We start from the raw sequence: 114,468 nt of genomic DNA on the forward strand, positions 1-114,468 counted from the left end.
CCTGAACGGAGGCGTTCTCCCGTCGCATCTGCCCGATCGCCCACGACGTCGCGCGACTGGTGAGCAGCGCTCTGGGTCGCGCCACATCGGGGTCTTGCTCCATGAACGAGTTCACCGGGCACATCGGTTCGGGACACAGCCAGCGACGTTTCCGCCACCACAGCTTCACCGGCGCCGTGAAGCACGGCGCGTCGATCAACTCAACCCTCTGCCGGCCATGCGCATGCGCGATCACGCCGCAGGCGGGGCAGCCCATCACCTCCGGCGTCCGTGACTCGACCTCGACACGCAGTCCCGCGTCGTCGCGCTGGACGCCGACCACGTGGAGCCCAGGCAGACCGACCAGAAGGTCGCAGCGCTGACAGTAGCCGCCGCCGGCACGGCAGCAGGAAGTAGAATCGGGCACGTCGAGGTCCTTGAAGATCAGGTGGTGTGGTAACCCCGATTCTTGAGGGCCTCGACCCCCTTCACCCCGCCGACACGCCCGCCATCGGATCCCCGCTCACCCCACGCTCAGGTACGAAGAGCCAGATATGTACAAGCATGTACGATTGCGCCATGTCGAGAATCAGCGTGAGCACTGCACGCCAGACCCTTCCGGAGCAGCTCGACCGTGTCGAGGCCGGCGAGGAGGTGTCGATCACCAGGCACGGCCGGGTGGTCGCCGTCCTGGTTCGTCCGGACGTGCTCAAAGCGCGCCGTGCGTCGAAGGTATGGGATGAGGCTGAGCGGATCGCGGGCCTCCTGGACTCGACCCGCAGCGAGCCGATGCAGCGCCCCGTCATCTCGCCCGAGCGGGCGGAGGAGCTCGTTGATGCGGTCCGTGACGCACGGTCCGGCCGATGACACTCCTCACTGCTTTCGACGCTGATGTGCTCATCTACGCGGCAGCCGATGGTCACCCTCTTGGGGTGCCTGTGGCCTCGTTGTTCGCCGTCGAAGGTGAGGGGCCCGTCGGCATCGGCTCAGTCCTGCTCCTGCCAGAGGTGCTGACCAAGCCACTGAGGGAAGACCCCGACTCCGCCGAGGTCAAGGCGCTGGCCGGCCTCCTCGGTCGGCTGGAGCTTCGCCCGGTGGACGAGGCGACGGCGCGACTCGCCGTCGCGCTGGCCGTCACCTACAGACTACGGGCGGCGGACGCGGTACATCTGGCCACTGCCGTCGCGTCAGGTGCTGACCGGTTCCTCACCAACAATCGCAGGGACTTTGCCACCACGATCGACGAGATCGACGTCGTGTACCCGGAGGATCTGGCCAACGCCCAGACGTGAGGTGCCGTCGGTGGGCCACGCCGACGGCTCAGTCGTGCGCGTGCGCCTCCAGGAACTCGTAGAGTTCGCGATCGTCCACACCCGGATAGGTCCCCTGCGGCAGGGGAGCGAACAGGTGGGTCCGCACCCTGGGCGACGCCCACCCCTGCCCCCTCCAGCGCTCCGAGAGCCCATCCTCCGGCCTGCGGCAGCACCGCGCGTCTGGGCACGTCGATACCTCGCGCTGCTGTGATTCGCGCCCCCGGAACCACTTCGACTCGGCATAGGGCACGCCCAGTGTGATGGAGAACTCCGCCGTTGCGCCGGTCCCGGTCTGCGTCGACTCGAAGAAGGTGCCGGCAGGCGTGTCCGTGTACTGGTAGTGCTCGCTGGTGCGGGTGGCACGCGCGAACGCCTTTCGCGCGCTCCAGTGGCGGCAGACCACCTCGCCCTCCGTCGAACCGGTCGCGTCCTGGGGCAGCGGAAGACCGTCGTTCTCATAGGCACCCACGACGGTGCCGTCGCCGTTGACCCGCAGGTAGTGAAGCGTGATCCCCAGGTAGTGGGTGGCCAGGTTGGTGAACCGCAGCGCCGCGCCCTCGTGGGTGACCCCGAAGGTGTCGCGGAAGTCCTCGATCGCGATGTTGCGCTCCCGCTTCGCGCGCTCCAGGAAGTCGACGGAGGCGGCGCGGGGCATCAGGCACGCCGCGGCGAAGTAGCTGGCCTCGAGGCGCTGGCGGAGGAAGTCGGCGTAGTCGGCCGGCGCCTCATGCTCGAGCACGGTGTTGGCCATGGCCTGCAGCGCCAGCGATCGCAGCCCGTGTCCGCCGGGGATGGAGGCCGGCGGGATGTAGATGCGGCCGTGCTCGAGGTCCACGACGGCACGCGCCGAGTGGGGGAGGTCGTCGGTGTGCACGATGGTCAGCCCCACCCGCTTGGCCATCTCCGCGACCGTGCGGTGGGTCAGGGCGCCAGACGTGTGCCGCACTGCCTTGGTTGCCTGCTCCGCGATCAGCTCGATCTCAGGCAGGTGGTTGTTCCGCTCCCGCATCGTCGTCCGGTGCTGGGTGTTGGCTCGCCGCGCCTCCGCAGGCGTTGAGATGGCCATCCGGGCGCGCCTGTCGAGTTCGCGGTGCAGGCCGACGATCGTCTTCAGCGTCGCGTCGGACATCGCCCGCGAAGGGCGCAGGAGGGGCAGGCCGAGCTCCCGGTACGCAGGGGCGGCCTGGGCCTTCTCGAGTTCGATCTCAAGCGCGGCCCGCGGCGACGGGGGCTCGGCGGCCAGCAGATCCGAGGCGGTCACGCTCAGGGCTGCTGCGATGGCCTCCAGCAGCGACAGGCGGGGTTCGCGGTGGCCGTTCTCCACCATGGACAGCTGGCTGGGAGCCGTCCCCGTGATCTCTCCCAGTTCTTCCAGCGTCAGGCCGGCCTTGGTGCGGAAATGCCGGATGCGCCGCCCCAGCGTGGAGAGATCTGCCATGCAGTTCACCATACGCGAAGAACTGCCGAAGTTCACAGCAATCTGACCAGTAGAACCCCGGGTCCCCTTCCGTATGGTGAAGCCACAAGCTCATCCCGCACCGAAGCGACACCCACAAGGTTGGAGAATCTCATGACCGCCACCGCCACGTTCACCCGCCACGCACCCGATAACGCCGACTCCCGCATCGTCGAGTGGGTGGATTCGATCGCCGAGCTGACCCAGCCGGAGCGCATCCTCTGGTGCGACGGCTCCGCCGAGGAGCGCCAGCGGATGCTCGACGAGTCCGTGGCGGCAGGCACCCTCATCAAGCTCAACCCCGCCAAGCGCCCCAACAGCTACCTGGCCCGCTCCAACCCGAGCGACGTGGCCCGGGTGGAGTCCCGGACCTTCATCTGCTCAGAGCGCGAGGATGACGCCGGCCCCACCAACAACTGGGCCCCGCCGTCGGAGATGCGCGAGACCTTGAGCGGCCTGTTCCGGGGGGCGATGCGTGGGCGCACCATGTACGTCGTCCCGTTCTCCATGGGGCCGGTGGGGAGCCCTCTCGCCCGCCTCGGGGTCCAGGTCACCGACTCGCCCTACGTCGTGATCAGCACCGGCATCATGACCCGGATGGGCGCCGCCGCGCTTGCGCAGATCGGCCCGCGCACGGAGTGGGTCCCGGCGGTGCACTCCGTCGGCGCGCCTCTGCTGCCCGGCGAGGAGGACGTGGTCTGGCCGTGCAACGAGACCAAGTACATCGTTCACTACCCGGAGAGCCGCGAGATCTGGTCCTTCGGCTCGGCCTACGGGGGCAACGCCATCCTCGCCAAGAAGGGGTTCGCGCTGCGTATCGCCTCGAAGATCGGCGAGGAGGAGGGGTGGTTGGCCGCCCACATGCTCCTGCTCAAGGCGACGAACCCCGAGGGCCGCACGTTCCATGTGGCCGCCGGGTTCCCCAGCGCCTGCGGCAAGACGAACTTCGCGATGCTGCGTCCCTCCATCCCCGGCTGGACGGTCGAGAGCATCGGCGACGACATCGCCTGGATGGCGCAGGGCCCCGACGGCCGATTGCGGGCCATCAACCCTGAGGCCGGCTTCTTCGGGGTGGCTCCCGGCACCGGTCACTCCACCAACCCCACCGCGATCGCGACGATCGAGAGCGACACCGTCTTCACCAACGTCGCCCTCACCGACGACGGCGACGTCTGGTGGGAGGGCCTCACGGACGAGGCGCCGTCGCACCTGACCGACTGGCAGGGCCGCGACTGGACCCCCGACTCCGAAACCCCGGCGGCGCATCCCAACTCGCGCTTCACCGTCGCCGCCCACTTGTGCCCGTCGATCGCGGACACGTGGGATGACCCGGCAGGCGTGCCGATCGACGCCATCATCTTCGGCGGGCGACGCGCCACCAACGTCCCGCTCGTGGCGCAGGCCAGGGACTGGGAGCACGGCGTCTACATGGGTGCGACGCTCGCCTCGGAGCGCACGGCCGCCGCCGAGGGAACCCTCGGCGAGCTGCGCCGCGACCCGTTCGCGATGCTGCCCTTCTCCGGCACCCACATGGCGGACCACTGGCAGCACTGGCTCAACGTCGGCGAGAGGCTCGGCGAGACGGGCAACGCGCCGCAGATCTTCCAGGTCAACTGGTTCCGCCGGGGCGAGGACGGCCGCTTCCTGTGGCCCGGGTTCTCCGAGAACTCCCGCGCCCTCGCGTGGATCACCGAGCGCATCGAGGGGAAGACCTCGGCGATGGAGTCGCCGTACGGTCTGGTGCCTGTCCATGCAGCGATCGACTACCAGGCTGCGGGCGTGAGCGACGAGGACTGGGACACGCTCTTCGCGATCGACGCCGCCGCCTTGAGCGCCGAGGCCGACGACACCGACGTCTTCCTCGCCCGCATGGGCACCAAGGTGCCATCGGCCGTGAGGCGGCAGCACGAGGAGTTCCGCTCCCGGCTCTGACCCCGCGACCGGCGCGTGGTCAGGTCATCGGAACGCACGGGCGTCCCTCCGTGGAGGGGCGCCCGCTGCGCTGATCCGGGCGACTGTGGCGATAGTGCTACAGTTACGCACATGTCGACCGTCGCCTCCCGGGACCTCCGCAACCACACCCGCTCAGTCCTGGACCGCGTCGCTGCTGGGGACGTCGTCACCGTGACGGTGAATGGGGAGCCGGTTGCCGAGATCCGGAGCCCCACGAGGCGCAGGCCGGTCGCAATGAAGCGCTCCGACCTGATCGACCTGGTGCACGCCCAGCGGGTAGACGTCACCCTTGAGGCGGACCTCGGGTGGATCTCCGCGGGTTCCACGGAAGACCTCGGGCCCATCAGGTGAGCGCCGGTCTGCTGGACACCAGCGTGTGGATCGCTGGGGAAGTGGGTCGGCTACTCGACACCGCCGCGCTTCCCGATGAGGGGTACGTCTGCGTCGTGACGCTCGCCGAGCTTCAGGCGGGCGTGTTGGCGGCGCCCGACACGCGGACGCGCGTGGCCAGGCTGGCCACCGTCGAGAGACTCGCCGGCCTGGAGCCGCTGGCGGTAGACGGGGCGGTGGCCAGGCAGTGGGCGTCGCTGCGGGTGCAGCTGCACGAGGCCGGTCGATCAATGGGGATCAATGATCTGTGGATCGCGGCCGTGGCGCTGGCCAACGGACTGCCGGTGGTCACTCAGGACTCGGGGTTCGACGTGCTCGCTGAGCTGGGCGCTCTCGAGGTGATCCGCGTGTAGCTGTCAGCGGGCTCAGGGCACGCAGAACGGCAACCGAATGCTCAATGGGCAAATTTGCCTAATGGGCAATAAGGCACCTACTGTGGGGACGTCTCCGTCATCGACCGAAGGGCCCCGCATGTCCGCCTTCCTCTACCGCCTCGGCAGGACGGCGGCCACCCGGCCGTTGGCTTTCCTCGCGGCCTGGCTGCTCGTCATCGCTGCCGTGGTCGGCCTGCTCCTCACGCAGACCCCGTCCATCTCCTCGCGCCTCACCCTCGACGACGCCCCCGCGCAGCTGGTGCTGGACGAGGTCACCGCGGCGCTCCCCGAGGCGGGTGGCACGCAGGGAACCCTCGTCTTCTCCGCCGACGACGGCGGGCGCGTGGACAGCCCTGACCGCGCCGACGCGATCTCCCGATCGCTCGACGCGGCCGTCGGCACCGGCATCGTCCTTGACCGGGATGCCCGGCTGGAGGAGCAGCGCGCCGAGGTGGAGACCACCGTCCGCGCGACCGTCGAGGGCAAGGTGGCCGACGAGGTCCGTGCCCAGCTCGAGTCGTTGATCACCGCCCTCGAAGGGGCAGTCCCCAGCGGGGCACCCGCCGCGTCGCCGGCGCAACAGGAATCAATGGCGGCGCTCGGCGCGCGGCTGAACGAGGTCACGACGACCGCCCGCGCCCTCGTCGCCACCCCTGACCAGCAGCTCATCGCCGAGTCCGGCGCGTTCTTCGCCGAGGTCGGGCAGCTGCGGGCCGAGCTGCAGGCCATGGGCGTCCCCGTCGACGGGTTCCCGGCTCCCGAGCCGGGCATGACCGACCCTGCCGCGGCCGTCGATGACGCGGCCATGGCCGCCACTGACGAGGCCCTTGGCCGCCTGGACGGACTCCTGGACGGCACGTCGCCGAGCGGAACCTCACTGGTGGCCTCCGACGGGGAGCGTCGGACGGTCGTCGTCTCGGACGACGGCACCGTCGCCATCGCCTCCATCCAGCTCACCGAGCAGATCTCCGATCTCCCCGAGGGCAGCCTCGACGACCTGCTTTCCGCCGTCGACGGAGAGGTCGCGGGGAAGGGCCTCGCGGTGGCCGCGAGCAGCGCCCTTCAGCCGATGGAGCCACCCATCGGCGGGAGCGAGGCCATCGGCCTCGCCATCGCCGCCGTCGTGCTGCTTCTGACCCTCGGCTCGCTCACGCTGGCCGGCCTGCCCATCCTGCTCGCCCTGGTCGGCGTGTTCATCGGGGTGGGCGGCGCCTACGCGCTGTCCGCGAACTTCGAGATGACCACCTCCACGCCGGCGCTCGGGCTGATGCTGGGCCTGGCCGTGGGGATCGACTACGCCCTCTTCATCATCCACAAGCACAGCTCCCTGCGGGCCAGGCTGGGGCTCGACGCCGTCGAGGCCACCGCCCGCGCCGTCGCCACCGCCGGAGGCGCCGTCCTGTTCGCCGGGCTCACTGTCGTCATCGCGCTCCTCGGGCTGCTGACGCTCGGCATGGGGTTCGTCTCCACGATGGCGGTCACGGCAGCCGTCACCGTCATCCTGGCCATCGCCCTGTCGCTGACCGCGCTACCGGCCCTGCTGGGACTGCTCGGGCGCGGGCGTCGGGCACGCACCCAGCCGGTGCGCGCCCACCGCGGCCACGAGCACTCCCGGTTCGGCCGGATGGCCAAGCGCTGGGTAGAGGCCGTCACCGCGCGCCCGATCCTCACGATCGTGCTCATCGTCCTGGGCCTGGGCGCCCTGTCGCTGCCGGCCGCGCAGATGCAGCTCGGCATGCCGTCGGGGGCGGTGGCCGCGCCCGGCTCGGATCAGCGGGTCGCCTACGACTCGGTGACCCACGCCCTCGGGGAGGGGGCGAACGCGCCGCTCATCGTCGCGCTGACGCCGTCGGATGCGGCCGCTGTGGATCAGGACCGCCTGGAGGCCTGGCAGTCCGAGCTCGCCACGCACGAGACGGCTGCCAACGTCCAGCTGATGGGGACCTCCGAGGACCGCTCGCTCGTGCTCTACACCGTCGTCCCGGACGCCGGGCCCACCGATGAGAGCACGGCCGATCTGGTCACCGCAGTGCGCGCCGCCGAACTCGACGGGGTTGAGCGGATCGGCGTCACGGGGCTCACCGCCATCAACATCGACCTGTCCGAGTCGCTCGCAGAGGCCATTCCCGTCTACCTCTCCCTCGTGGCCGCTTTGTCGCTGATCGTGCTGCTCGTGGTGTTCCGGTCCGTGGTGGTGCCGCTGGCCGCCACCGCCGGCTTCCTCCTGTCCATCGGCGCCACCATGGGGCTCGTCGTGACGGCCTTCGGCAATCCCAGCTTCACCTGGCTCGTGGGGGTGGATCGGGCCGGTCCGGTACTGAGCTTCCTGCCGATCATGGCCACCGGCATCCTCTACGGCCTGGCGATGGACTACCAGGTGTTCCTCGGCACGTCGATCCGCGAGGCCTACGTGCACGGCGAGACCGCGCGGCTGGCCGTGGTGGACGGCTTCCATCACGCGAGCCGGGTTGTCGTCGCGGCGGCCATCATCATGGTCTCCGTCTTCGGTGGCTTCGTCCTCAGCGAGGATTCCATGATCCGGCAGTTCGGCTTCGCGCTCGCCGTCGGCATCCTCATCGACGCCTTCGTCATCCGTATGGCGCTCATCCCGGCGGTGCTGCACCTGGCCGGGGACCACGCCTGGTGGCTGCCGGGTTGGCTGGACCGGATCCTCCCCGAGGTTGACGTCGAGGGCACGCTTCTAGAGGTGGCCGACGCGGTGGTGGAGGACGCCCCAAGCGAGGAGGCGCCCGTCGGGGCCGGGGTGGGACACTGAACCCATGGCACCCGGACTACGCGACGCGAAGCGCACCGCCGTGGCGCAGCGGCTCGCCGCCACCGCCTTCGACCAGGTGCGCGAGCGCGGGTTCGGCGAGGTGACGGTGGACGACGTGGTGGCCGAGGCGGAGGTGTCGCGGCGGACGTTCTCCAACTACTACTCGTGCAAGGAGGCGGCGGTCGCGGCGGTGGTCGTGCACCGGGTGGAGGCGGCGCTGCGCGAGTGGCAGCCGCCCACCGCGGCCGATCCCCTCACGTTGGTCAGCGACCTGGTTGACCACCAGATCCGGGTGGGTGCCTTCGGGTCGCTGACCGAGGTCGCGGCGCTCGCTGTCGGGCATCCCCAGCTGGTGCCCTTCGTCCGGGAGGCTCAGTGGCAGCTCTGGGTGGCGGTGGGGGACAGGGTCCTCGACGTGCTGCCCGGGGCGGGCGACGACGACGTGGAGACGGTCCGGTTGGCCGTCGGCGCCCTGTTCGGGATTGTCAGCGCCAGCCTGATCGGCTCGGGCGACCGGTCGGGGGCCGGCAACCTCCGGGGAGCCGTGCACCGGGGGATCGCGCGGCTCGGGACCGGCCTCGGCCGGCCCGCAGCCTCGGAGGGATGAGCCCCGAACCGGCGCCGTCGTCGCGTCAGTCCTTCGATTGAGGCAGCCTCGTCCGGCCACCCCGTTTCGGGTTCGACGGCGGGGGCACGACGGGGCCGATGCCGCCGTCGGGGGCCTCATCGAGGTCGACGATGACCGGCGCGTGGTCGCTGGGCAGCTTGCCCTTCCGGGCAGCCCGGTCCACCCAGGCGGCCGTGACCCGGTCCGCCACCGGCTGCGACGCCAGCACCAGGTCGATCCGCATTCCCAGATCCTGGTGGAACATTCCGGCGCGGTAGTCCCAGTAGGAGAACACGCGTTCGCGCTCCGGCCAGCGGGCCCGCACGACGTCGACCAGCCCGAAGGCCTCCAGCCGCTGCCGCTCGGGTCCGGTCACGTGGGTGTGGCCGAGGTAGGCGGCGGGATCGAACACGTCGGCGTCGGCGGGCGCGACGTTCATGTCCCCGCACAGCGCCACGTCCGGCGGTCCCGCGGCAACCGCGGCCGCCAGGGCGTCGAACCAGTCGAGTTTGTAGGCGTAGTGGTCCGAGCCCACCTCGCGGCCGTTGGGCACGTACAGGCTGTGGATGCGCACGCCGCCGCAGGTGGCGCTGATGGCCCGGGCCTCAGTGACGCCCCCGTACCGGGGCTGGCCGGGAAAGTCCCGCTCGACGGCGGACAGCCCGGCGCGGGACAGCAACGCAACGCCGTTGAACCCGCCGTACCCGTGGTGCGCGGCCTCGTAGCCCAGCTCCGCGAGGGGGCCCGCCAAGAGCTCACCGAAGGTGGCGTCGGTGAGTTTGGTCTCCTGGAGGCAGACGACGTCCGGCTTGCGTTCCTCCAGCCAGGGCAGCAGTCGGGGCATCCTCTGCTTGGCGGAGTTGACGTTCCAGGTGGCGATCCTCACGCCCGCGAGGCTACCCGCCCGACGCCTCCGGAGGGGCCGCGAGGGCCTCGCGCAGCCGGGCGGCGTAGGCCGCCTGCTCGCCTTCGGTGTATCGGGTCCGGGGCCAGAAGAACCCGCGCAGGCCGTCACCCCTCGTCCGCGGCACCACGTGCACATGCAGGTGGGGGACGGACTGGCTGACCACCGTGTTGATGGCGGTGAAAGATCCCTGGGCACCGTACGCGGTCGTGACAGCGGCGGCGACCCGCTGGACGACGGCGAACAGGGGCGCTAGTGGCGTGTCGGTGATGTAACTTTACGGTTGCATGGGACAATCGGGCATGGCGAATAGGACAGCCCCGGCACTGGTGTTACGTGAAGGCGATAGGGGCGAGTTGGAGCGGTTGACCCGGGCGGCGACGGTGATGGCCTCGACCGCGCAACGGGCGCGGATCGTGTTGCTGGCCGCTGACGGGGTCGGGAACCAGGTGATCGCGGACACGGTGGGGGTGTCGAGGCCGACGGTGAATCTGTGGCGGGACCGCTACGTCGAGCGGGGTGTGCGGGGTTTGGCTGATGAGCCCCGCCCGGGTCGGCCCAGGCAGGTGGATCGGGTTGCGATCCTCGCCGCCACTTTGGACCCGCCGCCGGCCAGCCTGGGGGTGACGCACTGGTCGTCGCGGCTGCTGGCGCCTCGGCTGGGGGGTCGACCATGCCACCGTCGCGGCGGTGTGGAAGGAGTTCGGGGTCAGGCCGTGGAAGGCGGAGACGTTCAAGTTCTCCACCGATCCGGAGCTGGTGGCCAAGGTCACCGACGTGGTTGGCCTGTACCTGGCCCCGCCGGACAACGCGATCGTGTTGTGCGTGGATGAGAAGTCGCAGATCCAGGCGTTGAACCGGACCCAGAAGGTGCTGCCCATGGCACCTGGCCATGCGGAGCAGCGCACCCATGACTACGTGCGGCACGGCACCACCACCCTGTTCGCGGCGTCGGAGATCGCCACCGGGAAGGTTACCGGCCTGTGTAAGGACCGGCACCGGCATCAGGAGTTCCTTGGGTTCCTCAAGCATGTGGCGCGTGCCTACCCGACCCAGGAGCTGCATTTGGTGATGGACAACTGCGCCACTCACAAGAAGGCCGAGGTCCGTGACTGGCTCGCCGCGAACCCGCGGATCACGGTGCACTTCACCCCGACCTCCGGCTCGTGGCTGAACCTGGTCGAGGTCTGGTTCGGGATCATCGAACGCCAAGCCATCCGGCGCGGGACCTTCACCTCGGTCCGCGACCTCACGGGCAAGATCCGCGCCTTCATCAACGGATGGAACCGACGCAAACACCCATTCATGTGGACCAAAACGGCTCTTCGTACCTGAGCGTGGGGTGAGCGGGGATCCGATGGCGGGCGTGTCGGCGGGGTGAAGGGGGTCGAGGCCCTCAAGAATCGGGGTTACCACACCACCTGATCTTCAAGGACCTCGACGTGCCCGATTCTACTTCCTGCTGCCGTGCCGGCGGCGGCTACTGTCAGCGCTGCGACCTTCTGGTCGGTCTGCCTGGGCTCCACGTGGTCGGCGTCCAGCGCGACGACGCGGGGCTGCGTGTCGAGGTCGAGTCACGGACGCCGGAGGTGATGGTTCCCGGAGGCGCCCCACATGTATCGGCGTGGTGACTACTACTACCTCCTGCTTGCGGAGGGAGGCACGGAACAAGGACACATGGTCACAGTCGCGCGCTCATCCACGCCCTGGGGCCCTTGGGACAACTGCCCCCACAACCCCATCCTCACCCATAGGTCACTTCCGTTGCCCGTGCAAGCTGCCGGCCACGCCGATCTCCTGGAACTGCCAGATGGCTCATGGTGGGCTGTAGCACTCGGGACCAGACCAGTCGGAACCTTCCATCATCTCGGCCGGGAGACATTCCTCGCTCCGGTGACATGGACACCCGACGGTTGGCCACTCATCGGAGACAACGGTCGCCTTCCAGAAAGTGGGCAGAAACCGCGCCTGCCCGATTCACCGAGTGACCCTGAGCGCACAATCGACGACTTCAGGGGCACGACTCTGGCTCCATACTGGAACACATTGCGCCGCCCTCTGACTCGCGACGAGTTCTCGCTCACCGACCGTCCAGACGCCCTGCGCCTCACGGGAGGTGCCGCCACCACAGATGATCCCCTCCTAGTGACCGTCGCACGGAGACAACAGCACCATGCAATATCCGTAACAGCGCGCCTCGACTACACACCCGGAGAGCACGACGAAGCCGGCATCACCATCCGCGCTGACGAGCATCACCACATCGACATCGCAGTGAGGCGGGGCAACGGCGAACACCGAACGGTGGAACTACGGCAGCGCATCGGGCCAGTCGCCTCCATGCTCGCATCAGGTCCCGTCGACCCCGGCGAACTGGACTTCCAGATCAACGCGACCGCACACAGCTACACGCTGAGCGTGGCACACCCCGGCGGCACACTCATGCTCGGCGACCTAAGTACGCGGTACCTCAGCTCCGAGGTCGCAGGAAGTTTCACCGGAGTATTCATCGGCATGTACGCCAGCGGCAATGGACACCTAGCCTCCGCACCCTCATGGTGGACACACTTTGCATACTCACCGGCGCGCGCTCGGTAGTTCGTTTGACGCGAAGCACACCCGCCGGCGTTACCGGTTATTACATCGGATCATCCAGAGAATCCGATGTAATAACCGGTAGGATCGAGGCATGGCCACCCGACGCCGACAGCAACTCGTCACCCGCGACGACGTGCCGCTGCCACCGTACGAGTGGAGCCATGACCGCTCCGGGTCGAAGTCGGCGTGGGGTGTGAGCCTTGGGACCTCGCAGACACGGGCGGGGTTCCGCTGGGTTCGTAGGCGAGAGTTGGGCGTCTTCCACGACTGCCTGACGTGGCTTGCTGCAACGATGGGGAGACCAACCACTAGCCAGGAGCTCCGTTGCACATCAAGGCCGCCCACATCAAGAACTTCCGAGCGCTTGTCAACGTGGAGATTGACTTCGACGACGTCACAACGCTGCTGGGCCCTAACGGCTCAGGTAAGTCCTCAATCTTGTACGCGCTCGACTGGTTCTTCAACGGCGGCACCCTGACTATAGACGACATCACCGGCGGCCAAGCCGACGATGCTGAGATATCTGTTCAGGTCGAGTTCGATCGACTGACCGATCGCGACCGGGAGGCTCTGGGAGCGAGATACGCCGATCCGGCCACTACCAGCTTCTCGGCATGGCGGACTTGGCGCTCAGGAACCGAGAAGATAACCGGCAAGGCGCTCGCTTTCGAACCGTTCGAAAGGGTCCGTGAAGCCACTGGCGTGAGCGCTAAGAAGGAGGCGCTCCAGAATGCTGGCTCGCAGTATCCTGATCTCGGAATTCCGAAGTGGGGCACTTCCATTGCCGCAACCGAGATGGCTATGAGTGACTGGGAGCGCGCCCATCCAGAGGATTTGAAGCCGGCCTGGGTTTCGGACACGCACTTCTTCGGATTCAACGGCCAGGCAAAGCTCTCCGGCCTGTTCGATTTCGCCCTGGTCCGAGCCGACCTTCGTGCGTCCGAGGAGGCGGCCGACGCAAAGAGCGCCTTGGTCGGTCGAATCCTGGCGAGAGCCATCGATCGAACCGAGGCCACCAGGGACCTGGGCCTGCTTCTTGAGGCCTTCGGCCGGCAAGAACGTGAACTTCAGGACAAGCACCTCCGCCCGCAACTTGACGCACTAGCTGAGGCCCTGACGCGGGAGGTGGCGAGCCTCACGCCAGACAAGGTGATTCACCTTCGAGCTGCGCCGACGGAGGTCAAGCCCGCCGCTGCCCGTGTTGAGGTGAAGGTTGCGGACAGCATGGCGGAGACAGACGTTTCTCGGCAGGGTCACGGGTTTCAACGGACGGTACTGATTGCAGCATTGAAGCTACTTGCGGATCGGGGCCCCGGAGACGCGGAACGCGGCACTCTTTGCCTCGCAATTGAGGAGCCGGAGCTCTATCAGCACCCCACACAGGCGCGCGCGTTCGCCACAGTACTGCGGGCCCTGGCTGATGAGCAGACCAACCAAGTTCAGGTGATGTACGCCACTCATAGCCCATACTTCATCGAGCCGCGCTTCTTCGATCAGGTTCGGCGTGTCACTCGAATCGCCGACGGGCCACGATCCGCGGTCAAAATTCGTCAGGCATCCCTAGAAAAAGTCTCCGCGCGTCTGGACGGCTTCGAACAGGATCGGGCCGTACGCGGCAGATGGGAACAGGTGTGCCTGCAGGGGCTCGGAGAAGCGGTATTCGCCAATGCAGTCCTGCTCGTTGAGGGTGACAATGACAGGGCCATCTTGGAGGGCTTGGCGCGGCAGGGGGGCAATCTCGCGCTCGCAGGCATATCTGTTGCGGCCTCGCAGGGAAAGCCCAAGATACTCCTGCCTCTCGCGATCCTGGAGGAGCTCGACATCCCGGTGCTGACCATCGTTGACAACGACGAAGGCTGCGAGGAACGGGCGCGGCGGAAGTCGAGCGACCCGCTCGACATCGAAAGTGCCGTGCTTTCAACCACTTCGATGAATCGCAAAATCCTCCGCTACTTCGGAGAGGCCGAACAGGACTTCCCGAAAGGTCCCGTGAACCAGCGACTCATGTTCATCGACGATCGCCTCGAGAAGATGCTCGAGCGGGATTGGCCAGCTTGGGAGGAGACAAGAGAGAGACTCGTCGAGCAAGGTCAGGGAGTCGAGGGCAAGAACAGTTCAACCTACGCCCTCGCTGCCAGCCAGTGCGCTACTCCACCTGACGGGGACCTCCGACTGCTACTCGAGCTTGTGTGGTCCTTGACCCCATGACCAGGGGGCAAGGGGACTTTCTCTGCGGACCCACGTGTCCGGCTCGAGTCGCTATGAGCACTGCCGTGCTGAGGGCACGTGCCGGTATTCAGAGCAGCCGCGGATCGCCGTCCTCATCGTCTATAATGCGTCGGTCGCCTCTTATGAGGGCGTCCAGGGTGAGGTCGACGTCGTGCGCGGCCATGTCAGCCAGTCGGTCAGGGCCCAGCACGAAGATGTTCTGGGACGTGATGCCGACGAATTCCGGGTTGGGAGCTACCACGAACCGCAAGTCTCGGCCTATCGCCTCTCCCACATGTCTCGCCCTCTCGTCAAGGGCTTCAATCTCGTCTTTGTTCAATGCCATGGCCGCAATCTAGTGCCGACGGTCATCCATGTCAGTTTTGCCTCAGGAGGTCGGGCTGGCTGGGTTGCCATGCGCCAGCCGGCGCCACACGCTGGCCTTTGCTTGAGTCCGTCAGGACAGTGCTGCCGTCACGGGCCGAGACCCCGATCACACACTGGGCACTGAGGGCTTGGCCCACCCCACGGCAGCTGATGGGACCACGGCTCATTTGAGGCCAGTAAGTCATGCACGCTCATCAGCGTGAGGCGTTTGGTGTCAAGAGCTGGGGGTCGGGTGTCCTGGCTTGTCGTCGGTCCCTGCATAGCGGTACGGGGCTGGGTGGCCCGGCAGCGTGTGATCGGGTTGGTTCGACGACGGGTCGGGGCTGCCCATGATGAGCGACGAGATACCGGAGGGTTCTCAATGCCGCAGAGGGCTCGCCCCGACCCTGCTCTTGGGGTTGGCTGACGCCTCACGCGTCGACGAGGGTCAGGCAGCTTCTGGCACCTCCACGAGAGTGCGGTGGGTGCCGTGGGTGGCGATGGAGGGATTCCATACCCGGCCGGTGGTGACGATCGCGTGCAGCTGGCAGAGCAGGGCGGCCGCGACGGCGGTCTGGGCCTGGGTGGGCTTGAGCGGATGCTCGGCGCGGGTGGTCAGGTGTCCACGAGATCCTCCTCACCGAGACCGCGCCCCCGGAGCTGCGTGCAGCCGCGATCACCGTCCTGCAGCGCATCTCCTCCCTGCCCCCACGACGAACGGTAGATGGTCGCTCTGCCCGGTGGTCAACGGTTCAACGGGTCGGGTTCAGGGTATTCGAGGTCGAGACATTCGAAGCCCTTCGCGACGGCGGCGTGGAGGCGCTGATGGCCGGCAGCGTCCCACTTCACGTGGGGGAAGTACTGCCAGTAGAAGGAGTCGTTGGAGGCCATGCCTTCGCCGGTGTAGGCCTGCCAGCCCGATGCGATCAGCCATTCCGCGTCGGCGGGGTTGTCGAGGCTGTCGGCGTTGGTGAGCCGGGCGCGGCCCGTCGTGCCGTCGGGGGTTGCCACGACGACCCACCAGTTGATTCCCGCGGTCAGGCCTTCACCCACCGCGATCTGCACGGCCTCGTCCCAGTCCACTGGCCCCCACCGTGATTCATGGCTCAGACGCGTCGCGCGGCTGATCGGCTCGCATACCATCTGAGCAGCCAGCGCCGCGTCGGGAACAGGCTCGGACCGACCGGGTTCAGCGGTCGCTCCGGATGACTCCGCGGGCTCCACCGGGACAACAACGATGGGCGTGTCCTCGGGGCTTGTCTCGGCCGGGGTGGCCGACTGCTGTGAGCTCGCTGCGACTGAGGCCGATGACGTGGCGCCCCCAGGCTCGTCCACTGTGCAGGCGCTCAACACCAGCACGCTCACCGCACCCACCCAGGCCAGCTGCTTCACCAGCCATCGACCAGAGGACGCGGACGCGTGCGGCGCCTGCGGGTCACCATCGAACCGATCGCGAGAGGGACCCTCAGACGGGCGGACGTGCGGCAGCTGGTGTCTCAACGGTGCTTCCCCCCGGTCAGCGGTGCTTGTGTTCGTGTCGAGCACAACTGTCCCACGGGTGCCGGTTCACGCCGACGGTCGAAGTCCCGTGTCCTGCCGTCAAGGGCTCGATGCCTCAGGGGGAGGGGCCGACTCGCGGAGCCGACTCCGTGAACATCCGCAGGCGCGCGTCAGACGACACCGTTGTCGGCGGACAGAATGATGCCCAGTGGCGGCTATGAGGTTCTGTGGTGTTGGCTGGGGATTAGGTTGCTCGGGAGGTGATCGTGGTGCCTGCGGTGGATCCCAATGATGACTCGGTGTGGCGGTGGGTGGTGCAGCATTATCGCTTCGACCCTGAGCGGAACCAGCGCCGCCGTGTGGTGGTGGCTGCCTATGACAATGAGGCCGAGTTCGACGCCGCGTTGACGGCCTACATTCAACTGATTAGTGCCGGGATCGATGGTGGCGACCGTGACCCGCGTGAACATGTGGGTGGCGTCATCTGGCACCCGGGGTATCACGCTGAGCAGGCCCGCGGCCGCTTGGCCGGCGACGCAGTCCGACATGGAGTCGATCCGCGGCCGCTGCTGGAGGACGGTCGGCTTCCCTCGAGTGTTGTCGTGTTTGGGTGGGACGCTGATGGCCAGCCGTGGTCGGTTGGTGGAGGCGAACCCCCGATCCCGCCTACGGAGTGAGCGCCTCACCATCCGGGCCTGCCGGTAGCTCGTCGTCACCCGAGGGTCGCATCATGGGCGCCTGGGATAGCCCGTTTCGATGGCGCGCGTCCTGATCACCGGCATGTCGCGAACCGGGAAGAGCACGCCCCTGGCGGAACTGTGCCGGCGTGGCCTCCACCGACCACGCAGGCTGGGCCCTCCCCAGCGAGGTGTGGCACCTCGCTCGCATGGCAACACTGTTGAAGCGTTCACGTCATCGTCTCCGGGGCGGTGGAGAACCAGGTCGACTTCTACGATCGGTTCGTCTACGCCGTCCTGCTTAGTTCGGCGTAACCAGGATGGTCGACGTTGGATCCACGTCCGGGCTCCATGCGAGTGTTGGCAGATCAGAACCCGACAACCCGGCCAATTCAAGGGCGGCTTGGCCGGAAGCATGCGCGGAGTAGATGGATTGACCGTTGGCTACCGCAGCGTAGAACTGGGCAGCGTAGTTGATGGCGTCGCCGTCATCGATGGCGTCTGCCATCCCTATGGCGAAGGGCGCCACCGTGCGCACAAGATCGTCAATCTGGGCCGCGGAGCGGCAAGAGTTCAGTAGGACGAGCAGGGGTGGATCGTCCGTTGCCTGGACGGCTCGTGCAAATGCCGCCGCCGTCACGATCACGCCCTTGTGCGGTTCGTCCTTCTCTTCTTCGAGGACGATGAGGTCTTCGTTGCTGTGTCCAGAGAAGTGGACAACGTGGGGTCGGAACTTCGTGATGCCGTCCAGGAGGTCGGCGCTGGTCGCTGCTGGCCGAACGTCGAGCTCTATCCGGTCTCGGTGAAGGGCTGACTCGACAGCGGCTCGGATCCGTTTCTGCTCGCGGCCGACTCGCAAGTCGCCTTCGGAGGAGGCGCCGAGCATGAGAACTCGCAGCCTTTCAGGCTTGGGTGCAGGGAGTTCGCGTAGGGCTTCGACTGCAACTTCTGCTCGAGCCACGCGTGACTCCAGAGCGCGCCTCTCAGCCACTGCCTGCCGATCAGCCTGCTGCTGTGCCTGCTGACGCTTACGTTCAGCTGCCTTGGCCTCGGACTCCTCGGCTCGACGCAATTGTGCTTGCAGTGCCACCTCGTCGCGTGCGAGATTCGCGGCCTTTGTCTGCCACCTCGCCGCTTCCTTCCCGGCCGTCTCGGCCTCTTTCTCGCGGCGCTCAGCCTCGCTGTTCTTCATGCGAGCGGTGCTGACGCTGCTCGTCTTCCCAGCTGCGAGGCGTGACTTTGCCGCGTCGGCCCGTTTGGCCGACTCCTTGGAGCGGTAATCGCCGGCCTTTCTCTCAGCCTCGAGCCGCTGCTTTCGCTTCTGGTCGAGTTGCCTGCGGTACATATGAGCGCTCATCGAGATCCCTCCCTGTGTCACCCCCCACGGTAGGCCGCCACACTGACAGAACGCTCCTGCATGCCCGCCAAGCGCGCCGAAGTACGGCCAGCACCGTCTCCGCATGCACGCACGTCTGGGTGATCGCGACCGGGAGAGACTCGGCCGGATGGCCACCGAGCGGGACGGCCCCTCGGTGTGGCCGGGAACTCCGGCTGCCCGACCGGAGTCGAGTACGTCGGACCCCAGCGCTTCGGTGTCGGGCGCTCTCCCGACGATCGCCATGCGCGATCCCGACCGCGTGAGCGTGGCGTAACTCTACCTAAAAGGGTATGGTTGTGGCGTGACGCGTGATGTGAGGTACAGGGATGTGGTGCGTGAGATCGCGTTTGGCAATCATGGCTTCGTCACGACACGGCAAGCCGCCGAGGCTGGCGTTCCGCCGGGTGAGTTGCCGAAGCTGGCCGAGCACAGCGGACTCGAATCGGTGGCTTACGGGCTGTATCGGGTGACCGACATGCCCCCAGGTGACCTGGACCAGTACGCGGAGGCGGTGCTCCGAGCCGGCGAGGACGCCTTTCTGTGGGGCGAGTCGGTGCTGGCCCTTCATGGGGGGCTTGCGGACGTGAACCCCACACACGTGATGGTCGCGGTCACCAAGCGCACCCGGACCAGGTTCCCGCCGTTCATGCGCGTCGTTAGGGTGGCGGAGGGTGAGCCGAGGACTTGGTATGAGGGGATCGCGTCGCAGAGCGTCGCTGCTGCGATCCTCGCGTGCCGCGGGAGGATCGAACCGGGCCGGCTCCTGGCAGGAGCCGAGCAGGCGCGCGCGGAGGGGCTGTTGACGACCGCCGAGTGGACCCGTGTCCGGGAGGGGTTGACCTCGTGAGGTGGGCGACCCCGCCAAGTAACAGGCAGTCGTTGGATCAGCGGCTGCGGAACCTGCAGGGAGCTGAGGCGGCGGTCCAGCGGCGTCGTGTCACGATGTCGCTGGTGGTGGTGGGTCAGATGCTCCCTGAGGGTGCGATCAAGGGCGGCAGTGCGATGGCGCTGCGTTTCGGTCTGGCCTCTCGGTTCACCCGCGACCTGGACGCCGCCAGGGTCGCGTCGCTGGATCAGTTCCGCGCCGACTTCGAGGAGTCACTGGCTGCGGGGTGGGCTGGCTTCACGGGGCGTCTGGTTGAGCGTGCCGCACCGAGTCCGGTCGGGGTGCCGGCGGGGTATGTGATGCAGCCCTTCGATGTGAGGCTCGCCTACCGGGGACAGTCCTGGTGTACAGCGAGGTTCGAACTGGGCCACAACGAGATCGGGGATAGTGACGAGCCCGAGTACAGGCTCGCCGACGATCTGGTCGTGCTGTTCACTGAGGTCGGACTGCCGGTCCCCCGCCCGGTCCCGGTGATGCGCGCCGATCATCAGGTCGCCCAGAAGCTGCACGCAGTCTCCTCCCCGGGCAGCGACCGCGCCCGCGACCTGGTCGATCTCCAGCTGTTGGATGCCGGAGAGGAGCTCGACTTGAGACAGATCGCTTCGACGTGTCAGCGGCTGTTCGTCTACCGACAGCAGCAGCAGTGGCCCCCGACCCTGACCGTGGGTGACGGGTGGGGCGACCTAGTTAAGTCCCTCATAGTGGTGTAGTCCCGCAGTGGCCGTGACCGTCGATGACGGCAGGGCGGTCACCGTGGGATCCTTCGAGTTCATCTCTCACAACTCTCTCAAAGGAAATCAACCACGATGACCGCTCCTCACATTGTCGACCCTGCTCACGTGCTCAGCAACCTTCTCACCGAGGCTTCGCCGGACATGATGCGCAGCGTGCTGCAGACGATGATCAACCAGCTCCTGTCCGCCGATGCCGATCTGGTGTGCGGCGCCGAATGGGGACAGCCTTCGGCAGGGCGGGTGGCGCAGCGCAACGGCTACCGCCACCGGCCCCTCGATACCCGTGTCGGCACCGTTGATGTCGCCGTCCCCAAGCTCCGCACCGGGACCTACTTCCCCGAATGGCTGCTGGAGCGCCGCAAACGTGCCGAGGCGGCGCTGATCACGGTGATCGCCGACTGCTACCTCGCCGGAGTGTCGACCCGCCGGATGGACAAACTCGTCAAGACCCTCGGCATCGACGGCCTGTCGAAGTCACAGGTGTCCCGGATGGCTGCTGACCTCGATGAGCACGTCGCGCAGTTCCGACACCGCCCTCTGGGCGAGGCGGGTCCGTTCACGTTCGTCGCAGCCGACGCGCTCACCATGAAAGTGCGTGAAGGGGGCAGGGTGATCAACGCCGTGGTCCTCGTCGCGACCGGGGTCAACGGCGACGGCCACCGCGAAGTCCTCGGTTTGCAGGTCGCCACCTCCGAAACCCGCAGCGCGTGGAACACGTTCTTCGCCGACCTGGTCGCCCGCGGCCTGGCAGGCGTCCGCCTGGTCACCTCCGACGCCCACGCCGGGCTGGTCGAAGCCGTCGCGGCGAACCTCCCAGGAGCGAGCTGGCAACGCTGCAGGACCCACTACGCCGCCAACCTGATGGCCGTCACGCCGAAGAGCCTCTGGCCGGCGGTCAAGGCGATGCTGCACTCCGTCTACGACCAGCCCGACCAAGCATCCGTGGAGGCCCAGTTCGACCGGCTGCTGGACTACACGAGCGAGAAGCTCCCCGAAGTCGCGGAGCACCTCGAGCAGGCCCGGGCCGACGTGCTCGCGTTCGCGACGTTCCCCAAGGACGTCTTGACCCAGATCTGGTCGAACAACCCCGCCGAACGGCTGAACCGGGAGATCCGGCGCCGCACCGACGCGGTCGGGATCTTCCCGAACCGGGAAGCGATCATCCGGCTCGTCGGCGCCGTCCTGGCCGAACAAACCGACGAATGGGCAGAAGGCCGCCGCTACCTCGGCCTCGACATCCTCGCCCGCTGCCGGCTCACCACGATCACCAACCCCGAAGAGGAGGTGACCGACCCCCTCGCCCTCACTGCCTAGACGAAGGAACCGCTACACCACTCCGCGGGACTTGACCGAACCGGTTGCGTTTGACCGTGGTGCGGCCGGCGACCGCGTCGGCGGCTTTGCGGACGCGCTCGTCGATCCCGCGCAGGCTCCGTCGGGCGCGTCCTATCGGCAGCGCCTTCTGTCCTGAGATGATTGGGGCGCCGAACTGTGGGAACGCTTACATCTGCCGCGCTGCGGAGGACAGTGTCCGGGGATCCACAGCGACCTCGTCTGCTGCAGCTCGCGCTCCTAAAGGCCGCTGGAGGTCGACGGGGCCACGTCGCGCCAACCGGGCTATCCCGGGTAGCACTGCGTGGGGCTTTTCTTGGACCTGGCGGGGCCGGGTACCGGAAATGGATTCTCGGCCGAACGCGCGCTTCTAGCAACTCTGGTGATGGGTTCGGTGGGAGCCACCTGGTTAGGCTCGTCGGCTGAGGAGTGGGCCGCGAGTTGAGATCGCAGGGTGCGGGTGAGTTCTCGCCCTGTCTGACTGGCGGCGACTGGGTCGGCGGTCCAGGCGTTGATTCGGCTGATGAGGCGCTCGCTGTTCTCTGAGCCGACTAGGTGCAGAGTCTCTGACCAGTGGTTGGGGGTTCGGGCCGCGGTGATTTCGATGAGCTGCTCATCGCAGGTTTCGGCCCGCAGCGCGATGCGGTCCTGAATCATGGCGTGTGCCTGCGGCACGGTGTTCGCAAGCACCCGGCGCAGGTGTTGTGGTCCGTGGTCGTGGAGGAGTTGGGCCGGGTCGGTGCCGTTGGGGAGGTTGACGCGGTTGGGGTCGAAGCGGTGTCGGGCGAGGAGCCAGAACGCGTTTTCAGCCGCGTGGTCGCCGGCCGGGTCGGCGTCGGTGGCGAGGAGGGTTGCTGGATGGTTGCGTAGTAGGAGTGTTTGTTCTGGGGTGAGGGCGGTGCCGAGGGGTGCGACGCCGATGTAGGTGCCTTCGCCGGCGAGGGTGACGGCGATGGCGTCCATGGGGCCTTCAACGAGCACAGGTATGGCAGTGGGGGTGAGGAGCTCGGCACCGTAGAGAAGATGTCGCTTCTGAAACACCGCTGTCGCGGGGCTGTTGAGGTATTTCGGCCCCTGCTGATCCGTTGCCTCTGGGTGGCGTCGGCCGATGAACCCGGTGACGATGCCGTGTTGGTTGTGGATGGGGATGATGGCGCGGTTGCGGAAACGGTCGATGGTGTTGCCGGTGCGGGTGGTGGTGGCGACGCCGGCGGCGGTCATCTCGCCCGTTGTGAAGCCCTGTTTGCGCAGTGCGCTGACCAGGTTCGTCCAGCCGGCGGGTGCGTGTCCGATTCGGAAACGGTGGTCGTCGGAGAGGTCGGTGCGGAACCGTTCGGTGAGGTAGTTGGCGCTCCAGCTGCCGGGCAGCTGGTGTTGGTAGTAGGTGGTGGCTGCTTCGAGGAGTTCTTCGAGGCGTTGCTGGGTGTGTGGTTCGTCGGCCCAGCGGTCCATTTCGGCGAAGCCGATGGATAGTTCGAGGGCGGTGAAGTCGGGTTTGGTGGCGAGTCGGAGGCGGGCGGCTTTGGCGAGTTCCTGGTTGCGGGTGGACCAGTCGATTAGTTCGATTCCCTCTGGTGGGATCTGGTCAGGGTGCGGCGGCTCCTCGTCCTCGCTGGGCGGTGTTGCGGTGAGTTGGTGGGTCCGCCAGAGGAGGGCCTGGCAGGAGTCATCGAACCCGGACGGGTCCGTGACCGTGATGATTTGGTTGAGGGGAATGTCGTGGGTGAGTGCGGTGGTGACCTCGGTGGCGAGGTGTGGCCACCAGGGGCTGGCTTCGAGGTCGATTGTTGCCTCGATTCCGATGAGTCCGGGGAGTTCTGCTTCCCAGGCGGGTATGCCGACTGCTGCTGGTGTGTTGGTGAGGTGTCGGGTGAGTCGCCACCATAGGGCGGCGGCGGGGTGTTCGCCTGGGAGGGGTGCTTCGGCGACGGCTTCGGCGAGGAGGGCGGTGATGGGAACGCCTGTGGTGTGGAGGGCTGAGAGGCGGTGGGCCAAGGCGGTGGCGTAGGGGTCGCCGGGGATGTCGTCGCGGATGTCGCGCAGCAGGTCGGTCCACACGGCCGTCGGTGTGGCGAGGCGTTCCTGGAGGGCGAGTTGGTGGCCTCGGGCGGCGGTGCCGAGTTGGGGTGGGCCGGTGGGGCGGCGGTCGTCGGGTTCGACCCCGACGGCGGCGCGCCACACTTCGATATCTGCGATGGTGTGCGGGTTGAGCGGTTGTCCTGGCAGCGCCCATGATGGCTGCGACATCGCCGCGGACGTGATGCGGACCTCGTCGGTGAAGCTGGCGACCTGGTCCGCGCGCGCCGTCAGGTAGGCACCCCAGCGGTCCTTCTGCGTGAGGACGTCTGGGATGGCCGGGAGCCAGGGGAGTGGTCCTGGTGGTTGTGTGGGGAGACGCCAGGTGAGGACGGCTGCCGCGTCTGTGGCACTGGCGACTTCGCGGAGATCGACCGCGTTGCGAAGGAGTTGCACGGGCGTGGTGGTGTCGTCGGCGGCAAGCAGCAGGTGTGCGCGGAGCGTGGGCCAGGCCGGGCTTGCGGTGAGCCCGTCGACGATGTGGTCGGCGTCTCGGTCCAGCTCGGCTGCGGAGGTGGGGTTGTGGAGTTCTGCAGCGAGGTGAAGGGCGTCGGTGTAGCGGGCGACGGCATGTCGGAGGCGGGCGGTGGGATCGGTTGCCTGACGTTGTTCGGTGGCTGCGGAACGAGCGGATCCGTCGCGGGCCAGCACGGCCTCAATGATGTCGGTGGCGGTTGTGGGCCGCAGCGTGGCGGGATGGATGGGTGCGTTCTCGTCGGTGGCGTCGACGATTTGGATGTAGGAGTGGTTGCTGTGACGGCCACGGCTCATCGCGACGTAGAGCTGCTGCCTGGTCTCGGTCCCGGTGATGACGGTGTGGGTGGTGTCGACGGTGATGCCTTGGGCGCCGTGGACGGTCACGGCGTAGCCGAGTTCGACATGGTTGGCGACGTAGGCCGGGGGCAGTTCGACGGTGAGTCCGTTGTCGCGGTGCTTGGCGTGGATGGCGCCGGCGGGGGTGATGGCGGTGATGGTCCAGCGGTCACCGTTCTTGACCCAGTCGGTGCTGCTGGTGGTGAGGCGTCGGTCGTTGAGGCGGGTGACGATGAGGTCGCCGATCGATGCCTGGTTGTCGTCCGAAAGGAGGACGCTTGGCTGGTCGGCGGTGTTCTGGCCGCTGCTGGTGAGGCGGTGGGCGCGGGCCCACTGGTTGAGGGTGGCCACGCTGTGGCGGGTGCCGGCGAGCATGAGGGAGTCGAAACCGTTGGCGCGGTCGATCAGCCAGTTGTTGAGGGTGTCGCGGAGGACGGTCTCGTCGGTGCCGGCGTGGATGCGGTCGTGGTCGAGGTAGTAGCCCACGGCTTCGGGCCGGCCCTCGCGCAGCGCGAGGGAGGCTGCGGCTTCGGCGGGGTCGGTGAACCGCATGATGGTGGTCAAGTGCACGGCCCCGTGCGTGGTGACGAGGTCTCGGAGCACCCCACCGGCACCCACCGCAGCCAGCTGTTGATCGTCACCGATCAGCCGGACGGAGGCGCCGCGTTCGATGGCGTGGTCGATGATCGTGGCGAGGGTGGGGGTGTCGGCCATGCCCGCTTCGTCGATGATCACCAGCGTGTCCGGCCCGACAGGACCGATGTCCCCAGGGCCGCTGTTGTTGTGGAGGTCGAAGGCGAGTTTGGCCAGTGTGGTGGCGTCACCGAGCTGATCCTTCAGGACGCTGGCGGCGACCGCGGAGGGAGCCAATCCCACGACGTTGCCGCCACTCTCTCGCCACGCCCGCGCGAGTGCTGCCATGGCGGTGGTCTTCCCCGACCCGGCAGCGGCCAGGGCGACCTGGACCCGGCGCTTGCTGGTGGTCATCTCACGAACGAGCGCGGTCTGGCCAGCGTTGAGAGCGACACCCTCGGCGGTGGAAAGGAGCAGCGCAAGGGCCACGTCGGCCTCGGTAGCGGCGCGGCCGTCGGTGCGCCAGGCGGTGTCGGTGATGCGTTGTTCGGCGTCGATGACGGCCTGGGAGGTGAAGCGTCTGTTGCCCACTTGCGCGTACATCGACTCACCATCAGAACGTCGCAACACGGCGGGGTCACTGATCGGATCGGCCCATCCGTCGAGCGCCACACACCGACTGGTGGCGGCGGCCAACAGCTGCTCGGTGAGGGCTGCGGCCTGCTGCGGAGTGCCGACGTGGCGTCGTGCCTGACGCGATGCTTCCGCGTGGAGGTGCCACACGTTCCACGACGCACGAGAGCGCCCCATCGTCTCCACAATCCCCGCCGCAGCCTGCGCAATCCACCGAGGATCTAGGGGGATCTCAGGACTGGTTGCCTGCTGCACGTTCGCGAGCATCCGTTCGACTCCGCCGGTGCCGAGGACCGCGGTAGCTTCCCGCATCCAGGTGTCGCGTTGCTCTGCCAGGGTCCGGGGTTCGTGCTTGGCCTGCCGGGTCTCCAGGGTCGCCTGCTGCGCCAGCGCGATGGCCTCAGCCGGGGTCGGCGGGCGCAGATGGCGGTGTTGGAACTCGACGGCGAGTTCGCCCTGGCGGGCTTCGATCGCTGCCCGCCGACTCGACCACGCCTCACACAACCCGCTCGGTACACCGATGATCTCCCTAACCGAACGCTTCCCCTCTACTGCCTCACCGCCGGCGGCGAACTGGAGGCCGAGGGTGTGGGTCAGATGGGCTTCGAGGTGGGTGTTGTACACCTCGCTGACGCTGACCAACCCGGCGAACAGCGGCCTTCCGTCGATCGCCAACCACGTCCCATCCAGGGCCTGAACCTTGTTCGCGATCGCCACATGTGTGTGCAGATTCGGGTCCCCGGCCCGCGAGTCCCGGTGCGTAAACGACGCCGCAATCAGCCCTCGGACGTCGACCTGCCGGACCCCGCCGGCACCGCGCCGTGAGTACAGAACGCGCTGCTCCAAATAGGTCAGGGCATCGGTGACGGCGGCATTGTGGGCGGCCTCGATCGCAGCCGCCATCGACCGCGGCGCCACAGCCCACAGCGCCGAGACCGACTTCACCGGGGTGAACGTCACGTCGTACCCGGCACACGCCGTCGTAGGGTTCCGCGACAGCCGCGCGACCTCCGTCGACAACTCCAACGGTGTGGGTGCGCGACCGGCGCGCGCCGTAAATATCGTGGTGGCGAGCTCGTTACGGATCCCAGCCCGCACGTCCACCGGCACCACCGCATCATGCGGCAACCCATTGGCACTGGACCATTGGCTGCAGCGGACCGCCACATCCTTCTGGAAGGTGGAGGCCGCCTCGTAGACCTTGAACGGTGTCCCCAACCTGGCCGCGTCGCGGATCTGTTCGCGAGAGGCACCCACCGGGAGAGCCGCCAGCCGAGCGGCCATGTTCGGGTGATAGCCGGCGCCGAAGAGTGCCCTCATCTGCGTCTCGTCAACGAAACTCCCCGTTGCTACGTCGCCCAACCCGGCCAGACCCGAGCCCACCCAGCGGCCGGGGATCTCGCCCTTCTCCGTGTAGTAACTCGTCAGCGACGCGTGCCCCTTCTCGGTGGAATCCTGCGCAGCAACCTGCCGGGTCAGGTAGTCATACCCCGACCCCGCGGTCAGCTTGTGCAGAGACGCCGTCACACATATAAGAACCCGCCCCCGATCCAGGTAGCGCGATCAACGGTCCGGGAATGCAAGAGGTGTGTGCCACTCCACTAGTGGGGGGTACGGCCAGTTGAGTGTCTATCAGCGAGGCTGTGGCCGGTGATGCTCGGGTCAACGCGGTGAGGTCACCGAGGCGGGGTTCATAGAGGCATGGACAACTCATCGGGCGAAGACTTCAACACTGATCTGCCGCTGATCGTCGAACAGCTGCTACTGCAGGCAGAAGAGCACCTGGCAGCCGGCCAACTGACGGAGGCCGACGAGCTACTTAACGACGCCGAACTCCTCGCCGGAGATGACCGATGAATGGCCGGAAGCTCACCGCTGCGCAGCAGGCCCGGGTGGCCCACCAGCGGGAGGAGCGGGTCAAGGAACTCCAGGAGCAACTCCAGCACGGTGTTGCGGCGTTGATGACCAGTGACGGGTGGCAGACGTGGCTGTCATTCATCTCGAGGTTTCGCCAGTACTCGGTGCGCAACCAGATCCTAATCATGGCGCAGAAGCCCGACGCGACCCAGGTCGCCGGCTACCGTGCGTGGCAAGCGGCAGGCCGTCAGGTCCGCCGCGGCGAGAAAGCGATCTCCGTCCTCGGGCCCTTGACCCGGAAACTCCTCGACGATGCTGGTAACCCTGTCCTCGACGACGCGGGCAACCCCCGCCTCGGGATCTACGGCTTCAGACCGATGCCGGTCTTCGACGTCACCCAGACAGACGGCCCCGACGTCCCGCAATCCCCACACCAGGAATCGACCGTGCTGCAGGGCGCGGCGCCGGAGGGTATGTGGCACGACCTCGCCCGCTACATCGAATCCCACGGTTTCACCGTGGCAAGCACGCCAGACCTTGGCGGACCGGAGGGCCTCACCCGGTTCGACACGCTTCAAGTGCTGGTCTTGGATAGTTTCCCGCCCGCGCACGCCGCAGCCGTCCTTGCGCACGAGGCAGGCCATGTCGTGATGCATCAGCCTGCCGCCGGCAACGGCCAACAGTGCCGCGGGGTGGTCGAGGTAGAAGCAGAGAGTTTTGCCCATGTGGTGGCCGCCGACTACGGCCTCGACGCCTCCAGCGCATCGTTTGGCTACCTCGCCGGGTGGGCGGCATCCGCGGCACAGCAGCGCCAGTGCACACCCGAGGATGTAGTCCTCGAAACAGCTGAACGAGTCCGCCGCGCCATCGTCGACTACCTCACCCACCGAAACCCCGAAGGAACAACCTCGGCGGCTGTGGTCGCGTATGCACGTCTGCACCGCAGCGTTGAAGGTTTGATCAGCCCGGCCCACCCCCCACCCCCGGTGCGGGCTCCCGTGCAGCACTCCGTCCAGAACCTCACCAAGCGGCCATCCTTGACGGCAATGCGTCAGCGGATCTCGCCATGAATCTTCCCCGATAAGGCCTGCCGAGAACGTGCCGACCGCAGCCCGCACGAGGCCTCCAGCGCCGAAAGCAGAAACGCTGCACAACTCTCGACTGTCCGGTTTTCGGTGTAAGTGGCGGTTTTCATTTTATTGGTTCTGGGTTGTGGGCATGCGGTCTGCGAAGGTGATGGCGAAGGCGTTGAGGGCGGGCTTCCAGCGCATGCCCCAGCGGGTCTGGCCGGTGCCTTTGGGGTCCAAGGATCTCACGGTCAGGTACAGGGTCTTCAGGGCGGCTTGCTCGTTGGGGAAGTGTCCTCGTGTCCCCCGACCGCCCTGCGGAAGCGGGCGCTGAGGCTCTTGATCGCGTTGGTGGAGCAGAGGACCTTGCGGATCTCGAGGTCGTAGTCCAGGAACGGTACGAACTCGGCCCAGGCGCTTCGCCAGAGCCGGATCATGGCCGGGTAGGCCTTGCCCCACTTCTCGGCGAAATCCTCGAACGCCCCGCTGCGCATCGACTTCGGTGGGGGCTTGGTAGATGGGTTTCAGGTTGACTGCGATTTCGGGCCAGTGCTGCTTCGACGCATACGAGAAGCTGTTGCGCAGCAGATGGATCAGACAGGTCTGAACCTTCGCCTGAAGGAACACGTTGCCGATGCTGTCGGGCAGGCTCCTGTCCCGTCACGCACGATGAAGAACATCCCGGACGCCGCAGTACTTCTGCTCGGTCAGGCACGCGAACCAGAACTTCGCCGACTCCCCGTCGCCGTTGCCGGGCCAGATGCCCAGGATGTCCTTGTGCCCGTCCAGGTCGACCCCGATCGCGGCGTAGTAGGGCTGGTTGCGGACCTGCCCGTCACGGACCACGATCGCGTCGATGAAGATCGCCGCATAGATGCGGTCCAGCGGCCGCGCCATCCAGGTGGTCATCTCGTCGACGACCCGGTCGGTGATGCGACTGATGGTGTCCTTGCTCACGCTGGTGCCAAGACCTCGGCTAAGTGGGCGGCGATCTCCCCGGTGGTCAATCCCTTGCGAACAGGCTCAGGACCATCGCGTCCATGTCCGACCAGCGCCGTTGACGTTTCTTGACCAGCTGGGGTTCGAAGGTGCCGTTGCGGTCCCGCGGGACTTGGATGTCAATGGCACCCACGTTGTCGGTGAGCACGGTCTTGGTCCGGGTCCCGTTGCGGGAGTTCCCGCTGCCGCGGCCGATCGGGTTGTGCTTGTCGTAGCCCAGGTGCTCGTTGAGCTCTTCGTCAAGGGCGGCCTCGACGATCTGCGCGGTCAACGCTTTGAGCAGACCATCGGGGCCGGTCAACGCGATCCCGGCGTCCTTGGCCTGGCGCACCATGTGCGCGATCGCTTCCCGCTGATCTGGACCCAGATCAGCCGGCTCCTCCGGCATCGATGGATGTGGTTCGGTCACGTCGTCCAGTCTGGCTGACGCCTCGATCTCCTCGAGGGAAATGACGTGGTTCTCGGTCATGATGACTTCCTCCTGCCCTCACGGGCACTGGAGCCACTTACACCGTTTGCCTGACAGACCCGTCAAGCCCCGTGGAGTGGTGTAGCGGTTTTTCCTTCGTAGGTCGTTGGGGTCAGGCGCTGAGCGCCGGCGGGTGGTCGGGGAGCTCCTTTTCGGTGGTGTTGGGGATGGTGGTGAGTCGGCAGCGTGCGAGGATGTCGAGGCCGAGGTAGCGGCGGCCTTCTGCCCATTCGTCGGTTTGTTCGGCTAGGACTGCGCCGACGAGGCGGATGATGGCTTCCCTGTTCGGGAAGATCCCGACCGCGTCGGTGCGGCGGCGGATTTCCCGGTTGAGGCGTTCGGCGGGGTTGTTCGACCAGATCTGGCTCCACACGTCCTTGGGAAATGTGGTGAAGGCGAGCACGTCGGCTCTGGCCTGCTCGAGGTGCTCCGCGACGGCCGGCAGCTTCTCTGCGGTGTAGTCCCAGCAGCCGGTCGAACTGCGCCTCGACGGAGGCCGCGTCGGGCTGGTCGTAGACGGAGTGGAGCATCGCTTTGACCGCTGGCCACATGCTCTTCGGCGTGACGGCCATGAGGTTGGCGGCGTAGTGGGTTCGGCAGCGCTGCCAGGACGCGCCGGGTAGGTTCGCCGCGATGGCCTCGACCAGCCCGGCGTGGGCATCAGAGGTCACCAGCCGTACTCCGGCCAGGCCGCGGGCCACCAGGTCAGCGAAGAACGTGTTCCACGCCGGTTTGGTCTCCGAGGTTGCCACTTGCAGACCGAGGACTTCGCGGTGACCATCGCCGTTGACACCGGTCGCGACGAGGACCATGGCGTTGATCACCCTGCCGCCTTCGCGGACCTTCATCGTCAAAGCGTCGGCGGCGACGAAGGTGAACGGGCCGGCATCGCCCAAGGGGCGGTGTCGGAACTGCGCAACGTGTTCGTCGAGGTCGGTGGCCATGCGGGACACCTGTGATTTCGACAGGCCGTCGATCCCGAGGGTCTTGACGAGTTTGTCCATCCGGCGGGTCGACACTCCGGCGAGGTAGCAGTCGGCGATCACCGTGATCAGCGCCGCTTCGGCACGTTTGCGGCGCTCCAAGAGCCACTCGGGGAAGTAGGTTCCGGAGCGCAGTTTGGGGACGGCGACATCGATGGTGCCGACACGGGTATCCAGAGGGCGGTGGCGGTAGCCGTTGCGCTGCGCAACCCGCCCCGCGGAAGGCTGTCCCCACTCGGCGCCGCACACCAGATCGGCGTCAGCCGAGAGGAGGGCGTTGATCATGTTCTGCAGGAGCTGGCGCATCATGTCCGGGGATGCTTCGGTCAGCAGGTTGCCCAGCACGCGGGCGGGGTCGACAATATGAGGAGCGGTCATCGTGGTTGATTTCCTTTGAGAGAGCTTTGGTAGGTGAACTCGAAGGATCCCACGGTGACCGCCCTGCCGTCATCGACGGCCACGGCCACTGTGGGGGCTACACCACTCTAGGGGGCTCTACTCAGTGCAGCGCTGGATGCCGTCGGCGTCGGATCAGGACGAAGCCGTGGCGCGGCACTCCGAATGCATGCCCCTTGTCGCAAACGTCGTAGCTCTCGGAGAGCGTCCCGTCGTCTAGGTGCTAGGGGGCTTGTCAAAGCTTGTCGGAAACTTGACCGCGACCATACCCGCGCCCCACACGGCCCGGAGATGATGGGCTTGCGATCGAAGAGGAGATCAGACCATGACGAAGCTCAGCCAGACCAGGTACGGCGTGCGGGGACTCACCTGCAACCGTTGCCTCGTGAGCGCGCTCGAGGCCGTCCGGGCGCTGCCCGGCCTCCGCCGGGTCGCGATGAGTCTCGTTCCATCCGGCGAGTCACTTCTCACCGTCACCCCGTCGGACGTGGCGACCGGTTCCGAGCTTCGCGCGCTTCTCGGGAGCGTGGGCTTCGAACTCACGCTCCGGCGCCACGAACAGCTGCCCTCCGACCTGATCAAGCCCCCGAGCGAGCAACAAGCGCCTCGGCCCTCCCACCCCTGACCGCCGATGAAAGGACCGTCCCCATGACGCACCACCCGCACACCGACACCACACCCCACCACTCTCATCCGAGCGGCAGCGACGAGGCGGGTCGACCGCCGTCGCGGCACCGGGGACGCCACTGGCACATGCTCCTGATGTGCGTTCCCTTGGTGGCGCTGGGTCTGTGGTCGCTGACTCGCGGTGCGGGTGCGGGCACACTGATGGTGGGCCTCCTCTGCATGGGCATGATGCTGTTCATGCACCGCATGGCCGGCGCCGGTCACCGCCACTGACCTGCGAGTTGCATGACGGCGAAGCGCCGTCGCCGGAAACCCGACCGTGTCGAGAACGCAGCTGGGCTGCCTGCTCGCTGTGGCCGAAGTGACCGGCCCTACAGGGCATCGCAGCACGGTTCAGACGTAGCGGCAGACCTGGTCGGGTCCGCAGGTATCGGGGTGGATGGCGCTGGCCTCCTCGCTGAGTGCAGTGAGGGCATCGCGGAGAGCAGTCAGCCTACTCAACTGATGCTCGATGTCGACCAGGCGTTGGCGAAGCAGGGCGCGGACGTGTTCGCAGGGCGCCTCTCCGTCGTCGCGGATCTCGAGCACCTGCTGGATCTGGGCCAGCGTGAGTCCGGCGGCCTGACCGCGGCTAATGAAGTTCAGCCGGTCGAGCACGGTCGGGTCGTAGTCCCGGTAACCGGCCGGAGTCCGGCCCGGTGCTGGCAGCAGGCCCCGCTCTTCGTAGAACCGCAGTGTCTTGGTGCTGGTGCCCGCTACGGAGGCGAGTTCACCGATCCTCATGGCCACCCGCCTTCCCTAATTCCCTGACAGGCCGGATTTGACCTTCCCCTGCACTGGAAGGTCCAGTCTGGCCTTATCCGAGCATTTCGCCAAGTGATGGAGGTACCCAAATGGGCCAGAGGGTAGACCTCGCGGTGATCGGCTCCGGCGGTGCGGCGTTCTCCGCCGCGATCCGGGCCCGGAACCTGGGCAAGTCGGTGGTGATGATCGAGCGGAGCACGGTCGGCGGGACCTGCGTGAACATCGGCTGCGTGCCGTCGAAGGCGCTGATCGCGGCCGCCGAGTCCCGGCACGTCGCCGCCGACGCCCCGGCTCGCTTCCCCGGCATCGCCACCGCTGCCGGCCCGGTGGACATGCCGGGCTTGATCCGCGGCAAGCAGTCCCTGGTGGAGGGCCTGCGGTCAGCGAAGTACGTCGAACTCGCCGAATCCTACGACTGGCCGATCCGACACGGCGTGGCCTCCTTTGTCGGCACCCCCGACGCCCCGGCGCTGCGGATCATCGGCCCGGACGGGACATCGGAGGTGCTCGAGGCCGCTCACTATCTGGTCGCCACCGGCGCCGAGCCCAGGATTCCCTCCGTTCCAGGGCTGGACCAGGTTGATTTCCTGACCTCGACTACTGCGATGGAGCTCACCGAGGTTCCCGAGTCCCTGCTGATCCTGGGGGGTGGGTACGTGGCCCTGGAACTGGCCCAGCTCTTCGCCCGGCTCGGTTCGACGGTGACCATGCTGGTCCGCTCCCGGCTGGCCTCCGCCGAGGAGCCCGAGGTCAACCAGGTGCTGGAGTCGGTCTTCGCCGACGAGAGCATCACTGTCGTTCGCCGCGCCCAGCTGGCCACGATCACGCAGGACCAGGCGACCGGCGAGGTGACCGCCACCGCGTCCGTCGAAGGCCGCGCCAACCAGTTCCGCGCCCAACGTGTACTGGTGGCACTGGGCCGCCGCCCGGTCACCGACGCGCTCAACGTCGAGACCGTCCAGGTCCAGACCGGTAGCGGCGGCGAGATCGTCGTCGACGACTCACTCGCTACCACCAACCCGCGCATTTGGGCAGCCGGAGACGTCACCGGGCACCCGGAGTTCGTCTACGTCGCCGCCCACCACGGCGCAATGGTCGTCGACAACGCCTTCACCGGCGCGGCACGCACGGTCGACTACAGCCACCTGCCCCGGGTGACGTTCACCAGCCCCGCCATCGGCGCCGTCGGGATGACCGAGAAGCAAGCCATGGCGGCCGGTTACCGGTGCAACTGCCGCGTGCTACAGCTGGACCACGTGCCCCGCGCCATGGTCAACCGGGACACCCGCGGATTCATCAAGGTCGTCATCGACGACGACACCGGCCGCATCCTCGGCATCACCGCCGTCACCAAGGACGCCGGCGAACTCGCCGCCGCCAGCGTATTCCTCCTCGACGGGCAGCGGACCTACCACGACGTCGCAACCATGTGGGCGCCCTATCTCACCATGGCCGAAGGCATCAAGCTCGCCTGCCAGTCCTTCACCACCGACCCCACCAAACTGTCCTGCTGCGCCTGATCCGGCCCCGAATAGGCGCAACAGCCTGAAGCAACACGGGCTAGGGCGACCGCTACGGGGATGCCAGAATCGGGACCGCTGACGCTCCGATGCGCAAGACGACGACCATCGCGAAGCTGCTCCATGACGAGCGCGCCCAACCCGCCATCACCGACGCCGCCATTGGTCCGTCGACGTTGGTGATCGTGGACGAGGCCGGCATGACCGACACGCTCACCCTCGCGGAGTTCATCAGCTGTGCCCTCTCACGCGGCGCCTCCATCCGCCTGATTGGGGACGACCAGCAGCTGGCTGCGATCGGCGCCGGCGGCGTCCTGCGGGACCTCCAACGCTCCTACGGCGCGATCGAACTCGACGCGGTGCTGCGCTTCACCGACGACGGCGAGAAGGCCGCCTCGCTCGCGCTGCGCGATGGTGACCCGGCTGCGCTGGGCTGGTACCTCGATCACGATCGGATCCATGCCGGAAGCCCGGAGACGGCGCTGGAGGCCACGGTCCGGAGTTGGCACGAGGACAGCAGGCGAGCGTTGGAGACGATCATGCTGGCCACCACCCGCCAGGAGGTGGCCGAACTCAACCGGCGCGCCCAAACACGCAGGGTCGGCATCCTTCTGGGACCGACAGTGGAGCTTTCGGACGGCAACGTCGCCACCGTCGATGATGTCATCCTCGCCCGCCGCAACGACCGCCGCCTCGGCACCTCCCACGCTGGCTGGGTCAAGAACGGTGACCGCTGGAGTGTCGAACGCGTGCACGTCGACGGAAGCCTCGAGGTCCGGCACCGCCGCACCGGGGGCCGTGCCCTGCTGCCCGCTTGGTATGTCGCGGCGCATGTCGAGCTCGGCTACGCCAGCACCGTCCATTCCGCGCAGGGCATCACCGTCGACGCCACCCACACCTCCTCACCGGCACCGAGTCCCGCCAGCAGCTCTACGTCGCCATGACCCGCGGCCGCTCCCACAACCACGTCTACGTCCCCGTCGTCGGCACCGGCGACGAACACACCGCCTTCCGGCCAGAGACCCTCCGCCCCCCGACGGCGATCGACATGCTCGACGCCATCCTCGCCCGCGACGGCACCGCCCGCTCCGTCACCACGCAGCTCCGGGACGCCACCGCCCCCGCCGTGCTGCTGCCCGACGCCGTCAACCGCTACCGCGACGCCATCACCGTCGCCCTCGAACACCACCACGCCGGAGCGCTCGACAGCCTCGACCGCGACGCCAACACCCTCCTCCCGGGCCTGACCGACTGCGATGCCTGGCCCACCCTGCGCCAACGGCTCCTCACCAGCACCGATACCGGCGACACGCCTATCGGTACGCTCCACCGCATCGCCACCGGCTACCGCTGGAACGACGGCATCCGCGACCCGGCTGCGCTGCTTGCCTCGTTGTTACCAGAACACTCCGGAGGGCCGCTGCCCTGGCTTCCACCCATTCCCCAGATACTTCGCGACGACGAGTGCTGGGGTCCGTACCTCCAAGCGCGTGCCGACCGCGTCGCGACGATTGCTGCCCAAGTGCGCGCCGACGCGCTGCAAGCCCCGCTACCGCCTTGGCTGCCGGCCAAGGACCACATCCCCGCCAAGACCATCGCCGATGTCCACGTCTGGCGCGCCGCCGAGGCCATCCCCGACACCGACCGCCGACCCACCGGGGAACCCCTCCAGGCCGGTGCCGCGCGACGCCACCAGATACAGCTCGACCAGCAACTGGTCCCATCCGTCCCCACTTTCGGTGTTGCGCAACTGCGACTGCTCGGACAAGGCGTCGCCGACGATCCCACCACCGCCGACCTCGCCCTCCTGCTGGCCCGCCTCGAAGCACGTGGCTTCCCCGTGACAGAACTCACCTCCGAAGCACTCCGTCAGGGCCCGCTGCCTTCCGAACGTCCCGCCGCCGCGCTCACTTGGCGTATCGCCGAGCTCGCCAAGAGTGCCATCAATCGCGACCGGGACGCCGCCGACGAGCGGCGTTGGCGGCACTGGGCCGAGCAAGTCAATCCCACGTTGACCGGCACACCGCAGTGGCCCGCCATCCGCGGACTCCTGCGAAGCCTTCAGCGACAAGGAACCGACACAGGCAACCTGATCCCCCACCTGCAGGACAGATCTGTAGGTGACATCCGGGCCGCACTGATGCGGCTCTCCGCCACCAAGAACCGGCCTAGGGTCATCGGTGGCCTCTCGGCCAGCCGCATTCGTCACACGACTGGCCCCAGCCACCATCGACTCGGGCCTTCCATCTGAACCGATACCAGGACCAGCCGTCACGGTAGGCGTTGTGCATGCCTTGGGACGTACGCCCGAAGCCCGCACTAACTCTTTGGCGGTACCTTCGAATGGCCTAACCAGAGCACGTTGCAGCAAAGGTTCCCCTGTGGATTCTTTGACCAGGGGTACGTTTCCGAGGCTGTCCTCCAGGAGAGTGCATGGACCGATCCCACCGTCGAGAGGAAGGCTCAAGCTGTCCGGTTCTGGATACGCGCGACGACAAGAGGAACGTCGCGCTCCACGGTCCGACGAACGATGTCGACCAAGAGGTAGCCGTGGGCTATCCGGTTCCGCATTACCCACGCGAGGTGCCAGTCAGCTCCAAACAAGTCTTCGCGCACCGATGAGCCAAGCGTGGCGAGCCCGCGGAGACGCATGCACGTGGCCTAGGAAGACGGCTCCGGCATTGCCAGGGGTACGTTTGTAAGCGCTTGTCAGATCGCATTAGGCGGTGGGGGTACGTAGCCCTGGAGCAACGAGGGGGTACGAGTTCGCGGATGTCCGCAGAGCACGCTGAGACGTAGAACGACCCAAGCCCGGGAGGAGCCATCCACCATGAACCGCACGCAGGCTTCCGCCACATCGCACCCTCGTTACGCCACCCTCCTCGAAGCAGCCGAGTACTGCCGTAGCTCCAGACGATCCCTCGAACGACGTATCGCTGAGGGGAAGCTGACCCGCTACAAGAACGGCTTCCGAGTAGTCGTCGACCTCAACGAAATCGACGCCCTACTGCGGAGCCACCACACCAGACGGGTATAGGGCCGCAAAGCCTTGACTGCACCTTCACTACACACCGACAGCAGCAGGGCCACGGGATGCCACCGCGGCAACGGACAACCACTTCCCGCTACGGGTTTGCTCGAAGCGGCGTGGTGGCGAATCCCTGGCGTTAGTCGTTCATGTCGCAACCCATCGCCGGCGCGTGCGGCTATGACGTGACGCGTTATAGTGGGTGAGTGATCGGATCCTTCAGGGACCCGGCAACCGAAACGGCTCTGGTCGCGACAACGAGTCAAGAGCATCGACCCACGCATCGAACGGGCCGCCCTGCGGAAGCTGGTGATGCTGGATGCCGCCGAGATCCTGGACGACCTCCGGGTGCCTCCCGGGAACCGCCTCGAGGCACTCCGCGGAGACAGGGCCGGACAGCACAGCATCCGGATCAACCAGCAATGGCGGACCCACCGACGTCGAGATCGTCGACTACCACTGAGGAGGTACCAGCCATGACAACAACAACGATCCCACCGATCCACCCGGGCGAGATCCTCATGGAGGAATTCCTGGAGCCGCTGCAGATCAGCCAGAACCGGCTCGCCGTCGCGATCAGCGTCCCCCCACGTCGGATCAACGAGATCGTGCACGGCAAACGTCGGATCACTGCCGACACCGCGCTCCGGCTGGCTCGCTACTTCGGCACCACCGACAGGTTCTGGCTCAACCTCCAGACCCGCTTCGACCTTGAGGTCGAGAAGGACAACCTCGGCAACGCACTCGACCGGATCCAGCCGCTCCAAGCCGTCTAGCGTCCTCGGCGCGGCATGACCGCGCGTTCCGGGCCAGACTTGTCATCGGTGTTCAGGGACTTCCGTAACCCAGTCCGGTTCCAGCCAGCCTGTCGATCCTTCGCGGAATGCTCTCCAGTTGCCGGCTTCCTGCACGTACACCCATGCTCGAGGCCCACGCGGGATATTCCGCCCTCGAAGGAGACCGACCGCAATCCAGAACGCTTCTCGACTGCGCAGTAGCACTTCGTACGGCTTCGCATCGGACACGACGGTGGGTCTCCCGCATACCGCTTCCATCGCCTCTCGAACTGCGGAGACGTTGGCCGCGCGGTCGAATCCGAGCGCGGCACGCAGCGGCACCGGAGGCATCACCGGCCGTGGATCGCGCCGCAGTCGGCGCGCCACCCCTGGCAGGAGGATCCAAACCCAGCCTGCGGCGAGCGCCAGCACAATCCCCCCAGCAACGATGGCCTCCCACACGTGGACATCATCCCAGAAGAGCTCCCACGCCGTCTCATGCACGAGAGAGTCCACCCAAGTTCGCGAGACCCTGAAAGGCGCCGACTGACGTATGCCGACTCCGTCACCCGGACCCTAATCATCGCGGCATAAGCCGATAAGACCTCATGGCCACCCCACTGATTCGTATTACACTTCATTTGTGGAGACGATCGGTGGAGTCCCTGTCACGGACGAGATGATTCAAGCGCTGGCCGACGAGGCCGAGCGCGGCTACGACGTGGACGCCCTGCGCAAGAAAGGCCGCAAGCCCAAGGGCGACGGCCCCGCGCGAGTCGTGCCCGTCCGGCTCGACGACAGCCTTCTCGAAGCCCTTGATGCGCAGGCCGAGCGCGAGCACACCTCCCGCTCTGACGTGATCCGTGCCGCGATCCGGGCTTACGTCGCGTGAAGGTCAACCCTTCGGCCCTCAGGCACGGCATCAGCGAAGAGGACATCATGCATGCCGCCCGGCACCCCTCCTACCTCAGCGAGCCGGACGATGACATGCCGGCAAAACAGTTCGCCCTCGGCTTCGACACCCACGGCCGGCTCCTCGAACTCGCCATCCTGACCTTCGACTCCGGGCAACCGTCTTGTCATCCACGCGATGAAAGCTCGGTCGCACTTCGCCCAGCTACTCGAATGATCCCGAGCGCGGCAGATCCGCGCGTTCGGTATCACCACTTCGCAGAGGTGTCACCGCCGCGCTCTAGCCTGAGCCTGTGACCGCTTTCAGTTCGTTGCCCGTCCGCGAGGTGGTCGGTGACCCCAGCAAGGATGATCACGGCTGGCCATTCACCATGGGCGCAGTCAGGCAACTGCTGCGCGACGGACTGGAGCTCTCCGAACTGACGATCCTGGTCGGAGAGAACGGAGTCGGGAAATCAACCATCATCGAAGCAATCGCCATGGCATACGGCCTGAGCCCCGAGGGCGGCAGCACACACCTAAGGCCCTCGGAGCGCCCCACCGAGTCGCCGCTGCACGAACGGATCCGGCTGGTGCGCGGCCTGTCCCGTTCCCGCTGGGGATACTTCCTGCGCGCCGAGACCATGCACGGACTGCTCACTTTCCTCGAGCAGAACCCGGGAGCCGACGGTCCCTACCACGAACGCTCGCACGGCCAGGCCTTCACCGAGCTCCTCGACACCAAGCTGGTACACCTGTCCCGCGGAGGCGGGTTCCTGGTACTCGACGAACCCGAGGCCGGGCTCTCGTTCATCACCCAGATCAAACTGGCCAACCTCCTGGCGGACCTACGCGACGACGGCATCCAGGTGCTGATGGCCACCCACTCCCCGATCCTCACCGCCACCCCAGGCGCCCGAATCATCGAACTGGACGACGACGGACTCCGCACCCGTGCCTGGAAGGACCTGATGACCGTGGCGCTGTACCGGCGGTTCCTCGCCGACCCCGGCTACTTCGGTCTGGAATGAGCACGCGCCACCGCGGACAGCCATCCGCTCCAGACGCGGCATGACAGGATGTTCGAGATGGCGAGTCCGTGTTTTCTGCAGTGCGTCTCTCCGTCGGACCGAGCGCAAGTAGCGGCTCGTGATTGACGACTGAACGGCGCGGGTTAGGGGGGCCTCCGATGCGGGCGAGGAGGGAGTTCGGGCGGGAGAACGCGCTGATGGTGAAGGTGACTTCACCCCCGTCGTGGAGCTCCAGGACGAACGACTCCTCGCTGGCTCTCAGGGTGCCCGGGAAGGGTGCCCTAGGCGAATCCCTTCCGAAGCGGCTCATCGACGACGTCCACGACCCGGACAGGAGCTGGGACGCTCAGCCTTCCGATCCCGAGCCGCAAAATCGCGACCGCCCCATCGACCACCGTCGGGTCAGATGCCTGCACGTTGAGGCCCGCGCGCCGATGCATGTCCCAACCCAGCAGAGTCTGGACGACCTCATCGAATCGCGAGGCCCCGCTCCCCAATTCGGTCTGCCGTAGGAGATGCGCGTAACCGCTCGGAGGCCCGGAGTCGAACGTGCCTGTGCCGCCAACGTTGCCGTACGTGAAGGCTGCGTCGCGCAGAGCCGCCACCGCTTTGGGAGACAACAGTTGGGGGTCCACGAGCTGCATCCTTCCACACCTTCGAGCACCGGTCCGGAGGCGTCAACACACTCTGCGGCATGACCGGTATCGGAAGCTCTTCTGCACTCCGCACGGCCTTGAAGAGACTGGGCTGCTTGCTCGTTGGGCAGGCTTCTTGCTGAACTTGATATCATTAGATATCGACCTGAAGGAGTGCTGACATGCCCGATGTACTGATCCGCAACATCCCCGCCGAAGACTTGGAACGACTGGACGAGCAGGCGCGGCGCTATGGACTCTCTCGCGCGGACTTCCTTCGACGGCAACTGCACCAGCAAGCCCATCGCTCAGCCGACAGCGTCACGGTCTCCGACCTGAACGCCATGTCGGATCTGCTGAGCGACCTTGAGGACCCGACGGTCATGGACCAGGCGTGGTCGTGACCGCTTGGTTGGTCGACAAGTCAGCACTGGTCAGGCTGGGACATAGCCCCAACGCCGCGGAATGGGCCACCCGCATCGAACGCGGCTTGGTCGCCATCTCGACCCTCACCCGCCTCGAACTGGGCTTCTCGGCGCGCTCGGCCGAAGACCACGCCCGAGCGCTTCGGCTGCCTCCGGTCGCCGCGATGCCAGTGGAATACCTCACACCCGCCATCGAGGACCGTGCCGTGGAGGTCCAAGCGATCCTCGCCGCCCGCGGCCAGCACAGGGCGCCATCCATCCCCGACCTGTTGATCGCCGCGACTGCCGAACTCACGGGACGAACCGTTCTTCACCTCGACAAAGACTTCGACCTCATAGCTGAAGTGACAGCACAACCCCTGCAGCGGATCGAGACCTGATCTCCCGCTTCGGCATGAGCGCGAAGCCGCCTGGGGGCTCAGGAGCAATCCGCCGTGCCTTCATCAGCAAGACGCCCTGATGGCTTCAAACCCGGGTACCGGCAGACGCCAGCCCTAGTCGTCGGTGAGCGCACAGGGAATCTAGTTGGCGTTCAACATCCAGGTCGAATCACGATTGGCCCCAGATTGGCCCCGCACCACTTGGACGACCGCGAACCGCCTTGCCAGACACCATTTGGATAAGGGTTCGAGTCCCCTATGCTCCACAGCAGAACTCCCTAGTCAAACGCCTTTGACTAGGGAGTTTACTTGTTTCACCTTGGACCCAAGTGCCCTCAGAGGGACACCAGAGAGCTTTCTCGTTGCACGTTCGTTGCACGCCTCAGGTTGGGTTAGGCGGCCTGGAGGGGCCGGTGTGGTCATGATGGTCTCGTATTCGATGGGGGTCAAGCGGCCGAGTCGGGCCTGTCGTCGTCGGCGGTGTAGGTGCGTTCGATCCAGCAGAGGATCGCTAGCCGGAGGTCTTGTCGGGTGGCCCAGCGTCGCCGGTCCAGGACGTTCTTCTGTAGGAGGGCGAAGAACGATTCCATGGCGGCGTTGTCTCCGGCAGGAGGCGACCTGGCCCATCGATCCAGCACAACCCCGAGAGCGATCTCCAGGCGAGCTGGAGGCCTTCGCTCGCGGGTTCGAGTCCGCGGAGCGCGAGGACACGTCACATGAGACTTTGCGCGCCCGTGACGGACTCCCGGAGCCCAAGCGGTGCATCAGGACGTCTAGCCGGACGCCAGGAATGCGGGAGTCTCCCAGTCGGACTTGATCACTCTCACCGCCCGCATCGCCCGACGGACCTCGACCGGTCCAGCGAGGCTCCATGCCTCAATCTTGTTGAGATCCTGGAGCAGCCGGTTGACGTGTTTGGTCTGCGACTTGGAGAAGGTGGGCACCCCGAGGGCGTCGGCGCAGGCGAGCAGGACAATCCCGTCTTGTGCGTGGCGGATCGGATTGGGCGAAGCGGTGGCGCAGGCCGCCCCCTTGAGCGCCAGCGCACCGGCCAGGGTGGGGATGCGGATGGCTGAACCGGAAGGCAGGACGAAGATATTGGTGTTCTTTAACGCCGAGTCCGAGGCAGGCACCTGCAGCACGGTTCTCCTCTGGAACCGCACGGCCCTTCTCCTGTCCTGGATCATCAGGTCGATCCGGTCGGCTTCGCGGTCGAAACGGTAGCTCGGGGCGTCGGGATTGACGGGGTCGTGCGGTTCGAACCCCAGTTGTTGGATGGCTCGTGCCGCTGCCTGGTAGCTGCCGGAGGTCATGACCTCCACGACGATGTCGGCGTCGATGGTGGGGCGGTTGTTCTCAACGCCGGCCAGGGTGGCGTGGGCGTGGACCATCAGCCCGCCGACCAGCATCCAGTGAGCTGGCGGCAGGACGCTGGCGACCTCGTCGAGCAGGTCGAACGGGTCAGAGGTCACGTGCGCGCTCGATGAGTGCTTGTGCGGCAGCGGACGATTCGCGGCTGTCGCCGAGCAGGTAGGTGTCGAGCAGGACGCGGGCGATTCGCCGGTCGGGTCGCCGCTCGACGACGCCGAGGTCTCCGTCCCCATCGGTGGCGACGAGGGTGCGGGTTTCGAACTCGTTGAGGTCCTCGACCTCTGCGAAGGACATCTTCCTACGACCGGCGATGTCGAACCGGATGATGTCGCTGGCTGCTGATGGGCCGATCGGGTCGAGTCCCTTCACTGTCTCGAGGGCGCGGTATCTGGCCCAAGTGCCGCCCAGACCGGCGGCGAGGTACGCGAGGTGGTTGGGTGTGGCGGTGCGCAAGACGCGCCGAAGTCGGCTCAGTTCTGAACCTGTGAACTTGGTGGTGGTGCCGGTGCTGAGCAGGTCGAGGGCTGCCTGAGTGGCGCGAGGACTCCAGCGCCGGCCCCGGGAGCGTGAGCGTTTCCAGGCGATGACGGCGATGTCGTCGAGGACCGGTTCGCGGCCAAAGGTGTGCTGGGCCTGGAGCGTGCCGTCGCGCAGCGCGACGCGGACCTGATGGGTGGTCACCCCCGCCTCGTCGGCAGCATCTGAGACCGTCACTCGCATGCACATATCGTCCCATTCGGGATGATATGTGTCAACGTGCCGCAGTGGAGTGGAATCCAGCAGCGAAGCTGCGGGGTGTGGCTGGGCATCTCGATTCAGGACGACGTTGGTAGCACGTTCGTAGCGCGGCGGCGATGGAACGCCATGAGCCCGTGATGGCGGGCAACGGTTCCTTGATCCCGCGCCCGATGCTCAGGCGACCGGGACGGGTCCGGTCTGACCGGGGAGGGTTCCCGTGGCGCGCTGGCCCGGGGCGGGGGGCCGGCTGGCGGACATCTCCGCCTGGCTGGGCAGGAGGGCGTCCCATGGCACGTCCTGCAACACCAGCAAGGTGGTCGTGCCGTGGAGGATGAAGCTGGTGGCGAGTCCCCCGTGGGGCCAGTAGCGCTGCCCGGACTGTCCGTGCGCGCTGACCAGAACCAGGTCCACTCCCTCGTCGGCGGTCAACGCGTGCAGTGCGGCCGCGGGGTCACGGTCCTGGAGCACCCGCACCTCGGTGGGCGACTGCAGCCCTGAGGCCACCTCATCCAGATAGGCCTGCGCTTCGGAGACGAACTGGTTGATGGCCCCGTCGACGATCGACTCGATCTCGCTCTCGCTGCGTCGATGGATGTACCTGGGCGGCTGCACCACATGGGCCAGCACGATGGTCGCGCCTGTCCTGGTGGCGATGGCATCTGCCGCGCCCAGCACGTGCTCCGCCCGCAGAGACCCGTCCATGGGCACCAGGATGCGTCGGTACGACTCGGAGGCCAGCGTCTCATCCGGTGAGTCTGGGCTGAACTGGTAGCCGCGCACGAGCAGCAGGGAAGTGCCGGTCCGCTGCGCCACCTTGAACGCCACAGAGTTGAGGTTCCAGGCGTTCAGCCCCCCCGCCCCGTGGCTGCACAGGGCGATCAACTGGGCGTCCCACTCGCGCGCCACCGCCAGGATGCGGTCCGCCGCGCAGCCCTCCTCCACGCGGGAGACGGGGTGCAGCTCGGTGTCCAGGCTGATCCGCCGCGCGACGTCGTCGAGGTAGACCTCTGCGACGTCGCGGCGCATGCGCCACTCGAGGGGATCGTTCAGGGTGGCCTCGACGTTCTGTTCGAGAACTCGAAGCAGCAGCGTCTGCGAACCGGCGGGAGCGATCCTGGCCACATGCGGAAGGACGCTGGCGGCCAGGGCGGAACCGTCCAGCGGAGCTAGCACGCGCTCGAACATAGTGCCCCCTGTCGTGGAGTGTTTGCCATCGTACGCCTGGCGCCGTCGTCGGTCCGGGGCCGTTCCCTGTTAGTCATCGGTCTGCTCATCCTGCTCCACCTTCCACCCGTCGCCGTCGCGTCGGACCGTCACGTCGATGCGCCGCCCACTGCGACGCACCGTGGCGCGGTACCCGTCCCAGTCGCGCGGCAACTGAGGGGCGACACGGAGCGTGTTGCCGTCCCAGGAGAGGCCCAGGATGGCCTCCACGCCCACCCGGTAGAGCCAGGAGCTGGATCCCGTGTACCAGGTCCAGCCGGCCCTGCCCACGTGCGGCTCACGGCTGTACACGTCGGCGGCCAGCACGTAGGGCTCTGCCAGGTATCTGGCCACCCCGTCGGCGTCGGCCGTGCGGCGGACGGGGCTGATGAGGTCGAACAACCGGTGCGCGGCGTCGCCGTCGCCCGCCTCGGCTGCAGCCCACGCCAGCCAGGCGGCCGCGTGCGTGTACTGGCCGCCGTTCTCCCTGATTCCAGGCAGGTAGCCCTTGATGTAGCCGGGGTCGTCGGGGGTGTGCTCGAACGGAGGGGTCAGCAGCAATGCCAACCGGTCCTCCCACCGGACCAGGTTCTCGACGGCGGACGCCAGGGCCGTCGTCGTCCGGTCGCTTCTGGGCGCGCCCGAGAGCAGCGCCCAGCTCTGCGCGATCGAGTCGATCCGCGCTTCTGCCTCGCCTGCCGAGCCGAGCGGGTGCCCGTCGTCGTAGAACGCTCGCAGGTACCACCGGCCGTCCCACCCGTGGGCCTCGACGGCGGCGAACAGCTCGTCCGCCCGGGCCCGGTGGGCGGTGGCCTCGTCCGCGTGCCCCGCGCGCTCGCAGAGATACGCGAACTCGCGGCTGGCCGCGCCGCCGAACCAACCCAACCAGACGCTCTCGCCGCGACCCTCGGCTCCCACCCGGTTCATGCCGTCGTTCCAGTCCCCGGTGCCCATGAGGGGCAGGCCGTGGGCGCCGGAGGTGATCCCGCGCCGCACCGCCCTGCGGCAGTGCTCGAGCAGGTCGCCCTCGAGGTGGGACGCCCGGAACGAGTCGTACCGCTCGGCTTCGTGGGCGGCGAGGGGGTCGCCCAGGAGGAAGGGCACGCTCTCCCGGAGGACGTCGACGTCGCCCGTGGCGCGGACGTAGTTCGCGGTCACGTACGGCAGCCACAGCAGGTCGTCCGAGATGCGTGTGCGGACACCGCGGCCGGTGGGAGGGTGCCACCAGTGCAGGACGTCGCCGTCCTCGAACTGATGGGCAGCGGCCCGCAGCAGGTGCTCCCGGGCGAGATCCGGCCTGGACCACAGCACCGCCATGACGTCCTGCAGCTGGTCGCGGAAGCCGTAGGCGCCGCTGGACTGGTAGAACCCGGTGCGCCCCCAGAGCCGTGCGGACAGGGTCTGGTACGGCAGCCAGGTGTTGAGGAGCAGATCCATGGCCGGGTCCGGCGTCTCGACCCTCACGCCACCGAGCGCCCCGGCCCACAGCCGGTCGACCTCGGCGTGCGTCGCGTCGATCGCCCCTGGCTCGCGTAGCCGTGCGATGGCCTCGGCCGCAGCCTCCGACGAGTCGGCCTGCCCGAGCAGGAACGCCACCTCGTCCGATCCGCCGGGCGCGAGGCTGAGGTGCACCTGCAGCACCGCGCACGGGTCCACCCCGGGTCCGTCGCGCCGCGACAGCCCGATCAGGGACAGACCGGCCGGACTCGCCAGGCTGCCCATGCGGCCGATGAACCCCCTACGATCGGCCGTCCACCCGTGCAGCGGGTGCGTGGTGGCCACCCACGCCACCCGGTCCGCCAGGTCGGTGTGGAACGGGTTCCGGGCCGTGATGGCGCCGGTGGCCTCGTCGTAGCGGGCCGTCACGTGATGCCGCGTCGTTTCGTGGGTGCCACCCAGCACCAGGTCGGCGAAGTAGGTGAGCGTGATGCGGCGGGGGCGATCCGCCACGTTGGCCACGTGCACCCGCACCACCACGGCCGCCGGATCCGGGCTGGCGAAGACTGTGGTGGTCAGCCGCAGCGCATGGCTGGAGTACTCGTAAGCGGTGTACCCGAGGCCGTGGCGCACCAGGGTGGGTCGCTCGCCGCCCGCTGGTTGCGGGGTCGTCGACCAGAAGGCCCCCGTCTCCTCGTCGCGTACGTACAGCGCGTGGGACGCCTGGTCAGCCAGCGGGTCGTTGCGCCAGGCGACCAGCCGGTTCTCACCGCTGTTGACCGACCAGGCGGCACCCAGGCCCGCCTCTGTGGCCAGGCATCCGACGTCGGGCGTGGCGATCACGTTGGACCAGGGCGCGGGTGTGGTCACGCCAGGCGGGAGGAAGATCTGGTACTCCCGCGCGTCGACGTCGAAGCCGCCCAGACCGTTGTCGAACGAGAGCCCGGTGGGGCGGACCACCGATGGGCCGGCGGCGGCGGACAACATGCTGCTCGTCTGGTCGCCGGGTCGAGGATCGAACGGTGGCAGTGCGGCGGGCGCGGGGCCCATCAGGCGTCCAAGCCGGGCGGGAAGGTCGCCTTGGCCCGCGTCGAACACCACACGTGCTGCATGGCGAAGCCACCCGAGCGCGTGGCCGCCGGCGTGGTCGCGGTTGAGCATGAACACGCCGCCGCGACGGCCCAGCCAGCGGTCGGCGCCCAGCCGGCCGACCAGAGCGAGCGCCGAGTCGCGCACGTCGGCCGCATAACCGGTGGGTTCCTCGTCGACGACAGCGAGATCCACCTCGATGCCGCGGCGTCGCCAGTAGGACTGGGCGCGCAGCAGCTGTTCCAGGAGGGCCAGGTCGCCGTCGTCCGCGATGCCGAGGTAGACGATGGGCAGATCACCGGAGATACCCAACCCCCACAGCGCGCCCAGGGCCTCACCAGGTCCGGCCGCCTCGGGGGCGGCGACCCTCAGGCCCGACGGTGGGAAGAGGAGCAGGCCCAGCAGCCGCTGGGTGTGCGCCAGATCACCGCCGGCGAAGCCGAGTTCGCGCAGCTCGCGCTGGGCGTGGGCCGCCGCGACGCCGGCGGCGTGCTCGAGGTGCGCCCACACCCGGTAACGGTCGGCAAGCTGGAGGGCCTCCTCGCGACTCGCCGCGAAGGCGGTCACCATGGCCAATCGGACGCGTCCGTGGGCTTCCAGAAAGACCTCCTGCCCCAGCGCCAGCGCGGGGTCCAGGGGCGCCTCGGGGAACTCCTCCACGCTCCGCCACCACCCAGTGCGGTGGTCGAGGGCCCGGGGGCGTGTGGCGGTCCGGTGCCGGCCGAGGAACCTGGCCCGTTCGCTGGTGGAGCGCACCCGGCCCCACTCGGCGCCCTCAGGCTCGGGCCCGCGGACCAGGAAGTGGACGACGAACCGCTCCGTCTCCTCGGCCGAGCGCGGCCTGCGCCGCAGCAGCAGCCCGGGCAGGTCGGGCAGGTCCTCCGCCTCGACGAAGAGCCGGCTGAATGCGGGATGTCGCTGGTCGTCGCCCGCCGGGGCCAGCGCGACCTCCGCGAAGCTGGTCAGCCCGAGCCGGCGGGACTCGGCGGACTCGTTGCGCACGTCGAGCATCCGGATCTCGACGTCGTCGCGGGCGGCGACCGTGATGTCGAGGTGGCTGTGGATGCCGGCGTGTCCCTGCCGGTACTCCGCCCGTGAGGCGCTGAAGACGGTCTCCGCCGGAATGGGCCCGCAGGGGCGGGCCGCCGCGGACCACAGCGTCCCGCTGGTCAGGTCCTGCAGATAGAGCCAGGATCCGCTGTCGTCCAGCGCCTCGTCGGCGCGCCAGCGGGTCAGCGCGACACCCTCGTGGGTGCTGTGACCGGCGCCGCTGTCGGTCAGCAGCACCGTGTAGCGGCCGTTGGAGAGGCAGTGGACGGCCACCGTCTGCCCCTGCGGCGGGCCGACGGTCCACGGCGCGGTGGGCACGCCTCCCGCCGCGTCGTTCCCGGCACCACCGTCGGAGCCTCCGTCGTCCGCGGGCTCCGGCGTGGGCAGTCGGATGCTGCCGCCCTCCGGCACCTGCTCGGCCAGGAGCAGGCTGATGGCCGCAGTGAACGGCTCGCGCGCGAACCGCCTCACCATCCGCGGGCCGTCGAGGTGGGCGGCCAGGGCGAGCATGATCATGCCCTGGTGATGAGCCATGTGGGACCGGACGATGCCGAAGTCGTGGCCCAGCGGCACCCTGGACGGGGTGAAGTCCACCGCCTCGTACATCCCGTAGCGACCGAGGGCACCCAGTGCCTCCAGCCGGTCCAGGTTCTCGACGACGGCCGACGGGTCGTAGGGCAGGCCCAGAACGCTGGCGTAGGGGGCCACCACCAGGTCATCGGCGAGCCCGCGGGTGAGCCCTGCACCCGGCACCCCGAACGCCCGGTACTGATAGCCGGAGGCCGCGTCGAAGGCGTAGAAGCCGGACTCTGAGATGCCCCACGGGACACCGCGCCTCCGGCCGTAGGCGATGTGGTGGGCCACGATCGCGGCGCAGCTGTGGCCCAGCAGGCTCGCGCGCGGCGTGGGCACCAGGAGGGTGGGCATGAGGTACTCGAACATCGTCCCGCTCCAGGACGTGATCGAGTAGTCGCCCGCCAGCGTCCGAGTCATCGGGCGGCCCAGGTGGAGCCAGTGGTCCTGTGGGACGTCGCGCTTGGCGATGGCGATCAGGCTGGCGATCCGCGACTCGGAGGCCAGCAGGTCGTAGTAGCTGTCGTCGAGGAGGCCGGAGTTGATGTTGAAGCCGATGTGGAACACCCCGCGCCCCCGGTCGTAGAGGAAGCCGAAGTCCATGTCGGCCACCATCGCCCGGGCGCGGGTGGCGAGGGCCTGCAGCGAGTCCAGGGTCCGGTCGGCGGCCTCTGCCGCCTCATCGAGCGACACCGTCAGCGCCAGCGCCCACTCGCGTGCCGGGGGAGGCGCGTCGGCGAGCGCCGCGACGAGGTCGCGGGCACCGGCGGCGGCCTCGCGGCTCGCCCGAGGCAGGTCGGCCCAAGTCAGCTCGAGAGGCAGAGCCTCGCGGACACGGCGCCAGGCCACGGCCGCCGGGCCGCGGCCGAGCGCGTCCTCCCAGGCCGGATCCGGTCGCGACGACAGCCACGGAAGCGCCAGACCGGCCTCCCGTTCGAGCGCTTCGAGGTGACGCTGGAGTAGACCGGCGTGGAGGCGGAGGGCCGCGACGGCTCCGGGATCCAACCCGCGCCCATGCTCCACCAGGTCCGCCAGGAGCAGCGAGACGTTGGCCCGCACGTCGGCCAGGAGGGCAGGGAGGGCGTCGAGCCAGCTCGTCGGGTCGGCCTCCACCGTGGCTACCCGCCGGTCCAGGCCCGCGAGGTACTCGACGAGGGCCGGCTGGCCGGAGCCCAGGGCCGCGGCACCGTCGCTCACCAGCGCGATGGCATCGCGCAGACCCTCCCAGGCCGCGATGGGCCAGACGGGGCCGTCGGGCAGTTCGTCGCACCCCTGGGCCACGACGATGAGGCAGGCCGCGAGGTTGCCGCTGTCCACCGTCGAGACGTAGCTGGGGGGCAGTGAGCCCAGGCTCCGGGTGTCCACCCAGTTCACCGGATGGCCTCGATAGTGCTCGATGCGGTCCAGGGAGTCGAAGCCCGATTGGAGGCCCGACACGAAACTCTGTGTGCCGAGGTAGCCGCGGTCGTGCGCGGCCAGCGCGGCGATGAAGTACAGGCCGGCGTTGGTGGGGGAGGTGCGGTGGGCGACGATCCCGAGGGGCGCCTCCTGGTAGTTGTCCGGCGGGAGCCAGTTGTCCTCGGGCCCCACGAACTGCTCGTAGAAGAGCCAGGTCCTGCGCGTCAGGGTGCGTAGCTTCCGGTCGTCGGCGGCGGTCAGGCTGGGCTTGACCCAGCGGTCCGGGCGGCCCACCAGGTAGTGGATGAACGGGGCCGCGAGCCAGGCAACGAGGAATGGAGCCGCTGCCGGTAGTGCCGATGGGCGCAGGAGCACGACGGCGACGCCGAGAGCGAGGGTCAGCAGGGTGGCGGGGAGAGCGGCGCGGACCGCCGTGGTGAGCCGGACGTCCTTGCCCACGAGGCCGACGGCCCCGGCCGCCGTCGTCCACTCGAGGAGGTTGCGCCGCGAGACCTTCATCCGCCACAAGGTGCGCACGATCGCCTCGAGGCTGATGACCGCGTCGCCTGCCAGCCCCGCCAGCTGCAGCCCTGCCCTGCTGAACTGCCGCCTCAGTGGGGCAACGCTCGTCCTCCACAGCCTCGTCCGATCCCCACGGACCAGGGCGGACGCGGCAGTCGCCAGTGCACCCACCACGCCGGCCGCGAGGCCCACGACCGGGCCGAGCAGTGCCAGGAGCGTCCATGCCCAGGGTGACCCGGGCAGCCACAGCCATCCGGAGGCCAGCAGCGCGACGATGGACGCCGGGACGAGGCTGCGGCGCAGATTGTCCGCCATCTTCCAGCGCGCGACCACCGGCAGGGTGTTGGGAGCGTGACCCTGCTCCGTCGGCACCCGCGAACCCAGCCAGGGCAGCAGCTGCCAGTCGCCCCGGACCCAGCGGCTGAGTCGCAACGCGGCCACCAGATAGTTGGGGGGGTAGTCCTCGTAGACGGTGACGTCGCTGACCAGCCCCGCCCGCCCCTGCGCACCCTCGAACAGGTCGTGGCTGAGCAGGGCGTTCTCGGGAACGAGGTCCTCGAGGCTGCGTTCGAAGGAATCCACGTCGTAGATTCCCTTGCCCATGTAGTTGCCCTCGCCGAAGAGGTCCTGGTAGACGTCGGAGACGGCCATGTTGTAGAGGTCGACGGTGGAGTCCCCGGCAAGCGCCCGGGTGAAGGCGGAGCGGCTGGCGCTCACGGGATCGGTCTCGGCGCGCGGCTGCAGGACGGTGTAGCCGGCCACCACCCGTCCCCGGTCGTCGAACGTGGCCTGGTTCAGCGGATGTGCCAGCGTGCCCGCGAGCCGCCCGGCGGCGTCAGGGGGGAGCACGGTGTCGGCGTCGAGCGTGATGACGTAGCGCACACCGTCCAGCAGGGTGCGGTCTCCGGCCACCAGCTCGAACGACGTGTCGGTGGCGCCGCGCAGCAGCCTGTCCAGCTCCTGCAGCTTCCCGCGCTTGCGTTCCCATCCCATCCAGGACCTCTGGGTCTCGTTCCACATCCGGCGCCGATGGAGGATGAGGAAGGGGGCGCCGGCGGTTGCGGCGTTCAGTTCGGCGAGCGCGCGCTGAGCGTGCGCGAGGACCTCGTCGTCGCCTGGAGCGGTGGGGCCCTTGGCGTCCGGGAAATCGGTGACCGCGGCGAAGGCGAGACCCGGATCCGGGTTGCGTAGGTAGTGGGCGCGGATGTTGGCCAGGAGGGAGTCGACGTCCGCCGGGCGGGACACGAGGCCGGGCACCACCACCAGGGTTCGGTGCTCCGTCGGGATGCCGTCGCGGAAGTCGAGCTTCGGCAGCACCCGCGGACGCAGGGTGCGCCCGAGCGTCCAGTTGACGAGGTGGACCGCGACCGTCAAGGCGGGCACGAGCGACAGGATCGCGGCGGGGACCGCGGCCCACGCGGCCCGGGTGCCCGAGTAGAAGGCGGCGGCCAGTACGAGGGCGGTGGTGATCACCAGGATCAGGACGAGGTAGGTGGCGGTGGGCCTGCCGAGGAGCGCCCGGCGGATCCGCTCACCGAGCCTGGGCCGGCCGCCGACGGTCGTCTCCAGCCGCCGCCGGCCGGCGTCGATGAGGAAGTAGCCCACGTGGCGCTCGCGGGGAGTGGTGGAGTTCGCGGCCAGGGCAAGGGCAGCCTGGGCCACCTCAACCTCGGAGCGGCTTGCCGTGCGCGCCGCCTTCTCGATCACGGTCCGGTAGCGGTTCCGGGTGTCGTAGTCCATGACGGGGTAATGGCCGGTGGGGTCGCCGTCGACGAGCATCCGGTGCACGACGCTCAGCCGTTCGGCGGCGGGCTTCCAGTCCCACCTGTCGAGCTTGCGCAGGCTGACCACCGCGGTGGCCATGATGTCGTCGTCGTCCTCGCCTCCGGGCGGATCTGCGACGGGTGGCGCGTTCCTCGCCGCGGGGAGCCCTGCGAGTCGCGATGCGGCCCCGATGATCGCCTGCAGCAGCACCACCCGCAGCATGGTGGGCAACGCCCACACGTCCCCCTGGGTCAGGACGCTGTGCTGCTGATAGAGATCCACGAAGCCGAACAGCTGCTCCGGATCGAGCTGGAGTTCGTCGGCGCCGAGGACGGCCTCGGCCAGTGCGAGGGTCCTCGGGGGGCACGTTGCGCCACCTCCCCTGGCCAGCCACGGCAGCTCCCGGTAGTACGCCGCAGGCAGGTCCTGCCGCACCTGGCCGAGGGCCTGTTCGATCAGGTAGTAGTTGTCGAGGAACCACTCCGACCCCGACGAGGGCGTCTTCGCCCCATCGCTGGAGAGCGCCGATCGGGCCGCGCGTAGCGTCCGAAGGAGTTCGGGGAAACGGGCCGGCAGGTTGACAGGACTGCCCCTGCGCGTGGTGATCAGGACCTCCGCGTGGGCGCGGCCAAGCGCCGTCGCACTGCCATGTTCAGTTATCACCGCGTCCCCCTTCGGAGGCCTTCCATCGATGGTAACCCGTGCGGCGTGTCGGCCGGGGTGACGGGGTGAGGTTCAGCGCCTCAGCTCGGCCAGGGTGGCCTCCGCTATGCCCTGATTCAGCCCGCGACCAGGTGCGGCCACCCGGTCGAGAAGTAGTCGACGAACGCCTCGCCCACGCAGTTGTCGCGCAGGACGTCCTTCGTCACCGGGAAGGCGGGCCCAGGGTAGTCGGGGTCCGCCAGGATCCGCTCCGCGATCCGCTGGTCGGCGACAGCCGCCCGGCCGATGGTGACGAAATCGGCGCCCGTGGCCAGCGCCGCCACGGCGGCCGGTCCGCTGCCCACTTTGCCGGCGACCCCCAGGCGGGTGGAGCCGCGGGGGAGATCGATGAAGTGGCTGAGCAAGGGCGCCGCCCCTGGCTCGGCATCCTCGGGGAGCTTCGTGACGTCCCACAGGGACAGTTCCAGGTGGTCGAGGTTGCCCTCGGACATGAGTTGGGTGCTGAGCTCCGCCATCTCGGCGGTGTCGAGACCTAGTCGTTCGGTGGAGATCCGCAGCCCCAGGTGGAAGTCTGACGACGTGGCCGCCCGGATCGCGGCGATGGCCTCGCGGATGATGCGCGCCTTTCCCTCCAGGTCACCGCCGTACCCGTCGTCGCGGACGTTGCGTGAACTCAGGAACTCGCAGAGCAGGTAGCCATGGGCGCCGTGGAGTTGCACCCCGTGGAAGCCGGCGCGTTCGGCGCGGACGGCGGCGGCGACGAAGTCGTCGACGGCTCGTCGCACCTCGTCGGTGGTCAGTGCACGCGCGCCGTGGTCGGCGTCCGCGTAGGGTCCGACGCGCTCCTCACCGGAGACTGAGGGGTTGGCCTGTGTACCGCCGTGATGGAGCTGGACAATCGCGGCGGTCCCCGCGTCGCGGAGGCCATCAGCCAGCCGGGAGAGGCCGGGGAGGTGCGCGTCGTCGCTGATCCCCAACTGCCCCTGCCACGCCTTCCCGGCGAGCGCGACGTAGGCCGCGGCGGTCATCGTCATGCCGAAGCCGTGCCTCCCGCGCGCGAGCAGCCACCGGATCTCGTCGTCCGAGAGGGTGCCGTCGGGATGGGACTGCTTGTTCGTCAAGGGGGCCAGCGCAAGTCGGTTGCGCCAAGCGGGCCCGTGTGGAAAGACGAGGGGATCGGAGAGCTGTGTCACTCACACGAGGTTACTTCGTCTCGGCTGGCGCTTTCCCCTAGGGGCAAACGCGAGAGACACCTGCTGAAGCGGGGTGCCGTCCACGACCCTCGGGCGATGCGGGCAGCGGCCTCAGCCCCCGACGTTGACGACGCCCAACTCGTAGGCGCGGATGACGGCTTGGACGCGGTTGGCCAGCTCCAACTTGGCAAGGATGCGACCGAAGTGCGCCTTGACGGTGGACTCACTGAGATACAGGCTGTGCGCGATGTCCGCGTTGGTGAGGCCCTGCCCCACAAGGACGAACACTTCGCGCTCGCGGTCGGTCAGCACAGCGAGTTCCTGCTCGGCCTCGCTTCGGTCAGCGCCGGACAGGTGCGGCACCGCGACCTCGATCAGCTTCGCGGTGATCCGCGGAGAGACCACCGCGTCGCCGGCCATAACCGTGCGCACCGCCGCTACGAGTTCGGCCGGCCGGGTGTTTTTCAGCAGGAACCCGGCGGCACCGGCCTGCAGCGCGCCGAAGGCGAAGTCGTCGCGATCATAGGTTGTCAGCACCAGCACACGGGTGCTTGGCAGTGTCGCGGTCAGGTAGGTGGTGGCCTCGATGCCGCCCATGCCGGGCATGCGGACGTCCATGAGTACCACGTCGGGGGAGAGCCGCCGGGCCGTGCGCAGGGCCTCCTCGCCATCGGAGGCTTCGCCGACGACCTCGATGTCGGGTTGCGCCTCGAGCACGAGCCTCAGTCCGTACCGGACCAGTTCCTGATCGTCGACCAGCAGAACACGGATGGTCGCCGCTGTGGCGGAGCCCTCGGTCATCGTTCCTCCATCGGCAGTCGGACATCCACCCGCCAGCCCCCACCGGCGCGGGGACCCGCGTTCACGCGACCATCGTAGAAGGCCGCCCGCTCCCGAATACCCACTAGCCCGCGCCCTGGTTCCGTGTCTGCCTGGACGGGGGCCGATGTGTCCTCGATGAGGACCGTCACCGCGTCATCGTCGTGCACCACCCGCACCAGTACGTCGCGTACCTCGCGTGCATGTCGGAGCACGTTGGTGAGCGACTCCTGCGCGACCCGGTAAACGGTGAGGCCGACGACGGCCCCAGCGTCAGGGTCTCCCTGAAGTTCCAGGCGGACCGGAAGGCCGGCGGCCCTGAACTCGTCCACCAGGGCGGGCAGGTGCTCAACGCTCAGCGAGGACGGTAGCGTCGCCTGGGGTGAGCCGTCGTCATCACGCACCGCCCCCAGCAGCCGACGGACCTCCCCGAGGGTGCGCCGTCCGGTCTCGGCGACCCGCCCGATCGCGCGGAGCGACTCCTCTGGCCGCGCCGACGCCGCGGCGTGGGCGCCGTCGGCCAGCGCAATCATCACCGACAGACTGTGGGCGATGACGTCGTGCATCTCCCGCGCGATGCGCTCGCGCTCCTGAGCACGCGCAATGCTGGCCTGCTGGTCGCGTTCCCGCCTCATCTGCTCCGCGTGCTCCACAAGGGCAGCGATGTGGCGACGTCGATGGCCGACGTTGATGCCGATGAGGACGGTGATCAGGGCGGCTGCGACGAAGACGGTAGTTGCGCTGAGCCAGTCCGTGGGCCAATCCTGCAGGTCGACGCGTGGGGCCAGGCCCAGCAGAGGGGGGCCGAACCGCACCCGGAACGACAGGATGAGCGCGCCCAGCGCGCCGGCCGTCGCCGCGAGGCCGAATGCTCCCCACGCCCGTCGAGTGGTCCGCGTGGCGCCGACTTCGTACAGGGCGGGAAGGACCAGCACGGCCTCCGCGCCACTGCCCCAGCCCGCCGTCAGTGGCAGGGCGGCCAGCGTCGCCGCGAAGGCGACCGCAGGGCGGCGACGCCGGGTCAGGACGGTCGCGATGCCACCCGCGCCGAGGAGCAGGATCGGCGCGAGCGGCGTCCTCAACGGCGACTCGAGAGACAGGTACGCGAGGAAGAGGGCGAGCACGGCGTAACCGGTCAGTATGGCCAGATCGCTGCAGTCAGGCCGGTAGCGCTCGGCGCGGTCATTCATGCGTCGCGCCTCTGCAGGGCAACCGCCCCCCCGGCCAGGGCCAGAGCCGCCCAGGCTGCCACCAGTAGCCAGCCGGCTGCAGTACTGATGTGGCCACCCCAGACGTCGAGGAAGGGGCCTCCCGGGGTGCCGACCCGCGCCATCGCGTCGCCGGCATTGCCGAGCAGTGCCACGCGTGCAACACGGGAAAACAAGTTGAACGGCAGCGCCGAGGCCAGGATCGGCCCCAGAAGGGTGGCCGTGAACACGACTACGGCACCGATCGTCGTGGACCGCACGAGCATTCCGATGCCTACACCGAACACCGCGCAGAGCCCGAGGTACACCGCGGAGCCCAGCAGCGCGAGGAGGACGCCGGGCGCGGTCAGAGGGGCGTGGAGTCCGTGCTCTGCATACAGGGGGTAGGTCGCCAGCCAGGCCCCGAAGACGGTCGTCAGGGCGACTCCGGTCACCGCGAGGAACGCGACAATCGCCTTGGCCCACAACACCCGCACCCTTGTGGGCACGGCCATGAGCGTGGTCTGGATCGACCCGGATGAATACTCGGCGCCCACGGACGAGACCCCGGCGATGCCTGCGATGATCTGGCCGAGAATGACCATCGGGAGGGTGACGTCACAGATGGTGCGTTCGACCGACGCGACCGACGGCACCCCGGAAGACTCGAGGGTGAGGCCGAGGAAGAGGCTGCCTCCCAGCCCCACGGCCAGGATGCCGCCGAGGGCGAGGAACGTCGACGGCAGGCTCAGCAACTTGATCCACTCCGAGCGCAGGGCGTCGCGGAAGGCCGGGCGGCGGACAGCGGGATCGGCACGTCGGGTCGTCGGCGCGGTGGTCATGATCGGGCTCCTTCTCCTGCGGCGGAGACCGCACGGTACTCGGCGGCCTCCGCCGTGAGGGTCAAGTATGCGTCCTCGAGGGAGCCTTCGGTGGAGGTGAGTTCGTGAAGGACCACCCCCGCGGCCGAGGCGGCCTCGGCCACCTCTTCGGCGGTCAGCCCTGAGATCTCGACCGCACCGTCTGAGGTGGGCGTGACGGTCACCGCCTGGGCCGCGACGGCGGCACTCAACCGCTCTACGTCGCGTGTGCGGGCCCTGACGACTGTGCGGGTTGCACCGGAGATGACCTCGCGTATCGGGGCGTCGGCCAAGATCTTGCCGCGGCCGATCACAATGAGGTGATCGGCGGTCTGCGTCATCTCTCCCATCAGATGCGAGGAGAGCAGCACCGTTCGGCCCTCGGCTGCCAAACGACGCAGGAGCGCCCGGATCCAGAGGATTCCCTCAGGGTCGAGGCCGTTGACAGGCTCGTCAAGGATGACGGTCCCAGGGTCGCCAAGCAGCGCCGCAGCGATACCCAGACGCTGGCCCATGCCCAGCGAGAAACTCCCCACGCGCTTGTCGGCCACCGATTCCAGACCGGCGAGTTTGATGACCTCCCAGACCCGGTGTTTCCCGATGCGGTGGGTGGCGGCGAGACCGAGCAGGTGCTTGTAGGCGGTGCGGCTGGGGTGCGCCGCCCGGGCGTCCAGGAGCGAGCCCACCTCGTGGAGCGGTGACTGCAGATTCCGGTAGGCAGTTTCGTTGATCGTGGCCGTTCCCCCGGACGGTCGGTCGAGCCCAACGATCATCCTCATCGTCGTCGACTTCCCTGCACCGTTGGGGCCCAGGAAGCCGGTCACCCGGCCCGGCCGGACGGTGAAGTCGATCCGGTCGACCGCCACCTTCTGGCCGTACCGTTTGGTCAGGTTGTGCACTTCAATCATGTAGCGCCTTTCGTTCATTTCCGACGCTACGTGACGACCCCCGACGGGCTCGTTGTCCTGCAGTCCCCTCATCCTGAGAGGGGCAGTACCCAGGTCCACATCATGGATCCGTTTCAGGCGCTCGCCCAAGAGCCGCCGCGACAGCAGCACCCCGACCCCGCCCTGTGTCACGTCGCTGTGGCGTGAGCCAATGTCCGGCTCAGGCTAACGGTCGAAGGTAAACTCCCATCCGAGACGGACCTGCCGCAGGCATGGCCGCGCGTCGGAAGGCGGCTTGTGGAAAGCATCAGCAGAAGCCGGGACGGCAGCGTCCATGTGACGGACGAGCGGTTCAACACCCTCTCGCACCTCGTGGCCTTCTGCTTCTCAGTGATGGGAACGGTGCTGCTCGTCTCCCAGGCCGTCGCTCAGGCCGAACCTTGGAAGATCGGCGGTTTCAGCATCTACGGCCTGTCCCTCATGACGCTTTTCGCGGCGAGCACACTCCACCACGGGATTGATCGTGGGCCCCGGATGAATGAGGCGTTGCGGACGCTCGACTACGCATCCGTCTTCGTCCTCATCGCTGGCACGGTCACCCCCTTGGTGCTGGTGCTCGCGCGCAACGCGTTCGGGTGGGCCGTGTTCGGCGCGGTGTGGGGCGTCGCGATCATGGGCGTCGTCCTTCGCTCCGTCTGGCGCCGGCTTCCGAAGTACATCACCAACACCCTCTACATCACGCTGGGCTGGATGACCGTCGCGCTGCTGGGAGCTGACGTCTCGCTCCCGTGGCTGGCACTCTTCCTCCTAGCGGCGGGCGGGCTTGTGTACAGCGCGGGCTTCGTGATCTACGTGATCGAACGGCCCAACCCGTGGCCCGGCCGGTTCGGCTTCCATGAGATCTGGCACGTGCTCGTAGGCTTAGCGGCGCTCCTGCATTTCCTCTTGATGTACGTCTTCGTCCTCCCTGCCTGATTCGAAGGAGTGACGGCGTCGAGCGGCCACGCACTCGGACCAAGGGCGCAGAAGCGCTCAGCCCTAGCCGATGCTCCCGCGGCTCTCGCGCGGCGGTTGCGCGGCTGGGCTCCCCGGCCGGCAGTCCACCGTGAGCCCACCGTCGGCGCGGACGGCCTGCCGCAGCACCTCGTCGGCCCCCACGGTGCAACCCGGCCAGACGACGCTGTCGATCAGCGTGCCCTCAACGACGGCCCCGTCGCCCACCACGCTGCGGCCGCCGTTGGCCAGCAGGTTCGCCCGGAGGTAGTCCGCCGGCGTGCCGCAGTCGACGACGTCGCCGCGCACGCGCACGAACTCGAGTTCGCCGCGCTCGAACGCTGGCCCCCACACCAGGGGGTACAGGGCCGCGAAGCGATCCGGCAGGGCCGCCACGTAGCGGTGGGGCAGCAGGCTGACTCCGACGAAGCGCCACGGCCCGAAGTCCGCCGGGCCGTCGCCGGCCTCCGTCACCAGGAGCCTCGGGTACTCGCCCGACCAGCCGGCAACGAGCTCGGACAGGTCGTCGGTCAGCCAGCTGTCGGAGTTGTGCAGCAGTACGTCGGCGTCCCCGACCCAGCCGGCCAGGTGGCCCAGCGCGCCGGCGCTGCCGAGCAACTCCGCCTCGTGCGACACGGTGACCCCCGTGCCTTGCAGGTAGGAGTCGATCTGGCCGGCGAGGTGGTAGGCGTTGACGGCCGTCCGGGAGACATGGGGGCGCACCCGGTCGAGCGCCCAGTCGAGCAGGGGCCGGTTCCCCACCGGGCACAGCGGCTTGGGCCGCAGGTCGGTGAGCGGTCGGAGCCGGCGCCCCTCGCCGGCGGCCAGCACCACACCCAGCAGTTCACGCTTCGTCACGCCGGCCATTCTGCCCGCCGCCGAGACGAGCCGCCAGGATGGGGAAGGGTAAGGTCCACACGAGCCGGGCAGTCGCGGTTTGCGGGGGGCGAAGGGAGGAGCATGGCGGAGGTGCTGGCGGTTGTCATGCCGCTGTACGTGCTGATCCTGCTGGGGCTGCTGGCCAGCAGGGCCAAGGCGTTCGGGAAGGCCGACGTCGGCCTGAACTCCTTCGTGTACTGGTTCGCGCTGCCGGCGTTCCTGTTCGACGCGATCGTGAAGGCCCCGTCGGGCGCCGGGCTTCCCGTTTCCCTGTTCCTGGTGGCGTTCGTCGTCACCCTCGGCTTCTCGGCCCTGGTCTACCTCGCCTCGCGTTTGGCCGGGCTCCGGCCGATCGCGGGCAGGCTGTCGCTGGCGGCGGGCTACGGCAACGTGGGCTACTTCGCATTCCCACTCATCCTGAGCGTCCTCGGGCCGCGGGCCGCGCTGCCGATGGCGTTGACGTCCATGGTGCACAACCTGATCTTCATGGTGGGTTACCCGGCGTTGGCGACGGCGGGGAAACCCCAGCCGGGGCGGCTGCGGCGGGCGCTGCTGAAGGCGGGCCCGCTCAACCCCGCGGTCATCTCCGTGGTGGCCGCGCTCATCGTGCGCGGCCTCGGGCTGGAACTGCCCGAGATGGTGGCCGTCCCGGTCACGCTGCTGGCGCAGGCCGTGATCCCGGTCGCACTCTTCGCCATCGGCCTGTCGCTCGGCCGGGCCGTCAAGCAGGTGTGGACCCGTGGTTCGTCCCTGGTGGCGATCGTGTCGGTTGCCATGGCGAAGCTCCTGGTCCTGCCGCTCCTGACGTGGGCGGCGGCCAAGCTGTTCGTTCCAGACCCCACGGGCCTGCTCACCGCGGTCTTGGTGCTGCTCGCCGCCATGCCCACCGGCGCGACCACGTTCACCCTGTCGCAGGAGTTCGACGGCGACGGGCACCTGGTCGCCGCCGTCGTGGCGGTCTCGACGCTCTTGGCGCTCGTGACCGTCTCGGCCTTCAGCGTCCTGGTGGTGTAGAGCCGGAGCCCCCGGCTCCGGTGTCTCGCCGTAAGAATCCCAGTCGCCGAAGGCCGGCCGGGCCCGCCAGTGGCCCGACACGTCGAGGTCGCGGTACCTCGAGATCCGTGCGTCCGGCATCGGCTTGACCACCTCGTGGCAGGTGGCATTCGTAACGACGCACCCGGACATGGCAGGCGGGTCCGAGGGTTTCCACCGAGGGTCCGACTCTGAAAGGATCAAGCATGGTGATTGATCCCACCGCATTCGACGCCGCCGTCACCCGCCAGTCGTTCACCGGCGTCGTGACGGTCGACGTCGGCGACCAACGGGTCTTCGAGCGCTGCGAGGGTTTCCTCAACCGGGCTCTCGACGTGCCGATGACACCCCGAGCGCGGATAGCCATCGCCAGCGGGAGCAAGAGCTTCACTGCTCTGGCGGTGATGCGGCTCGTCGAGGACGGCGCCGTGCAGCTGGGGCAGACGACCTGCATCGGTTCTGGCGCGCGCGAAGATTCTCGGGCTCAACGGTGGCTGGGACCTGCTCACCCAGTAGCTGGAAGAGGAGTCCCGTACCGACGAGCTCCTGAACAAGATCACCGAGACGGAAGCAAACGCGAAGGCGAAGCAGCAGGCCTGACCTCGTGAGCCGCCCGGCACGCCCCTTCGCTGGCGTGCCGGGCGGTTCTCGTTGGGAGCACGGCACTAAGGTCGACCGTGTGAGTAGCTCAGATGGATTCTTTGGTCAGTACGGTGGACGGTTCGTGCCACCCCAGCTCGAAACCCCCCTCGCCGAGGTGGCCGAGGCGTACCAGGAGGCCATCAAGGACCCGGCCTTCCTCGCCGAATACGAGGCCCTATTGACGGACTACGTCGGCCGGCCGTCCCCGTTGTTCAAGGCGCAGCGCCTCAGCGAGGAACTGGGTGGGGCCGCCATCTACCTCAAGCGCGAGGACCTCAACCACACCGGCGCCCACAAGATCAACCATTGCCTCGGCGAGGCGCTCCTCGCCAAGCGGATGGGTAAGAAGAAGCTCCTCGCCGAAACGGGCGCAGGCCAGCATGGGGTTGCCCTGGCGACCGCCGCGGCGCTGGTCGGGCTTGAGTGTGAGATCCACATGGGGTCCATCGACATCGCCAAGCAGCACCCCAACGTCGTGCGGATGGAGCTGCTCGGCGCCAAGGTGGTTCCCGTCACGAGCGGCGGGGCGTGCCTGAAGGACGCCGTCGACTCGGCCTTCGGAGTCTTCGCCGCGGACTACCACGACACCTTCTTCGCCATCGGATCCGTCGTGGGCCCCCACCCGTACCCGACCATGGTGCGCGACTTCCAGTCGATCGTCGGGCGCGAGGCCCGGGAGCAGATCCTGGCGAAGGAGGGCCGCCTGCCCGACGCCGTGATCGCGTGCGTGGGCGGCGGGTCCAATGCCATCGGGATCTTCAGCGGCTTCCTCGACGACACGGACGTGCGCATCTACGGCGTCGAGCCCGCGGGCCGCGATCTGGGTACTGTGGGAGAGCACGCCGCCACCATGACCCTGGGGTCAGACGGCATGCTGCACGGCATGAAGACCGTGATCCTGCAGGATGAGGCCGGCGAACCGACGGCGGTGCACTCGATCGCCTCCGGCCTCGACTACCCGGGCGTCGGACCGGAGCACGCCCACCTCCGGCAGACCGGCCGGGTCGACTACGTGCATGCCTCCGACGACGAGACGTTGGAGGCCTTCAAGCTCCTGTGCCGCACGGAGGGCATCATCCCCGCGCTGGAGTCGAGCCACGCGCTCGCGCACGCCATCCGCATCGCCCCGTCGATGGGTGCTGACCAGATCATCCTGGTGAACCTGTCCGGGCGTGGCGACAAGGACATCGACTACGTCGCCGAGAGACTGGCGGAGCGCGCGAACGACGCTGGACTGGAGTCCACACTAGAAGCCTGAGCGGAGCGCGGGGGAAACCGGGGGCCGGCGACGATGCGGGTCTGGCTCCCGGTGGTCCCATCTTCCAGCCTCCGGCGAATGTCCAGGCTTCCACCTCCCTGCGCGGCTCCGCCGGCTCGCGCACGCATCAGTTCGACTACCCACGGGAATGACCGCCCGGGCGTATCGTGGGAGGACGTTCCTGGAGGGCATCATGAGCACCACGACTCACCCCACAACCGCGCCCGCCCAAGGCCCCAGCGCACGCGAGGCCCGCACCGTCGCGGAGGCGGCACGACAGACCGAGTGGACCAAACCCAGCTTCGGCAAGGAGCTCTTCCTCGGAAGGCTGCGGCTCGACCTCATCGAGCCCTGGCCCACGCCCAGCGCGGCGGCCCGCGCGAAGGGCGAGAGCTACCTCACCCGAGTCGATGAGGTGTGCCGCCGCATCGACGGAGCCCGGATCGAGCGCGAGGCACGCGTCCCAGACGAGACCTTCGCCGAGCTGGCCGAGATCGGTGCCTTCGGGATGAAGGTCCCGGAGTCGCACGGCGGTCAGGGTCTCACGCAGTACTACTTCAACAAGGCGCTGACGCTCATCGGCTCGGCCAGCCCCGCAGTGTCCGCGATGCTCTCAGCCCACCAATCCATCGGGGTACCGCAGCCGGTCAAGATGTTCGGCACCGCCTCCCAACAGGAGGCGTACCTGCCGCGGGTGGCGGCGGGTGAGGTTTCCGCATTCCTCCTGACCGAGCCCGACGTCGGATCGGATCCCGCGCGGCTTGCCACAACGGCCACGCCCGACGGCGACTTCTACGTCCTCGACGGGCTGAAGCTGTGGGCCACCAACGGCACGATCGCCAGCCTGTTCATCGTGCTGGCCCGCGTCCCGGCAACCCCCGGTAGCAGGGGCGGCATCACGGCCTTCGTCGTAGAGGCGGACTCACCGGGGATCACCGTCGAGCGCCGCAACGCCTTCGTCGGGCTCCGCGGCATAGAGAACGCGCTCATCCGGTTCCACCAGGTGCGGGTGCCTGCCGCCAACGTCGTGGGCCAGGTGGGCAAGGGCCTGAAGATCGCCCTGGCCACGCTCAACACCGGCCGCTTGTCGCTGCCGGCAATGTGCGTGGGCGCGGCGAAGTGGTCGCTCCACGTGGCACGCGGTTGGGCCGGGGAGCGTGTGCAGTGGGGCAGCCGGGTGGGCGACCACGAGGCCGTCGCCACCAAGATCGCGTTCATCGCCGCCAGCACCTATGGCATGGAGTCGATGCTGGACCTTGCCAGCATGATGGCCGACGACGACTCCAACGACATCAGGATCGAGGCCGCGCTGGTCAAGCTCTACGCCTCCGAGATGGCCTGGCGCATCATCGACGACCTCGTCCAGATCCGCGGCGGCCGCGGCTACGAGACGGCCGACTCGTTGGCGGCTCGCGGCGAGCGCCCCGCCGCGGTGGAGCAGCTCATGCGCGACATCCGCATCAACCGGATCTTCGAGGGTTCCACCGAGATCATGCACCTCCTCATCGCCCGCGAGGCCGTCGACGTCCACCTCGAGGTGGCTGGCGAGATCATCGACCCCGAGGCTTCGACGCGTGTCCGCGCGGAGGCGCTGGCGCGAGCGTCGGCGTTCTATGCCAAGTGGCTGCCGATGCTTGTCGTCGGTGCGGGCACCGTTCCCGGCTCCTTCCGTGAGCACGGGCCGTTGGCCGAACACCTGCGCTATGTGGAGCGAGCCGCCAGGCGCCTCGCCCGGGGGGTCTTCGCCGGGATGGCGCGCTGGCAGGGAAGGTTGGAGCATCGGCAGGCCTACCTGGGCCGGATCGTCGACATCGGTGCAGAACTGTTCGCCATGTCCGCCTCCTGCGTGCGCGCCACGGCCGAGAAGGAGAACAACCCCGAGGGTGTCGAACTCGCCGGGGCATTCTGTGAGCAGGCGCGGGTGCGGGTGGACGCGTTGTTCGGCGCGCTGTGGCACAACTCCGACCGCAGCGACCGTCACCTCGCCCGCCGTGTGCTCGACGGGCACCACACGGGTCTGGAGGACGGCGTCGTGCACGTGGCCGACGACCTTCCATGGGTCGCGGCATGGGAGCCGGGGCCGGCTACGGTGCCCGACGTCCGCAGACGGATCCCGGGCCGTCCCTGAGACGGGACGACGGCGCGCCCACCGCCCAGGGTGGACACGCCGTCGCGTCTGTGGAGAGGGTCAGCCCTTGACTGCGCCCTCGGTGATGCCGGCCATGAACTGCTTGGCGCCCAGCGCGAAGATCAGCAGCAGGGGTACCACCGCGATCAGCGACGAGGCCATGAGCATGCCGTAATCGGTGCCGTGGGCGGTCTTCAGTTGGCTGAGGGCCACTTGGAGCGTCAACTTGCTGGGGTCGTTCAGCACGATCAGCGGCCACATGAAGTCGTTCCAGGAACCGATGAAGGTGAACATGCCCAGGAAGGCCAGTGCGGGACGGATGGTGGGGAGGCACACGTGCCAGTACTGCCGCAGGAACCCCGTCCCGTCGAGCGTGGCGGCCTCGAGCAGTTCCGACGGCAGCGCATTGACGGTGTACTGCCGCAACCAGAAGACGCCGAACGCGCTAGCAAGAGAAGGGAAGATCAGGGCCTTGAGGTCGCCGACCCAGCCCAGCTTGCTCATGAAGAGGAACTGGGGGATGGTCGCCAGCTGGGAGGGCAGCAGGAACGTCGCCAGCACGATGGCGAACAGCGCGTTCCTCCCTGGGAAGCTGAACTTGGCGAAGGCGAACGCGGCCAGCGAAGAGACCAGCAGCACCAGCACCGTCACGCTCGCGGCCACCACCAGCGTGTTCGACATGGCGCCCCAGATGTTGATGCGCTCCATGATCGACCCGTAGTTCGTGGCGAGCTTGTCGCCCGGCGTCATCACCGGCGGGTACTGGTAGATCACGGCCGACTCGTTCGTCGACAGGACGAACATCCAGTAGAAGGGGAACAGTGAGACCAGGGCGCCCGCGAGGAGCGCGAGGTGCCGCAGCACGGCGCCGCGCCGCGACAGGGGCCGGCGTCGGCGTCGGCTGGTTTCGATCGCTGCTCCCGCCAGCGCCGCGGGCACGGCGCGTTCGTTCATGGAACTCACCGCACACCCCTCACTTTGCGCTCGCGGGTCACGAGCCAGTTGATGGCGGAGAAGAACATCACCACGACGAAGACGCCCCAGGCAATGGTGGCGCCGTAGCCGTACCGGTTCTCCTGGAACGCGACCGAGTAGAAGTACAGGACCATGGTCAAACCCGAGTTGCCCACGCCGCCGGCGGAGGCGGCACCGGAGGACAGCGACGACGTCAGGACCTGTGCCTCGGTGAAGCTCTGGAGGGAGCCGATCGTCGACATCAGCGTGATGAACAAGACGATCGACCTCAGTTGCGGCAGCGTGATGTGGAAGAACGTGCGCCAACCGTTGGCGCCGTCGATGGCTGCAGACTCGTACTGCGTCTTGTCGATGGCTTGGAGGCCGGCGAGGATCAGCAGCGCGTTGTACCCGACGAACGACCACGTGGTCAGCGCCGAGATGGCGATCTTGATGCCCCACTCGTTCTGGAGCCAGGCGACGTTCTCGAAGCCGAACAGGTTGACCACCGCGTTGGCGAGCCCGAACTGGCTGGAGAACAGCGAGCTGAACAGGATGCCCATCGCCACCATGGACGTCACGTTCGGGATCAGGTAGATCACGCGGTACGTCGTGGAGAAGCGCAGCGTCGAGTTCAGCATGAGCGCGACGATCGTGGCGATCGTCAGCGTGGGCACCGTGCCCATGATCCAGAGCACGACGGTGTTGCCGAGCGCCTTGAAGAAGAGCGGGTCCGAGATCAGATATCCGAAGTTCTCGAAGCCGATGAAGTGGAGGTCTCCGAGGCCGGACCAGTTGGTGAAGGCCAGGGCCATGGTGAACACCATGGGCATGGCGCCGAACAGAAGGAACAGGATGAAGTATGGGGATACCGCACCGTATTGAGGCAGCGACTTCTTGACGCGCTGCCAGGTCGACAACGTGCGATAGCTGTCGACCGGCGGGGAGACCTGGGCATCTCCCCGCCGAGCCGCAGTCACGCTCATTTCACCGTCAGGCCCACCTGCTGCGCGAGGCGCTTGGCAGCGGTCACGGCGTCGTCCCACGCCTTGTTCGGATCCTTGCCGGAGGACTCGACGAGGTCCATCTCGGCGTAGAACGGGGCGTTGACGGTGCCCTCGTTGGGATCCTCGAAGCGGGGCAGGATGGTCTCTGCCGCCTTGCCGAAGACCTCCGCGGCAACCTGGCCACCGAGGAACTCGACGGGGCCGGCGACCTCGGGCATCTCGAAGGACGCCGGGGTGGCCGGGAAGTTGCCCTTGTCCTCGAACTCGTAGGCCTGGTTCTGCGCGTTGAGGAGGAACTTGATGACCTCGAACGACTTCGCCGGATCAGCCGCCCCCTCGGGAATGGCGAGGAAGGAACCGCCGTTGTTGTAGGCCTCGCCCGGGTGCTCGCACACGTGCCACTTGCCAGCGGTCTCCGGGGCGTCGACCATGAGGTCGGACAGGTGCCAGGACGCGCCGAAGTCGGCGGGCAGGCGGCCCTCGTTGACGGCTGCAGCGGTATCGGCGCTGTTCGACTGCAAGGTGGCCACGATGCCGGCGTCGAGCGCCTTCACCGCAGTGTCCCAGGCGTTGCGGATGTGCTCCTGGTCGCCGATGAAGACGCCGGCCTCGTCGATGAAGCCCTTCCCGGTCTGCGCCCACGCGACGTCGAAGAGGCCGCCCGCGTTGCGGATGAGGTAGGTGTCGGGCTTGGCGGCCAGCAGCTTCTTGCCGAGTTCGATGTACTCGTCCCAGGTGCGGATCGAGGCGGCGAGCTCCTCCGGGTCCGACGGCAGGCCGGCCTCCTCGAAGATGTCGAAGCGGTAGAACAGGGCGGTGGGTCCGACGTCGATCGGGATGCCGAGCTGCTTGCCGTCCGCGGCGGTGGCCTGGTTCCACTTGTATTCGAGGTAGTCGCCCTTGATGTCGGCCGCACCCACGGTGTTGAGGTCGACGAAGAACTTGGCCTGGCTCTTGAAGAACGCGATGTCCTCACCCTTGACGCCGGTGATGTCCGGCAGGCCGGAGCCGGCGGTGAAGGTGGTGGTGAGCTTCTGCTTGAAGTCGCCGCCGATGACGTCCTGCCGGAGCTTGTACTGGGGGAACTCTGAAGCCACTGCCGCCAGGGCCTTCTCGCCGAAGCCCTCGGGCCAGGTCCAGAGGATCAGGTTGGTGGTCTCCGCTGCGGCGGATCCGCCGCTGGTCGGGGTGGAACCGGTCTGCGGCGCGGCCGTCGAGCAGCCGACGAGGCCGCCGAGTGCCAGGAATCCGAATCCTGCCGCTCCACCCTGGAGGATGGATCGTCGTGAAACCGTCATGGTCTCTCCTACTTCGTGATGGGGGATCGCTGGTGGCCCAGCCACGTGCGGTGAAGTCGATCAAATATGTGCAGGTGGATCAAGGCGGACGCCCGTGTCCCGTGGGTCCCGAAGCGTCGCCTCGCACCCGTGGTGAGCCGGCTGCTCATCGGAGTAGTACACGGACATATGGTTTTGACTAGGGATTCTGCACATCGTTGATCTTCCTCGACCGTCGTTGTGCGCCCCAATGTACAACAAAAAGGCAGCGTGTGAAGAATCCTGATCAAAATGTTCATAAACGAGCAAGTTGGCGAGTTCTGGGGTAGGTTGTCGCTGTGCTGAAATCTGCCCGCCATGACGCCCTGCTCCGCCTCCTCCATGCCCGCGGCCCGGTCGCGGTGACAGAGGTCGCCGGACATCTGGGCGCGAGCCCGGCCACCGTCCGGCGAGACATCGCGGAGATGGAGGAACAGGGCCTGGTGGAGCGCACCTGGGGAGGGGTCCAGCTCCAGCGCGAGATCGACGATCCGTTCCAGGAGGCGCTGGGCAGGCGCGGCGCCAGCAAGCAGCGCATCGGGGCCGCAGCGGCTGCACTCATCCCGGACGGGGCGACCGTCATCCTCGACATCGGCACGACGGCGCACTACGTGGCGCTGGCCATGGAGGCCAAGGACGTGACGGTGCTCACCGCCTCGCTGCCCACGTTCGAGCACTTCCGCGCCACCCAGAAGGCCGACATCATCCTGCTCGGTGGGCGGTGGTCCGAGCAGTACCAGTGCCTGACCGGTGTCCAGGTCTCCGACGCCCTCGCGCGCCAGCACGCCGACCTCGCCTTCCTCGGGTGCTCCGGCATCGCCGACTCCGGCAGGATCCGCGACACCTCGTACGCGCAGAGCGACGTGAAGCGTGCCATCAGGGCCGCGTCCTCGAAGGCCTACCTCCTCGCCGATGCGGACAAGTTCCCCGGCAAGGGCGGCAGCTCCCCCTTCGACATCGATGAGCTCGACGGGCTCATCACCGACGCCCACCAGCTCGCGCCGTCCCTGATGGAACGGTGCTCATCCCACAACATCGAGATCAGGACAGTATGAAGCTCACCATCCTCGGCGGCGGCGGTTTCCGCGTGCCGCTGGTCTACAAGGCCCTTCTGGCGGACGATTCGCCGGAGCGCGTCACGGAACTGCGCCTCTACGACACCGACGCCGCCCGGCTGCAGGCCATCACGCGCGTGCTCCGCGAGCTTTCCGAGGCGTCCGACGCTGCGCCTGAGGTGGTCAGCACGACGGACCTGCGCGAGGCCATCAGCGACACGGACTTCATCTTCTCGGCCGTCCGGGTGGGCGGCACGGCGGGCCGCGCCCTCGACGAACAGATCTCCCTCAGCCACGGGGTGATCGGCCAGGAAACGGTGGGTGCCGGCGGCATCTCCTATGCGCTGCGGGGCATCCCTGCGGTGCTGGAGATCGTCAGTGCCATCCAACAGTTCGCGCCGGAGGCCTGGGTGATCAACTTCACCAATCCGGCCGGCGTGATCACGGAGGTCATGCAGCGGCACCTCGGGGAGCGCGTCATCGGGATCTGCGACTCGCCGGTGGGCATGGTCCGCAGGATCATCGACGTCCTGAAGCGCGCCGGTCTCGTGGCGCCCGACGTGGCCCTCATGAATACCGGGAGCGACAGGATCAAGATCCGTTATGCCGGGCTGAACCACCTGGGGTGGCTGACCGGTCTCGAGGTCGACGGCGTGGATGTGCTGCCTCGGCTGTTCGAACGCCCGGACCTGATCGAGAGCTTCGAGGAGGGCCGCCTCTTCGGCGCGGAACTCGTCCAGGCGCTGCGCGCCGTGCCGAACGAGTACCTGCACTACTACTACTTCTCCCGGGAAGACCTCACCATCGACAGCGGCACGGACCAGACCCGGGGACGTTTCCTGATGAAGCAGCAGCGAGGGTTCTACGAGTCGCTGGGCATCGAGCAGTCGAGCGCCTACGACCTGTGGGAACGCACCCGCCTCGAACGGGAGGTCACCTACATGGCGACCAACCGGGAAGCCGCAGGAAACTTCGAGCGCGATGACGCCGATCTCGAGACCGGGGGGTACGACAAGGTGGCGCTGGCCATCATGCACGCGATCGCCAACGACGTGCCGGCCGAGCTGATCCTCAACGTCGCCAACAACGGCATCCTCCCTGACCTGAGCGACTCGTCAGTCATCGAGATCCCCTGTCGGGTGGACGGTAACGGCGTCGTGCCGCTGCCGGGCGCGATGGTGCCCGAGCACGGCCGCGGCATGGTGGTCAACGCGAAGTACGTGGAGCAGCGCACCATCGACGCCGCCGTCAACAAGTCACGCCCTGATGCGTTGCTGGCGCTCACCCACCACCCCCTGGTGGATTCGTTCCGCGTGGCGGAGGAGCTCCTCGACGACCTCGTTGCCAACTTCGACGACCTGTCCTACCTCAAGGAGAACGCCTGATGCACGACAACCGCGAGCTGGTCGAGGAACGCCTGGAGCGCCTGCGCGAGCGGGTCGCCGGCGGCGTCTACCGCGTCGTCGCCCCGCTGGACGTCACGGCGTGGCGGGTCCCGGGCGAACCGGTGCCCTTCGAGGAGGCGGCCGGGGCGCAGTACGAGCCGTTCCCTGTCGACACCCTCTGGGGGCCGGCCTGGTCCACCTGGTGGTTGAAGGTCCGCGGCGCTGTGCCCGCCGACGACGCCAAGGGGCGGCTCGAACTGCGCATCGACCTGGGGTTCGTCGGCGACTGGGCAGGCAACCAGTCCGAGGGCATGGTCTACACGACGGACGGCTGGCCGTTGAAGGCGGTCAACCCCATGAACCGCACGGTGCCCCTCACCTTCGGCTCGCTCGCGGAGCAGAGGAACCTCGTCGGTGACGACGGAACCCTGGAACTCATGGTCGAGGCTGCCTCGAACCCGGACATGACGCTCAAGCTCGGCCAGTCGACGCAGGAGGGGGACATCCTGACCCGCTCTGACCGACCCGTGTGGCGGTTCGGCGGCGCCGAGGTGGTCGAACGCGACGACGAGGTGTGGGGTCTCCACCTCGACCTCGACGTGCTCGACGGCCTGATGCGGCAGTTGCCGGTGGATTCCACCTGGCGTGCCGTGCTCCTGCGGGGTCTCGAGGAGGCTGCGGACGTCGTCGACGCGGACGGGGTGGCCGCCGGCGCCAGCCGGGCGCGAGAGATCCTGAAGCCCCTGCTGACGAGCGGGGCCGCAGGCTCGGCCCAACACATGACCGCCATCGGTCACGCCCACATCGACACCGCCTGGCTCTGGCCCATCCGCGAGACCCGGCGCAAGATCGTGCGCACCTTCAGCAACGTCGTCGCGCTGGCCGACGAGTACCCGGACTTCCATTTCGCGAACTCCGCGCCCCAACACCACGCGTGGGTGAAGGAGGATTCGCCGGAGGTGTACGGGCGCGTCCGCGACGCCATCGACCGCGGCCAATGGCATTTCGTCGGTGGGATGTGGGTCGAGCCCGACGCCATGATGCCCAGCGGCGAGTCTTTGGTGCGCCAGTTCACCTCCGGTCTGCGGTTCATGAAGGACGAATTCGGCGTGACTACCGACTGCCTCTGGCTGCCGGATTCGTTCGGTTACAACGGGCAACTGCCCCAGATCGCGCGCCTTGCGGGCATGCGGTGGTTCTTCACCCAGAAGCTGTCCTGGAACCGCACGAACAAGCTGCCCCATCACACCTTCTGGTGGGAAGGTATCGACGGCACCCGCATCTGGACGCATTTCCCGCCGTGCGACTCCTACGACTCAATCGTCAGCGCTGAGGAGGTGCTGGGGGCGGAGCGCAACTTCAAGGAGAAGGGCCGCGCGACGCATTCCATGCTCCCGTACGGCTACGGGGACGGTGGGGGAGGGCCGGTGCGCGAGATGGTCGAGCGGGTCCGCCGCTTCGCCGACCTCGAGGGAGCCCCCGTCGTGTCCCACGGCTCCCCGGACGAGTTCGCACAGGCGGCCCGGGCCGAGTACGACCCTGCCGTCTGGTCCGGCGAGCTGTACCTCGAGTTCCATCGGGGCATCTTCACGTCGCTGATGGCCCTCAAGCAGGGCAACCGCCGCAGTGAAGCCGCGCTCCAGGCCACCGAGTGGCTGGCGACCCTGGCCTCACGCTCGGGGCACGCCTACCCGCACGAGAAGCTCGAGGAGCTGTGGCGCCGCGTCCTGGTGCTCCAGTTCCACGACATCCTGCCCGGCAGCAGCACGGCTTGGGTCAACCGCGAAGCCTTCGCCGAATACGACGCCGTTCTGGCGGAGATCGACGAACTTCTCCACGCTGCGTGGGGGCATCTGCGGAGCGACGGCGGACGCTCTGTCGTCAACCCCTCCGACGTGAGCCGTACCGAAGTGGTGGCGGTGGGCGACGAGCTCCGGCTGGTCTCGGTGGCGCCGCTCTCGGCCAGCGTGCTGTCCCCGGACGACGCCCTCCCGGAGCACGTGGCCCCGGTGACCGTGACCCGCGAGCAGGAACAGATTGTGCTGGACAACGGGCTGGTGCGCGTCGTCGTCGAACCGGATGGAACCCTCAGTTCCGTGCTCGACCTGGGCGCGGAGCGCGAGGTGCTGCCGGTCGGCCGGCGGGCCAACGTGTTGCGCCTGCACCCGGACCACCCCAGTTGCTTCGACGCCTGGGAACTGGAGGCGCAGTACCTGCGGTCGTCGCAGGACCTCACCGCGGTGGAGACCATCGAGGTCGTCGCTGATTCCGCGCTGCGTGCCACGGTGCACGTGACGCGTCGCTTCGGCGGGTCCCGGGTCACGCAGGCGATCTCGCTGGATGCCGGTTCGGCCGCAGTCGACTTCGTCGCCGATGTGGACTGGCGCGAGCGGGAGAAGCTGCTCAAGGTGGCGTTCCCGCTCGACGTGCGCGCCACCCATTCCGCGGCGGAGATCCAGTTCGGTCACATCGAACGCCCCATCCGCGTCAACACCTCCTGGGACCACGCGAGGTTCGAGACGGTGGGTCATCGGTGGCTGTGGCTCCGTGAGCCGGGCTACGGCGTCACCCTCAGCACCAACGGCGGCTACGGTCACGACGTCGTCCCCGCCGGCGGCTCGGAGCATGCCCCCACGGCCGGCGTCGAGGCCCGACTCAGTCTCCTGCGGGCGCCCAACTCGCCTGACCCGGCGGCGGACGCGGGCCGGCACACGCTGCGTTACAGCCTCACCGTCGGGACGGATCTTGCGGCGTCGCATCACGCAGGGACTCGCCTCAACCAGCCGCTGAGGGTGCTCGACGGGTCCGTCGAGCTGCCCCCACTGGTGGCGCTGACGCCCACCGACGACCAGTCGTGGGCGGTGCTCGACGCGATCAAGCCCGCCTTCGACGGCTCAGGCGACATCATCGTGCGGCTGCACGAAGCGGCGGGCGCCCGCAGCAGGCTGACGCTGGATCTCGCGCTGCCCGCGGCGACCATCACCGAAGTCGACCTGCTGGAGGCACCCGTCGAAGAGGCGACCCAGCAACTGCCCGCCGGTACGGCGGCCGACACCGTCACGTTGCGGCTGCACCCGTTCCAGATCCTCACCCTCCGGGTTCGGACGAGCGCATGAAGCTGCTCCTGATCTGCATCGACGGCGTCCGAGTCGACCTCGCACTTCCGGGCGCCGTCGCGGGGGACCCGGGCTTCGCCGCTCCCGACCATCCCGCCGAGGACCGCTTCAGCACCGGCGGTGAGGACAACACGACCGACGTCGGCGCGGCCGCCGCCGCGGGTCCGCTCATGCCGACGCTGGCGCGCCTCATGGCGGACGCGGGCCACTCGCACGGGCGGATCCTGCCCATGTGGATGACCCCGCCGACGGATTCCGGCCCTGGCTGGGCCTCCATCCTCACGGGCTCCACCCACGAACAGTGCAACGTCTGGTGGAACGAGTTCGTCGGCCACGACCTTGCCCGCCGGCCGGACATCCTCTCCAGGATCTACTTCGCCAACCCGGCGGCCCGGACCATGGCCGCCGCCACCTGGGACGCGTTCGTGAAGTCCCCCGGCCCCATCCTCCAGGCCCGCGCAGACCAGCAGCGCACCGGGCAGCACCAGGTGTTCCACCCCGGGACCCAGGAGGGGGTCGACGCAGCCGACGCCGGGGTGGCCAGCTGGGCGGCGTGGCGCCTGCTGCACGAAGGTCCGGACGCCTCGGTGGTGTACTTCGAGGGCGTGGACGCGGCCGGGCACGCACACGGTGCAGACTCGCACGAGTACCGTGCAGCCCTGCGCCAGGCCGACGAATGGACGCGGCACCTCGTGAAGGCGGTGTCGGAGCGCCATGAACAGTTGGGCGAGGACTGGCTGATCGCGGTCACCACCGACCACGGCCACAAGCCGCAGGGCGGCCACGGAGAAGACGAGGTGGAGGTGCGCCGCAGTTTCCTCATCACGCACCGGGTGGGCGGCCGCCTGCCCGGGGTCCTGGCGGCCCCGTCGATGTTGCGGAGCGAGGACGTCATGTGGCTGCTGCTCGAGGCACTGGGCATCCGTCAGGGCTCGTGGGATGCGGAGGGGGTCGGCGTTCAGCGTGGCATCGAGCCCTTGGGCCCCAGCCGGGACCTGTCCTTCGAGTGGTGAGGCGGCCTCAGGCGGCCCACGCTCGCACGCGGCGCACCTCGCCGCGGAACGGGTCGGCCCACTGGCCACCGTATTCTCCGGCGCCGATGCGCCACCGCCAGGTGCCCTGAGCCAGCGGTTCTCCGAGGTGGGCATCCACCCGCCCCACCGCGTCACCGTCGACCCACATCCCGGGCTCCGGCCCGTTGGCCACGACGATGCTCACCTGGGCCCCCGGTGCGTACTCGTGTGAGTTCGCCCAGGTCTCGCCGCCGCGCGTGAAGGCCATCCACCCCAGGAAGTTCTCCGACGACAGGCTCACGGCCGCGAGGGGCTCGACCGAGCCCCCAGGAGCCTCGCCCAGCCGGGCCAGCAGCACCTGCCAGCCGTCCTGCATCGCGGCAGGGAGCGTCGCGTCGACCTGCAGCACAAAGCGTCCGGGCAGGGTCAGGTCGAACTCCGTCTCGCCGTCGGGCCGCAGATCGGCCACGAGGCGCAGGCCGTCGGACTGCCACGGTGTCTCACGCCCGCCGAGGGCCTCCGGGAGCGCGAAGCAGAACTGGTCATCTGCGCCGCTGAGGGCCAGGCGTCGGCGCGCCTCCACCGAGCGCGCGATGGCGGGCAGGCCGGCCGCGGGGCACAACGAGACCACTTGGCACACGCCGCGGCGCGGGTCGAACTCGTAGATCCGCGCCGCCCCCGCCCCGCCGAACGGCAGTTCCTGGTAGTTGACGGCGTGGTACTCGCGCTCGGGGGTGGTCACGCGGGTGCTGGGCCACTCGTGGCCGCCGAGCACGAGGAACGCCTGGGGATGGTGCGCGAGCAGTGCCCGGACCCGGTCGCCGTGGGTGGTCAGCGCTCCCCGCGAGGCGGCCTCGTGGCTCACCACCACGGTCGGGAGGTGGGCGTGCGCCGCCAGCACGTCGTCGGCCCAGCGCCACCCGTCCTCCGACGGGCGCCAATCCAGGGCCAGGACGCCCAGCTCGATGTCGTCTGCGGCCGTGACCACGCGCCACGAGGAGTAGCCACCCGGCCCGTGGTGGAGCGCGTGCGCGTGGGTGCCAGGCAGCAGGGCGGAGCCTGCGCCGAACGTGTCTCCGAAGGGCGTGGGCCCGCGAGTGTCGTCGGAATGGTGGGCCACGTCGTGGTTGCCCGTCGCGATGGTCATGCCCGGTCGCCCGAACAGGGCGGCCCCGTCCGCGAGGGCGGACTGCGCGGAGTCCACCTCCTCGGGCCAGCCGTGCTCGGTCACGTCACCCACGTGGATGATGTGCCGGACAGGGGCGACGGTGCCCCGGTCGACGAGCGCGCGCACGTGGCGGAACGTCTCGGCCAGGAACTCAGGCCGACGGCGCTGCCCGTCGAAGAGGTACTGGGTGTCGCCGAGCACCAACAGCGAGAACGCCGAGCTCATCGCGCGTCCAGCACTTCCCGCAGGAGCCCGGCCCGGGCATCCGTGCTCTGGGCCAATCGTGCCCGCAACTGCGGGAGGGTGGGCGGGGTCGCGGCTCCATGGGGGGAGGCGAGCACCGAACTGGTGACGAAGGCCGCGAGGTTCAGATGATCCTCCAGGGCGGTGCCGGGGAGGGTGTGCGCGAAGGCGAGGGCCGCCAGCGTGGTGTCCCCGGCGCCGATGGTGCTGAGCGGGGACACCGGGAACGCAGGCACGGATGCCTCGGCGCCGGTGTGGGCATCGACGGCCACCATGCCCGCCGCGCCCCGGGTGACCACCACGAGCGGCACGCGCCGGGAGAGGTGGCGCGCTGCCGCCATGGGGTCGGTCAGCCCGGTGAAGGCGGTGGCTTCCATGTCGTTCAGCATCCACACGTCGGTGCCGGCCAGGCCGCCGAGTTCGTCGTCGCCCCATTGTTCGGTGGGATCGAAGCCGCGGGACGCGAACACCGTGGAGCCTGCCGCGCGGGACCGCTGCAGCCACGGGGCGGCGGGGTCGCGGAGGTCGACGATTATGGCCGGCACCCGGAAGGTCTCCGCCTCCAGATGAGCGGCCACGTCGGCGGGGGGCGCGTCCTCGACGGTGAGCATGGCCCGATCGTGAGGCAGCGACATGGCGACGGTCACAGGCAGCCGCCATCCGTCGTGCCGGGCCGTCAGGCTCGTGTCGATGCCGGCGGCCTGCGCGTCGCTGAGCAGCCGCACGCTGGCGTCGTCTGAGCCGACGGCGGTCGCGAGTGCGGTCTTCATGCCGAGCGCCGCGCCCACGCGGGCCATGGTGGCGATGCCGCCCCACATCTCGTGCAGGTCCTCCGCGTAGCGCTCCTCGCCCGGGGCGGGCAGGGTCTGGACGCCGGTGAAGATGAGGTCGCGGTACGACAGGCCGACAGTGAGCAGGTCGACGGTGGGAGAGGCCAGCATGGCAGGGAATCTACCCTTCGGTCGCCCGAATTGAGCAAACTCGCTCGAAACGTTCAAACATAATCATCTCTGGCTATGCTGGGGGATCCACGACTCCTGGAGGACCATTGAGCGCCACGACGACCACCGGAAAACGGCTGCCCCAGCGCGTGGCTGCCGTCCTGTTCGACATGGACAACACCCTGGTGGCTTCGGAGGACGCCTGGTTCGCCGCGACCCGGAAACTCTGGGAGGAGGTGGGCGGCGATGCCATGGGCAAGGGGGTCCTGGGCGGCTCGGTGAGCGATGTCGTCGACGACTTCCTGCGCGAGTACCCCGACGCCGATCGAACCGAACTGTCGGAGCGGATGACGAATTTGATCATGGCCAACCTCGCGGGTGGCGTGCGCCCGACGCCCGGGGCCCTCGCGCTGATCGAGCGCCTGAGCGCGACGATGCCGATCACCATCGCGTCGAACTCGCCCACCGCCATCGTCGAGCACGTGGTCTCGGCGCTCGGGTGGGGTGACCTGTTCACCGCGGCGCTGGGCACCGAGGACGTCGAGCGGCCCAAACCCGCCCCGGACCTCTACCTGGCGGCGGCCGCCCGTTGCGGCGTGTCGATCGAGGACTGCGTGGTGTTCGAGGACTCGCCCATGGGTGCCACGGCCGCGCGCGCCTCGGGCGCCTTCGTCGTCACCATCGGCCCCGAGACCCGGCACCTCGGCGACGTGAATGTGCCGGACCTCACCGACCCCAGGATCACGGCGTGGGAACCGGAGGTCCGCTCATGATCCTGCTGCCTACTCCCCGCCACCTGGCCGCGCACGACGGTGCCCTGCAACTCCCGGATCCGCTGCCCGTGCGGGGCGGCGGACCGGGTGCTCGCCTGCTCGCCGAGCGCCTCGGCACGGCGGCCGGCGTCTCCGTCATCACGGGCGACGGCATCGGCGTCGACTTCCACCGCGACGGGGAACTCGCCCCCGAGGCGTACCGCCTCGTCGTCACCTCCGACGGGGTGACGATCCATTCCGGCGATGACGCCGGCGAGGGGTGGGCGGTGCAGACCCTGCTGCAGCTGCTCCCGCCCCAGGTGCACGGGCCCGGCCCCATGGAGCCTGGCGACCTCGTGGTGCCCTGCCTGGAGGTGGCGGACGAACCCGCCTTCGCGTGGCGCGGTTCGATGATCGACGTGGCGCGGCACTTCCTCCCGTTCGACGGGCTGCTCAAGCATCTGGAGGTGATGGCCGCCCACAAGCTGAACGTCCTCCACCTGCACCTCACCGACGATCAGGGCTGGCGGGTGCCTGTGGCGAAGTATCCGCGCCTGACGGAGGAGGGCGCGTGGCGCCCCGGCACGTTGCCCGGACACCAACCGCCCCCGGACGCCGACGACCGCGACGACTTCCCCCAGCACGATGGTCGCCCGCACGGGGGCCACTACTCCGTGGAGGAGATCGGCCGCCTGGTGGCCAGGGCCGCCGAACTCGGCATCACCATCGTGCCGGAGATCGACATGCCGGGGCACATGGAGGCGGCCATCGCCGCCTATCCGGCCCTGGGCGCCTGCGACCACGTGAGCCACCCGCGGACATGCTTCGGAGTGTCGCACCACGTGCTGGCGCTGACCGAGGAGTCGGTGCGCTTCTGCTTCGACGTGTTGGACGCCGTGATGGAGTTGTTCCCGGGCTCGCCCATCCACATCGGTGGGGACGAGTGCCCCTCCGAGGAGTGGTTCACGCACCCCGCCTCCCTGTCGTTGATGGCCGAGCAGGGCATCACGACCGGGGCCGAGGCGCAGGCGTGGTTCGAGCGCCGGATCTGTGGGCACGTGCTGGCTGCCGGACGGCGGCCGGTGGCGTGGGACGAAGTGCTGGAGCTCGGCGCGCCCGAGGGAGTCACCGTCATGGTGTGGCGAGACCGGCAGGCGATCGCCGAGGCCGCCGCCCGAGGCTTCGACGTCATCGCCGCACCCAGTCAGTACACGTACCTGGACTACGGGCAGTACGAGGGCCCGGACCAGCCGCTGACCATCGCAGGACCCACCACGTTGGGGGACGTGGCGGGCTTCGCCGGGGAACTCCGGCTCGACGGACCCTCCCAGCGGCATCTGCTCGGCGGCCAGTTCCAACTGTGGACGGAGTACGTGCGCACCTGGGGTCGGGCCGAGAACCTGCTGTGGCCGCGTGGCAGCGCCCTGGCCCAACAGCTCTGGGCCGGCACCGCCGGGGATTCCGGGAGCCTCGAGGGTCTGGGTCGGCATCTCCAGCGGCTGACCGCCATGGAAGTCAACTGGTGCCGCGAACCCACCGTCACCACCTCACCCTGAACGGAAGATCATGCGTCCCATCACCAACCCACCAGGCGACCTCCTCGTCGCGGAGATCCGCGACTGGGCCAGCCGCATCGAGGGCTCCCTCGGCGCCGTTGCGGCGGAGCGCTTCCAGGCGATGATGCTCGACACCTGGGGCACCACCATGACGTGTGGCCCCCAAGGCGTCTTCGTGATCACCGGCGACATCCCCGCCATGTGGCTGCGCGACTCCTCGGCCCAGGTGCTGCCGTTCCTGCGCCTGGCGCACGTCCCGGAGGTGGCGGCCGTCCTGCGGGGGGTCGTCGCCCGTCAGTGGGCGTGCATCGCGCTCGACCCCTACGCCAACGCTTTCAACGACGGGCCGACGGGCGCGCACTTCGACGCCGAGGACCTGGAGCTCGACCCGGGGGTGTGGGAGCGCAAGTACGAGATCGACTCGCTCGCCTTCGCCGTCGACCTCGCCGCCCGCCTCTGGCGGGCCACCGGGGACGCGCGTCACCTGGACGAGGCCGTCGGCGCCGGGTGCCGGGCCATCGTCGCGCAGTGGCGCACCGAACAGCGGCACTTCGAGGAATCCACCTACCGCCACGTCCGCGACTCTGAGCCCGGCGACACCCTGGGGCCGGACGGGCGTGGCACGCCGGTCGCCTGGACCGGCATGACCTGGAGCGGGTTCCGCCCCTCTGACGATGCCTGCACCTTCGGCTACAACGTGCCCGCCCAGTTGATGGCCCTGAGGGCGTTGCGGCAGATCCGCGAGTTCGCGCGCCAGTGGGGCGACGGCCAACTGGACATCGATGCCGCCTCGCTCGCGGCTGAGATCGCCGGGGGAGTGGAGCAGCATGGCTGTGTCGACGGGCGCTTCGCCTACGAGGTCGACGGGCGGGGCGGGCAGCTGTTCATGGACGACGCCAACATGCCGTCGCTGCTGTCGCTGCCGTTGACCTCGGACGTCGCACGCGACGATGCCCGTTACCAGGCGACTCGGGCCTGGGTGCTCAGCGAAAGCAACCCGTTCTACTACTCGGGACGGCACGCGGCGGGCATCGGCAGTCCCCACACCCCCCCGCGCCACGTGTGGCACATCGCCCTGGCAGTTCAGGGCCTCACCGGAACTCCGGACGAGGCCCGGGCCTGCCTCGAGACCATCCTCGCGACCGACGGCGGCACGGGATGGACGCACGAGGGATTCGACGTCGACGACCCGAACCGGTTCACCCGTCCCTGGTTCAGCTGGTCGAATTCGATGGCCTGTGAGTTGATGATGACGCTCGTGGGCGGCAGCAATGTTGCCGCTTGAGGCGCTCTTCGACTGGGCGCAGGTGCCGCACCAGATGGGCCTGGTCGGGCTCGCCTTCGTGCTCTGCACCCTGATCGGGTGGGAACGGCAGTTCTTCCACAAGGCCGCCGGCATCCGCACCCACGCGCTGGTGGGCCTCGGCAGTTCCGTGTTCACCCTCATCTCGGTGGAGGGGTTCGTCTACATGGCGGAGTACCAGGTGACGCGCGACCCCTCCCGCATCGCGGCCCAGATCGTCTCCGGTGTCGGCTTTCTGGGCGCCGGCGTCATCTTCGTGAACCGCGACGTGGTGCGGGGTCTCACCACCGCGGCGTCGATCTGGCTGGCCGCTGCCATCGGGATGGCGTGCGGCGCCGGGCTGCTGCCGCTGGCCGCGTTCGCCACCCTGTTGCATTTCGTGGCCGTGCTCGTCGTGGCGCCCCTGGGGCGGCTTTTGCCCCGCTCGGGGGAACGCTCGATCATGGAACTGACCTACGAGGACGGGCGCGGGGTGATGCGCAGTGTGCTGGCCGAGGTGGCGGCGCTCGGCTGCGAGACCACCCTGGTGTCCACGCGGGGCAAGGAATCCGGAGGTCGCCGCCTCATCACCGCGCAGATGAGGTTCCGGGCCGGCCCCCCGCTGCGCGACGTGATGGCGCAACTCGCCGAGGTGCCCGGTGTGGTCGACATCGAGATGTACAACCCGCGCGATGGGTAGTGATGGCATGTCGCCACATCCTTCGCAAAAGCCTCATGCAACGCGCGTCTGACCCGTACCATCGCAGTACTGTGACGCCCCAACGGGCCGATGACGATCACACCACCAGGAGGATCGATGACAGTTGGCGAGCACCGGAGCGCGTCGCGCCGGAGTGGCAATCCATTGAGCGGTTGGGTGATGCTCCTGATCGGGCTCCTGGCAGGGATCGCGCTGGCCGCAGCCGCCGGCGTCGTCCTCCTGGGGATCGGTTGGGCCACCCCACTGGAGGCACAGTCCGTGATCAGCGCAAGCCCCACCCCGTCGGCGTCTCCCACCGCGGATGCCTCCACTGGGTCGGGCGACGTCTCTGAGGCGTGCGTGCGGGCGGCCGAGTACAACGTCGAGGTCGACAAGGCCGTCGAGGATCTCGCCAAGGGCGCCGAATCACAGGACGCACGCGCCCTGCAGGAGGCCCTCGACCGCCTCCAGGATGCTCGCGAGGTGGCCGACGGGGCGTCAGAGGAATGCCTTGAGCAGGCCGGGAAGTCGCCGCAGGCCAGCGAGTCCGGCTCTCCGTCGCCTACCCCCAGCGAGACCCCATGACCCACGCACCTGCGCCGCTCGAGGGGGAGCCCCGGCGCGGCTTCATGGCCACTGTCTGGTACGGCTACGCCCGGGCGATCGTCGCCCTGCGCTGGGTGATCGTCATCGGCTGGGTGGCGGCGGCTGTCGCGGCGACACTGCTCCTTCCCCCGATGCAGGGCACCGCCAACGACATCGAGGCGCTCGGCGCCGACGACGACAGCTTCGCGGCCGAGCAGCGGTCCATGGAACTGTTCGAGTTCCCCCTCCTGAGCCGGGCGGCGATCGTGCAGCGCAACCCGGAGGGCCTGCCCCCAGTGGTCCAGGCCGAGGCCGTCATGCGCGGCATCGCCATCAACCAAGGCAAGTACGACACCCCGCTGCTGGGCGCGATCCCGGTCCCCAATGCCGAGGGAGCCTTCCCCGGTGCCGCCGAGAAGAACACGACCGTCCTCACCTACGTGTTCGCCGACCCCACGCTGAACTTCTTCGAGCAGACCCGAATCGTCGAGGACTTCGCGGCCGAGCAGCTGACGGACCCATCCGACGGGTATGTGGGCGTCACCGGTTCCATCCCGGCGCGCGCGGCCCAGGGCCTCGTCCTGAACTCCTACGTCCACATCGTCGAAGCGGTGACCGTCCTCGCGGTGTTGACGATCGTGGCGCTGACGTTCGGCTCGCTGGCAGCGCCCGCCCTGACGCTCGTCTCGGTGGGGGCTGCGGTGTTCGTCACACTCGGCGTCTCGGGCTGGGCTGCGACCATAATGGATGTGTCGATCCCGGCAGACCTGCGGCCGCTGATCGTCGCGCTGCTCCTCGGCATCGTCACCGACTACTGCATCTTCTACCTCTCCGGCCTGCGCAGCAGACTGCGGGAGGGCCACGGCCGCCTCGAGGCGGCCCGCCTGGCCACCGCTTCCGTCACGCCCATCGTCGCTGTGGCCGGCATCACTGTCGCGGCGGGAACAGCCTCGCTCCTCGTCGCCCAGTCCCCCCTCTTCCGGGGGTTCGGGCCCGCGCTCGCGCTCACCGTCCTGACCGGGCTCGTGGTGGCCGTCACCCTCGTGCCCGCCCTGCTCGCCATCCTCGGTCGCGGCGCGTTCTGGCCGCGAACCCTGGCGGCCACACCCACGAAAACGCGCGATCGGCCCTCGCTCCTCACCCGGGCAGTCGCGCGCCGCGGCTCCGCGTTCGTCCTGGTGCTGGTGTGCGTGGCCGGCCTGGGTGCCGCCGCCTACCAGGCGCGCAACCTCGACCTCGGCCTCGGATTCGTCCAATCCCTGCCGGAGACCACCAGCGCGCAGCAGGCAGCAGACGCGGCCGGCAAGGGATTCGCCCCGGGCATCGTGTCCCCGACCGAGATCGTGGTCGAGTCACCGGGGGTGGGGGAGAAGCCCGACGAGGTGACCCAGTTCGGTGAGGCCCTCAAGGCCCAACCGGGAGTGGCCGGCGTGATCGGCCCCGGCGACCTCCCGGCCGCCGACGACGTCGGCGCCTTCACCGCGAAGTCGGGTGACGCCGTGCGCTTCCTGGTCATCCTCGACAGCACGCCACTGGAGGCGACGGCGATCGACACGCTGGGGCGCGTGGAAGCCGCCCTTCCGCAGCTCGCCGCTGGTGCGGGGTTGGGCGAGGTCACCACGCACGTCGGCGGCGACACCGCGCTGGCCTCAGGAGTCATCGCGGACACCACCAACGACCTCTTCCGGATCGCCATCGTCGCGCTCGCCGTCAACCTGCTCCTGCTGGTCATCTTCCTGCGTGCCCTGATCGCCCCGCTGTACCTCCTCGCCTCCAGCGTCCTGGCGCTCGGGGCGACGCTGGGCCTGTCAGTGCTGTTCTTCCAGGACTTCCTCGGGCACGACGACCTGACGTTCTACGTCCCCTTCGCCGCGTCGGTACTCCTGCTGTCGCTGGGGTCTGACTACAACATCTTCGCTGTGGGCCACATCTGGCAGGAGGCCCGCAACCGGTCGATGAGGGACGCCCTCCTCGTCGCCACCCCGGAATCGACCCGTGCGATCACCTCCGCGGGCCTCGCGCTCGCCGCCAGCTTCGGGCTCCTCGCGCTCGTCCCGCTAGGGCCCTTCCACGAGCTGGGCTTCCTGCTCGGGGTGGGGATCCTGATCGACGTGTTCATCGTCCGGGCGCTGCTCGTCCCGTCACTGATCACGCTGGTGGGGACCTTCAGCAGTTGGCCGTCGGACATCCTGCGCGAGAGGCGCCCGCGCGTCAGGAAAGCTCGTGCAGTTTCCTGACGGGCCGACACAGTCGCACGGCAGCCACGCCCACTCGCCCGGCGCGGGTGCGGATGAGCCGTTCGGGGCAGGAAGCCACCTGGTTCCCGCTCCGCGACGACGGCTCCGATCACGCGTGCTCGACTGGGTCATCGGCGCCCTCGCCATGCTCGGCATTGTGCTGCTCGCACTCGTGTTGTTCTGGTTGTCGATATCGCGCCCGGTCGACACCGGCGCCCCGCCGAGAGACGACCCGTCGACGACGGCCAGACCAACCGGGGAAGTCACTCCGCCTGCGGACCTCGAGGAGAACGAGGTGTGGCTGGGTGACATCTCCCTGAACGCCGGTTCGGTCTTCGCCGCAGGCACACCGCTCCAGGACGTCGTCGGCACCGGCACCGACGTCACCTCCGGGCCGGACGGGCTCGTCGCGCGGCACCTCGACCTGACGGCAACGGTGCCGTTCCACGTGGTCGCCGCTCAGATCAACCCCAACACGACGGTGAGTGCCGCCGGCGGGGGTGAGGCGCGCGTCGACACCCGGGTGGAAGCCCTGGGGCGCAGCCTCCCCGTGGCGGCCACCGGCACCGTCGATGTCGTGGGCGGCAAGCTGGTGATGGTGCCGACCTCGATCGACCTCGGAGGTCCCCGGTTCATTTCCGAGCTCCTTGGAGAGGCGGTGCGGGAACTGATCACGTTCGAGTACGCCATCGAGGGCCTGCCCGACGGGGTGGTGCTGCGCAGCGTGAAGGTGGTCGACGGCGGCTTCCGCGCCAACCTCACCGGGGACGACGTGCGGCTCGTCCAGTGAGCCGGCCGCAGACCTGACGCCGTGGCGACCTACGCCACGGTTCAGGCCGGTCCCGCCCCGCTGGGCGCTGCGCCCGTGCTTTCGCGCACCGTCAGCGACGTGGCGAGTTCGATGTGCGACGACGCGGGCCGATGACCCTCCGCCATGGCGAGCACAGTCTCGACCGCGACGCGTCCCATGCCGCCGAGGTGCTGGTGGACCGTGGTGAGCGGCGGTGTGGTCCACGCCGCCTGAGCCGTGTCGTCGAAGCCCATGACGCTGAGCTGTTCGGGAACCTGGATGCCCAGGGAGCGGGCGGTGGCGAGGGCACCCATGGCGAGTTCGTCGTCGGCGGCCATGATGGCGGTGGGCGGATTGGGCGAAGTCAGCAACTCCCGGGCGTGCTGGGCGCCCTGCGCAGGGTCGAACTGCCCAGAGCGCTCGAGGTCGGGATCCACGTCCAGGCCGGCCCTGTCGAGGGCAGCCCGGTAACCGTAGAGCCGGTCGCGTGCCGCGTCTGAGGCTTCAGGGCCGCCGACCCACGCGATCCGCCGGTGGCCCAGGCCGATCAGGTACTCGGTGGCCGCCCGTGCGCCGGCCCAGTTGCTGGAACCGATCCGCAACACCCGGCGGGTGCTCGTGTCCACCGGGTCGACCATGACGAAGGGGATGTTCGCGTCACCGGCCGCGGCGATGAGGGCGCCGGGTTGAGACAGGGTGAGACCGATGATGCCGGCGACGCCTACCGCTCGCTGATCCTCGATCCATTCCCGGGCGACGGCATGTCGGCGCCGTGATTCCAGGGGCGGCGCCATGCGCATCAGGAGATCGGTTCCCCGCTCGGTGGTCCCGTCCAGGACGCCGTTGAGGACGCCCATGATGTACGACGAGGCGGGCAGGTCGAACACCACGACCAACGCCCGGCGGATCGAGGTCACGGCCGGTGCGGTCGTGGACCGGTAACCCAGCGCGGCGACGGCCGTCAGCACGCGTTCGCGCGTGGCCTCCGCTATGTCACCGCGGCCGTTGAGCGCCTTGGAGACCGTCGCCCTCGATACCCCGGCCGCCACGGCCACGTCCGCCAGCGTGGGCCTTCGGCCGCTGCCGTCCCTCGACCCCGTGTGTTCGCTCGACATATGCCGATGGTATCCGAAAAAGTTTCGCAGTGCGTTTGCCGGGTTGACGCCAAGCGACCGAATTTCTCGGAAGTGTGAACAGTGAACCGTTGGCGATATAGGGTTGCGACGAAACAAAAGCAGAAAAAGTTTCGAAACAGTTTCCATCCAGCGGCAGAGGCGCCGCGGATTCACAGAGGAAGTACCAATGCCGGTAGATGCCCCCGCCGCCACCGTCCTGATCGATGGACAGACGCCCCACGTTCGGACCCTTCGCCATATCTGGAATGAGTGCGTCGGAGCCGGGCGCGCCAACGAGGCGTTGCGGGTGGACTGGCAGGCGCACTTCCGTGAGGCGGTTGAGGTACTGGGCGCGCGCTACGTCCGGTTCCACGGCGTCTTCCACGACGACATGTTCGTCTACCGCGCATCCAACGGGGGTGGCTTCGGCCCGCCCACCCCTCTTGCGAAGCCGGTGTACACCTTCGCCTACGTCGACAAGGTCTTCGACGCCATCCTCGACACCGGTGCCCGTCCGTTCGTGGAGCTGGGCTTCATGCCCCGCGAACTCGCGACGCAGACGGAAACCCTGTTCTGGTGGAAGGCGCACTGCAGCCCGCCGAAGGACATGAGTGCCTGGGTGGAACTGGTCACCACGACCGTCAACCACTGGATCGAGCGCTACGGCATCGACGAGGTGCGCACCTGGCCGTTCGAGGTGTGGAACGAGCCGAACCTCGTACCGCACTTCTGGACCGGTACGAAGACCGAGTACTTCCAGCTCTACGAGGCCACCGTCCGGGCGATCAAGGGGATCGACGCCCGGCTCAAGGTGGGGGGCCCGTCGTCGTCGGTGTTCGTCCCCGATGCCCGCTACGACGGCGAGTACCACGACAAGTCCGCCGAGGCCGCCACCGCGCAGGCCCCGGACCCGGATGTGCTGCCCTGGAAGCCCGTGTGGATCCATGAGCTGATCGACTACTGCGCCGAGCGGGACCTGCCGATCGACTTCATCTCCACCCACCTGTACCCCACGGACTACGCGTTCGACACCCAGGGCGTAGGCCGCTCGATCAGCCGCAACCGGGACGCGACCCGCGACGACCTCCTCATGCTCCGCGACCTCATCGCCGCCAGCCCCTATCCGGAGGCGGAGGTGCACATCACCGAATGGTCGACGTCGCCTTCCAGTCGGGATTTCATGCACGACACTCTTTTCGCGGCGACCTACATCACGCGTGCGTTCCTGCAGTCCCACGAGCTGGCCGATTCCATCTCCTACTGGACCTTCACCGATGTCTTCGAGGAGGGGGGCGGGGGCATCGGGCCCTTCCACGGTGGCTTCGGTTTCGTCAACGAACAGGGCATCCACAAGCCGACGTTCCATGCCATGCGGATGCTGAACCGATTGGGTTCCGAGTTGCTGCTGCAGACCGAGCACGGCGTCATCACCCAGACCGACGACGGCGTCGCGGCGGTCTTCTTCAACTACCCGGACTCCATGGGTGCGAAGTCGGTCGGCGGTGCGAACAGCTACTCAGAAGCCCGTCGACACCGCGGGGAGGGCCCCGCGCGGCGGATCTCACACACCGTCTCCGGGCTTACCCCCGGAAGCGAATACGCGCTGGAGATCCTCGCGTGGGAGTACGGCAACGCCCCCGAGGCGTGGCACCACATGGGGGAACCCCTCAACCTCTCGCGCCAGGACGTCGCCCACCTGAAGACGGTCGCGGACGACTTGGAACGTCGCAGCCTGAAGGCCGACGCCGACGGTGTCCTGGCCATCGACATAGAACTCCCGGCCTGGGCGGTCGCCTCGATCGCCCCTGCCGGAACGCACTGATTCCATCCCTCCCACAGACGAAAGGAACGAAATGATGCGGATCAAGAAGAAGCTCATCGGAGCAGTGACGCTCTCAGCCGTCGCTGCCCTCATGCTCACCAGTTGCGGGGGAGGTGGGAACGACGGCGGATCCGCCGGTGAGGCGAACGATGCCAACAAGCCGGAGGAAATCACGGTGGCGGCGTGGATGGACTTCCCGCAGGAACTGCTCGACTCCTTCGAGGAGGAGAACGGCATCAAGGTCGTCGTCAACTCCTTCCCCGACGGCGCGTCGGCGCAGGAAGTGCTGCGCAACGGCCTGTCCGCCGATGGTGCAGGACTCTCCGACGTCCACCTCATCGAACTCGACTGGTGGACCGAGATGATGTCGGTCCCCGAGGACTGGGTGGAACTGCCCGAGATCCCCGACCGCTGGGTGGACTGGAAGGTCAAGCAGGGCTCGGTCGACGGCAAGATCACCGGCTACGGCACGGACATCGGCCCGCTGGCGATCGCGTTCAACCAGAACATGACCGAAGCCGCCGGCGTGGCCACTGATCCCGAGTCGTTCGGCGAGTTCATCGGCGGAGACAGCGCCACCTGGGAGTCGTACCTCGACGCGGGCCGCGAATACGTCGCCACCAACGACAACTACTTCATCGACTCGCTGACCAACGCCTTCCAGGCGGCGATCAACCTGCTGCCGGCCGCCTTCGAGGACCCGGAATCCGGCAAGCCGTACAACCTCGCGGACAACGAGGAGGTCAAGGACCTCTTCATGATGTTCGCCGAAGCGGCCCAGGATGACATCTCCGCGGGCATCGCCATCGGCCACAACGACTGGGGCGCAGGCTTCCAGAACGAGCAGTGGGCCACGGTCGTCACCCCGGCCTGGATGGCCGGCATCATCGCCGAGAACGCCGATGGCATCGAAGGTTGGCGCATCGCCAGCTCGTTCCCCGACGGTGGGGGCAACTGGGGCGGGTCGTTCTTCGCCGTCCCCGCCACGGGCGAGAACACCGAGTGGGGCGTGAAACTCGCTGATTACCTGACCTCGGCTGACGCCGCCGTCGCATGGTTCAACACGACGGGCCAGTTCCCCTCGCAGCTCGAAGCGATGTCCAGCCCGGAGATCGCCGAGGCGGAGAACCCCTTCTTCGGCGGCCAGCGCATCGGCCAGGTCTACGGCGAGCTTGCCGAGAAGGCCGGCGACGCAGCCGCAGGTGGTTTCCGCGGCGAGAACTTCGCCGGTATCCAGACCCTGGTCACCGACGGGATCCGACTCGTCGAATCCAGTGACACTACGGCCGAGCAGGCCTGGGAGTCCGTGGTGAAGAACTTCGACGCGCTGGGCTTCGACACGGCCGGCTGATCGACCGCAACGCGGCCCTGCGGACTCAGGTCCGAGGGCCGTGCGATCGGGCCGGGACTCCGCGCGAGCCCCGGCCCGGCTGGCGGCACCTTGGACCATCACTCGGAAAGGCCCTCAACAATGGCATCCACTCCTGCTTCAGCGCGGGTCATCAGACGCGTGGGGTGGGGACAGCAACTGTCCCGCTGGGACTTCAAGGTTGCGCCCTACCTCTACGTTTCCCCCTTCTTCATCCTCTTTGCGATCTTCGGGGTGTTCCCGCTCTTCTTCAACATCGTCGTCGCCCTCCACGACTGGCATCGTCGCGCCGGTATGGGTGATTTCGTCGGCATCGACAACTTCACCTGGGTGCTGCAGCAACCCCTGTTCTGGCGGTCGCTGGAGAACACGTTCTCCATCTTCCTGTGGGGCGGGATCCCGCAACTGGTGCTCGCCCTGCTCATCGCGGTGGTCCTCGATCAGAACCTGCGCGCCCGGACCTTCTGGCGCATGAGCGTGCTCGTGCCCTTCGTCGTGATGCCGGTCGCCACGGCGATGATCTTCGGACAGGTTTTCGGGCAGTTCGGCCTCCTCGTGCCCAACCTGCAGGACCTGGGGCTGTTCACTGACCTGAACTCCCCGTTCTTCCAGGACCGGCTGCTGTCGCACATCGCCATCGGCTCGATGGTGGTCTTCCGCTGGACCGGCTACAACGCCCTCATCTTCCTGGCCGCCATGCAGGCGGTGCCGCGCGAATTGTACGAGGCGGCAACGGTCGACGGCGCGAGCCGCTTCCGCCAGTTCTTCTCCGTCACCATCCCCGGCATCCGTCCCACGATGATCTTCGTCATCCTCACCATGACCATCGGCGGCCTCCAGATCTTCGACGAAGCCCGCATGTTCGATGGTTCCGGTACCGGCGGCGGCCAGGGTGGTGCCGACAACCAGTGGACCACCATCGTGCTCTACCTCTTCAACCTGGGTTTCGGCGACTGGCAGGACCGGCTGGGTCAGGCGGCGGCCGTCGGCTGGATCTTCGCCTTCATCATCGCCATCGTCTCCCTCATCAACTTCCTCTTCACCCGTTCCATCTCCTCATCGAAGGCGACGGTCGGTCGCGCGTCGAGGGCCCAGCACAAGGCAGTGGTGGCCCGGCTCCGCGCCGAAGCGGCCTCGTCGCAGGGCAATGCCCTGGGGATGGGCGTGGTTGCACCCGCCGAAATCGACACCATGGAACGAGGGGACCGATGAGCACGGCCTTCATTGAGAACACCGCGGGGCGCGGCGCCGCCAGGTACGCCCGCAAGCGTGCCGCGAAGGGCCGGCCCGTCCCGGCGCACACCTCGTCCGGCCGTGGCCCGGGCTGGATCACCTACGGGCTGCTGACGATCGTGCTCGTCGTGTCCGTCTTCCCGCTGTACGCCTCCGCGATGTACGGCTCGTCGACCACCCAGGAGATCTCGCGGGCAGTCGGCACGCTCCCGAAGTGGCTGCCCACCCTCACGCTCCTGGACAACTTCGGCGAGGTCTTCAGCGCTTCCCAGTTCAGCTTCTGGATGGCCTTCGCCAACTCCGTACTCGTCGCGGTGTCGGTGACGTTGTCGACGGTGTTCTTCTCGACGCTCGCCGGGTTCGCCTTCTCGAAGCTGACGTTCCGGGCCCGGCAGGCGCTCTACGTCACCGTGATCGCCACCTTGGCGATCCCCTCCCAGATCGGCACCGTGCCCATGTTCATCATGATGAACGAGTTCGGGTGGATCGACTCGCTCATCGCACTGACGGTCCCCGTTCTGGTCAGCGCATTCGGCGTGTTCTGGATGACGCAGTACCTGCAGGAGGCGCTGCCGTTCGAACTCGTCGAGGCGGCTCGTGTCGACGGCGCGTCGATGTTCCGCACGTTCTGGTCGATCGCCATGCCCGCCGCGCGTCCCGCGGCGGCGACGCTGGGCCTGTTCACGTTCGTGGGCTCCTGGAACAGCTTCTTCTGGCCTGCCATCGTGATGCGCTCGAAGCTCACGATGCCGCTCGTCATCCCGCAGCTGCGTGGTGCGTTCACGACGGACACAGGTCTGGTCATGTCCGGCGTGTTCCTGGTCGCTGCACCACTGCTCATCGTCTTTGCCCTGGCCGGCAGACACCTGGTCTCGGGCGTCATGGCCGGCGCCGTCAAGGGCTGACCGGCCCGCCGAAAACCTGGGACCCATCCATCCGAGTGAGGTGATCTATCGATATCTCGTGAAAAGTACTCGTCCAATTGGTTACCGAAAAACACATCATTGAGAAGGAGTTGCTTGAACATGTCAAAGAAAAGACTGGGCATATTGTCCCTGATTGGTGCATTACTGTTCGTCAACCTGTCCGTACTTTCCGCCGCGGGAGAAGAGGGCTCTGCCCTGCCCTTCATCCTCAGGAATGAGAACTTCGCTTTCGAGGAGCGCGTCGCTGCTGTCATCATCGACGCCGGCAAGCCGGTGGACGGTTCCTCGTTGTCCGCCGATGACTTCGATGTCCATGTGGTCTCCACCCGGAAGGTGGACCCGGAGGTTGTCATCTACGACGGCCCCCGCGAGGTGGCGGGCGTCTACACCAGCCAGGTCAACGACTGGGGCCAGCCGTCCGATTCCGGACAGTACATCGTGCTGGATTTCCCCCACGTCGGATGGGGTGACGGTGGAACCACGATCGACAACGGGTACACGCTCGACGCGTCGTACACGGTCACGTACCAGGGTGAAGCCATCGCCTACGTGGACGGATCCACGCTCGTCCCCGAGGCGTTCGAGCAGGTCGGTGTCGTCAGCCCGGTGCTGGACCTGTACCAGTACGCCACCAGCGACGACGGGCTGGACTACGCCTACTTCCTCAACGAGGAAGCGGAAGGCCCCCTTCCGCTGGTCGTCTACTTCCACGGCGGTGGGCAGGGCAATGACAACTACACGCCTGCCAGATTCAGTAACGGTGGAACGGTATGGGCCAATCCCGAGAACCGCGCGGAATTCCCCGCCCATGTCCTCGTGCCCCGCACCGCCGGCTTCGGTGGCACCGACGTCGCAGCCGTCAAGGAAGTCATTGATGAGTGGATCGCCGAGGGGAAGGTGGATCCGAACCGTATCTACATGACCGGGTATTCCATGGGTTCCTCGTCCACCTGGGCGTTCGTGCGGGCCTACCCCGAGTACGTCGCAGCCGCTGTGTACGGCGCGGGTACCGGACCGGGCACCCCGGAATTCGCCGACGCGGTCTCCCACATGCCGCTGTGGGAATGGGTCGACGTGGATGACTTCGCCTACAACGGCGTGATCAACCGCTTCAACGCCGTCGGGCATCTCCTGACGGACTACGAACTGACGATCCTGCCCGAGGTGACCCTCCACGAGTACCCCTACAACGGCTGGACGTTCAGTGGGCACTCCTCATGGTTGGTCGCCTACAACGAATTCACGCACGAGGACCGCGGCACCGTGTTCGACTGGTTCTTCGGCATCAGCAGGATCCGGGGCATCGAGGCGGTGACGGTCGACACGGTCTCCGGCGTCGCGCCGGTGCTGCCTGAGACGGTGACGGTGGACGTCAACTACAACGCCACCGGTGTCGTCGCGGAGGAGCGTTCCGTCGTCTGGGACGCCATCGACCCCGCCAGCTACGGCAACGACGGGCCCGGTGTCTTCACGGTGGAAGGGACCATCGACGGCGTCGTCGAGAAGGCTGTGGCCACTGTGAGCGTCGAGTACAGGAACCGCATCGCGGACCTGAAGGACCTGGTGGCCGACGCCGATCTCAACAAGGGCAATGCCCATGCTCTGACGGTGAAGCTGGACAACGCTGCGAAGTTCATCGCCCAGGGCGACGCGGAGCAGGCCGGCGAGATGTTGACCGCCTTCATCAACCAGGTCGATGCACTCACCAACAACAAGTTGACCGAAGCCCAGGCCGCTGAACTGATCCATGCGGCAGGGGAGACGATGCGGAACATCCAGGAGTAGCTCCCCTGGAATCGAGGGGTTGGCGGCAGGTCACCGGTGACCTGCCGCCAACCCTTCTCGTTTGCGCCCCACCCGCGGCGGGCTCCGCGGCGGTGCTCACGGCCAGGGCCGGTGCTGGACGACCTGCGCCTCGTCCGCCGCGACCGCAAGGGCAGCCGTGTAGCCGGCGAGCGGGGGATCGAGCCGCAGCACGACGCCCGCCCCCTCGGGAAGGCCCGCCTTGAACCGCGCCTCCGCCACCACCCAGTCCCACGTCTTCCCGGCAGCCGCTGTGCGCTGCACGTCGACGCCGACAGCAGCCTGGTAGCTGGCGGCGACCGCGACGAGGAGCCCCGAGTGGCTGACGGAGAGGTAGGGTCCCATGCCGTCGGCGGCTCTCGGCCGCCCATGGGGACCGCCGCAGGTCTCACACGTCCTGTCGAGCTCCACGGTTGCCCCCGGCGGCAGGCCGCGCGTGGTCCGCAGCGCCTCTTGGAGCAGCAGTGCACCCAGCAGGCGCCGGCCCCTGTCCGCGGGCTCGTCCAGTTCCTCGAGGCGGGCGCGCTCGGCGTCCGGGAGGGCCGCTGCCCGACCCACGTCCGCAGAGCGGAGGTCGTCCCACCAGATGTCCACCGCAGCCAATTTCGATAGCCTCGTCTTGTCAATTAGATTTTGCTGAGGTTACCCTAACCCCGTGCAAGAAGCGTGGACGCTGACCAAGGGTCGGGGCCTGAGCCCTCTCCCGGCGATCGAGCGCGTCTCCGGCACGGCCCCGGCGCTCATCGCCGGCGACGGGGAAGTCGTCGACCACGCGACGCTGCGTCGGCGGGTGGATGAACTCGCGGCGCGCCTCCGGACCGGCGACCGGCGTCTCGCCCACGTCCACCTGCGCCCCACCGTCGACGACATCGTCGGCTACCTGGCCCTGCTCGAGGCCAACCATGTGGTGCTGCTCCTGCCCGAGGGTCACGCCGCAGAGGCCGTGCGCCGGGCCTGGCCGGCCGACCTGCACTTGGCTGACGGCGACATCGACTTCCTCCACGAGGATCCGGAGCCGCGGCACCTCCTCCACCCGGATCTCGCGCTGCTGCTGAGCACCTCCGGCAGCACCGGTTCCCCCAAGCTCGTGCGGCTCTCGCACGCCAACCTCACCTCCAACGCCCACGCCATCGCGGCGGCGCTCGGCCTCACGGCGCACGACCGCGGTGCGACGAGCCTCCCGCTGCACTACTGCTTCGGGCTGTCCGTCCTGCACAGCCACCTCGCCGTCGGGGCGTCGGTCGCCCTGACCCGCGGCTCCGTGCTCGACGACGACTTCTGGGCGGCCGTCGACGCCGGCGTCTCTACGCTGGCCGTCGTCCCCCACATGGTGGAACTCATGGAGACCACCGCGGTCCTCGAGCGCCCGCACCCGTCGCTCCGGCTCATCACGCAGGCCGGCGGCCGCATGGGGGAGGACCGGGTGCGACGCACCGCACAGCTGGGCGCGCGCCACGGCTGGGGGGTCGCCGTCATGTACGGCCAGAGCGAGGCCACCGCGCGCATCGCCATCCAGTCGCCTGACGCCACGGCGAAATCGCCGGGCACCGTGGGCCGGCCTGTCCCCGGCACCGAGGTGCGGCTCGACCGTGCGGTCCCCGAATCTGACGGCACCAGCGGCGAGATCGTCGTGACCGGGCCGGGCGTGATGCTCGGCTACGCGCAACACCCCGACGACCTCGCCCTCGGCCGCATGGTCACCGAGCTGCGGACGGGCGACCTCGGCGTGCTCGACGGCGGCCTGCTGCGCATCGTCGGGCGGCGCTCCGGGTTCGTGAAGGTGCTGGGGCTGCGCATCGACCTGGCCCGCGTCGAGGCCACCCTCGAGCACGACGGCCTGGTGGTGTGCGTCACCGGGGACGACACCGGCCTGCGCGTCGCCGTCGAACCCGTGCCCGGGGAGGTCGCGGGCGACACGGCCAGCCGGGTCCGTCGCCTCGCCGGCCACGCCGCCGGCGTCGGGGTGGGCCACATCCGGGTGGGCGTCCTCCCGCTGGCCCGCCTGACCAACGGCAAGGTGGACCGCGCCGGCTGCGACGCCCTCGTCCGGGCCACCGACCCGGAGGAGTGCGCGGATTCGCGGCAGCGGATCGACGCCCCCGGTGTCGCCGTCCGTGTCGCCGGGGTGCTGCGCGATGTGCTGGGCCTGCCCGACGTCGACCTGGACCGGTCCTTCGTCGCGCTGGGGGGCGACTCCCTCACCCACGTGCAGGCCTCTGCCCGGCTCAGTTCGCTGCTCGGCGACCTGCCTGCGGACTGGCACCACCGCCCCGTGCGCAGCCTCGTCGACTCCGCCGCCCCGGACGACGTCCGGCCCGCTCCGGACCGTCGCTGGCAGCGCGTCGAGATGTCGGTGGTCCTCAGGGCCGTGGCGGCCATCATCATCTGCGCCTCGCACGCCGAGCTGTTCCGGCTCCTCGGCGGTGCCCACACCCTCATGGCCGTCGCCGGTTACAGCACCGCCATGTTTGGCCTCTCGGCAGCCGGGGCCGTCGCCCGCTGGCGCGCCGGCGCCAGGCTGGTCATCGGCGTGGCAGTGCCCACCGTCGTCACCGCCCTCATCGGCATGGCCTACGGCCGCTACGGCTGGGGCAACGTCTTCCTGGTGAACTGGGCCACCGGCAACATCTCCACCGGCGGCCGCAACGAGTTGTGGTTCGTCGACGTCCTGGTGTTGGCGGTGCTGGTGGTGACCGCACTGCTGTCGTGGCCGGCCATCGCCCGGCGCTGGACCGACGACCCGTGGCGGGTGGCGATGGGGCTGCTCCTCGTCGGGCTGGTGGCGCGCTTCATCATCCTCAGCTTCGAGCACGACGGCCCGATGCGTGGCGTGCTGCCCACCGTCTTCTGGCTGTTCGCCGCCGGGATGGCGCTGGCCGTCGCCCGCACCCGCCGTCGCACGGAACTGACGCTGGCGATGGCGCTCCTGGGCACCCTCGGCTACTTCCCGGACGACACCGCGCGCAACCTGGTGATCGCGGGCGGCATCATCGCCCTGGCGCTGGTGCGCAGCGTCCCGCTGCCCCGGCTGGTCGTCCCCGTCGTCACGGTGCTGGCCGCCGCCAGCCTGCACATCTACCTCATCCAGTTCCATGTCCTGACGTTGGTCTCGCGGACCCTCACCGACCACGGGTTGGTGCGCACCGTCGCCGCCCTCGTCGTGGGCGTGCTGCTCTGGCGTGTCACCGCCAAGCCCATCGCCCGCCTCCAAGACCTCCTCGTCCCCCTCCGCCGTACTTCCCCCACCCCCGAGAGGACCACCTCGTGACCCCCCATCTCAGCCGACGCCTCCTCCTCACCGCGTTCGCCCTCACCCCGATCGCAGTTGCAGCGTGCAGCCGCGACGACGGCGGTGAGGAGTTCGTCGCAGACCCCGAGGCGCTCCTCATCTACTCCTCGCAGCACGAAAACGTGACGGCCGCGTGGGCCGAGGCCTTCACGGCGGCCACCGGGGTGAAGACGCAGGTGCGTCGAGGCTCCGATTCGTCCATGGGCCACCAGATCGTGCAGGAGGGGGACCGCAGCCCCGCCGACGTGTTCCTCACGGAGAACTCCCCGGCCATGACGGTGGTGCAGCGCGCCGGTCTCCTCGCGCCCGTCGTCGCCACCACGCTGGAGCAGGTGCCGAGCACCATGGCGCCGTCCAGCACCGACTGGATCGCGATCGCCGCCCGCTCGACGGTGCTGTGCTGGAACACCTCCGAGATCAGCGAGGCGGAGCTCCCGAAATCGATGATGGACCTGGCGGATCCCGCCTGGGACGGCCGCTGGGGCTGCGCGCCCGGCGGGGCCGACTTCCAGGCGATCGTCGCGGGCATGCTCGCCGACCGCGGCGAGGAGGAGACTGCCGCCTGGCTCGTCGCCCTGCAGAGGGGTGCCAACGCCTACCAGAACAACATCGCCACGATGAAGGCCGTCAACGCGGGCGAGGTGCCGGTGGGCGTCATGTACCACTACTACTGGTACCGCGACCAGGCCGGCAACAAGGAGGGCTCGGGCAACACCCAGCTGCACTACTTCGGCAACCAGGACCCGGGCGCCTTCGTCTCCCTGTCGGCCGGCGGCGTGCTCGCCAGCAGCGACAAGGCCGAGCAGGCCCAACAGTTCCTGGCCTACATCACCTCACCCGAGGGCCAGAAGGTGCTCGTCGACTCCAAGTCGATGGAGTACGCAGTGGGCGTGGGCGTCGCCTCGGACCCTGCGCTCCCGCCGCTGGAGAGCCTGGACAATCCGCCCGTGGACCCGTTCACGTTGAACTCGGATGAGGTCACCAAGCTGATGACTGATGCCGGCATCCTCTAGCCGCCCCTGGCTCCAGGTGGCCGCCGCCCTCGTCGCGGCGGTCGTCCTGCTTCCCATCGTCGTGACGGTGGCCAGTGGGTTCGGGGTGGGCTGGTCGGAGGCGGCCGCCTACCTCTTCCGGCCGCGGATCGGGATGCTGCTGACCAACACGGCCGCTCTCATGGCCATCACCCTGCCGCTCGCGGTCGTGATCGGCACCGGGGCGGCCTGGCTGGTGGAGCGCACCGACCTCCCCGGCGCTGGCGTCTGGCGCGCCCTGATGCTGGCGCCCCTCGCCGTGCCCGCCTTCGTGGCCAGCTACGCCTGGATCTCCTGGCAGCCGGCCCTCGTCGGCCTGGGCGGTGCCGCGCTGGTCACGACGCTGGCGTACTTCCCGTTCGTCTTCCTGCCGGTGGCCGCGCTGCTGCGGGCGCTCGACGAGGGAGAGGAGGAGGCTGCGCGCTCCCTCGGGTTGGGCCCCTTCGCGGCCTTCCGCCGGGCCGTCCTCCCTCGCCTCCGCCCCGCCCTGAGCGGCGGGGCCCTGCTGGTGGCCCTCCACCTCCTCGCCGAATACGGCGTGCTGGCCATGATGCGCTACCAGACCTTCACCACGGCGATCCTGCAGCAGTACGCCGTCGGCTTCAGCGACGCCCAGGGCTCGCTCCTGGCCTCCGTCCTCCTCCTGCTCTGTCTCGGCCTCCTGACGCTCGAGGTCGTCGGCCGCGGGTCGCGTCGCGTCGCCAGGATCGGGGCGGGCAGCATGCGGCCGCCGTCGCGGGTGCCGCTGGGCAGGTGGACGTGGCCGGCGCTCGCCGGGCTCACGCTCCTGACCGCACTCTCCACGGCGGTACCGGTCGTGCTGGTGCTGCGGTGGCTCTTCACCGGAACCAGCCAGTCCGGGGCCGTGGCCGACGACCTCCTCCGCGTCACCGCGTCGACGCTGGGGCTGGCCGTCCTGGGTGGCCTCACGGCCGTGGTGGTGGCTCTCCCCGGAGCGCTGCTCCTCAGCAGGGGCGGCGGCTGGGTCGCCACACTCCTCGAGCGCGCCACCTTCGTCGGTAGCGCGCTGCCCGGCGTCGTCGTGGCGCTGGCGCTCGTCGGTCTCGCCGTGACCTGGGCGCCCGGGCTCTACCAGACCGTGGCCCTGGTGGTGGTGGCCTACGCGGTGCTCTTCCTGCCCCGCGCGATGGTCTCCCTCCGCTCCGGGCTGGCGGCGGCCCCACCGGAACTGGCGGAGGCCGCGCGCTCGCTGGGCCAGGGCGGGGCGGGCGTTTTCCGGCGGGTGGTGCTGCCCCTGGCGGCACCGTCGGTGTTGGCCGGTTTCGTGCTGGTGGCGTTGGCGATCTCCACCGAACTCACCGCGACGCTGCTCCTCGCCCCCACCGGCGCCGACACGCTGGCGCTGTCGTTCTGGGCGGCCAGCGACGAACTCGACTATGCGGCCGCCGCGCCGTACGCGGCGGTGATGATCGTGCTGTCGGTGCCGCTGACGGTCGTGCTGCGGCGCCAGATCACCCACGACAGAAGGGCCACGAAATGAGCGAGGTGCTCGTGCGCGAACTGCGCGCCGGCTACGGGGCCAGCGAGATCCTCCACGGGGTGAGCCTGCGCGTCAAGGAAGGCGCGACCACCGCGATCCTCGGCGACTCCGGCTCCGGCAAGACGACGCTGCTGCGCGCCATCGCCGGCTTCCTCCGGCCGACGGCGGGGGAGATCTCAGTCGGTGGCCGCGTCGTCGCCGGACCGCGCACCTGGGTGGCACCCGAGCGACGCGGCGTCGGCTACGTCCGTCAGGAGGGGGCGCTGTTCCCGCACCTCAGCGTGGCGGGAAACGTCGCCTTCGGCCTGCCCCGTGCCGGCCTCCGGGGCCGCGAGCGGGCCAACCGTGAGAGGGTCGCCGAACTCCTGGAGCTCGTGGAACTGCCGCCGGAAATCGCCGGCCGTTACCCCGCGCAGCTTTCGGGTGGACAGCAGCAACGCGTCGCGTTGGCCAGGGCGCTGGCGCCGCAGCCCAGCGTCGTGCTGCTCGACGAGCCGTTCTCCTCCCTCGACACCACCCTGCGGCACGCGACGCGGGAAGCGACCGCGCGCGCCCTCCGTGCCGCCGGCGCCACGGTCATCCTCGTCACCCATGACCAGGGGGAGGCGCTGTCCTTCGCAGACGAGGTGGCGGTGCTCCGCGGGGGCCATGTGCTCCAGGTGGCAGCCCCCCGCATCGTCTACGGCGAGCCGATCGACCCCCAGGTGGCGTCATTCATGGGCGACGCCGTCATGGTGCGCGGTGAGGGCGTCGGCCCAGAGGTGCGTTCAGGCCTGGGAATGCTCTCGGTGGTCGGGTTCGTGCCGCGCGGACCCGTCGACGTGCTGCTGCGGCCGGAACAGATCCGGCTCACGCCCCCCGAGCAGGGAGCGGTCACCGGCGTCGTCACCACCGTGCGCTTCTTCGGCCACGACGCGGTCGTCGACCTCGATGTCGCTGGCGACGTGCAGGGCTGGGCCGGCGGGCCCATGTCGGTCCGGGCGCGCGTGCACGGGAACGAGACCCCGGTGCTGGGTGCGCGCGTTGGCCTGCGGGTGGTCGGGCCGGTGCGGGTGTTCAAGCACTGAGGCGTGCACGCCGTCACCAGCGGTCGTGGACGTGGCTCCTGATGTACTCGTCGTAGATCCGTTCGCAGGCGTCGAGCTGTTCCCGGGTCAGGGGCAGCAGGGAGCCGGCGGCGGCATTGGCCCTCGCCTGGTCCGGCCGGCTGGCGCCGGGAATCACCACGGAGACGCCGGGCTGGTCGATGATCCAGCGCAGCGCGAGCTGGGCCGGGGTGACGCCCTGCGGCACGAGCGACACGAACTCGCGGGCGGCCGCGACCCCGACGTCGTAGGGCACGCCGCTGAACGTCTCGCCCTGGTCGAAGGATTCGCCGTGCCGGTTGTACGTCCGGTGGTCCTGCGGCGCGAAGGTGGTGGATTCGGTGAACCTGCCGGTCAGCAGGCCGCTGGCGAGCGGGACCCTGGCGATGATGCCGACGCCGGCCTCCATCGCCGCGGGCAGGACCTTTTCCAGTGGCTTGCGGCGGAAGACGTTGAGGATGATCTGGATGCTCGCCACGCCTGGGCGGGTGAGGGCCGTCATCGCCTCGTCGACCGTTTCGACGGACACGCCGTAATTGCGGATCCGCCCCTCCTCGACCATCTCGTCGAGCACGTCGAAGACCCGGTCGTCGGAATAGACGGGCGTCGGGGGGCAGTGCAGCTGCGCAAGGTCGATGGTGTCCAGCCCGAGGAGCGCCCGGGAGCGGTCGTTCCAGGCGCGCAGGTTCTCGCGGGTGAACGACTCGGGTACGTGCGGATCGGCGCGGCGGCCGAGCTTCGTCGCGACCATGATCGAGTCGTCGGTGCGCTCCTTCAGGAACCGGCCGACGAGTTCCTCGCTGTGGCCGTCGCCGTAGACGTCGGCGGTATCGAAGAAGGTGACGCCCTCGTCGGCCGCCGTGTGGAGGACGGCCATGGCCGCGTCGTCGCCGACGTCGCCCCAGTCGCCACCGAACTGCCAGCACCCCTGGCCGACGACACCGATGTCGCGGCCGGTCTTACCCAATGTTGACTTCTGCATGCCTCCACCTTGGCACAGCCGCCGACGGGGCGCCGACGTGGCCGCCCTTCGCTGACCGCGGAAGAGGGTTCTTCATCCGGCCCAGACGTCCTCGACGTAGCGGCCGCTGATCATCACCTCGTGCAGCCACGCCTCGGCGTCCTCCTCGGACCCGCAGGTGTGGTCCCGGAACAGCTGCCGGAAGCCGGCGCGCACGTCGGGGGCCATGTATCGGCCGTCGCCGCAGACCCGCACGTGCGCGCCCTGCTCGAGCAGCCGCCACACCTCGTCGCCCTCGCGCGCGATCCGGTGCTGGACGTACCGCACGCCGTCCTCGGCCGCGCGGGAGAAGACGGGACGCAGGCTGATCACGCCGGCCGCGTCAGCCGCCTCCAACTCCTCGCGGTGGAGGAAATCGACGTCCGGGTGCCGGCAGCCGAAGTAACACAGCAGGGTGCCGCCCGGGGCATGCCGGCGATCCGCGATGGCGGCGCGGAACGGGGCCAGCCCGGTGCCGGCGCTGATCAGGATGACGGGGATCGACGGGTCGTCGGGCAGCCGGAAGGCCTCCTGGCAGGAGACCGTCCTGGCGTGGAGCACGTCGCCGGCCTCCACGCCCCAGAGGAAGGCGGAGGCCACCCCGGTGTAGGTGCCGAGGCCCGCGCGATGCGGTTCGTCCAGGAAGGAGACCAGCAGTTCAGCCTCGTGCGGCCGGTCCAGGGGAGAGCTGGAGATCGAGTAGCTGCGGAGCCGGATGGGGCGCACGAGGTCCAGGTACCCGTCGAGGGTGAGGGCGCATGAGGGGAACTCCTCGAGGAGGTCCAGCACGGCGCGCTTCCGCTCGGTGACCTGCTCGCGGAACTCCTCGCGGCCCAGGGCCGCGAGAGCAGCGAGCTGGTGCCGCTCCCCGTCGTCTGACGCGTGGTCGGCGAGCTTCGCGACGCTGATGGCGCTGGGCGGGAAGCGCAGCTCGACAAATTCGGTGAGGAGTTGATGCACCGTCAGCGGGACGCCGACGGGAAGCCCCCGTCGCCCCTTCTCCAGCGTGACGGTGTGCGTCAGCTCCAGGCCGAGGCGGGCGGCCACGCGCCTGACCAGGGCCTCGGGGTTGCGGGGGAGGAGGGCGAGGTGGTCGCCCGTGCGGTAGGTCATGTCCGGCGGCAGCTGGACCCGCAGGAACCGTTTGGGTTCCCCGAGGGGGTGGCTGGTGTCCACCAGGTCGCGTGCCTCGAGCACCGGCATGGGCGCCACGTGATACCGGTCGGCGAGGACCTGGAACACCTCATCAGACCGCGGGGCGTCCTGCAGCCGGGCGCTCTCCTCTTCCCGGCCGGTCACCAGGCGTAGGCCTCCGGTGCCGGTCCGCCGGGCCCGGGGAAGATCTCGTCGAGGCGTGCCAGTGCGGACTCGTCCAGGCTGATGTCCAGGGCGTGGAGTGCGCCGTCGAGCTGCTCCATGGTGCGGGGGCCGATGATCGGGCCCGTGACGCCGTCCTGGTGCAGCAGCCACGCGAGGGCCACGTCGGCCGGCTGCTCGCCCAACTCGCGGCAGAACGACTCCCACGCCTCCAACTGCTCTCGCTTCTCCTCGACGCGCCGCAGCATCTGCTCGTCGGCGCGGCGGCCGGATTCGATCTTCTGCAGGACACCGCCCAGCAGGCCGCCCCCGAGCGGCGACCACGGGATGACGCCCAGACCGTAGTGCCGGGCGGCGGGCAACACCTCGAGCTCGACGGTGCGCGCGGCCAGGTTGTAGAGGGACTGCTCGCTCACCAGGCCCAGGCTGTGGCGCGCCTTCGCGGCCTCGACCGCGGCCGCGATGTGCCAGCCGGCGAAGTTCGAGGACCCGACGTAGACGATGTCGCCCGCTGCCACCAGACGGTCCATGGACTGCCAGATCTCCTCCCAGGACGTGGCGCGGTCCACGTGGTGCATCTGGTAGAGGTCGATGTGGTCCGTCTGCAGGCGCTGGAGCGACGCGATCGCCGAACGCCGGACGTTCACCGCCGAGAGCTTGGAGAAGTTGGGCCGGTCCTCGTCCAGGGTGGAGCCGTAGCACTTGGTGGCGAGGATCACCTCGTCGCGGCGGCCGGACTTCTTGAACCAGCGCCCGACGATCTCCTCGGTGCGTCCGCGGTGACCCTTGCCGCCGTAGCCGTTGGCGGTGTCGAAGAAGTTGACGCCTGCGTCGAGAGCGCGGTCCATGATGGCGTGCGCGTCCTCCTCGGACGTGTGGGGCCCGAAGTTCATGGTGCCGAGGACGAGACGTGAGACCTGGAGACCGGAGCGGCCGAGGTGCGTGGTGTGCATGGGTGATTCCCTTCAGCGATCGTGCTGACTGCGACTCTAGCCCTGTCATCCCTTGACCCCGATCTGGGCCGCGAGCTAGGCGCTCAGTCGCTTCTCCAACCCGGCCTTCACCGCCGGCCACTCGTCGCGGAGGATGGAATAGACGACGGTGTCGCGGAAGGTGCCGTCGGCGCGCACCTTGTGTCGCCTCAGCACTCCCTCCTTCGTCGCGCCCAGCTTCTCGATGGCCGCCTGGCTGCGGAGGTTGAGGGCGTCGGTCTGGAGCCGCACCCGGCCGAACCCCAGGTTCTCGAACGCCTCCCTGAGGAGCAGGTACTTCGTCTCCGCGTTGACCAGGGAGCCCCACCAGCGGCGGCCGTAGACCGTCCAGCCGAGATGCACCGCCTCATTCTCCGGCTCGGCCTCTCCCAGTGACGAGGCGCCGACGAGCGTTCCCGCCGGGCCGAGGTCGCCGTCGACCGTGAGGCGCACCACCCATGTCACGCGGGACGCATGTGCGGCGGGTGTCGCGGCCCATGCGGACCAGACCCGCCGGAGGGCCTCGGCGTAGCTCCTGGGCGGCGGGTACATGACGAAACCATGCTCGTGCAGGCGCGGATCAAGCACGAGTTCGGCCAACTCGTCTGCGTCTGAGGCGCGGAACGGCTCCAAGCGGACGAGCCGGCCGCTCAACGTTTTGGGCTCAGGGGGTGTCGCGACCATGGAAAAACGCTACACCGGACGCCATCAGGATTGGAGCCCCAATGACTCATGGGCCTGCTGGAGCACGGTGAGCTGGGCGGTGAGGTTGACCAGCGCATTGCGCACTTCGTCGGTTTCCGCTGCGGCCGGGAGGGCCGGGAGGTCGCTGGTGCCGTGGGCATCGAGGACGGGGGTCCAGCCGCCGAGGCGGGCCTCAAGGCCTGCCTTCACGTGCGGCCAGTCCTCGGTGATGATCGAGTAGAAGACCGAATCCCTGGAGCTGCCATCGGCGCGCACCTTGTGCCGACGCAGCACGCCCTCACGCACGGCCCCCAGCTTCTCGATCGCGGCCTGGCTACGGACGTTGCGCACGTCGGTTTGGATCTGGACGCGGCTGTAGCCGAGGACCTCGAACGCTTGGCGCAGCAAGAGGTACTTGCCCTCGGGGTTCACCGGAGCACCCCACCAGCGGCGGCCGTAGATGGTGAAGCCGAGGAAGGTCGCCTGGTTGCCGGTGTCGAACGGACCCAGGGAGGTGGTGCCCACGAGGGTTCCCGGCGTGCCCAGCCCGCCGTCGCCGGTCAGCCGGACGGCGTAGCTGAGGCGGTCTGCGCTGCCCGAGCGGGTGCGGTTGGCCCACCACGTCCAGACCCGCTCGACCGCTTCATCGTGGGTCGACGGGGTGTGATACATGATGTATCCGTTTGTGTAGAGGGCCGGGTCGAGCAGGAGGGTGGCCAGCTCGTCGGCGTCGGATTCTGTGAACGGCTCAAGGCGGACGAACCGCCCGGTCAATGGCTCTGGAGAGGGCGGCAGCGCGACCATGAGAGAAGAGTACGGCCGCCCCTCGGCAGCGATGCAAATCGACGCGTGTCGAGGCTAGGGTTTCGCAGGGTGACTACGGCTTTAGCAGTCGCTTCTCGCTGGCTACCCCGTCGCCGTCACGGTCCATTGCCGTGCGATATCCGGGTACGGCGGCCCTCCGCAGCGCCACGTCGCCGGACCGTTCGGCCGAGCGCGCGGCCGACCCCCACATTCAGCGCATCCATGCCCTAAACTTCGGGTAGGCGAACTTATTCATTCGGGAGAACGCATGAGTGCTGAGGTTGATGAGAAGGTGGGCGCCACCGTCGCGCCGACGAGGCCGCCCAAGGGCGCGTGGCTGCTCGGCCCGGCGCTCGTCGCGGGTGTGGCCTACCTCGACCCCGGCAACGTCGCCGTCAACATGTCGGCCGGCGCCCAATTCGGGTACCTGCTCGTGTGGGTCCTGGTGGTGGCCAATGTCGCCGCGTGGCTGGTGCAGTACATGTCGGCGAAACTCGGGCTCGCGACAGGCCGCAGCATGGCCGAACTGCTCGGCGAGCGGATGGGCACCCGCACCGGCAGGCTCCTCTACGGCGCCCAGGCGCAGTTCGTCGCCGTGGCCACCGACATCGCGGAGATCATCGGTGGGGCAGTGGCGCTCTGGATCCTCTTCGACATCCCACTGGTGGCCGGAGCCATCATCACCGGAGCGGTCTCGACGGTGCTCCTCCTCGTCCAGTCGGAACGCGGGGCGAAGGCCTTCGAGTTCAGCATCATCTCTCTGATGGCCATCATCGTGATCGGCTTCTGCTACGGGTTGGTGATCGCACCTCCCGAGCCTGCGGATGTCGCCGGTGGGCTGTTGCCGAGGTTCGACGGTACGGAGTCGGTCCTGCTGGCCGCCAGCATCATGGGCGCCACCGTCATGCCGCACGCGATCTACGCGCACTCGTCGCTGGCGCGTGACCGGTTCGCCCACACCGAGATCCCCGCACGCCGCCTGATCCGCGCCACCCGCCTCGACGTCACCATCGCGCTGAGCATCGCCGGTTCGGTCAATCTGGTGATGCTCCTGGTGGCCGCGACCGTGCTGCCGGGCGTCCCCGGCACCGACAGCCTGGAGGGCGCGCACCTCGCTATCCAGAACGCGCTGGGGGCCACTGCCGGTTTCATGTTCGCCATCGCGCTCCTGGCCTCTGGGTTGGCCTCGACGGCGGTGGGCTCGTACGCCGGAAGCGACATCCTCGGCGGCCTGTTCCGCACCAGGCTCAGCCTCCTCACCCGTCGGCTACTGACCATGATCCCGGCGGTTCTGGTGCTGGCGGCAGGTGTCGATCCCACGGCGGCGCTGGTGCTGAGCCAGGTGGTGCTGTCCTTCGGGATCCCCTTCGCCGTGGTGCCGCTGGTGTGGCTCACCTCGCGCAGGGAACTCATGGGCGCGTACCGCAATACGACGGCCCTGACGGCTGCAGGGTGGTTGGTGGCTGGGGCCATCGTCGCGCTCAACGTGGCCCTGCTGGCGATGCAGGTCGGGCTGGTCGGTTGACCTATGGCTTGACCCAGACGGAATCCGTCGCGGCCCGGCCGAGAGTAAGCGTCTCTTCGGCGCTGTCGACGATGATCTCGATGCCGCCCGAATACGGGAGGCCCGGCTTGGCTTCCAGCACGGAGCCCACCCCGATGCCGTGCTCGGCGAAGAACTGCAGCAGGGCGGGGTCGTCGTCGGAGATCCGCTCCACCCGGGCGGGGCGACCGGTGCCGAGGTCGGTGAGGGTCACGGCGTCCAGTTGGAGGATGCTGCCGTCGGCGTTGGGGATGGGGTCCCCGTGCGGGTCACGGTCCGGGTGGCCGAGGTGCTCCGCCATGCGTTCCACCATGAAATCCGAGACGGCGTGCTCGAGGTGGTCTGCCTCCTCGTGCACCTGGTCCCACCGGTAGTCGAGCACTTCGACGAGGAACGTCTCTATGAGACGGTGTCGCCTGACCATGGCCACGGCATGCATGCGACCCTCGTCGGTCAGCGACATCGACCCGTAGGGAGTGTGCTCGACCAGCCCGAGTTCGCCGAGCCGACGCACCGCGTCGGAGGCCGTGGACATCCGCACGCCGACGCGAGCCGCTACGGCAGACGTGGTGACGGGGTCATCAGACCATTCGCCCAGGCTCCAGATGGCCTTGAGGTAGTTCTGATTGCTCGTCGAGAGAGTCGACACGGACATGCTGCGATGTTAACAAACTTGTATCTTCGCCCTGACGAACTTCAGTTTGGCATACCAGGAGCGTCTAAGTAAGGAGGCTCATCTTTCTCAGCGGGCCCGCGAGTCGTCACAAGAAGTTTCATATCCGGGTGCCAGTCTTGCTGGTGGTGATGACTAGGTACTTGGCCTGAACGGAGGCCTCCCAGGGGCCGCGGAGGCCGTTGCAGAGCGTTGAAATGTGGTGGGCCGGCGGTAAATCCTGTCAGGCGCGCCCAGCTCGGTATGTACTTGACATATGCCCTTGAGGGTTACTATTGCGCCATGCCTTCCCCCGACGTGAACTCCCCCTCTGGGCTGGTGGCACGGATTGAGACAATGTTGCCCAATCTGCGCCCCGCCGAACGACGTGTCGCTGAGGCGGTGCTGACGAATCCGGCCGCCGTGGCGCGGGAGTCGATCTCCGCCCTCGCCGAACGCTGTGGTGTGTCCGCACCCACCGTCGTCCGCTTCTCCAAGCGCGTGGGCCTGGCCGGTTACCCCCAGCTCCGTGTCGGTCTGGCGATGGCTGCCGGCGCTGAGGCCGGCCGCACCGGCCGGCCCATGACCGCCGGCATCGTCGGCGAGGACGATTCCTTGTCCGATATTGCTTCGAAGGTGGCCCACGCCCACGCCAACTCAATCGAAGAGACGCTCTCCGCGCTGGACCTCAACGCGCTCAAGGCGGCCGTCCGCACTCTTTCCAGCGCTGAGAAGATCGACGTCGTGGGTATCGCCGGGAGCGGGCTGATCGGGGCTGACCTGGTGCACAAGCTGCAGCGATTCGGCTACAACGCCTGGGTGCAGCCAGACAGGCACGCGGCGGTGACCGCCCTGGCATTGCGTGGCCGCGGCGACGTCGTGGTGGGCATCTCGCACACCGGCCACACCGCAGACGTGGTGGAGCCGCTCCGGATGGCTTCTTCTCGGGGCGTGAAGGTGGTTGCGATCACCAGCGACGACCAGTCTCCGTTGGGTCTGCTCGCCGACACCGTGCTCACGTACCGATCCAAGGAGCCGGCCTTCCGCCTGGGTGCGATGGCCAGCCGGATCGCTCAGCTGAGTGTCATCGACTTCCTGCTGGGTGGCATCGCGATGCGTCAGGCTCAGCCCGTGCGCTCCGCGCTCGACAGCACCTTCAAGGCCGTCGGCGCCCTCTGAGCCCCGATCAGGCCGCTCGCGGTGCGCCGCTCCTGGCGCGTTCGTAGGACACGAGGGCTGCCGCGGACAACTCCGCCGGTGACGGGCGGGGAGACTTCACGCCGATGCCAGGGCCGCTGACGGTCCACGTACCGCCGCGGGTGCATTCGCTCTTCGCGACGACGACGGCGCCCCTGGGCGTCAGGAACGACAACCGTGGCCGGTCATCGTCGACGGCGATCTGGCCGTCCAGCTCAGGACGCATCGCGATGAGATGCGATGTGACGGAGAAGATCAGCAGCAGGTCTGAGATGCCGGTATCGGTGATCAATTCGTTCATGTGAACTACTCTGCCGCTCGCCTCCGACATTTCTCGCGCGCACGAGGGCGGAGGTTCCCCCGGGCGCGGACCGCCCCGTGTGGGCACGCCATCCCGGCCTCGGGGCCGATCCCACGAGGCGGACTGATCTTGGCCGGTATGGGAAGCTTGGGGCGTGAACCCACTCGTGCTGACGTTCCCGGATTTCGATCCCGTGGCCCTCAACGTCTTCGGCCTCAAGATCCATTGGTACGCGATCATGTATCTGCTGGCGTTCGGCATGGCGTACGGGTTGATGCGGCGTCGTCTGGCGCACGAGCCCTACCGCTCCATCACGAAGCCCCAGCCGTGGTCGTCGGCCGACATCGAGGACATCCTCCTCGCGTCGATCATCGGTGTCATCGTGGGCGGCCGGCTGGGCTACTCCCTCTTCTACACCAATGGCTACCACCTGCAGAACCCGCTGGAGATCATCCGGGTCTGGGACGGCGGCATGAGCTTCCACGGCGGCGCGATCGGCGTCGTCCTAGGGTTGGCCTGGTACGCGTGGCGCAAGAAGCGGCCCTTCCTCCAGGTGGGCGACTTCCTCGCGCCGTCGGTGCCCATCGGCCTCGCGGCGGGGCGTTTCGGCAACTTCATCAACGGCGAACTCTGGGGCCGGCCGGCACCCGAGTCGCTGCCGTGGGCCATGATCTTCCCCACCGGAGGAGACGTGCCCAGGCACCCGTCGATGCTCTACCAGATGCTCCTCGAAGGCGTCCTCCTCTTCATCCTGCTGTGGTTCTACGCCCGCAGGCCGCGCTTCCGCGGCCAAGTCACGGCCGCCTTCCTCGCCGGCTATGGCCTCTTCCGCTTCATCGCCGAGTTCTGGCGCGAGCCGGATGCGCAGCTGGGCCTCCTCGGGCTCGGTCTGAGCATGGGCCAGTGGCTCTCCCTGCCGATGATCCTCATCGGCGTGGGCCTGTGGCTGTGGGCGCACAATCGCGCCATCGACGACCGTGAAGAGCCTGTGGACAACCCGGGGGACAACTCCGCCGGCGAGGTGGCGCCCGATGAGGCGTCCGAAGGCGCGACGAAGGCCGACGACACGCTCAGTGACGTGCGCGAGGACCCCGAGGGCAGCCCTCGGGACAACTGACGCGGGGCTTATCCACAGACCCCTCGCCACGTACAGTGGATACCCTCCCGAGCTCGTACTCAAACAGGGCAGGACAAGCATGGATGAGCACCGGAACGAGTCACCACAGCCTGGGGATAACTCCGTGGACAACCCTCGGCTGACGCAGCCTCTGGTCCTGTACGACGAGGACTGCGGCTTCTGTACCACATCGGCCCTCGCAACGCAGACGCCGTGGTTCCGCGCGCAGGTCACTGTGACCGCTTTTCAGCGCGTGGACCTGGCTGTCCACAACCTCACTGTGGATAAGTGTGCGGAGAGTCTTCACGTCGTGGATACCGACGGCAGCGCGCACGTGGGCAGCGACGCGGTCGCCGTCGTGTTCCGCGAGTCGAGGTTTCCCTGGCCGCTGGTGGGGCGCGTACTGCGCCTCCCAGGTGTCCGCTGGCTGGCGCAGAAGGTGTACGCGATCGTGGCGCGCAACCGCTACCGGTTGCCCGGCGGCACGGCTGCGTGCCGGCTGGATTAGCGCTCCAGGAGCGGGTCCACCCAGGCCGCGGGGCCGCTGACCACCGGGCCGAGTGCGGCCAGACCCGCGCCCATCGCAGCGCGACGTGGCGTGTGGTCCACCAGTTCCAGCTCGATGCCCGAGTGCGGTGCCCACAGCACGCGCGTGGTGAGCTCACGCTGGAGCGGCTCCCGGAGCCACTCGCTGACGCTGGCGAGATGTCCGCCCAACCGCACGGTGCTGAGGTCGAGCAGGTTCAGGGCCGCGCCGATGGCGATGCCCAAGGCCGACGCGAGCGTGTCGATGGCCGCCTGCGCCTTGGCGTCACCGGCCTCCAGCGCAGCCACCACGCCGTCGATGTCCGGCTGCCCGGCCAGGCTGGACACAGCATGGGCGCCGGCCACCGTCTCGAGGCACCCGCGGGCGCCGCAGCCGCAGAGTGCGCCGTCGGGATCCACGCAGATGTGGCCGAGCTCGCTGGCCCAGCCGTGCCGGCCGCTCATCAATTGACCATCGAGCGAGATGGACGCGCCGATGCCCACTTCTCCGGTGACGTAGAGGAACGACGACCCCGGGTTCTCCCGCAGCACGGTGAGCGCCGAGCAGTCCACGTCGTTGCGCACGGTGAGCCCCAGCCTGGTGCCCGCGAGCTCCACGTCCCAGTGGAGAGCGGGCTCGACACCCTCCCACGCCAGGTTGGGGGCGCGCAGCACGCGTTGGCCCTCCCTGTCGACGAGGCCCGGGATGGCCAGGAGCGCACCGGAGACCCGGGCGCCTTCCGGCACGTCCTTGAGGGTCTCCCTGGCGATGTCGGAGAGCCGGGCCATGCCTTCCTCGACGCTGAACGATTCCACGTCGATGTCGATGTAGCGCTCAGCGCGCACCTCACCGGTCAGGTCCACGAGGGTGGCGACCATGCGCTCGACGTTGACCTCCAGGCCGAGGGCGAAGACAGTGCCGGGGCGGATCATCAAAGGGACGGCCGGGCGACCCCGTGCTCCACCGACGGCCTCGCCCTCCTTGACGAGTTCGCCGATGATGAGGTCGTCAACCAGCCTGGACACCGTGGAGCGCGTCATCCCCAACCGGCCGGCGATGTCGGCGCGGGAGACGGCTCCGCTGTTCGCCAGCACTTCGCCCAGCACGAGCGCGAGGTTGCCCGTGCGGACGGATGCCTGCGTCATCCCCGCGGTGACTGGTGTCTCAGAGTTGAACATCGCCCCTCCTGGCAGGCCGGTACTGATCAGACCTTCGTCCATTCTCCCCGACAACTCGGTGAAAGGCCGCACGCGGGGGTGAGCTATGAGCGATCTTCGGGCGACGCATCGTCGGCATCCTGCCGTGGATCATCGACGGGGGGCCGGCGCCGCAGGATGCGCGCGAGCTCCACGATGATGAAGAAGATCACCAGAACCGCCGCCGCGCCCAGCAGGATGAGCGGCCAGAGAGGCACCGCTCCCTCGGTCTCAAGCAGCTGGACGTCCAGCGGAATCAGCATGCGCCCATCATCCCACGCGCGCTCCGCCCCCGGATGGGACGGTGAGGGGGGATCAGACGATGAGTTCGGCCGCCGCGTCTGCGTAGGCGCAGGCCAACTGCATGAGGTCTGCCCGGTGCCGGTCGATGCGGCAGCGGTGGGGCTCGCTGCTGATCCCCTCACGGGCCCACTGTTTGCGCGCCAGTGGCATCAGGTGGACGGGGAGTTCGCCGTCGCGGTTGGTGACCCGCCACCAGCTCACCTCGCCGCCGCGGGTGGCCATGATGGTGCCGACCCTGCGGGCGGAGGTGCCGACGAGTTCCGCGATGTCGCCGTACGACACGACGGACCCCCTCGGCACCTGTTCGACGGCTCGCAGAACCAGTTCGACGGTGACCTCCGCCTGCTGCGCCATCTCAGGCCCCCTTCGGGTCAGAGTGATTGAGCAACCCTAATACGCGTCGGGGTTCAGGGCTCGGTGGTCAGCAGATCGGGCAGGACGTCGTCGAGCCGGCCCCGGACGACCTGGTGTGCGAGGTCGTCCATGGGGGTCTCGGAGGCGTTGACGATCACGCCGTACGCGCCGTGGGAGATGGCGGTGGGGAACAGCCCAGCCACGGGGTAGACGCCGAGCGACGTGCCCACGGCGACGATGGCGTCGCAGTCTTCGACCGCCTGCAGCGAGGCCTCCATGACGTCGGGCTCCAGGACCTCCTCGAAGAGGATGACGGTGGCGCGGGTGATGCCGCCGCACTCCGGGCAGCGGGGATCCGGGTCGCCGGCGTTGACGCGGGCGACCATCTCCTCCATCGGTCCGGTCTTCCCGCACATCTCGCAGCGCCAGGTGCGCATGCTGCCGTGGACCTCGTGCACCAGCTCCGGGCTGGAGCCGGCCAGCTGGTGGAGGCCGTCGGTGTTCTGCGTGATGATCGCCCGCAAGCGCCCCTGCTTCTCCAGGTCGACGATGGCGTCATGCGCCTTCGTGGGCCGGGCGCTCCAAGCTTCGGGCATGGCGCGGCGGCGCCACGCGGCCTTCCGGACGTCCTCGTCGCTGAGGTACCAGGAGAGGGTGGACACCAGTTCGGCGTAGGGGTCCCGGGTCCAGAGGCCCTCGGGGCCGCGGAAATCCGGGATGCCGGCGGCGGTGGACAGCCCTGCGCCGGAGAGGATGACGATGCGGTTGGCTTCAGAGAGACGTGACACGGCCATGCCCACAGTCTGCCCGACAGCCCGTGGGGGCAGCGTTGCTTCCGGCGTCGCCGGAGGTGCCGCTAACCGACCCCCCCACCGGGCAATTAGGTAAGGCGGTGCTAACTTAATGCGCATGAGTCTCGTGGAACTGTTCGCCGCTCGGCGATGCACCACAGCGCGGGCGTTCGCCGCCAAGTCAACGTGCACCCTCGACTCCATACCGCTGGGCGAGGTGCGCACCGTCGTCGGCTTCGATGACGACGACGTGGTGGTGCGCCGCCTGTTCGACCTGGGTTTCACGCCGGGGGAGAGTGTCGTGCGGCTGCGCCAGGCGCCGCTGGGCGGCCCGCTGATGTTCCGGGTGGGCGGGGTGGAGATCGTGTTGCGCAGGGCGCAGGCGAGCCGCATCCTGGTCGCGGCGTGAGCCACGCACACCATCACGGAGGCCCTTCGGCCACGCCGCTGCCTTCGGCGACCGGGGAGGTGCTCCCGCGGGTGGCGCTCGTCGGGAGCCCCAACGCCGGCAAGACCACGCTCTTCAACGGCCTCACGGGCCTGCGGGCCAAGACGGGCAACTACCCCGGCGTCACCGTCGCGAGGTACGAAGGCCTGGTCGAGACCACCACCGGGCCGGTGGTGGTCGAGGACCTCCCCGGCACCTACTCGCTCGATCCCATCAGCCCTGACGAGGAGATCGTCGCCGCCGTCCTGGAGGAGGCGGGCACGCTGGCCGGGCTGCTCGTCGTCGTCGACGCGACGAACCTGAGGCGGGGGCTCGGTTTCGTCGCCCAGGTGCAGCAGGCCGGCCTGCCCACCACGATCGTGCTCACGTTCGTCGACGAGTTGCTGCGCCGCGGCGGCAAGGTCGACCCTGAGGCCCTGTCCCGGGCCCTCGGGCTCACGGTGCTGCCCGTGGTGGCGGGTGAGCGACGCGGGGTTGAGGCTCTCCGCCAGATCCTCGCCGCGCCCGCCCAGTGGCCCGCGCCGATGCTGGTGCCTCCCACGGAACCCGAGGCCGTGGTCGGCTGGACGCAGTCCGTCCTCACCGCGGCGCACTTCGCCGCGCCGGATCCGGATTCGCGCACCGCCAGGTTCGACCGCGTGCTGCTGCACCCCCTCTGGGGCAGCCTCATCTTCTTCCTCACCATGTTCGTGTTCTTCCAGACCATCTTCGTGGTGGCCGCCCCCCTGCAGGGCTGGATCGAGGCGGCGTTCGCGTGGCTCGGCGACTGGGCGCGCGGCGCCATCCCGGTGGGCTGGTTGGCCTCCTTCACCGCCGACGCGCTGCTGGCCGGTGTGGGCGGCGTGCTGGTGTTCCTGCCGCAGATCGCTCTGCTCTTCATCCTCATCTCG

Annotated in this window: 100 protein-coding genes and 5 pseudogenes (1 of these 105 only partly in view); 60 read left to right on the forward strand and 45 right to left on the reverse strand. The window is 68.5% G+C overall.

Features of this window, described 5'->3' with window-relative positions:
• A partial coding sequence (locus ACZK4S_RS11385) for a transposase family protein (protein WP_463644343.1) occupies nt 1-406 on the reverse strand: 406 nt, incomplete at its 3' end.
• 152 nt (nt 407-558) lie between these two features.
• Here ACZK4S_RS11385 and ACZK4S_RS11390 point away from each other — a divergent pair.
• Together ACZK4S_RS11390 and ACZK4S_RS11395 are read left to right on the forward strand one after the other, a co-directional pair.
• Nucleotides 559-846, forward strand: a complete 288-nt coding sequence (locus tag ACZK4S_RS11390) for a type II toxin-antitoxin system Phd/YefM family antitoxin (protein ID WP_226965871.1) — start codon at nt 559-561, stop codon at nt 844-846.
• On the forward strand, nt 843-1,271 hold the full coding sequence (locus ACZK4S_RS11395; RefSeq protein WP_187720431.1) for a type II toxin-antitoxin system VapC family toxin: 429 nt from the start codon (nt 843-845) through the stop codon (nt 1,269-1,271). The genes ACZK4S_RS11390 and ACZK4S_RS11395 overlap by 4 nt, the downstream gene beginning before the upstream one ends.
• A gap of 28 nt (nt 1,272-1,299) precedes the next feature.
• Here ACZK4S_RS11395 and ACZK4S_RS11400 read toward each other — a convergent pair whose 3' ends face one another.
• Entirely contained in the window at nt 1,300-2,730 is a 1,431-nt protein-coding gene (locus ACZK4S_RS11400; protein WP_463644344.1) for a helix-turn-helix domain-containing protein, read from the reverse strand.
• Nucleotides 2,731-2,862: 132 nt separating this feature from the next.
• On the opposite strand from ACZK4S_RS11400, the gene ACZK4S_RS11405 reads away from it, so the two are divergent.
• From ACZK4S_RS11405 to ACZK4S_RS11425, 5 genes are all read left to right on the forward strand, one after another.
• Nucleotides 2,863-4,680 carry a phosphoenolpyruvate carboxykinase (GTP) gene (locus ACZK4S_RS11405; RefSeq protein WP_463644345.1) on the forward strand — a complete coding sequence of 606 codons (1,818 nt, stop codon included), beginning with the start codon at nt 2,863-2,865 and terminating at the stop codon, nt 4,678-4,680.
• 111 nt (nt 4,681-4,791) lie between these two features.
• On the forward strand, nt 4,792-5,052 hold the full coding sequence (locus tag ACZK4S_RS11410) for a type II toxin-antitoxin system Phd/YefM family antitoxin (protein WP_187720429.1): 261 nt from the start codon (nt 4,792-4,794) through the stop codon (nt 5,050-5,052).
• Nucleotides 5,049-5,444 (forward strand): type II toxin-antitoxin system VapC family toxin, encoded by a 396-nt coding sequence (locus tag ACZK4S_RS11415; RefSeq protein WP_463644346.1) that lies wholly within the window; start codon nt 5,049-5,051, stop codon nt 5,442-5,444. Before ACZK4S_RS11410 ends, ACZK4S_RS11415 begins: the two co-directional genes overlap by 4 nt.
• Before the next feature lie 118 nt (nt 5,445-5,562).
• Entirely contained in the window at nt 5,563-8,241 is a 2,679-nt protein-coding gene (locus ACZK4S_RS11420; RefSeq protein ID WP_463644347.1) for an MMPL family transporter, read from the forward strand.
• Between the two features lie 4 nt (nt 8,242-8,245).
• Nucleotides 8,246-8,848 carry a TetR/AcrR family transcriptional regulator gene (locus tag ACZK4S_RS11425; protein ID WP_463613676.1) on the forward strand — a complete coding sequence of 201 codons (603 nt, stop codon included), beginning with the start codon at nt 8,246-8,248 and terminating at the stop codon, nt 8,846-8,848.
• Nucleotides 8,849-8,873: 25 nt separating this feature from the next.
• On the opposite strand, the gene ACZK4S_RS11430 is transcribed toward ACZK4S_RS11425, so the two are convergent.
• Nucleotides 8,874-9,734, reverse strand: a complete 861-nt coding sequence (locus tag ACZK4S_RS11430) for an exodeoxyribonuclease III (RefSeq protein ID WP_463644348.1) — start codon at nt 9,732-9,734, stop codon at nt 8,874-8,876.
• A 10-nt stretch (nt 9,735-9,744) separates the two neighbouring features.
• The gene (locus tag ACZK4S_RS11435) at nt 9,745-10,023 is read right to left on the reverse strand and encodes an HIT family protein (RefSeq protein WP_264292630.1); all 279 of its coding nucleotides are present in this window, start codon (nt 10,021-10,023) and stop codon (nt 9,745-9,747) included.
• Nucleotides 10,024-10,054: 31 nt separating this feature from the next.
• Between ACZK4S_RS11435 and ACZK4S_RS11440 the strand changes: the two are divergent.
• From ACZK4S_RS11440 to ACZK4S_RS11455, 4 genes and pseudogenes are all read left to right on the forward strand, one after another.
• Nucleotides 10,055-11,087 (forward strand): annotated as a pseudogene (locus ACZK4S_RS11440) (IS630 family transposase).
• Nucleotides 11,088-11,357: 270 nt separating this feature from the next.
• Nucleotides 11,358-11,660 (forward strand): annotated as a pseudogene (locus ACZK4S_RS11445) (family 43 glycosylhydrolase); the annotation flags it as partial.
• Nucleotides 11,646-12,350 carry a beta-xylosidase family glycoside hydrolase gene (locus ACZK4S_RS11450; protein WP_463644442.1) on the forward strand — a complete coding sequence of 235 codons (705 nt, stop codon included), beginning with the start codon at nt 11,646-11,648 and terminating at the stop codon, nt 12,348-12,350. The pseudogene ACZK4S_RS11445 and the gene ACZK4S_RS11450, both read left to right, overlap by 15 nt.
• 324 nt (nt 12,351-12,674) lie before the next feature.
• Entirely contained in the window at nt 12,675-14,558 is a 1,884-nt protein-coding gene (locus ACZK4S_RS11455; RefSeq protein WP_463644349.1) for an ATP-dependent nuclease, read from the forward strand.
• Between the two features lie 88 nt (nt 14,559-14,646).
• Here ACZK4S_RS11455 and ACZK4S_RS11460 read toward each other — a convergent pair whose 3' ends face one another.
• Both ACZK4S_RS11460 and ACZK4S_RS11465 read right to left on the reverse strand, forming a co-directional pair.
• Complete coding sequence (locus ACZK4S_RS11460; RefSeq protein WP_463644350.1) at nt 14,647-14,904, reverse strand: hypothetical protein; 258 nt, start codon at nt 14,902-14,904, stop codon at nt 14,647-14,649.
• 764 nt (nt 14,905-15,668) lie between these two features.
• The gene (locus tag ACZK4S_RS11465) at nt 15,669-16,007 is read right to left on the reverse strand and encodes a hypothetical protein (protein ID WP_463644351.1); all 339 of its coding nucleotides are present in this window, start codon (nt 16,005-16,007) and stop codon (nt 15,669-15,671) included.
• A gap of 677 nt (nt 16,008-16,684) precedes the next feature.
• On the opposite strand from ACZK4S_RS11465, the gene ACZK4S_RS11470 reads away from it, so the two are divergent.
• Nucleotides 16,685-17,101, forward strand: coding sequence for a hypothetical protein (locus ACZK4S_RS11470; RefSeq protein WP_463644352.1), 417 nt, complete (start codon nt 16,685-16,687; stop codon nt 17,099-17,101).
• Between the two features lie 301 nt (nt 17,102-17,402).
• On the opposite strand, the gene ACZK4S_RS11475 is transcribed toward ACZK4S_RS11470, so the two are convergent.
• Nucleotides 17,403-18,446, reverse strand: a complete 1,044-nt coding sequence (locus tag ACZK4S_RS11475; RefSeq protein WP_463644353.1) for a hypothetical protein — start codon at nt 18,444-18,446, stop codon at nt 17,403-17,405.
• 334 nt (nt 18,447-18,780) lie between these two features.
• On the opposite strand from ACZK4S_RS11475, the gene ACZK4S_RS11480 reads away from it, so the two are divergent.
• From ACZK4S_RS11480 to ACZK4S_RS11490, 3 genes are all read left to right on the forward strand, one after another.
• Nucleotides 18,781-19,326, forward strand: coding sequence for a hypothetical protein (locus ACZK4S_RS11480; protein WP_463644354.1), 546 nt, complete (start codon nt 18,781-18,783; stop codon nt 19,324-19,326).
• A 32-nt stretch (nt 19,327-19,358) separates the two neighbouring features.
• The gene (locus ACZK4S_RS11485; protein WP_463644355.1) at nt 19,359-20,075 is read left to right on the forward strand and encodes a nucleotidyl transferase AbiEii/AbiGii toxin family protein; all 717 of its coding nucleotides are present in this window, start codon (nt 19,359-19,361) and stop codon (nt 20,073-20,075) included.
• Between the two features lie 96 nt (nt 20,076-20,171).
• Nucleotides 20,172-21,413: an IS256 family transposase gene (locus ACZK4S_RS11490; RefSeq protein WP_463644356.1), complete on the forward strand. Its 1,242-nt coding sequence runs from the start codon at nt 20,172-20,174 to the stop codon at nt 21,411-21,413.
• Nucleotides 21,414-21,716: 303 nt separating this feature from the next.
• On the opposite strand, the gene mobF is transcribed toward ACZK4S_RS11490, so the two are convergent.
• Nucleotides 21,717-27,053, reverse strand: a complete 5,337-nt coding sequence (gene mobF, locus ACZK4S_RS11495) for a MobF family relaxase (RefSeq protein ID WP_463644357.1) — start codon at nt 27,051-27,053, stop codon at nt 21,717-21,719.
• Between the two features lie 174 nt (nt 27,054-27,227).
• Here mobF and ACZK4S_RS11500 point away from each other — a divergent pair, with 174 nt between their 5' ends.
• Both ACZK4S_RS11500 and ACZK4S_RS11505 read left to right on the forward strand, forming a co-directional pair.
• Nucleotides 27,228-27,383: a hypothetical protein gene (locus ACZK4S_RS11500; protein WP_463644358.1), complete on the forward strand. Its 156-nt coding sequence runs from the start codon at nt 27,228-27,230 to the stop codon at nt 27,381-27,383.
• Between the two features lie 35 nt (nt 27,384-27,418).
• Entirely contained in the window at nt 27,419-28,453 is a 1,035-nt protein-coding gene (locus tag ACZK4S_RS11505; protein WP_463644359.1) for an ArdC-like ssDNA-binding domain-containing protein, read from the forward strand.
• Between the two features lie 263 nt (nt 28,454-28,716).
• Here ACZK4S_RS11505 and ACZK4S_RS11510 read toward each other — a convergent pair whose 3' ends face one another.
• The 4 genes and pseudogenes from ACZK4S_RS11510 to ACZK4S_RS11525 all read right to left on the reverse strand — a co-directional run bounded on the left by ACZK4S_RS11510 (nt 28,717) and on the right by ACZK4S_RS11525 (nt 31,279).
• Complete coding sequence (locus ACZK4S_RS11510) at nt 28,717-28,944, reverse strand: transposase (RefSeq protein WP_369819264.1); 228 nt, start codon at nt 28,942-28,944, stop codon at nt 28,717-28,719.
• Nucleotides 28,945-28,978: 34 nt separating this feature from the next.
• A pseudogene (locus tag ACZK4S_RS11515) lies at nt 28,979-29,359 on the reverse strand (transposase); the annotation flags it as partial.
• A gap of 94 nt (nt 29,360-29,453) precedes the next feature.
• On the reverse strand, nt 29,454-29,918 hold the full coding sequence (locus ACZK4S_RS11520) for a transposase (protein WP_369819262.1): 465 nt from the start codon (nt 29,916-29,918) through the stop codon (nt 29,454-29,456).
• Between the two features lie 112 nt (nt 29,919-30,030).
• Nucleotides 30,031-31,279, reverse strand: a pseudogene (locus ACZK4S_RS11525) (IS256 family transposase).
• 343 nt (nt 31,280-31,622) lie between these two features.
• Here ACZK4S_RS11525 and ACZK4S_RS11530 point away from each other — a divergent pair.
• The gene (locus ACZK4S_RS11530) at nt 31,623-31,922 is read left to right on the forward strand and encodes a hypothetical protein (RefSeq protein WP_076061751.1); all 300 of its coding nucleotides are present in this window, start codon (nt 31,623-31,625) and stop codon (nt 31,920-31,922) included.
• Nucleotides 31,923-31,945: 23 nt separating this feature from the next.
• A complete protein-coding gene (locus ACZK4S_RS11535) occupies nt 31,946-32,197 on the forward strand; it encodes a hypothetical protein (RefSeq protein ID WP_143570958.1) in 252 nt (83 codons plus the stop codon).
• Nucleotides 32,198-32,317: 120 nt separating this feature from the next.
• Here the strand turns inward: ACZK4S_RS11535 and ACZK4S_RS11540 are convergent, their stop codons facing one another.
• Nucleotides 32,318-32,707, reverse strand: a complete 390-nt coding sequence (locus ACZK4S_RS11540; protein ID WP_076061753.1) for a heavy metal-responsive transcriptional regulator — start codon at nt 32,705-32,707, stop codon at nt 32,318-32,320.
• 110 nt (nt 32,708-32,817) lie between these two features.
• On the opposite strand from ACZK4S_RS11540, the gene merA reads away from it, so the two are divergent.
• The 8 genes from merA (at nt 32,818) to ACZK4S_RS11580 (ending at nt 39,974) form a co-directional block, all read left to right on the forward strand.
• Nucleotides 32,818-34,248, forward strand: a complete 1,431-nt coding sequence (gene merA, locus ACZK4S_RS11545; RefSeq protein ID WP_076061755.1) for a mercury(II) reductase — start codon at nt 32,818-32,820, stop codon at nt 34,246-34,248.
• 89 nt (nt 34,249-34,337) lie between these two features.
• Nucleotides 34,338-35,192 carry an ATP-dependent DNA helicase gene (locus ACZK4S_RS11550; RefSeq protein ID WP_463644360.1) on the forward strand — a complete coding sequence of 285 codons (855 nt, stop codon included), beginning with the start codon at nt 34,338-34,340 and terminating at the stop codon, nt 35,190-35,192.
• Nucleotides 35,189-36,499, forward strand: coding sequence for a hypothetical protein (locus ACZK4S_RS11555; protein ID WP_463644361.1), 1,311 nt, complete (start codon nt 35,189-35,191; stop codon nt 36,497-36,499). Before ACZK4S_RS11550 ends, ACZK4S_RS11555 begins: the two co-directional genes overlap by 4 nt.
• Before the next feature lie 1,089 nt (nt 36,500-37,588).
• On the forward strand, nt 37,589-37,756 hold the full coding sequence (locus ACZK4S_RS11560) for a type II toxin-antitoxin system RelE/ParE family toxin (RefSeq protein ID WP_463644362.1): 168 nt from the start codon (nt 37,589-37,591) through the stop codon (nt 37,754-37,756).
• Complete coding sequence (locus tag ACZK4S_RS11565; RefSeq protein WP_076061763.1) at nt 37,753-38,052, forward strand: HigA family addiction module antitoxin; 300 nt, start codon at nt 37,753-37,755, stop codon at nt 38,050-38,052. Before ACZK4S_RS11560 ends, ACZK4S_RS11565 begins: the two co-directional genes overlap by 4 nt.
• Nucleotides 38,053-38,695: 643 nt before the next feature.
• The gene (locus ACZK4S_RS11570; protein WP_369819263.1) at nt 38,696-38,944 is read left to right on the forward strand and encodes a ribbon-helix-helix domain-containing protein; all 249 of its coding nucleotides are present in this window, start codon (nt 38,696-38,698) and stop codon (nt 38,942-38,944) included.
• The gene (locus ACZK4S_RS11575; RefSeq protein ID WP_463644363.1) at nt 38,941-39,261 is read left to right on the forward strand and encodes a hypothetical protein; all 321 of its coding nucleotides are present in this window, start codon (nt 38,941-38,943) and stop codon (nt 39,259-39,261) included. Before ACZK4S_RS11570 ends, ACZK4S_RS11575 begins: the two co-directional genes overlap by 4 nt.
• The gene (locus tag ACZK4S_RS11580) at nt 39,258-39,974 is read left to right on the forward strand and encodes an AAA family ATPase (protein ID WP_076061764.1); all 717 of its coding nucleotides are present in this window, start codon (nt 39,258-39,260) and stop codon (nt 39,972-39,974) included. The genes ACZK4S_RS11575 and ACZK4S_RS11580 overlap by 4 nt, the downstream gene beginning before the upstream one ends.
• Here ACZK4S_RS11580 and ACZK4S_RS11585 read toward each other — a convergent pair.
• Together ACZK4S_RS11585 and ACZK4S_RS11590 are read right to left on the reverse strand one after the other, a co-directional pair.
• Complete coding sequence (locus ACZK4S_RS11585) at nt 39,865-40,284, reverse strand: DUF1990 family protein (protein ID WP_076061767.1); 420 nt, start codon at nt 40,282-40,284, stop codon at nt 39,865-39,867. The two genes, ACZK4S_RS11580 and ACZK4S_RS11585, sit on opposite strands and share 110 nt — an antisense overlap.
• Nucleotides 40,256-40,618 carry a DUF1990 family protein gene (locus tag ACZK4S_RS11590; RefSeq protein ID WP_076061769.1) on the reverse strand — a complete coding sequence of 121 codons (363 nt, stop codon included), beginning with the start codon at nt 40,616-40,618 and terminating at the stop codon, nt 40,256-40,258. Before ACZK4S_RS11590 ends, ACZK4S_RS11585 begins: the two co-directional genes overlap by 29 nt.
• Nucleotides 40,619-40,791: 173 nt before the next feature.
• Between ACZK4S_RS11590 and vapB the strand changes: the two genes are divergently transcribed.
• Together vapB and ACZK4S_RS11600 are read left to right on the forward strand one after the other, a co-directional pair.
• Nucleotides 40,792-41,013: a type II toxin-antitoxin system VapB family antitoxin gene (gene vapB / locus ACZK4S_RS11595; protein ID WP_076061771.1), complete on the forward strand. Its 222-nt coding sequence runs from the start codon at nt 40,792-40,794 to the stop codon at nt 41,011-41,013.
• On the forward strand, nt 41,010-41,414 hold the full coding sequence (locus ACZK4S_RS11600) for a PIN domain nuclease (protein ID WP_233120767.1): 405 nt from the start codon (nt 41,010-41,012) through the stop codon (nt 41,412-41,414). Before vapB ends, ACZK4S_RS11600 begins: the two co-directional genes overlap by 4 nt.
• Before the next feature lie 414 nt (nt 41,415-41,828).
• On the opposite strand, the pseudogene ACZK4S_RS11605 reads toward ACZK4S_RS11600, so the two are convergent.
• From ACZK4S_RS11605 to ACZK4S_RS11650, 10 genes and pseudogenes are all read right to left on the reverse strand, one after another.
• Nucleotides 41,829-42,056 (reverse strand): annotated as a pseudogene (locus ACZK4S_RS11605) (integrase core domain-containing protein); the annotation flags it as partial.
• A gap of 131 nt (nt 42,057-42,187) precedes the next feature.
• Entirely contained in the window at nt 42,188-42,886 is a 699-nt protein-coding gene (locus tag ACZK4S_RS11610; protein ID WP_076061775.1) for a hypothetical protein, read from the reverse strand.
• Complete coding sequence (locus ACZK4S_RS11615) at nt 42,876-43,505, reverse strand: hypothetical protein (protein ID WP_143570960.1); 630 nt, start codon at nt 43,503-43,505, stop codon at nt 42,876-42,878. The genes ACZK4S_RS11610 and ACZK4S_RS11615 overlap by 11 nt, the downstream gene beginning before the upstream one ends.
• A gap of 192 nt (nt 43,506-43,697) precedes the next feature.
• Nucleotides 43,698-44,696, reverse strand: coding sequence for a universal stress protein (locus ACZK4S_RS11620; RefSeq protein WP_158069064.1), 999 nt, complete (start codon nt 44,694-44,696; stop codon nt 43,698-43,700).
• Nucleotides 44,697-44,777: 81 nt separating this feature from the next.
• Nucleotides 44,778-53,222, reverse strand: coding sequence for a GH36-type glycosyl hydrolase domain-containing protein (locus tag ACZK4S_RS11625; RefSeq protein WP_463644364.1), 8,445 nt, complete (start codon nt 53,220-53,222; stop codon nt 44,778-44,780).
• Nucleotides 53,223-53,338: 116 nt separating this feature from the next.
• Nucleotides 53,339-54,415 (reverse strand): oxidoreductase, encoded by a 1,077-nt coding sequence (locus ACZK4S_RS11630; RefSeq protein WP_463644365.1) that lies wholly within the window; start codon nt 54,413-54,415, stop codon nt 53,339-53,341.
• 111 nt (nt 54,416-54,526) lie between these two features.
• On the reverse strand, nt 54,527-55,216 hold the full coding sequence (locus tag ACZK4S_RS11635) for a response regulator transcription factor (protein WP_463644366.1): 690 nt from the start codon (nt 55,214-55,216) through the stop codon (nt 54,527-54,529).
• On the reverse strand, nt 55,213-56,424 hold the full coding sequence (locus ACZK4S_RS11640) for a sensor histidine kinase (RefSeq protein ID WP_463644367.1): 1,212 nt from the start codon (nt 56,422-56,424) through the stop codon (nt 55,213-55,215). The genes ACZK4S_RS11635 and ACZK4S_RS11640 overlap by 4 nt, the downstream gene beginning before the upstream one ends.
• The gene (locus ACZK4S_RS11645) at nt 56,421-57,263 is read right to left on the reverse strand and encodes an ABC transporter permease (RefSeq protein ID WP_463644368.1); all 843 of its coding nucleotides are present in this window, start codon (nt 57,261-57,263) and stop codon (nt 56,421-56,423) included. Before ACZK4S_RS11645 ends, ACZK4S_RS11640 begins: the two co-directional genes overlap by 4 nt.
• Nucleotides 57,260-58,189, reverse strand: coding sequence for an ATP-binding cassette domain-containing protein (locus ACZK4S_RS11650; RefSeq protein WP_463644369.1), 930 nt, complete (start codon nt 58,187-58,189; stop codon nt 57,260-57,262). The genes ACZK4S_RS11645 and ACZK4S_RS11650 overlap by 4 nt, the downstream gene beginning before the upstream one ends.
• A gap of 276 nt (nt 58,190-58,465) precedes the next feature.
• Between ACZK4S_RS11650 and trhA the strand changes: the two genes are divergently transcribed.
• Nucleotides 58,466-59,143 carry a PAQR family membrane homeostasis protein TrhA gene (gene trhA, locus ACZK4S_RS11655; protein WP_463644370.1) on the forward strand — a complete coding sequence of 226 codons (678 nt, stop codon included), beginning with the start codon at nt 58,466-58,468 and terminating at the stop codon, nt 59,141-59,143.
• Nucleotides 59,144-59,206: 63 nt separating this feature from the next.
• On the opposite strand, the gene ACZK4S_RS11660 is transcribed toward trhA, so the two are convergent.
• Nucleotides 59,207-60,019: a nucleotidyltransferase family protein gene (locus ACZK4S_RS11660; RefSeq protein WP_463644371.1), complete on the reverse strand. Its 813-nt coding sequence runs from the start codon at nt 60,017-60,019 to the stop codon at nt 59,207-59,209.
• A 102-nt stretch (nt 60,020-60,121) separates the two neighbouring features.
• On the opposite strand from ACZK4S_RS11660, the gene ACZK4S_RS11665 reads away from it, so the two are divergent.
• From ACZK4S_RS11665 to ACZK4S_RS11680, 4 genes are all read left to right on the forward strand, one after another.
• Nucleotides 60,122-61,054, forward strand: a complete 933-nt coding sequence (locus ACZK4S_RS11665) for an AEC family transporter (RefSeq protein WP_463644372.1) — start codon at nt 60,122-60,124, stop codon at nt 61,052-61,054.
• Between the two features lie 224 nt (nt 61,055-61,278).
• Complete coding sequence (locus ACZK4S_RS11670; RefSeq protein WP_463644373.1) at nt 61,279-61,680, forward strand: serine hydrolase; 402 nt, start codon at nt 61,279-61,281, stop codon at nt 61,678-61,680.
• A 71-nt stretch (nt 61,681-61,751) separates the two neighbouring features.
• Nucleotides 61,752-62,972 (forward strand): tryptophan synthase subunit beta, encoded by a 1,221-nt coding sequence (gene trpB / locus ACZK4S_RS11675; protein ID WP_198928262.1) that lies wholly within the window; start codon nt 61,752-61,754, stop codon nt 62,970-62,972.
• A gap of 193 nt (nt 62,973-63,165) precedes the next feature.
• The gene (locus ACZK4S_RS11680) at nt 63,166-65,100 is read left to right on the forward strand and encodes an acyl-CoA dehydrogenase family protein (protein WP_463644374.1); all 1,935 of its coding nucleotides are present in this window, start codon (nt 63,166-63,168) and stop codon (nt 65,098-65,100) included.
• A 60-nt stretch (nt 65,101-65,160) separates the two neighbouring features.
• On the opposite strand, the gene ACZK4S_RS11685 is transcribed toward ACZK4S_RS11680, so the two are convergent.
• Genes ACZK4S_RS11685 through ACZK4S_RS11695 form a run of 3 tightly spaced genes read right to left on the reverse strand, consistent with a single transcriptional unit; the run spans nt 65,161 to nt 68,359 of the window.
• On the reverse strand, nt 65,161-66,054 hold the full coding sequence (locus ACZK4S_RS11685) for a carbohydrate ABC transporter permease (protein ID WP_463644375.1): 894 nt from the start codon (nt 66,052-66,054) through the stop codon (nt 65,161-65,163).
• Between the two features lie 5 nt (nt 66,055-66,059).
• A complete protein-coding gene (locus ACZK4S_RS11690; protein ID WP_083665511.1) occupies nt 66,060-67,040 on the reverse strand; it encodes a carbohydrate ABC transporter permease in 981 nt (326 codons plus the stop codon).
• Nucleotides 67,037-68,359, reverse strand: coding sequence for an extracellular solute-binding protein (locus ACZK4S_RS11695; RefSeq protein WP_076061799.1), 1,323 nt, complete (start codon nt 68,357-68,359; stop codon nt 67,037-67,039). Before ACZK4S_RS11695 ends, ACZK4S_RS11690 begins: the two co-directional genes overlap by 4 nt.
• Before the next feature lie 317 nt (nt 68,360-68,676).
• On the opposite strand from ACZK4S_RS11695, the gene ACZK4S_RS11700 reads away from it, so the two are divergent.
• Genes ACZK4S_RS11700 through ACZK4S_RS11715 form a run of 4 tightly spaced genes read left to right on the forward strand, consistent with a single transcriptional unit; the run spans nt 68,677 to nt 74,946 of the window.
• On the forward strand, nt 68,677-69,432 hold the full coding sequence (locus ACZK4S_RS11700; RefSeq protein ID WP_463644376.1) for a DeoR/GlpR family DNA-binding transcription regulator: 756 nt from the start codon (nt 68,677-68,679) through the stop codon (nt 69,430-69,432).
• Nucleotides 69,429-70,817, forward strand: coding sequence for a 6-phospho-beta-glucosidase (locus ACZK4S_RS11705; RefSeq protein WP_463644377.1), 1,389 nt, complete (start codon nt 69,429-69,431; stop codon nt 70,815-70,817). The genes ACZK4S_RS11700 and ACZK4S_RS11705 overlap by 4 nt, the downstream gene beginning before the upstream one ends.
• Nucleotides 70,817-73,933, forward strand: coding sequence for an alpha-mannosidase (locus ACZK4S_RS11710; RefSeq protein ID WP_463644378.1), 3,117 nt, complete (start codon nt 70,817-70,819; stop codon nt 73,931-73,933). The genes ACZK4S_RS11705 and ACZK4S_RS11710 overlap by 1 nt, the downstream gene beginning before the upstream one ends.
• Entirely contained in the window at nt 73,930-74,946 is a 1,017-nt protein-coding gene (locus ACZK4S_RS11715; protein WP_463644379.1) for an alkaline phosphatase family protein, read from the forward strand. The genes ACZK4S_RS11710 and ACZK4S_RS11715 overlap by 4 nt, the downstream gene beginning before the upstream one ends.
• Nucleotides 74,947-74,953: 7 nt before the next feature.
• Here ACZK4S_RS11715 and ACZK4S_RS11720 read toward each other — a convergent pair whose 3' ends face one another.
• Both ACZK4S_RS11720 and ACZK4S_RS11725 read right to left on the reverse strand, forming a co-directional pair.
• Nucleotides 74,954-76,339 (reverse strand): metallophosphoesterase, encoded by a 1,386-nt coding sequence (locus ACZK4S_RS11720; RefSeq protein ID WP_463644380.1) that lies wholly within the window; start codon nt 76,337-76,339, stop codon nt 74,954-74,956.
• The gene (locus ACZK4S_RS11725; RefSeq protein WP_463644381.1) at nt 76,336-77,298 is read right to left on the reverse strand and encodes a carbohydrate kinase family protein; all 963 of its coding nucleotides are present in this window, start codon (nt 77,296-77,298) and stop codon (nt 76,336-76,338) included. Before ACZK4S_RS11725 ends, ACZK4S_RS11720 begins: the two co-directional genes overlap by 4 nt.
• A gap of 107 nt (nt 77,299-77,405) precedes the next feature.
• Between ACZK4S_RS11725 and ACZK4S_RS11730 the strand changes: the two genes are divergently transcribed.
• From ACZK4S_RS11730 to ACZK4S_RS11760, 7 genes are all read left to right on the forward strand, one after another.
• The gene (locus ACZK4S_RS11730) at nt 77,406-78,071 is read left to right on the forward strand and encodes an HAD family hydrolase (RefSeq protein WP_463644382.1); all 666 of its coding nucleotides are present in this window, start codon (nt 77,406-77,408) and stop codon (nt 78,069-78,071) included.
• The gene (locus ACZK4S_RS11735) at nt 78,068-79,606 is read left to right on the forward strand and encodes a beta-N-acetylhexosaminidase (protein WP_463644443.1); all 1,539 of its coding nucleotides are present in this window, start codon (nt 78,068-78,070) and stop codon (nt 79,604-79,606) included. Before ACZK4S_RS11730 ends, ACZK4S_RS11735 begins: the two co-directional genes overlap by 4 nt.
• Before the next feature lie 10 nt (nt 79,607-79,616).
• Entirely contained in the window at nt 79,617-80,891 is a 1,275-nt protein-coding gene (locus ACZK4S_RS11740) for a glycoside hydrolase family 125 protein (RefSeq protein ID WP_076063646.1), read from the forward strand.
• A complete protein-coding gene (locus ACZK4S_RS11745) occupies nt 80,878-81,588 on the forward strand; it encodes an MgtC/SapB family protein (protein WP_076063644.1) in 711 nt (236 codons plus the stop codon). The genes ACZK4S_RS11740 and ACZK4S_RS11745 overlap by 14 nt, the downstream gene beginning before the upstream one ends.
• 177 nt (nt 81,589-81,765) lie before the next feature.
• Nucleotides 81,766-82,173, forward strand: coding sequence for a hypothetical protein (locus tag ACZK4S_RS11750; protein ID WP_463644383.1), 408 nt, complete (start codon nt 81,766-81,768; stop codon nt 82,171-82,173).
• A complete protein-coding gene (locus ACZK4S_RS11755) occupies nt 82,170-84,410 on the forward strand; it encodes an MMPL family transporter (protein ID WP_463644384.1) in 2,241 nt (746 codons plus the stop codon). Before ACZK4S_RS11750 ends, ACZK4S_RS11755 begins: the two co-directional genes overlap by 4 nt.
• Nucleotides 84,397-85,200 (forward strand): LmeA family phospholipid-binding protein, encoded by an 804-nt coding sequence (locus ACZK4S_RS11760; protein ID WP_463644385.1) that lies wholly within the window; start codon nt 84,397-84,399, stop codon nt 85,198-85,200. Before ACZK4S_RS11755 ends, ACZK4S_RS11760 begins: the two co-directional genes overlap by 14 nt.
• A 41-nt stretch (nt 85,201-85,241) precedes the next feature.
• Here the strand turns inward: ACZK4S_RS11760 and ACZK4S_RS11765 are convergent, their stop codons facing one another.
• Nucleotides 85,242-86,315, reverse strand: a complete 1,074-nt coding sequence (locus tag ACZK4S_RS11765; protein ID WP_463644386.1) for a LacI family DNA-binding transcriptional regulator — start codon at nt 86,313-86,315, stop codon at nt 85,242-85,244.
• 187 nt (nt 86,316-86,502) lie between these two features.
• On the opposite strand from ACZK4S_RS11765, the gene ACZK4S_RS11770 reads away from it, so the two are divergent.
• From ACZK4S_RS11770 to ACZK4S_RS11790, 5 genes are all read left to right on the forward strand, one after another.
• Nucleotides 86,503-88,137: a GH39 family glycosyl hydrolase gene (locus tag ACZK4S_RS11770; protein WP_463644387.1), complete on the forward strand. Its 1,635-nt coding sequence runs from the start codon at nt 86,503-86,505 to the stop codon at nt 88,135-88,137.
• Nucleotides 88,138-88,171: 34 nt separating this feature from the next.
• On the forward strand, nt 88,172-89,488 hold the full coding sequence (locus tag ACZK4S_RS11775) for an ABC transporter substrate-binding protein (RefSeq protein ID WP_463644388.1): 1,317 nt from the start codon (nt 88,172-88,174) through the stop codon (nt 89,486-89,488).
• A gap of 120 nt (nt 89,489-89,608) precedes the next feature.
• The gene (locus ACZK4S_RS11780; RefSeq protein ID WP_463644389.1) at nt 89,609-90,718 is read left to right on the forward strand and encodes a carbohydrate ABC transporter permease; all 1,110 of its coding nucleotides are present in this window, start codon (nt 89,609-89,611) and stop codon (nt 90,716-90,718) included.
• Nucleotides 90,715-91,644 (forward strand): carbohydrate ABC transporter permease, encoded by a 930-nt coding sequence (locus tag ACZK4S_RS11785; RefSeq protein ID WP_463644390.1) that lies wholly within the window; start codon nt 90,715-90,717, stop codon nt 91,642-91,644. Before ACZK4S_RS11780 ends, ACZK4S_RS11785 begins: the two co-directional genes overlap by 4 nt.
• A gap of 120 nt (nt 91,645-91,764) precedes the next feature.
• Complete coding sequence (locus ACZK4S_RS11790; RefSeq protein ID WP_463644391.1) at nt 91,765-93,450, forward strand: FIMAH domain-containing protein; 1,686 nt, start codon at nt 91,765-91,767, stop codon at nt 93,448-93,450.
• A gap of 96 nt (nt 93,451-93,546) precedes the next feature.
• Here ACZK4S_RS11790 and ACZK4S_RS11795 read toward each other — a convergent pair whose 3' ends face one another.
• Nucleotides 93,547-94,062, reverse strand: coding sequence for a 4'-phosphopantetheinyl transferase family protein (locus ACZK4S_RS11795; protein WP_076063625.1), 516 nt, complete (start codon nt 94,060-94,062; stop codon nt 93,547-93,549).
• Between the two features lie 61 nt (nt 94,063-94,123).
• On the opposite strand from ACZK4S_RS11795, the gene ACZK4S_RS11800 reads away from it, so the two are divergent.
• Genes ACZK4S_RS11800 through ACZK4S_RS11815 form a run of 4 tightly spaced genes read left to right on the forward strand, consistent with a single transcriptional unit; the run spans nt 94,124 to nt 100,356 of the window.
• Nucleotides 94,124-96,736, forward strand: a complete 2,613-nt coding sequence (locus ACZK4S_RS11800) for an AMP-binding protein (protein ID WP_463644392.1) — start codon at nt 94,124-94,126, stop codon at nt 96,734-96,736.
• Nucleotides 96,733-97,770, forward strand: a complete 1,038-nt coding sequence (locus ACZK4S_RS11805) for an extracellular solute-binding protein (RefSeq protein ID WP_463644393.1) — start codon at nt 96,733-96,735, stop codon at nt 97,768-97,770. Before ACZK4S_RS11800 ends, ACZK4S_RS11805 begins: the two co-directional genes overlap by 4 nt.
• A complete protein-coding gene (locus ACZK4S_RS11810) occupies nt 97,754-99,289 on the forward strand; it encodes an ABC transporter permease (protein WP_463644394.1) in 1,536 nt (511 codons plus the stop codon). The genes ACZK4S_RS11805 and ACZK4S_RS11810 overlap by 17 nt, the downstream gene beginning before the upstream one ends.
• A complete protein-coding gene (locus tag ACZK4S_RS11815) occupies nt 99,286-100,356 on the forward strand; it encodes an ABC transporter ATP-binding protein (protein ID WP_076063617.1) in 1,071 nt (356 codons plus the stop codon). Before ACZK4S_RS11810 ends, ACZK4S_RS11815 begins: the two co-directional genes overlap by 4 nt.
• A 13-nt stretch (nt 100,357-100,369) precedes the next feature.
• On the opposite strand, the gene ACZK4S_RS11820 is transcribed toward ACZK4S_RS11815, so the two are convergent.
• The 6 genes from ACZK4S_RS11820 to ACZK4S_RS11845 all read right to left on the reverse strand — a co-directional run bounded on the left by ACZK4S_RS11820 (nt 100,370) and on the right by ACZK4S_RS11845 (nt 105,361).
• Nucleotides 100,370-101,356 (reverse strand): aldo/keto reductase, encoded by a 987-nt coding sequence (locus tag ACZK4S_RS11820; RefSeq protein ID WP_463644395.1) that lies wholly within the window; start codon nt 101,354-101,356, stop codon nt 100,370-100,372.
• Nucleotides 101,357-101,428: 72 nt separating this feature from the next.
• Nucleotides 101,429-102,673: a ferredoxin reductase domain-containing protein gene (locus tag ACZK4S_RS11825; RefSeq protein ID WP_463644396.1), complete on the reverse strand. Its 1,245-nt coding sequence runs from the start codon at nt 102,671-102,673 to the stop codon at nt 101,429-101,431.
• The gene (locus tag ACZK4S_RS11830) at nt 102,670-103,644 is read right to left on the reverse strand and encodes an aldo/keto reductase (RefSeq protein WP_463644397.1); all 975 of its coding nucleotides are present in this window, start codon (nt 103,642-103,644) and stop codon (nt 102,670-102,672) included. Before ACZK4S_RS11830 ends, ACZK4S_RS11825 begins: the two co-directional genes overlap by 4 nt.
• A 75-nt stretch (nt 103,645-103,719) precedes the next feature.
• Entirely contained in the window at nt 103,720-104,346 is a 627-nt protein-coding gene (locus tag ACZK4S_RS11835; protein ID WP_076063608.1) for a GNAT family N-acetyltransferase, read from the reverse strand.
• Nucleotides 104,347-104,370: 24 nt separating this feature from the next.
• Nucleotides 104,371-105,150 carry a GNAT family N-acetyltransferase gene (locus tag ACZK4S_RS11840; protein WP_463644398.1) on the reverse strand — a complete coding sequence of 260 codons (780 nt, stop codon included), beginning with the start codon at nt 105,148-105,150 and terminating at the stop codon, nt 104,371-104,373.
• A gap of 73 nt (nt 105,151-105,223) precedes the next feature.
• Nucleotides 105,224-105,361, reverse strand: a complete 138-nt coding sequence (locus ACZK4S_RS11845; protein ID WP_463644399.1) for an excalibur calcium-binding domain-containing protein — start codon at nt 105,359-105,361, stop codon at nt 105,224-105,226.
• A gap of 57 nt (nt 105,362-105,418) precedes the next feature.
• On the opposite strand from ACZK4S_RS11845, the gene ACZK4S_RS11850 reads away from it, so the two are divergent.
• A complete protein-coding gene (locus ACZK4S_RS11850) occupies nt 105,419-106,675 on the forward strand; it encodes an Nramp family divalent metal transporter (protein WP_463644400.1) in 1,257 nt (418 codons plus the stop codon).
• A gap of 1 nt (nt 106,676) precedes the next feature.
• Here the strand turns inward: ACZK4S_RS11850 and ACZK4S_RS11855 are convergent, their stop codons facing one another.
• Nucleotides 106,677-107,348 carry a metal-dependent transcriptional regulator gene (locus tag ACZK4S_RS11855; RefSeq protein ID WP_463644401.1) on the reverse strand — a complete coding sequence of 224 codons (672 nt, stop codon included), beginning with the start codon at nt 107,346-107,348 and terminating at the stop codon, nt 106,677-106,679.
• 300 nt (nt 107,349-107,648) lie between these two features.
• Here ACZK4S_RS11855 and ACZK4S_RS11860 point away from each other — a divergent pair, with 300 nt between their 5' ends.
• On the forward strand, nt 107,649-108,524 hold the full coding sequence (locus tag ACZK4S_RS11860) for a MurR/RpiR family transcriptional regulator (protein WP_076063599.1): 876 nt from the start codon (nt 107,649-107,651) through the stop codon (nt 108,522-108,524).
• A 7-nt stretch (nt 108,525-108,531) separates the two neighbouring features.
• Here the strand turns inward: ACZK4S_RS11860 and ACZK4S_RS11865 are convergent, their stop codons facing one another.
• A complete protein-coding gene (locus ACZK4S_RS11865) occupies nt 108,532-108,843 on the reverse strand; it encodes a hypothetical protein (protein ID WP_076063597.1) in 312 nt (103 codons plus the stop codon).
• A 154-nt stretch (nt 108,844-108,997) separates the two neighbouring features.
• On the opposite strand from ACZK4S_RS11865, the gene lgt reads away from it, so the two are divergent.
• Together lgt and ACZK4S_RS11875 are read left to right on the forward strand one after the other, a co-directional pair.
• Nucleotides 108,998-109,960 (forward strand): prolipoprotein diacylglyceryl transferase, encoded by a 963-nt coding sequence (gene lgt, locus ACZK4S_RS11870; protein ID WP_463644402.1) that lies wholly within the window; start codon nt 108,998-109,000, stop codon nt 109,958-109,960.
• A gap of 124 nt (nt 109,961-110,084) precedes the next feature.
• Nucleotides 110,085-110,468: a thiol-disulfide oxidoreductase DCC family protein gene (locus ACZK4S_RS11875; RefSeq protein WP_463644403.1), complete on the forward strand. Its 384-nt coding sequence runs from the start codon at nt 110,085-110,087 to the stop codon at nt 110,466-110,468.
• On the opposite strand, the gene ACZK4S_RS11880 is transcribed toward ACZK4S_RS11875, so the two are convergent.
• From ACZK4S_RS11880 to ACZK4S_RS11895, 4 genes are all read right to left on the reverse strand, one after another.
• Nucleotides 110,465-111,664, reverse strand: coding sequence for an ROK family transcriptional regulator (locus ACZK4S_RS11880; protein ID WP_158069088.1), 1,200 nt, complete (start codon nt 111,662-111,664; stop codon nt 110,465-110,467). The genes ACZK4S_RS11875 and ACZK4S_RS11880 overlap by 4 nt on opposite strands.
• A gap of 83 nt (nt 111,665-111,747) precedes the next feature.
• Nucleotides 111,748-111,945 carry a hypothetical protein gene (locus tag ACZK4S_RS11885; protein ID WP_076063595.1) on the reverse strand — a complete coding sequence of 66 codons (198 nt, stop codon included), beginning with the start codon at nt 111,943-111,945 and terminating at the stop codon, nt 111,748-111,750.
• A gap of 52 nt (nt 111,946-111,997) precedes the next feature.
• The gene (locus tag ACZK4S_RS11890) at nt 111,998-112,339 is read right to left on the reverse strand and encodes an MGMT family protein (RefSeq protein ID WP_076063592.1); all 342 of its coding nucleotides are present in this window, start codon (nt 112,337-112,339) and stop codon (nt 111,998-112,000) included.
• Between the two features lie 53 nt (nt 112,340-112,392).
• Nucleotides 112,393-113,133 (reverse strand): SIR2 family NAD-dependent protein deacylase, encoded by a 741-nt coding sequence (locus ACZK4S_RS11895; protein ID WP_463644404.1) that lies wholly within the window; start codon nt 113,131-113,133, stop codon nt 112,393-112,395.
• Nucleotides 113,134-113,248: 115 nt separating this feature from the next.
• Here ACZK4S_RS11895 and ACZK4S_RS11900 point away from each other — a divergent pair, with 115 nt between their 5' ends.
• The gene (locus ACZK4S_RS11900; RefSeq protein ID WP_083665666.1) at nt 113,249-113,539 is read left to right on the forward strand and encodes a FeoA family protein; all 291 of its coding nucleotides are present in this window, start codon (nt 113,249-113,251) and stop codon (nt 113,537-113,539) included.
• 71 nt (nt 113,540-113,610) lie between these two features.
• Nucleotides 113,611-114,468, forward strand: partial view of a ferrous iron transporter B gene (feoB, locus tag ACZK4S_RS11905; protein WP_463644444.1) — the 5' portion only. It continues 1,017 nt past the right edge of the window; 858 of the gene's 1,875 nt are visible here — the first part of the coding sequence; the start codon lies at nt 113,611-113,613; the stop codon falls past the right edge of the window.

Source organism: Tessaracoccus zhenghani, assembly GCF_055326325.1.

Bases quoted from the DNA above. Each gene is read 5' to 3' on its own strand.
- ACZK4S_RS11735 (WP_463644443.1), top strand. From the start codon at position 78,068: ATGATCCTGCTGCCTACTCCCCGCCACCTGGCCGCGCACGACGGTGCC.
- ACZK4S_RS11820 (WP_463644395.1), bottom strand. From the start codon at position 101,356: ATGCAGAAGTCAACATTGGGTAAGACCGGCCGCGACATCGGTGTCGTC.
- ACZK4S_RS11425 (WP_463613676.1), top strand. From the start codon at position 8,246: ATGGCACCCGGACTACGCGACGCGAAGCGCACCGCCGTGGCGCAGCGG.
- ACZK4S_RS11460 (WP_463644350.1), bottom strand. From the start codon at position 14,904: ATGGCATTGAACAAAGACGAGATTGAAGCCCTTGACGAGAGGGCGAGA.
- ACZK4S_RS11420 (WP_463644347.1), top strand. From the start codon at position 5,563: ATGTCCGCCTTCCTCTACCGCCTCGGCAGGACGGCGGCCACCCGGCCG.
- merA (WP_076061755.1), top strand. From the start codon at position 32,818: ATGGGCCAGAGGGTAGACCTCGCGGTGATCGGCTCCGGCGGTGCGGCG.
- ACZK4S_RS11590 (WP_076061769.1), bottom strand. From the start codon at position 40,618: ATGCAGCTCGTGGACCCCCAACTGTTGTCTCCCAAAGCGGTGGCGGCT.
- ACZK4S_RS11540 (WP_076061753.1), bottom strand. From the start codon at position 32,707: ATGAGGATCGGTGAACTCGCCTCCGTAGCGGGCACCAGCACCAAGACA.
- ACZK4S_RS11670 (WP_463644373.1), top strand. From the start codon at position 61,279: ATGGTGATTGATCCCACCGCATTCGACGCCGCCGTCACCCGCCAGTCG.
- ACZK4S_RS11790 (WP_463644391.1), top strand. From the start codon at position 91,765: ATGTCAAAGAAAAGACTGGGCATATTGTCCCTGATTGGTGCATTACTG.
- ACZK4S_RS11740 (WP_076063646.1), top strand. From the start codon at position 79,617: ATGCGTCCCATCACCAACCCACCAGGCGACCTCCTCGTCGCGGAGATC.
- ACZK4S_RS11745 (WP_076063644.1), top strand. From the start codon at position 80,878: ATGTTGCCGCTTGAGGCGCTCTTCGACTGGGCGCAGGTGCCGCACCAG.
- ACZK4S_RS11770 (WP_463644387.1), top strand. From the start codon at position 86,503: ATGCCGGTAGATGCCCCCGCCGCCACCGTCCTGATCGATGGACAGACG.
- ACZK4S_RS11690 (WP_083665511.1), bottom strand. From the start codon at position 67,040: ATGAGCGTGACTGCGGCTCGGCGGGGAGATGCCCAGGTCTCCCCGCCG.
- ACZK4S_RS11520 (WP_369819262.1), bottom strand. From the start codon at position 29,918: ATGACCGAGAACCACGTCATTTCCCTCGAGGAGATCGAGGCGTCAGCC.
- ACZK4S_RS11400 (WP_463644344.1), bottom strand. From the start codon at position 2,730: ATGGCAGATCTCTCCACGCTGGGGCGGCGCATCCGGCATTTCCGCACC.
- ACZK4S_RS11830 (WP_463644397.1), bottom strand. From the start codon at position 103,644: ATGCACACCACGCACCTCGGCCGCTCCGGTCTCCAGGTCTCACGTCTC.
- ACZK4S_RS11775 (WP_463644388.1), top strand. From the start codon at position 88,172: ATGCGGATCAAGAAGAAGCTCATCGGAGCAGTGACGCTCTCAGCCGTC.
- ACZK4S_RS11865 (WP_076063597.1), bottom strand. From the start codon at position 108,843: ATGAACGAATTGATCACCGATACCGGCATCTCAGACCTGCTGCTGATC.
- ACZK4S_RS11535 (WP_143570958.1), top strand. From the start codon at position 31,946: ATGACGCACCACCCGCACACCGACACCACACCCCACCACTCTCATCCG.
- ACZK4S_RS11755 (WP_463644384.1), top strand. From the start codon at position 82,170: ATGACCCACGCACCTGCGCCGCTCGAGGGGGAGCCCCGGCGCGGCTTC.
- ACZK4S_RS11560 (WP_463644362.1), top strand. From the start codon at position 37,589: ATGCTGGATGCCGCCGAGATCCTGGACGACCTCCGGGTGCCTCCCGGG.
- ACZK4S_RS11615 (WP_143570960.1), bottom strand. From the start codon at position 43,505: ATGCGAGTGACGGTCTCAGATGCTGCCGACGAGGCGGGGGTGACCACC.
- ACZK4S_RS11835 (WP_076063608.1), bottom strand. From the start codon at position 104,346: ATGGTCGCGACACCCCCTGAGCCCAAAACGTTGAGCGGCCGGCTCGTC.
- ACZK4S_RS11855 (WP_463644401.1), bottom strand. From the start codon at position 107,348: ATGTCCGTGTCGACTCTCTCGACGAGCAATCAGAACTACCTCAAGGCC.
- ACZK4S_RS11650 (WP_463644369.1), bottom strand. From the start codon at position 58,189: ATGATTGAAGTGCACAACCTGACCAAACGGTACGGCCAGAAGGTGGCG.
- ACZK4S_RS11640 (WP_463644367.1), bottom strand. From the start codon at position 56,424: ATGAATGACCGCGCCGAGCGCTACCGGCCTGACTGCAGCGATCTGGCC.
- ACZK4S_RS11815 (WP_076063617.1), top strand. From the start codon at position 99,286: ATGAGCGAGGTGCTCGTGCGCGAACTGCGCGCCGGCTACGGGGCCAGC.
- ACZK4S_RS11645 (WP_463644368.1), bottom strand. From the start codon at position 57,263: ATGACCACCGCGCCGACGACCCGACGTGCCGATCCCGCTGTCCGCCGC.
- ACZK4S_RS11715 (WP_463644379.1), top strand. From the start codon at position 73,930: ATGAAGCTGCTCCTGATCTGCATCGACGGCGTCCGAGTCGACCTCGCA.
- ACZK4S_RS11635 (WP_463644366.1), bottom strand. From the start codon at position 55,216: ATGACCGAGGGCTCCGCCACAGCGGCGACCATCCGTGTTCTGCTGGTC.
- ACZK4S_RS11685 (WP_463644375.1), bottom strand. From the start codon at position 66,054: ATGAACGAACGCGCCGTGCCCGCGGCGCTGGCGGGAGCAGCGATCGAA.
- ACZK4S_RS11490 (WP_463644356.1), top strand. From the start codon at position 20,172: ATGACCGCTCCTCACATTGTCGACCCTGCTCACGTGCTCAGCAACCTT.
- ACZK4S_RS11725 (WP_463644381.1), bottom strand. From the start codon at position 77,298: ATGCTGGCCTCTCCCACCGTCGACCTGCTCACTGTCGGCCTGTCGTAC.
- ACZK4S_RS11500 (WP_463644358.1), top strand. From the start codon at position 27,228: ATGGACAACTCATCGGGCGAAGACTTCAACACTGATCTGCCGCTGATC.
- ACZK4S_RS11530 (WP_076061751.1), top strand. From the start codon at position 31,623: ATGACGAAGCTCAGCCAGACCAGGTACGGCGTGCGGGGACTCACCTGC.
- ACZK4S_RS11845 (WP_463644399.1), bottom strand. From the start codon at position 105,361: ATGTGGGGGTCGGCCGCGCGCTCGGCCGAACGGTCCGGCGACGTGGCG.
- ACZK4S_RS11550 (WP_463644360.1), top strand. From the start codon at position 34,338: ATGCGCAAGACGACGACCATCGCGAAGCTGCTCCATGACGAGCGCGCC.
- ACZK4S_RS11850 (WP_463644400.1), top strand. From the start codon at position 105,419: ATGAGTGCTGAGGTTGATGAGAAGGTGGGCGCCACCGTCGCGCCGACG.
- ACZK4S_RS11860 (WP_076063599.1), top strand. From the start codon at position 107,649: ATGCCTTCCCCCGACGTGAACTCCCCCTCTGGGCTGGTGGCACGGATT.
- ACZK4S_RS11475 (WP_463644353.1), bottom strand. From the start codon at position 18,446: ATGTACCGCAGGCAACTCGACCAGAAGCGAAAGCAGCGGCTCGAGGCT.
- ACZK4S_RS11710 (WP_463644378.1), top strand. From the start codon at position 70,817: ATGCACGACAACCGCGAGCTGGTCGAGGAACGCCTGGAGCGCCTGCGC.
- ACZK4S_RS11895 (WP_463644404.1), bottom strand. From the start codon at position 113,133: ATGGCCGTGTCACGTCTCTCTGAAGCCAACCGCATCGTCATCCTCTCC.
- vapB (WP_076061771.1), top strand. From the start codon at position 40,792: ATGCCCGATGTACTGATCCGCAACATCCCCGCCGAAGACTTGGAACGA.
- ACZK4S_RS11510 (WP_369819264.1), bottom strand. From the start codon at position 28,944: ATGCGCAGCGGGGCGTTCGAGGATTTCGCCGAGAAGTGGGGCAAGGCC.
- ACZK4S_RS11665 (WP_463644372.1), top strand. From the start codon at position 60,122: ATGGCGGAGGTGCTGGCGGTTGTCATGCCGCTGTACGTGCTGATCCTG.
- ACZK4S_RS11405 (WP_463644345.1), top strand. From the start codon at position 2,863: ATGACCGCCACCGCCACGTTCACCCGCCACGCACCCGATAACGCCGAC.
- ACZK4S_RS11555 (WP_463644361.1), top strand. From the start codon at position 35,189: ATGACCCGCGGCCGCTCCCACAACCACGTCTACGTCCCCGTCGTCGGC.
- ACZK4S_RS11720 (WP_463644380.1), bottom strand. From the start codon at position 76,339: ATGAGCTCGGCGTTCTCGCTGTTGGTGCTCGGCGACACCCAGTACCTC.
- ACZK4S_RS11565 (WP_076061763.1), top strand. From the start codon at position 37,753: ATGACAACAACAACGATCCCACCGATCCACCCGGGCGAGATCCTCATG.
- ACZK4S_RS11810 (WP_463644394.1), top strand. From the start codon at position 97,754: ATGCCGGCATCCTCTAGCCGCCCCTGGCTCCAGGTGGCCGCCGCCCTC.
- ACZK4S_RS11410 (WP_187720429.1), top strand. From the start codon at position 4,792: ATGTCGACCGTCGCCTCCCGGGACCTCCGCAACCACACCCGCTCAGTC.
- ACZK4S_RS11900 (WP_083665666.1), top strand. From the start codon at position 113,249: ATGAGTCTCGTGGAACTGTTCGCCGCTCGGCGATGCACCACAGCGCGG.
- ACZK4S_RS11780 (WP_463644389.1), top strand. From the start codon at position 89,609: ATGGCATCCACTCCTGCTTCAGCGCGGGTCATCAGACGCGTGGGGTGG.
- ACZK4S_RS11585 (WP_076061767.1), bottom strand. From the start codon at position 40,284: ATGAGCCGCTTCGGAAGGGATTCGCCTAGGGCACCCTTCCCGGGCACC.
- ACZK4S_RS11695 (WP_076061799.1), bottom strand. From the start codon at position 68,359: ATGACGGTTTCACGACGATCCATCCTCCAGGGTGGAGCGGCAGGATTC.
- ACZK4S_RS11705 (WP_463644377.1), top strand. From the start codon at position 69,429: ATGAAGCTCACCATCCTCGGCGGCGGCGGTTTCCGCGTGCCGCTGGTC.
- ACZK4S_RS11680 (WP_463644374.1), top strand. From the start codon at position 63,166: ATGAGCACCACGACTCACCCCACAACCGCGCCCGCCCAAGGCCCCAGC.
- ACZK4S_RS11390 (WP_226965871.1), top strand. From the start codon at position 559: ATGTCGAGAATCAGCGTGAGCACTGCACGCCAGACCCTTCCGGAGCAG.
- ACZK4S_RS11840 (WP_463644398.1), bottom strand. From the start codon at position 105,150: ATGGTCGCGCTGCCGCCCTCTCCAGAGCCATTGACCGGGCGGTTCGTC.
- ACZK4S_RS11785 (WP_463644390.1), top strand. From the start codon at position 90,715: ATGAGCACGGCCTTCATTGAGAACACCGCGGGGCGCGGCGCCGCCAGG.
- ACZK4S_RS11885 (WP_076063595.1), bottom strand. From the start codon at position 111,945: ATGCTGATTCCGCTGGACGTCCAGCTGCTTGAGACCGAGGGAGCGGTG.
- ACZK4S_RS11890 (WP_076063592.1), bottom strand. From the start codon at position 112,339: ATGGCGCAGCAGGCGGAGGTCACCGTCGAACTGGTTCTGCGAGCCGTC.
- ACZK4S_RS11880 (WP_158069088.1), bottom strand. From the start codon at position 111,664: ATGTTCAACTCTGAGACACCAGTCACCGCGGGGATGACGCAGGCATCC.
- ACZK4S_RS11765 (WP_463644386.1), bottom strand. From the start codon at position 86,315: ATGTCGAGCGAACACACGGGGTCGAGGGACGGCAGCGGCCGAAGGCCC.
- ACZK4S_RS11395 (WP_187720431.1), top strand. From the start codon at position 843: ATGACACTCCTCACTGCTTTCGACGCTGATGTGCTCATCTACGCGGCA.